The organism is Bowmanella denitrificans (genome assembly GCF_039522935.1).
Classification (GTDB): Bacteria; Pseudomonadota; Gammaproteobacteria; order Enterobacterales; family Alteromonadaceae; genus Bowmanella; species Bowmanella denitrificans.
Genome location: NZ_BAAAEI010000012.1, coordinates 115,343 through 229,315, shown reverse-complemented (window position 1 = coordinate 229,315; position 113,973 = coordinate 115,343). Strand labels below are relative to the sequence as shown.

Below are 113,973 nucleotides of genomic sequence, written 5' to 3'. Positions count from 1 at the left end.
TTGCAGTATTTGCTGCAGCCAATGCACCAGTTCAACATAGGGATTACCGCGCATTTTGCAAAATACCGTGGCGCCTTCTATGGCTTTATAGGACAGCTTGTTCAGCTTACCAAACAGGGTGGTGCGACTGATTTCGGACATTGGTTTATCTCCCGTATAATTTTACGCCTGGCCTTCTAAGGTCAGGTCCTGCAAATCCCCTGCGGGCAAGCCTTTAAACATCCAACTTGTCCAGCCCAGTGTTGTGCTCTGCCCCAGGCAGGCCGCTTTGGCCTGCTGGCGCGCCAGAATTAATCTCACATCCCAGTCCAGCTCATGGTTCAGATAATGCCGGACGAGATCCTTCAGCCTTTGCAAACTCTGCCCACCCGGCAGGAATGCTTGATATTGGGTCAGGCTCATCGGGCCGATGATTAAGCGGAACTTGCCCTGACATTGCCAGACTCTGCTGCCAAGATTGCTGGTCAGGCCCAACTGGTTGGCCTGAGGGTTTCCACCAAGACATAGCTGATCTTCACGATCAATGGGTAGCCATTGACCAACGAATTGTTGCAACTGCACCGGCAACTGAAAGTAGAGGGTCAGAATGGCGCATAACCCTTCTGCATTTCTGTTACGCTGCGCGAATCTGGCGGCCAGATGCAGCTTGGCAAAATCAGGAATGCTGTCGCGTCCGCGGCTTTCAGCAAGGCCCAGCCCCATCAGACTGCCGATACGCATCACAAACCGGTCAGTTTTGGGGCGGTCCAGGTTCACCGTGGGCTGTGCATCGGCCCAACTGCGATAGAAGAAGGTCAGAAAGCGGTGATGGAATACATCGGTAAAACGGGCCAGACTGTGATCGGCGTGGTTGCGTTGACGATCCCGTACATACTCGGTTAAATGCAGTGGCAGAGGGCCGTTTGGCCCGTACAAACCAAAGAAGTACACATCCAGTTTGGGTTTTTGCCCGGGTGACAGACTAAATTCGGCTAAAGTGGAAGGAGCGAAGGTCATGGATGGAGTTTGGCCAAATCGTATCACGTCATCCTTTGGCCTGGCGGTACGGCCAAGTTGTTCAGTACCTGGCAGTACCCGCTCAATTCTGCGCACGGCAGAGTAGAAACCAAAACGGAATGGTTCCTCTTGCATCTGCCGGTACAGACTCAGAGGATCTGGCGCTGCCCTGCTCTTATCGGCCATCTGGCGATCTCCCCGCGTTCCTGGGTTTTTACCAGGGTTTGAGTAAATGAATTGATAGAGGTATACAAGGCAAAGAAGCGTTCCAGCACCGCCCCGAGCAAAAAGCAATTTGAACCGGCAAAAGCGCTCTCATCAAAGGTCAAAGTAATTTCCAGTCCTTTGATAAAGGCAATGGGACCTGCCCCCGGATTTCGCCTGGTAACCGCTTTGCAACTGATAGTACTTAGCCCATCAATTTGCTTGCTGATGACCGGGTCCTGCTGATCACCATAAAGCTTGAGGATGCTGCGTAAGGTCGCTGCCCCCTGTGCTTCGTCTGCAAGAGACAAGTAGTTAAGCGACAATTGGTTTATCAGGCGCCATGCCGATTCACCCTGTTCATGAGCCAGTGAAGGCTTCGGCTTGCTTGGGCCTTTTATACAACGTATACAAGCCACCGGTGCACTGACCTCCAGGGTAAAATCTGTTGTGCCTTTCCCAACCGGCATATGAATGGGTAAGTCGCGGTTAGTACACAGAGTATGTACTTCCAGTTGTTTGAAATCCGACTGGAAAGCTTTCTCCCGATTATCCACCAGTGAAACATAGGTTTCGCTGCCTATATAGTTGGAGCGCGGGCCATGCCGACGCTGATGGGTGGATAACAAACGACGCTCCAGGCGCGAGGTATAAAAAGCACTGTGTTGCGGATAATCGGTGAGGTCATAACAAGCGTAAAAGGGTAAAAATTCTTTTTGATCGTCAGTCTGGTCGCCGTAACCCTGTACCTTATTGATTTGAAACACTTCAAAGTCCAGTGGCCTGGTTCTGTCAATCACCAGGTGGTATTCCTCGTCTCTGGTGTTGAGGTGAATGCGATCGGAGCGTTTCGGGAACAGGTTTATAACCGGAGTGCAAAACAGTGCGAAATCCTCGGCGGATAAACGCTGCTCTAACTCGCTGTCTACCCGGTCAAACAGAATTAACAACTGCAACTCGGTGGCGCGGTAAGGGGCCAGTTTCGTGGCCAGATCGCGGAGTTCAGCAAACAGCAGGCGATCGGGGAATGCGAAATACTCCCTCAACATCCGGTAACCGGAAAATCCCCTGGCATCTTCCGGAAACAGACTTTGCTCTGCATCCAGACCTGTTTGATGCAGGTGGCTGACAGGAAACACTTGTTGCCAATTCTGATCGGTTGTGGCCGGGCGCGCTACGATGGCGCAGGCATTGGCAAACAGTTGTTCGTAAAGCCGTACGGCAAGATGATTGTGACCGGCCAGAAACAGGTTGATGCAGTTAAGAAAGCCAACAGGGATGGGTTGTTCGTCGGTACTTTGCAGGGTTAAGCGCAGACCTGCCTTGGCTTTATTTTTTCCTAATGGCACATCTTTCACCAGCGCCATGTTGGTAAAATAGCTGGCTTCGCTGATGGCCACCGGCCACAGGGTGACGTCATGGCAACTTCTGTATTCGCAGGCGCTCTGATCCCCTTCGCGCCGGTTAGCCTTAAATGCAGTATTGCGCGGAATTAAGCAGCCTTGTTCCAGGCTGGCTTGTGCTTCGGGGGTAATCTGCGCAATCGCAATGGAGGGGATGGGAGCCAGGTACTGGGGGTAAACAATATTCAGCAGATTCTGGGTAAACTTAGGGTACTCTGCATCAAGGCGCATATGCAGCCGGGCGGCCAGGAAGGCAAATCCCTCATACAGCCTTTCAACATAGGGATCGGCGGTTTCCACCCCATCGATACCCAATCGCCCGGCGATGCGCGGAAACTCGCGGGCATACTCTGCGCCCATTTCACGGACAAACTGCAATTCTCTTTCATAATGCCTGAGAAACAATGGATCCATATCAGCCTACTTTTCGTTGTTGCAAAGAGACAGAACCCGTATCCAGATCCAATTCAGACTGTACGCTTAAATGTTCTGGTACCGGTTGCCCCCAGATATCACATTCGATTTCAAACCGCAGAGCATTGCGGGACATTTGATCAGTTTTTTTTACCTTTATTTTTAATGTGTTAGGTAAAATTCTTGGCTCATAGCACAAGATAATGCGCTGCAGTTTCTTCTCCAGGCTGGCGGCATCTAACTGTGAGATGATGCTGCCTGTCAGCTCGGGTACACCAAAGTTAACCACAGATTTGGACACATTCGGGAAATCTGTCAGGTCCATCACTGCATCCAGATTAACCGTATTAAGTAACCAGGCCAGATCGCGTATCACCACTTCTCTGAGTTTGCGCGCATTAATGTAGAATTTTTCTATCTGATCTGTGGACTTGGCAGATTGTCCATCAGGGGTTTGTTGCAACAACACGTCATCGGTCAGCCGATCCAGCAGCGAAGGCTGCAATTTGTGTTGTTGGTAGAGTTCCGCCATCTTCCTTGCTCCTGTCTACCAGTACTGTTTAATCGTTATTGAACTGAATGTGACGGATACTAAGGAGGGGATAGTCATCTACATCAGTAGTCAACATTCGCTGACCTGCACCGTGGTATTCACCGGCGCAAGGCAACCAATCAGTTTTGCGCGCCAACTGAATTTGCGCGTCTTCACTGTTGTGCGAACCAGAATAGCGGCTGGGTAACAGTGCGACTTCCTGGCCGCCATTTGTCCAGGTCAGATGGGCGGGTTGCCAGACCATATCGCGAAGATCTTCAGGGGCTTGAAGGTCTATGGCCTGAATTCTGCAAAATGGGATCCAGTAATAAGTCCCTTTCACCACGGCTTCCAGAAATGGCCCGATGCGGCTGTCGGCATCGGCAATCCATTGAAAATCCTGATTGTCAATTTGCCCCGGTGAGACAGGCGCTTGCTCAAATGCCTGTTGTCTGAGGCTTTGTGCCTGTTCATATTGCTGTTGTGCTGACGCTGCTAATGCCTGAATACAGAGTGCCATCCAGTTTTCCGGTTGACCAAATAACATCGGAGAGCGCCGTCCCGCGAATACCTCTTCGCGCATGGCTTCGGCAAACAATGCGGGTTTGTAGGTGTGATACATGGCAAGCGCACTGTCATCCAGGTTTTTAATCACTTCCAATTGTGATAGCGCCCGGTTCCACTGGCCACTGAGCGCCAGAAGTTGGAACAAGAAAACACGTAACTCCAGTTTAGCTGGTTGGCTTTTTATGGCCGCTTGCAGTTCTTTCAGGGCCGCAGGCAGGTCTCCTTGCTTGAGGCATTGTTCGGCATTAGACATAAAGACAAATCCGCCAGGGGTAAACAAGCCAAAACCCGGCCAGAGACCGGGCTTTGGTGCGACTACAATCAGGCCGTGGTGTTTTCTTCAATATTCCAGCCAAACTCTGGACCAGCCTGACCGGTACCATCTTTAGCCTGCTCTTGATATTCCACCTTAACCTTGGCGAAGTTCAGGCTGACATTTTCAGTCAGTCTGTCCTCTCCACCGCTGCCACCGGTGCTGACAGAGGTAACCAACACATCCGTCATTGTAATCTTGATATACTCCAACGGATTTTCCCCGGCTTTTCTCACCACTAGTGTGGCCTTGGGAATATGCTTACCATTGGCACAGTAAAGCATCAGGTTGGCTGAGGCTTTATCAAACCAATGGGTAAATGACATGTCCTGCACATTGACCTTGCCGGCACCACCGCCGCCACCAACGTGCATACTTCCTGACTGTGACATTCCCCAGCTCCATGCAAGTACGTCTATTTCCTTACTATGGGCCTTATCCTTAGACTCTCCATCGATACCTTCAATCTTGATGAACATATCAACTGCCATGACGACTCTCCTCTTGTTTCATTTCCATTCTGAGCAGTATTGCTCGTTACTTACGTCACATTTACGCGATATCAAGCACTCTTCGCAGACGGCAGGCGTGATACCAACCTTAGTGAGACCGTTAACCCTTCCAACTGGTAGTGAGGTCTCAAGAAAAACTTAGAAGTGTAATAACCCGGATTACCTTCCACTTCCTCTACTACCACTTCTGCGGCAGCAAGGGGTTTTCTGGCTTTGGTTTCTTCGGTGGAATTGGCTGGATCTCCATCCACATAATTCATAATCCATTTCTGCAGCCATTTCTGCATGGCCTCTCTTTCCTTGAATGAGCCGATCTTGTCTCTGACGATACATTTAAGATAGTGGGCAAATCTGCAACTGGCAAAAAGATAGGGCAAACGCGCCGCTAAGTTTGCGTTGGCAGTGGCATCGGGATCGTCATATTCAAAGGGCTTCTGCAAAGATTGCGCGCCGATAAATGCGGCAAAGTCGGAGTTTTTCTTATGCACTAGTGGCATAAAGCCATTTTTGGCCAGCTCAGCTTCACGGCGGTCACTGATGGCGATTTCGGTGGGACATTTCATGTCCACACCACCGTCATCCGTGGGGAAGGTATGGGTAGGCAGGCCCTCTACTGCGCCGCCGGATTCTATTCCGCGAATCCGTGAGCACCAGCCGAACATCTTAAATGAGCGATTAATATTAACGCCCATGGCATAAGCGGAGTTAGCCCAAGTGTACTTATAGTGATCGGCCCCTTCGGTGTCTTCCTCAAAATCAAATTCCTCGACCGGATCGGTCTTTGAACCATAAGGTAATCTGGCCAGAACTCTAGGCATGGTCAAACCCAAGAAGCGTGAGTCATCTGATTCCCGCAATGACCGCCAGGCAGCATATTCCGGCGTCTGGAAAATTTTGGTTAAATCCCTTGGATTGCTGAGTTCCTGCCAGGAATCCATTTGCAGTAAATACGGGTCCGCTGCGGAAATAAATGGCGCATGGCAGGCCGCCGAGACTTGTGCCATTTCCCCCAGTAGTTCTACATCTTGTGGGCTATGACTGAAGTAGTAGTCGCCGATAATGCAGCCATAGGGTTCACCACCAAACTGACCATACTCCTCTTCATAGATTTTCTTGAAGATGGGGCTTTGGTCCCAAGCCGTGCCTTTGAATTTTTTCAGGGTTTTACCCAAGTCATTCTTGCTGATATTCATTACCCGAATTTTCAGCATTTCATCGGTTTCGGTGTTGTTCACTAAATGGTGCAATCCGCGCCAGGTACCTTCCAACTTCTGAAAGTCTTCATGGTGGAGAATCAGGTTAACCTGATCTGACAATTTTTGATCGATTTCAGCAATCAGAGCCTGAATCGTGCCTATAACATCCGAAGAGATAACCGCGGTGTCTTTTAACAGCTGTTCAGCCAGCGTTTGCACTGCTGTTTCTACGGCTTCTTTTGAACGTTCTGACTTAGGTTTAAATTCTTTTTGCAACAGCGACTGGAAATCATTGGCTTCAATTTTTTCCGCAACTTCTTGCTGAGCTTCGTTCTTTAATTCAGTCATGATGACAAATACTCCATGTTCCGTTTTGCCCGTTATTCACTGGCCGGTTTTTTCTCTGCCAGCAAAGACTGCAGCAGTGCCGAATCATTCATAATTTTGCCGATCAGTTCCTCGGCGCCGGTTTTGCCGTCCATGTAGGTAATCAGATTTGACAGTTGGGTTCTTGCTTCCAACAGTTCTTTCAAGCCGTCCACCTTGCGAGCCACTGCTGCAGGTGAAAAATCGTCCATGCTGTCAAAGCTGATATCGATGCTCAGATTGCCTTCTCCGGTAAGAGTATTGGGCACCTGGAAGGCCACTCTGGGCTTAATGGCCTTGAGTCGGTCATCAAAATTATCTACGTCTATTTCCAGTGCTTTACGGTCTGCTACAGGCGGCAAAGGCTCGTTGGGCTTGCCCGACAGATCAGCCATTACCCCCATCACAAAGGGCAACTGAATTTTCTTTTCTGCGCCGTATAGTTCGACGTCGTATTCAATTTGAACTCTTGGCGCACGGTTTCTTGCAATAAACTTCTGGCTGCTTGCCTTGGCCATTTCTTGTACTCCTTACGGTAAAGGTTTAAACATAGTCAGGAATCATCATCTAGGCCAGATTTGTCCAGACCGCCAGCATTCCTCGCCTGCTGCAGTCCGTCTGGCGCCATATCGCGAAGGATCTCTAGGAAATCTAGGGTGGCTAGTCGTTTAGCCCGTTGCAGCAGTAAAGGCACAGGGCTGGAAGGTTCATGGCGGCGAAAATATTCAATAATTCTGTCCATCTGCCTGGTGGCATCTTCCCTGCTGTTAATCTCGCCGCTGTTGTTTGGTTGCTGCACTTGCTGGATCTCCCCGGCCGTTTCCCCATTTTCTCCTGCAACTGGGGTATCAGTGTCCTGCCCCCTTCTGGCCAGATATTCATTGACAACGACTTGAGCATCATTGAGAGGAGCTAGCAATGCACTGAGATCAGGCGCCTGACTGGCGCCTAAGGTGGTGGTGAGAAAATTGTCTATGGCTTTCACAGAATCGATGCTGCTGCTTAAATCCTCTGCTGTCTGCTTTAAGTCATCAATGGGGCAATCCATAAAAGCGGCTGACACACCGGCAAGGTCCGGTGTTTCCCCTTGTTGACCGTCATCGCTTATGATGCCTTTGGCAATTTGCACCTGACGCAGTCCGATGGGACCAAACAAACGAGACACAGTAAGAGGGGCACGATACAGCGTCGATAAGGTCGCCTCTCTGTCGCATAAGGTCAGCAAGGTATTGATACGCAGTACCGGATCATTGTCGTCATCGGGGTCGAGTTGAGGATGCAGTGTAGGCCAGAATTGTTGTAGCAGGCCATCTGTAAGCGCCAGCCCTTGTCTGAAGCCAGCCAGTCCTTCGAGGTTTAATAAAGCGCGACAAAGAAATATAGCCAGGCGCAAATCCCGGCTGGTATCCAGCAGAGTCAAAGCACTCTTACGGACTGCCCGCCAGTCAGGCGGCTCCGCATCTACTTTGGCATCGCCAAGAATCTGTTCAGGTTTACCACGGGCGAGGCGTTCTAATTCGGTGAATGATTGCTCATACTCCAAATTGTCTCCGGACGGCGCTTCATCCGATATGGCAGTCAGATACTGATTTATGTTCAAGTCTGTCATATAGGTACTGGTTAAAATTCCATCTTAACTGTTGGACAGACATCAAGGCATGGGCCACAATCCCAACAATTTAACAGTGGTAAATCTGTTAAATAACAATAACCAAGTGAATCCATCCAGATTGGTCAACTGTTGAAATATTGGTCTAATAATTGGCTTTCGGCAAGGAAATGCGAGAATTTTGTTCAAATTTCCATTTTTTAGACCTTTATAACCTCGATCTATGTCGCTGGATAACGGTCAACAACCGGATGGAAAAGGCACTCAAATGCGGATTGCGAGCGTCAGGCTTTCTATATTTTCTGCTATTGGGTTAGAGTAGTTAAAACGGATAACGATTTTATGGGAGGTAATATGGGACAACCTTCAATAGTTGAGGTTGATTACCATGTGTTGGTCGGCAAGCTTAAACGGGCTGCTGATACCGGGTGCCTGATAGAAAGAACGGACAAGGAAAGATGGAAGGCCTATATTGAAGAAAATCAGATCCGGGAGACGTCCCTGGTGGCGTTCGGAAAGGTTAAATTCAGTCGTGGGGCCCCCACTCCGGTCGCTATTGTGATGTCTTCAGACTGGGATGGCTGTTATGTCTATTCAGATAAAGACGAAGCGGCACTGAAGTATGTGCCGGCAACCTGAGCGTTGCTCACCAACGTCCGCTGATAAACGCACTGAATGACGCAGGTGGAGGCAGGGCTGGGTAAATTAGCAAGGCCGGCTCGATGTCCTGCGACCCCAGGGTCCACCATAAACTAATACTTGCATAATCTCTGTTTAGCCTGGTTTGTAGCTCCGCAGCCAGGCACTGGGCTACCATCTCGCTGCCATCTGGACTGTCTTGATGCCATCCCATTCGACCTTCCACTGAACTGACTGCCTTGGGTTGCTTTATGGGGGGCGGTGCCGCGAGACGGGTCATGCGCTGCTCAAAATCAGACATTGAAAACGTATCAGACAGTGCATACAGCGCCAAATCTTCCAGTTGTTCAAACCATTGGTCGGCTTGCAGCGCCAGGTTTGTTAAATCGCAATTGGGGGCGATAGGTTGCGCCAGGGTCAGCGGGAAGTGTCTGCCAACACTATCTACACTTGGCATGAGTATGCCCGCCAATCCCTGGGAGCCGAGCAGGCCCGGAGACAGTGCAAATCGCCAGATAGGGCTGACCAGGTAATGGTTTAACCATTCGCTGCCAAGCTCTGCCCGGCTATGGGCCATGGCTGACTGCAACCAATTATCCCAATTCAGCATCATGTCATTTGGCAATGCTCTTCTGACAAAATCCCCTTTGCCAGGTAGCTTTCCATAGAATCCCAGTTGATCGAGCAACATCGATTTTCCTTATAAGCTATCCAGACATCCCAGGCTGCGCAATGCCTGTTTATTGAACGGATTGATAACACTTCCAGCCTTAATTTCGTAACTGGCCTCCAGACCTTCTGCGTTGAATGTCACTCTGAATCTGTCGCGCGTGGATGTCGCCTGGCTGTTGCCTTTATCGATCAGCCTGAACCAAGCCCAGGGGCCATCAGTAGCAATTCCTGTGCTATTACCTGACAGAGTACGTATGGAGAATCTGGCGCGTTCCAGTCCACCTGTGGGTGGCCAGATCATTTGCGTCAGACGAGTGGGACCATGCTGATACACCAAGCGTTGATCGCCGAGTTCAATCAGACTTTGACTGGCAGACGCATCGAGTTGTAACGGGATAATCTGGAAGTTGAAATAAGGTTGATTGGCACCGCCCATGAAGAAGGTCTGACGAATATCTGCAGCTTGCTCAAAATAGTCTACGACATTCTCGCCCACTTCCAGCTTGGCACCGGCGTTCTCAATCAAACGCCATGGCTTGACGCTGGTGTCGATGAAACCTGCCAGGTAAGTTTTAAAGAAGTCATCCAACAAACCGGCAGGGCCAAAATAACGGCTGAAGTCACTTATATTGATGTCATCCGGACTATTTGGGGCGATGGGGTAACGACTGTCAATGGCTTGTCGGCAGAAACTTGCTACAGATGACTGCCAAACTTTGTTAAAACGTTGTCTGGCATCCCGGACAAACACCATGTTGCTTTCCCTGACCAGGCTGTAAAGCCATTGTCGCAGAGGTTCTGGCTGACGATTGGCCTCCAGTTGGATACGTCTTAGCACCCCTTGCAAAGCAGAGCTGGCGTCATTCGTACTTAGCCCCATTGCCGCTGAATTAATAGTGGCTTCCACCGTGCTCAGGGCGATGAACAATTCGTTCAAGTTAGACAGTGTGGCTTTAATCGGTGCTTGTACTTCGTCCCTTTCCTTAAGAATTTCATGTAAACGGGCAAACTGCCTGTCTACTAATGCCGCCGGATCGGTATTTTGATTCAGACTGTCTGCTTCTGTGGCTTTGGACAACAACGCAGAAACCCTGCTGCTAATGCCGCTAAGGCGATCTGTCTTCCCTGCTGCATCGATAAGATCGGCACTCGAAGACACCAGGGTAGTTTGTTTACCCACATGGGCAAGTAAACTGCGGATAGGCGACATTTCTGCCGACAGATCTTTAACCTTTTGTGCGCCATCGGCAAAGGAGTTAAACCTGGCAATGTCCAGGTCAGCAAGATAGTCTTGCCACACTCTGACATACTCAGAGAAATATAATTTGCTGACATCCTGAAACAGCGCATCCACTTCCTTATCTGACAAGTTGTCGCGGCTGTCTTCCCTTAACACCCAGGTTTCTTTGGCTGCCTGGCTGGTGAGTTGTGGCCCCTGCTTCAGCAGTACATCCTTGTAGCCCTTCAGGGTAAAGAAGCCGGGCAGCCCTTTATTCATTGGTGCATCGCTACGAAAACGGAAATAGTGAGCAGCGTCAGCGCCTATACTGTCAATCATACGCCAGTCGCTCAGCTTGCTGGCCTGAGGACCTCGTTTGATTTGTCCATACACTCTCTCTGCCAGGCTTTGTTTGGCCAGGGTTTGACGCACCTGTTCCACCAACAGCCCCTGTAGCCGGACTTGAGGCAGGTCACTATCTACCAGCGCCTGCAGGTGAGCAACCAATTGTTCGCGCGGTTCACTGTTATTGACACCTGGATATTGATTGGCCCAGTCTGTGGTAATCCAGACGCCAACTTCCTCCCTGTCATAGCGCCCAGGGTTACCTATCATCAGATAGACTTTTAACGCGGCATATAACAGATCACTCTGCTCTGCCCGATTGTTCTCGCTGAGTTGTTGTTCCAGCCGGGTCACCACCCTGGGCAGCAACACGTTGTTCAACGCCCGTCGATAGGCGTCTATGGCGATAGGACCCAGTTTATCTCCCTGATACAAGCCTAATCCCATGGACAATGGTGGGCTGATGTCCTTGTCGGCATAGCCCCCAGGTATGGTTCTAAGTAGATTCAAATACGGCAGAATAACGTTAATATCACCCTGGCTGTCCACCAGATTACCTGCCACCTGTTGGTATTGGCCCAGTTGTTCTTCCACTTCATGGATATAATCCAGATTATGTTGGTAACTCCAGAACCAACCAACAATAACCAGCAGTGTTGCTGCCAGTGCGCCGAAGTAACCAGCGCGCTCCAGTTGCCCTCTGTGTTTAGACCAGAACCCGGTATGTACTACCAGTCCGGCCTCTTTAAAAATCACGTCCTGCATCAGGCGGGTCAGAAAATAACTTCGCCCGGGGCCACTGTAGGCAGGTGTTGCCTGACGACTTAAGCCAAAAGCACGGGAAACGGCACCGATCAATCGATCAATAGGCGTTCCTTCCTGGGTTCCACTGGAAAAATAGACGCCCCGCAACATGGGTTTATCGTCATACACATTCGGCGCAAAAATCTCGGCAATAAAGTCGCGAAGAGAAAGTTTGAGTGACGCCATTTGTTCAGGAAAGCCATGTAAGGCAGCCCGCCGGTGCAGGTCCTGCTCTGCATCCAATCGCTCGATTAAGCCAGCTTCTAATCTGGATATAAGCTTTTCGTACTCTTTACTGAAAGTGGTTACAAACTCACCTGGGTTTTCCGAGACACTAAGAGGAAAGGTCATGCCCCAGACCTGTTCCCTGTGGGTTTTGTCTAAATTATCAAAGTAAGCAGTAAAGCCTTCCAACAGGTCGGTTTTGGTAAAAATCACATAAACCGGTACTTGTACCTTAAGACTGTCACTAAGCTCTTTAAGTCTGCGTCTCACTGCCATGGCATGCAATTGCCGGGTTTCGGCACTCTGAGCGATTAAATCCATCAGACTAAACGCCACAATCACACCGTCTAATGGCCGCCGCCGCCGATACTTTTTCAGCAGGCCGAGAAATCCTGTCCAGGCTTCCTTGTCCACTGACTGATCACTGTCCTGTGTTGTATAGCGCCCCGCTGTATCCAACAGCACGGCTTCATTGGTGAACCACCAGTCACAGTTTCGGGTCCCCCCTATTCCCTTCAGCGGTTCTGAACCAAAACCTTCTTGCAAGGGGAAGCGCAAACCGGAGTTCTTAAGTGCAGTGGTTTTACCGGCGCCAGGGGGGCCGATAATGACATACCACGGGAGTTGGTAAAGATATCGTCTGCCGCTGTTTCCTCCCAATCGCGATTTTTTCAGGGTCTGCATCGCTTCTTGAAACCTGTCTTTCAGCAATGCCACTTCACTGTTGTCAACGCTGTCCTGGCGAGTCGACGATGACATTCCCTGAATTATCTGTTGGTTGGCCTTCTTCTGTCTGACGACCTTGAGTAACTGAATGACTGCCCATACCAGCACGACCAGCGCAATAAACAGCCCTCTGGTACCGTCGTCAGCCAAAGGCATCCAGTCACCAAAGGCCAGAATCTGGCCTACATACCAGATTACCAGACATAAAATGACTAACCCCAACACAGACAATACCCATCTGTTGGTTAGCCAGGAAAACATCTTTTTCAGCCATCCCATTTTAGTCCCTGCCCTGTCAGTAGGTGCGAATCAGAATTTCGACACGACGATTTTGTTCACGCCCTTGTGCTGTATTGTTGTCTGCCACAGGCTCGGTGTCGGCCTTACCCTGAGCAACCAAGCGCTCCTTGTGCATGCCGCTTCTTACCAGCACTGCCACCACGGCTCTGGCTCTGTCGTCGGACAGGTGCCAGTTTGAAGGGTAACGTAAGGTGCGGATTTGCTGACTGTCTGAATGCCCGGACACCAGAATGGGGCCAGGTAATTCTTTCAACGTATCAGCCAATTGGCTAAATATGCGTTGATAGGCGGGGGAAACCTCTGCATTACCTGACGCAAATAATCCCTTATTGTGTACCGTAATCTTGATGCCACCCGGTTCCCGGCTCAGGCTGATCTGGCGGGCGGCGATTTCGTTGCTTAACCGGTTTTGCAGGGTCTGCATTAAGGTCGTGGGGTCAATACCTGGTGTTTCAGGTTCGACCAAAGTATTGCTGTCAGGAATATCCCGGGTCATTTGTGGGATTTCTCTGCCCAGTTGGCCTATTTGGGTAAATGTCTGGTCTGATGCTTCGTTTAATGAGAAGTAAAATCCGATGTAACAGGCGACCAAAACACCGGATAACACCGCGCCCACAACCCACCATGGGATCCATCTGGCAATAGCCGGTCGACCGTCCTGCACGCCTTGCCAGTTGTCTGACAGGTCTGGTTCCGGTGCGGGTTTGATTTGCCGGAGTGTATGGTAAAGACCTGCACGAATTTGCCGAATTGCAGCCTGACCGTTTTCCTGTATGGCAAATTTGCCCTGGAATCCCAGGCTCAGGCAGTGATACATCAACTCTAGTAATGCAATATTGGGAGCGGGATTTTCAGAACGGTTGGCCAGAATCTGGAAGAAACGTTCGCCACCGCGGGTGTCGTTATGCAGGGAGCTAAGCAGACTGCTCTGACTCCATTGGCTGGCATGCCCCCAGGGAGTATTAAGCACAATTTCATCCAGAAAAGCGCAGAGAATATAACGGGCTTCATAGGCAGTATCAGGTGCGACGCCCTGGCCTATGCAAGTCCTTTCATAACTGCGCATTAAGCCGGTTACATGTGTGAGTAGGCCGGGAATGTCACTATGCTGCATCGTATTACGCAGTTGTCTGGCCAGCGAAAAAATCATGGTGGCCGCGTTTATCAGCGTATGTGTTCCTGCGGAGCCCATCATTTGTACTGAGGGTTCGTCTCGGTCAGTTAATGGCGGTGGGGCCGGTGCCTGCTGCCGTGTCGCGGGGGGCGGGGAGGAATCCGGCTGCTCGTTGTTTGCTCTGCGCCTTCCGGGCGATGGCATGATTAACGTGCGGTCAAGGTCGTCATTTACCATGATTATTGCCTGATTGCCCAGAAGCCTATTTCCAGGCCTGGATATTGCCCTGCCACATGCAAAGCCAGGTTACCTGAGGCTTCAATATCCTGCCAGGCGCTGGTGGACTTATCCAGTTGGAAGTAGGTTGTTCCGGCGTTAAATGGGATCTGCCTGGGCGCCGCAGGCAGCGGACTGATAGCCACGCCTGGCAGAGATTTGTTGATTAATTGAGCGATTTTATCTACTGCGCCAATTTTCATCTGGCCAGGCAGGCCTTGTCTGAGCTTGTCATCTGCTACGTCGGCGCGAACCGCAAAGATAAACATCGCCTTGCGCAACATCTCGCGGTTCCCAATAGATGCGGTTCTAATGCCATATTGGTTGGCGGTACTGAGTTCGATTTGTGTCGCAGCCTGCTCCAATACGGTGCTCATAGCCTGGCGCAGGCTGTTCATCAGCGGCACAAAAGTTTCGCGCAACGCTTCATGACGGTAGGGAGCCAGACCTTCCGGTCTTCTGCTGCGGTTTGTGAACGTTGCCAGCTCCCCTGCCGTTTGCAGTAATTGTTGATAAAGTTGCAGGGGGTGTAAGCAGGGTTGATTCAACAAATGATGAATCAGGGGTTCTATACGATTGATGGCCTGCAACAACAAAAAATCTGCTATTTCCGTGCTGCTTCGGCCTGCTCCAGACACTCTTGATGCCAAGCTCTCGGCGCGCTGATGCAACATCGATTCGAGCTCCACCACAAACCCGTGCAAGTTTGGTTGGCAACTGACGTCCAAGCAAGGTGGGATAAAATCTGTATCCAGAATGACATTGCGATCTGCACCGACTTCCAGGACCCGGGCGACGGCCAGGGTTTGAAATGCGTCCATTTGCTTGTTAGTGACCGCCAGATCAAAACGTGGCTGAGCCAATTCTATTTCAGCGTCATTGGCCTGCGATTCTGCGGTATTGCGCACTAAATGCACATATGACAGAAACCTTACATGGCGTTCCTCTTCACTGGTACTGAATTCCTGCCCGGACGCCGTGGTAACCGGGAGGCTGAGATAGACTGTGAGATCACGGCTACCTTCAGGTAAGTCCATGACGGGGGCCTGCCCATCTAAATCAAAGCACAACCCATCGGGTAGGATGCCCCGGCATTGCTTAAATGACAACTTGCCAACTTTTAGTAACTCCTGATCCAGCTTGAGCGCCTGAAATCCCCAAAGATATCCCTGAAGAACCTGGGTACTGGCACGAAGCTGTTCGAGGAAATACCTGTCTTGTTGCTGAAAATGCTGAGGCCTGAGAAACATGCCCTCAGACCAGACTATTCTGTTATTGGATGCCATTCCTTCACCACATGGTTAGCGCACTGGACTACTCAATGTTTAACTGCAACATGTTGCTACCTAACGCTATCTGTATGCTCGAATTAGAGTCAGGCGGCAGCTCTACCACGCGTTTCCATGTGGCGGTGCCAATATCTCTATAAGCAGCAATCAATCCGAGATAACGCGTCTCTTCAGAAAAAATCACCGTTTTTTGCACTTGCTGGCCGGGTTTTAGTTCTAAATCATCATGACGTATATAGTCATTGCCTAACTCACCGGCTGCCTTGTCGTACAAAGAAAAAAAATCAGCACTATTAAAAGCGCTGGGGGAACGAAGTTCGTAATACCGAACCAAAACTGGTGATGGGCGGCCGTTAATATCAGGATTAACGTCTGGCGCTGCGACGAAGGTGATATCTGCCTTGGTGACTACTGAGAAAACATCTTTAACCATAGTACTCGAACCACAGCCTGCCAGTAAAAACAGCAACGCTGGCACTACAGTGCGAATGAGTACAGCGAAACACTTATCTCCAACACCTGACATTCTCTCCCTCCTGGTATCTTGTTAAAGCTGCTATTTGATTGTTTTATAAACGTAATGTCATTACTTATAGTTTAAATTCCACGAATGTGCGGGATATTTTCAAGCTCATTGCCGTTGTTTCTTTATCTGTTGTTCATAGGCTTTGGCAAAGTCCCGGCCGAACAGATTTTGTACGTCATCTTCGCCATCCCGGCACAAGGTTTTGTATAACAATACATAGTTGTCCCAATAAGCAGATTTGCGGCTTCCTAATAGTTTCGACACGCCAGAGGATTGCTTGTCAGATTGTTCAATACGCTGTGGGTTGAATGTGTTAAGCAGTGATTGCAGCGCATTCTGCATGCCCGCCAGCATGGCCATCTGGTGAGTCTTCAGGTCTTCGAATGCTTCATCAAACGCGGGTTCTGCCGCCATGTAGCCACTGCCCCTTTTACTGATAAGCGACTGCATTGCTTCTTCAACATTCAGTGAAAACTTCAACGGATTATTTTCTGTAGGTTTTATCATGGTCTGGGCCAGACGAAATTCACCTTTTATGTCTCCCCTGGCGGCTAGCACACCAATCATGCCTTTTGTCATACAGCGAAACAGACTGCCCAATTCGGTCATAAATTGTTGTGGATCCGTGCTCAGCCCGTCAGTTGCAGGCAGGCCTGCGCCGGACAAGAAGGCTTTAATCAAGTCGTCTGTGGGCGCGGCGGCGTTACTGGTAGCCTGCTCGGGTGGGGGCGGCGGTGTGGTGACTTTCTGCGGAGGCTCTGGCGTATCCTGCATGCTCCAGTCTTCGGGAATGCTTATACCAACAGAAGGCGCATCATAGTGGCTTTGTGCCAACTCTGGCATCTCAACGGCTGTCTCTTCATTGTCCGGCATTGATTGTATCTGCGGTTGTAGCAACTGGTGCCAATCCGCTTCTTCATTAACGTCCTGGATGTTTTGCTGGTAAGTTGCGCTATGGTTGTCGGGCATCGAAAAGGCACTTTGGTCTGGTTGTGCGCCTGCTTCAATACCGACACGAATTTCGTAATCACTGATTTTGAAGTGATCGCCATCCTTCAGCTTTACACTGTTTCCCTTGCCTATGGCCTGCAATGACTGATTGAGAAAGACACCGTTAGTGCTTAAATCAAACAGCAGATAGCCATCTGGGCTCTTTTCCACACGGCAGTGCTGCTTCGACAAAATGCGATCTGGGTCGGTCAGGCACCAATCATTACTTCTGTCTCTGCCTATATTAATGCCCCCCGAATCCAGGGATATAGCAGCGGGCTGGGCCGTGCTTTCCTTTTGATAACTGATAATTTCCAGCTTCAACGACAAAATAGGTTCCCCTTACAGAATTCCGTCTTCCATGTGGTATAAACACAGCTTACATTTTGTACCATACCTGTTGCAGCGTTTTTTTTATACAGCGCGTAAATTCCGCACGGAATAAAACTTGGCAGCACCGGATGCGCAGGGCATGATTAACAACACATCTTCCATTGGGTTGATTTTTCACCACTAAACAATAGGTGAATACGTTGTTTTAAACAAATAAAACAGATAGATAGCTTCAAGTGGTAAAAGATGGTCAGTGGCAGCAAAGTTAATAGTAAAAACCATACCAACGCTCTTTATCAACGCATCTGGCAGACAGTACGCCTGATTCCACCAGGCAAAGTCGCTAGCTACGGGCAAATTGCTGATCTTGCCGGACTGCCAGGTCGAGCAAGATTGGTGGGGAAAGCATTAGGTATGGCGGGGGATGAATGGAATTTGCCCTGGTACCGGGTGCTAAGGTCATCTGGCATGATTGCCTTTCCGCCTGGCTCTGCAACTGCAAACGAGCAGCGCGCACAGTTGCTTAGTGAAGGCATTGTGGTCAAAAACAACAGGGTAAGATTAAAAGACGTGCAGTGGCGACCAGACCTGGCTGAGTTGCTGTTTGCGCTGGAGTTTTAAAGGAGACGGATTTATGTTCCGACGTTTAACAGGGGTTTTGTTGGCCTGTCTGGTGTGTATGCTGTCTGTTGAAGTTGAGGCGGCTGATGAGCAAAGCGAGATTAAGGCGCTACTTGATGATTTTCTGATTGGTGCCAGCGAAAATAATCCGGCGGCGCATAATAAATTCTGGGCAGAAGATCTGGTATATACCAGTTCAGCCGGAGAGCGCTTCGGTAAGGCTGAATTGATGGCCGAGCTTGATCAAGAAAAGCAAAATTCGGAACGGGTCGATTATTCAGCACAAGGGGTTAACATCAGGCTTTACGGCAATGTCGCTGTTGTGACCTTTAAACTGGTCGGGCACCAAAACAACCAGTACCGCTATTATTTAAACAGCGGCACACTGGTGAAACGATTTGGGCAATGGCAAGCGGTTAACTGGCAGGCAACCCATGCGTCATCTTCTTCCTGAGCTAGCCGCGTTTTAATCTGTAACAGCAAAGTAATGCCAGCGGAATTAGACTTAGCAGACCAGTGGAGCCTCCGCTGGTTTCTCTGACAACTACCACCTGGTTGTATTCATAGTCTCGGCTTTCCAGAGGTAGATACAGCAAGTCTTCATCATCGAAACTGTCATACACTGCAACCAATTCATTCCGGTCAGCGTCATATAGCTCGATCAAAATTTCATAGTCATTGTCGGCAAAGCCCTCCAACAGCTCGGTACTGACCTCGAAAAAGTCATCACTGCTCTGACCGTTTACAAAAAAGTCGGATGTGCTGTGATATTCACGAAAGCTATCATTCTTTCCCAAATATAACCTGGCATATACAGGGGCCTGGGCAAAGTGGCTGTCAACGTCAATAAACAGGGTGAATCCACTGTAGAATCCGTCGCGGTCAGTATCTCTGTTAAGCTCTATCCAAGCGTCGTATATCCAGAAATCCCCGGAATCGGTTGTCTGAGGTCGTTTGCTTAACTGCTTCGCTGGCAAGCTGTCTTTTTCGCTGCTATGCAAACTGCTGGTGCTGCGCATGGCGCGCTTTTCATTTAATTGCCGTTCTTCTGAAGATGCTTTCCAGGCTTCAGCGGCCTGAAGATTTACCCCAAACAGCAGACAAAATATGCATAATACTGTTCTCATCTGTATTCTCCATTAGCAGGATACAGACAGTCTGGTGGCGCATGGGTGAACTTTGCCTGAACTTTCCTTAATTGAAACTGAAGTACGTTTTGTGTGCTATTTTATGAAAGTGATTGTTCACTATTTGTTCGTTGGTTTGAACAAGAGAGGTCGTATCAACTTAGACAACGGCATGACCTGAATCATTATTTAGTCTTTTACTATTGGAATAAGACCAGCCTGCAAGCCAAATGGTTGGAATGCCGCATTAAATACCAGGAAAGTCGGGCTACTGAGATCTTGCTCTAGGTCCGACAATGTTCTTCTGCTGATACCTGTCAATGCTGCATACTCAACCTGACTCATTTCCAGTATATCTTTGCGAAGAATTTTTAATATTTGTCCGGCACTGAGTTCCTGCCGCTGATATGCAGAGAGTAATTCTTTGATCAACTCACCATGTTTTTCATGTGCAAAAATATTCTCATTCATCTTAAAATCGCATTCTCACACTGAGTTTCAGACCTGTCTTCTTTGCGCTCTTCTATACAATTAAATATGAGCTCTGTTACAGTTGAACCTTAAACATTTGCGCAAAAATTTACTCAACGAAATCTGAGATATACTCGGTCTCATATACAGCATCTGCGGTGATATAGTCGTTATCAATGGTCATGAGATGAGAAAATAATTGCGCAAAACTGTTTATTCAATATTTTGGATTTGCTCGCGCATCTGCTCAATAAGCACCTTTAATTCCACTGCCGACTGAGTGATTTCTGCATTGATGGATTTAGATGCCAGGGTATTAGACTCACGGTTAAACTCCTGCATCATAAAATCCAGACGCCGACCACAGGCACCACCTTTGTGCAAAATTTTGCGCGTTTCACTGACGTGTGAATCCAGTCTGTCCAGTTCTTCGGCGACGTCTAAACGCTGGGCAAGTAGGATCATTTCCTGCTCTAGTCGACCTGCATCCAACTCTATCTTGGCTTCCGCAAACTTGTTATTGATCCGGTCTCTCTGCCATTCCAAAACGGCTGGCATGGCTTCTCTGATGGTACTTACTTCTGACTCGATAGCGGACAATCTCTGCTCGATAAGTGAGCGCAGATTTTCGCCTTCCGCCGCTCTGGCCCGCAGCATCTCCGCCAGGCAAGTATCAAATGCCTGCAGCATCTCACTTTGAATAGCATCCATATCTGCTTCTTCTGCGCTAATCACACCGGGCCACCTGAGTACGTCAAAGGGGTTTACTCCGGTAGACTGGCCATGAGACTGAACCCAGTCAGCTGCTTCCATCAGTTGTCTTGCCAGGTTTTCGTTCAGAGTCACTTTACCGACGGCCGCGTCATTGGCTACAAAGCGCAAGGCACATTCTACTTTGCCTCTTTGCAGTGCTTTGCGGAATCTTTCCCGTAATACCGGCTCAAGGCCGCGAAATTGTTCAGGCAGACGAAAATAGCTTTCAAGATAGCGTTGATTGACGGAGCGAATCTCCCACACCGCACTACCCCATTGAGCCTTATGTTCTACTCGGGCGAAGGCCGTCATACTGTGTATCATGCTAATAATCCTGAACGTTGTGTTGCCGTCAGTATAACCTAACTGGATCTGATGCTGAACCAATCACTTAGCGGAGGAGCATGCTGAGCCTGTGAGCTCTGGCTTAGCCGAGGGCTGTTTCTTTGATTTATGCAGATGTACATGACACATTGGGCTATAATGCCGGCCAGTTAAGCGCCAGAGGAAAACAATATGCGTCCAAGCGGAAGAACCGCCAATCAGATTCGCCCGGTTACTATTACCCGACAATTCACCTGCCATGCTGAAGGCTCAGTACTGATTGAGTTCGGCAATACCAAGGTGATTTGTAACGCTTCTGTCGAAGAAGGTGTACCCCGCTTTATGAAAGGCCAGGGTAAAGGTTGGATCACCGCTGAATACAGCATGTTACCGCGTTCCACTCATACCCGCAGTGACCGTGAGGCTGCCAGGGGAAAGCAAGGCGGACGCACTCTGGAAATCCAGCGTTTGATTGCCCGCTCACTCCGCGCAGCCGTGGATTTAAGCTTGCTTGGTGAAAACACGATTTTACTGGATTGCGATGTGATTCAGGCTGATGGTGGCACGCGTACGGCATCCATAACAGGTGCTTGTGTGGCACTTGCCGATGCACTGACCTGGATGCGCGCCAAAGGAATGATTAAAGCCAATCCGATGAAATATATGGTCGCTGCTGTTTCTGTGGGGGTATACAAGGGCAATCCGGTGGCCGATCTGGAGTATATTGAGGATTCTGCCGCCGAGACTGATATGAATGTGGTGATGACAGATTCCGGTAAGCTCATCGAGGTACAAGGGACAGCCGAAGAAGAGCCTTTCAGCTTCGATGAAATGCAGGAAATGATGGAACTGGCTAAGCATGCGCTACGTGAAATATTCGATATCCAAAGAGCGGCGTTGAACTGAGGATTGAGGCATGCAGGATTATCAAAAAGACTTTATCGAGTTTGCCCTGGACCGGCAGGTACTCAAATTCGGACAGTTTAAGCTGAAGTCAGGGCGAACCAGCCCCTACTTCTTTAATGCGGGTTTATTTAATACCGGCCGTGATCTGGCAAAGCTGGGACAGTTCTATGCCGCCGCGCTGGTAAACGCCAATGTGGACTACGATGTTATTTTCGGTCCGGCCTACAAAGGTATCCCAATCGCCACTACCACAGCGGTTGCCCTGGCAGATAAGCACAACATAGATAAGCCATATTGTTTTAACCGTAAGGAAGCCAAGGATCACGGTGAAGGCGGCAATCTGGTTGGCAGTCCTCTGCAAGGTAATATCATGCTGGTGGACGATGTTATCACCGCTGGTACTGCTATCCGCGAATCCATGCAGCTTATCCAGGCTAACCATGCCAGTCTGGCTGGTGTACTGATTGCTCTGGACCGTCAGGAGAAGGGACAGGGCGAGCTCTCTGCTATCCAGGAAGTTGAGCGGGACTTTGCTACTAAGGTGATTGCCATTATCAGCTTGCGTGACCTTATCAGCTACCTGCAGGACAAACCCGAAATGGCAGAGCATCTGCAGCAAATTCAGGCATACCGGCAGGCTTATGGCATCTGATTTTGAGCAGGCCGATCAGCAACTGGACACCTTGGGGTTGCGCTGCCCTGAGCCTGTCATGATGGTGCGCCTGGCAATTCGGAAAATGCAGGATGGGCAGACTATTCTGGTGGTGGCGGATGACCCGGCCACCACAAGGGATATTCCAAGCTTTTGTCGATTTATGGACCATCAATTGTTGAAGGCTGACACAAACAGCTCACCCTATCGCTATCTGATTCAAAAAGGGCTTGGTTAATAATGTGGCTTAGAGGTCCTGATACAGTAAGTTAGTTTGCACTTACATTCATGTTTGTGCAGTCAATTAAAAGTCTTTTCAGGGCCGCCGCAGATTGGCTATCTCCACAGCGTAAGTCTTCTACGTGCAATTGGTGATGGCTGATCAGTTTTTCCAGCACATCCTTGCGGATCTTCAGACTCAGAAAGTCAGTATTTTCATTTATCACAGCTATTCTCCTTTGCCGGGAACCTAAATGGATCTTCATAGGCATTGCCATCTAGTGAAGAAAAGCACGGGATTGCCGGGGTGCTGGCTTACTGATAATTTGCAACGGTGTCTGATTGAGTTGCTCGGTCAGTCTGTCTTTAAGCAAGGTTATGCAGCGTCGTAGCCTGGGATAATCGCTATCCGGTTTCTGATACTTTTCGGTCAGCCTCAGCAGGCATTGTCTATACACCCGCAAACCCAGTTGAGGCTGACTGAGCTGACAATAGGTATCCGCTAACAACATGGCGGCAGAGGTTAACTCCGTAGCTGCCACCCGGGCGTCTACCTCAGGACAATCCAGCAATAGTTCTGCCGTTTCGTAGGCACATCCCAGATAGGGTAAAGCTTGCCGCCATGCTCCTTGCTGACGGAGATAACCACCACTGTGCATACATTGTTGCAAATGAGCCAATGCAGCCTGAGGGCTGGATGCTAACCAGGAGCGATGATAAGAACAGAGGAATTGGTCGTACATGCAGAACTCCATGAGTAATCATTTATGGTCACTCACAAAATAATGCAACTGAGAATGAATATCAATAACAAATGTTAATGAGATGGAAATGGCAGGTGCGGCGCACCTGCCTGCTCTGAGTTATTGCATGGCTCTGAGCATCCATGCGGTTTTTTCATGGATTCTCATACGGTCTGAAACCAGTGCGGCGGTGGACTCGTCATCCCCTTCCTGTGCCAGTTTCAGTACTTCCCGGCAGGTCTTAACAACCTGCTCATGGCTTTTATTCAGGATCTTCACCATGTCAGACGCGGCAGGAACATCTTCAACTTCCTCGATTGAACTCAATGAGGCAAAGGCTTTGTAAGTACCAGGTGCAACCACACCCAGAGTACGAATACGTTCGGCTATGTCGTCCACTGCTACAGCCAATTCGGTATAATGTTCTTCAAACATTAAATGCAGTTCACGGAATTGCGGACCAGTCACATTCCAATGGAAATTATGGGTCTGTAAATACAGGGTGTAGGAATCGGCTAACAGTCGTTTGAGGCCAGTAGCGATATCCAATCTGTCCTGAGTAGCGATCCCAATATCTATATTACTCATACTTTTTCTCCGGTTTGCTGTAAGCCTGACTATAGGATTAGGGCAAACCTCTCTCAGTTCAAGGGTGGTTTGCCAATCGAGTTAATCGATTTTTGGAATCTATGGCTTTCTCAGCTTAGCCATAAAGGCCGACTCACCCGGAATTGCCATTTGCGGTAAGGCTTCCTTAACAAAATTCATGGCTAAGTCTGAAGGAAATGTCGTGGTAAATCTGACGATTTTATCCTGCTGTATAAAGAAAAAATAAGATGCATAAAAGGGTTCTGTATCCCTACTGACAATGCTGGCATCAAGATAATATCCCTGAAACTGCTTACTTTGCTGGGTCCAGTCCAGCATTTTGTCCTGACTCATCGTCAGGGGAGGCAGGTTATGCTGTTTGGCAAAGTCACTCAGGTTACCCCTTAATTTAGCCGTTTCCTCTTCTATGATGGCAGGGGTATTACTGAGATCGCTGGATGGAATGGGATAAACACTGACTTCAATTCGGTCACTGCTATAGGCGGGATCCTTATAAGTCAGGATAGAGCCCTGGAATGGATCATTGTAGGTTAGCCTGTGGCTGAGCTGAAAATTTGCTACCTTGGCCGGTGCCTGCAGGTCCTTTTCATAGTTGTCTGATTCCAGCGCACCGGCCAGATAACCGGAACTGAACACCTTGTCCTGCAGCATATCTGCTATTAACAGCCTGACAATCTTTGCGCTGGCCTCAGTTGTGTCAACCTGGTATTCATAACGGTGCAGTAGAATGCCACGCCACGCCAGGATTAATTCGGCTCGCACTTTGTGATCTTCAATCTGGGCACTGGATAGCAACAACTCATAGTCTGCTCCAGCTTCCAGGGTGATCAGTGGAAATAATCCGCTGTCAGCCAATCTGCTCTGCAGCTGCGTAAGCTCCAGGGTACCGGCCTGACAATCTGCATGCTGGCGCTTTTGTTGCTGATCACACCATGACTCAAGACGATTTCCCGGTAATTGATTAAATAGCCCGATGGCGGGAAAATTAACCTGTGCCGAGAGAGGGGGAATAACCTCATCACGGTTTGCAGCACAGCCGCCAAGCAAGACAAGAAGCCAGGCTGCAAGGAATAATCTGGTTAGCATGTTAAAGCTCAGTAAATGTCAGGTTATAAATGGTCGACGAACGGCCCCTAGTGTAAGGTGTGGCTAAGATTTCACCTAGCGAAACTTTTGTTAACCTTCTCGAACATCCCTGTCCTGCAAACACTAACTTATAGATGCTTGATGACTTCACCGTCTTTCATAACAAATTGAATATTGGACATCATCCCAATATCCGTCAGGGGATCGCCTGCAACGGCAACCAGGTCGGCAAGCTTGCCTTTTTCCACCGTGCCCAGTTGCTCTGATACACCCAGGAGTTCTGCACCGTGGAACGTAGCTGATCTTATCGCTTCGATGGCTGGCATACCCGCTTCCACCATTAGGGCAAACTCGCGACCATTATCGCCGTGAGCAGATACGCCGGAGTCTGTGCCAAAGGCAATTTTTACTCCGGCCTTATAGGCACGCGAGAAGGTTTCCTGGATCAAAGGGCCAATGGCCGCCGCTTTAGGTCGGACCAATGCGGGGAAAAAGCCGTCGATCTTGGCTTTTTGTGCCACCCATTCACCGGCCATCACGGTAGGAACATAATAGGTACCGTGTTTCTTCATCAGGCTGATAACTTCCTTATCCATATAAGTGCCATGTTCAATGGAATCGACGCCAGCCAGAATCGCGCGTTTCATACCTTCTTTTCCGTGCGCGTGTACTGCGACTTTCATGCCGTAGTCTTTTGCTGTTGCGACAATCGCATTCAGCTCGTCCTGCATAAACTGGGGGTTCTGGCCACTTTTCGCGACGCTTAAAACCCCGCCTGTGGCGGTAATCTTTATCAGGTCAGCACCGTCTTTATAACGCTGGCGGACTGCCTGACGAGCCTCTGTCTCACCGTTGATTACACCGTCATTTGGGCCTGGGTCGCCCATTAGTGCTTTGGAGCGGCCGTTGGTTGGATCTGCATGTCCGCCTGTGGTGGCGATAGACTTAGCGGCGGTGTAAATTCTTGGGCCTGGTACCAAGCCATTGTTAATGGCGTTACGCAAAGCTACGGTCTCGTTATACCCATCGCCCAGATTTCTCACAGTGGTAAAGCCCGCATCCAAAGTCTTCTTGGCGAAATATACGCCTTTTAACGCATAGTCGGCTTCATTTAGCGTGAAACGCTCCATGTAGGAACCGGGGCCCTGTTGTGAACTCAGATGGGTGTGCATATCCATCAGGCCGGGCATCAGTGTGCTGTTGCGTAAGTCAATTAATTGGTCGTCCTCGGCAGGTGGCTGGTAACCCGCCTTAACATCGATAATCTGGTTACCCTCAACTATGATCGTCATGTTTTTCTGTGCTTTGTTGTCTGCCGCGGATATGAGCTGTCCGGCATGGATGTAGGTGGCCGCTGCAGCTTGCCCGCACAGACATGCTGCACAGATCAGCCAAAGGTGTTTTATTTTCATTGTTTTTCCTTGGTCTTGTGTTGTTCGCATGACCACCATAGTGCAGAAAGCCAACGACAGCAAAGGCTTTGCCTTAAGGCATGACATCAAGGTTGTGCTCTGCTGTAAGCCTATTGGGCTGATCTTGAGGCAACCATGAAGTATGTTTGCCCATACTAAAATGCGACCAAATGGCTAAACCAAACGGCCAGTTGCCGGAAAGTTATATGATTTTCATGAGGTGATACTAAATGGCTAATTTCAATCATATTTTTGCTATTATCAAGGGTTGAAGATGGCCGTTCACTCAGTGACCAATAGGAAATTATCATGCGCCGCAACCAAACCGTCATAAACGAAGAGATTCAATACCAGGCAAACGAAGAGCTGGTTTCGACCACAGACTTGCGCGGTGTGATCACCTATGCCAATAGTGCCTTCTGTCGGGTTGCGGGGTATGAGCTGGATGAATTGCTGGGCAAAAATCATAATCTGGTGCGCCACCCTGATATGCCCAAACAAGCCTTTGCCGATCTCTGGAATAGTTTGAAGAAGGGGCAAGCCTGGCGCGGTATGGTCAAAAACCTGTGCAAAGATGGGCGTTATTATTGGGTGGATGCTTATGTCACCCCAATCTACGAAGGCAATCAGGTCGTGGGCTATCAGTCTGTCCGGGTTAAACCAGATAGAAGCCTGGTGGCAAGAGCAAGCCAGGCCTACGCACAAATACAAGCGGGTAAGTTCAACAGCAGAGAATTAGCCGGGGTACAGAAATACAGTCTGGCAGCCTTGTTGAGCATCGTTGCAATGGCTGTGGGCTTTTGGTCCGGTGGCTGGATCGCAGGACTAACCATCCCGGCATTATTGGCGCTGCTGGCCTGGTTATTTAAGGCCGAGCTTATTAGCCTGCCACAAGCCGCTCAGCAATTACGTGCCGAGTACGACAGTGTGAGTCGCTATATATACAGTGGTAAGGGTACACAAAGCCATCTTGAGTTCCATCTTGGCTTGATGAAAGCCAGGTTGCGTACAGTATTAGGGCGTATGCAGGATGCATCCAGAGGGTTATCCGGTGTCGCCAATGAAACAGCCAGTGCCGCGCATACAACGGCATCAGGCCTTGAGCAGCAGAAATTTGAAGTGCAGCAGATTGCTACCGCTATTACCGAAATGGCTGCCACCAGTCAGGAAATTGCCCGTAATACCGTAGATACTTCTGCCAAGGTAAAACAAGCCAATCAGCAATGTGGGCGAGCCAGAGACAGCGTTGAACACAGTAAGGACAAAATCGGTAGCATGGCCAAAGTCGTTGAACAAGCGGCTTCCTCTGCTGGTCAATTGGTAACCGAGGCCGACAAAGTGGCCAATGTGATGGGCGAAATTGAAGCTATTGCTGAGCAAACCAATTTGCTTGCCTTGAATGCCGCTATTGAAGCTGCCAGGGCCGGTGAAAGTGGACGTGGCTTTTCTGTGGTGGCTGATGAAGTCAGGGCTTTGTCTACTCGCACTCAGACTTCGACTGCCAATATACACAACAGTCTGAAAGCCATGCGTCAGACACTGCAGCAATGGGTATCAAGTATGGAAAAGAGTCGAGAGCATGCCATGGATTGTGTTGAGGATGCCAATGAGTCAGCCAAAGCTATCAGCGACATTTACCAGATGATGGCCGAAGTGGCTGATTACTCAGCACAAATTGCCACTGCGTCGGAACAGCAGGAAAAAGTGTGTGAAGAAATCAGTCGCAATATAGGTAACATCACACAGGTGGCTGATGACAATACCCAGGTCGCTCAGTCGATGGAACAAAGCTCCGCTACGCTGCGTAGCAATATTGATGGTATTGCTGCCATGATAAAAACCTTTGGTCACTGAGTCCGAAACGGCGGCTACAAAGTCCCCAGACTGAATCGGTAGTCGCCACTTTGCACTATTAAATGGTTTTGCCCTTCCTGTTGGATGGGCTTTCCCAATTCCACCAACTGATAAAACACATTTTGATGTAGTCTGGCGTACAGGTTTCTGCGCACCAGCATATAGGGCAATCGCTCCCCACTGACACGATCTACCATCAGTTCAACCGGGTGCGAAAAGTCGACCGGGTATGATTCATCCACGTTGGTTGTAAATACCAACTGGTTGTTGATTTGATGCCAGGCAGTGACCAGAAAAGGCACGTCAGCCACTTGTATGCCCAGTTTTTCCACTGGCGTTACCAGGAAGTAATTGTCCTGCTCGCGTTTTAAAACCCTTGAGAACAGCTTTACCAAAGCAATACGTCCTATGGGTGATCCCTGGTAGTGCCAACTGCCATTGTGACGTATTTCCAGTGGCATTTCCCCGCAATAAGCCGGGTGCCAATCCTCAACCGGCGGCAAGGCCACATTGTCTTGCGCCAGTTGAGATTGAAGCCGTTGCAGGTCCAACGTTATTGCTGCGCCAGGGCGTCTCGGATTTCCCGTAATTTGGCTTTAATCAACCGCATATTTTCCGGACCGGTACGCAATAACTGTTTTTGTGGTGCAGACAGCGATTCCAGGCGTTCATCTGTGTACTTGTACATCACGCTGTCAGTACTTACTTCTACTGGAACAGGTACCTCGGGGGTGTCCAGAAGGTGATTGATGGCTTCCTCCAGTACGCCGTCAAAGTCTGAGCTGCTATCGCCTACCTCAGCAAATATTTCGTTGATAGCGGGCTTATAGACTTCATACAACGCAAGTAATTGCTCGGTTTCCATACTTTCCAGCGCTTCCACATAAGGGGTATAGCGTTTGTAACTGGCGGTGTCGATCCACTCTTTACCGGCCTGGCGGTAAACACGGAATTCTTGTTGTGGCGGCTGCAACACTCTGTGACTGGGGGCAACTTCTTTGTTGGCCAGATTGTTACTGAACACCACAAAGCGCCTTAGCAGGTCGTCATCCACAATCAGACGCGCCAGTGCTTCATAACTGCCGGTTTCAAGCACGGCGGTTTTGACCGCACCATCACTGACATCTAATGGCTCTGCCGGTTCGGGTTCTGGTGCTGGTGTGGGCTCCGGCCTTTCCACCGGCTCCGCTGGCATCTCAGGCTCTGGAACTATGTCTGGCTCGGGTTGCGGTTCGGGTTGTTGAACCTCCGGTTTGGGCAGCGGCTTAGGTTGTTCTACCGGGGCTTTCGCGCCGGATTGCCAGAAAAACAGTGCGGCCAGGGCGATCAACAAGACGCCGCCAATAAGGGCATAGGGAAGCAGGGAATTCTTCTTCGTTGATTCTGAATCAGCCATACAGGGTCCACCTTCTTTGCTGCTAAGTCTGTATAAGGTACTCAATTGATTGCAGGATTTCATCCTTATAGCTAAATCATCCCGCATTTATATCGACAGGCCAATCTGGCAATTGGTTTCATTCTGACACGCTGGACAGTATAAATAAGCTTGGATAAACTGGTCGGACAAGATTCTGTTAACCTTAATTTTACATTTCTGGCCGCTGACCGGGGTGCCCAATGAGTTATGTGCTGCTGGCGATACCTTTCTTTTTTTTGTTAATCGGCCTTGAGCTTATCGCTGAAAAAGTGCGCGGCACTCAGTATTACCGTGTTAATGACGCCATTAACAGCCTGAGTGCCGGGGTGTTGAGCCGGGTAACCGGCCTGGTTCATAAGCTGATACCTTTTACCATTTATGCCCTTGTGTACGAACATATCGCCTTGTTTTCCCTGCCGGAGGCCGCTTGGGTTTGGGTATTTGCCTTTGTTTTTTATGATTTCTGCTACTACTGGAATCATCGGCTGGGCCATGAAATGAATATTCTGTGGGCAGCCCATGTGGTTCATCACTCCAGTGAGGAATACAACCTGACTACGGCGCTGAGGCAGAGCAGCAGCAGTTTGTTCAGTTGGGTGTTTTATCTGCCGATGGCGGTACTGGGAATCGACCCTGTAGTGATGATTAGTGTTGGCTCACTCAATCTTATCTATCAGTTTTGGGTGCATACCCGACATATACCCAAGTTAGGCTGGTTGGAATGGATATTGGTTACGCCTTCTAATCACCGGGTGCATCATGCCCAGAATCAAATCTATATTGATCGCAACTATGGTGGCGTGTTTATTGTTTGGGACAGGCTGTTTGGATCCTTTCAGGAAGAGTTGGACGAAGAGCCGCCATTGTTTGGTATTCGCAAGGCGCTGCACAGCTGGAATCCGCTTTGGGCGAACGTGCACGTATACCATCAACTGGCCAGGGATTGCTGGCATGCCAGGCGTTGGCAGGACAAGTTGCTTGTTTGGTTTAAACGCACTGGTTGGCGTCCAGCCGATGTGGAAGCCCGTTTTCCTTTACCCAAAGCAGACTTGAGCCGATTCAAAAAGTACGATCCGCCACTCAGCACATCTGCAAAGTGGTATTGCCTGATACAGCATGGTCTGACCATAGTGATTGCGCTGATGCTGCTGTTATCGGGCAATCAGTTGTCTGGCTGGCAACCCTGGGCAATTATGCTGTTTGTGATGTTTTCCTCGGTCAGCCTGGGCGCGCTGATGGACAATCGTGAGTCGGCGTTTTGGCTGGAATTGGGCAAGAACCTGTTGGTGTTGATGGGGGCTATTTTATCTGCCTTACCCGCCTGGCTTGCGGCTCTGCTGATTAGCGGAACGCTGATCAGTATGGTGATGTTGTGGTTTGTACGCATGGTAAATCCCCTGCCGGCTGTGGAGTAACGCCACATCAACGTTAGTAAAGGGCTTGTGTAAAGGAGCGGCTTTACGCCGCTCTATTAGCTTATAACCAGACGGACTTGTTTATCCTTTTTGTATCGGTATCCTAATATAAGGATTTCACTAGTGGAGGATAAATGTCTGAATTTCACTGGCAAAGAGCCGTAATTAAAGTTGGCAGCGCACTGATATCGCCTGACGGTCATCAGTGCAGTGCCAAATACTTGTTGGCCATCGCCAGATTTATTACTGAGAGTCGTGAACAGGGTAAACAGGTGGTGATTGTGTCCTCTGGCAGCGTCGCTGCCGGGCGTAGCACTATTGCCCACAATGCCCACCCTTCAATTGCCGAAAAGCAGGCTATGGCTGCCGTAGGGCAAACCCAAATGATGGCCAACTGGTCACGTTTCTTCGACTTCCCTTGTGCCCAGGTATTACTGACCTACGATGATTTTCACGACAGATCCCGTTATGTGAATATCAAAAATACTCTGCGCGAGCTGTTAAACAACAATGTACTACCCATTGTGAATGAAAACGATACCGTAGCCGTAGATGTGCTCAAGGTGGGGGATAACGACAACCTGGCCGCTTATGCAGCCATGGTGGCAGAGGCCGATACCCTGATAATTTGTTCCGATATAGACGGGTTATATGACGCCGATCCCAGGTTAAATCCCGATGCCAGGCTGATTTCACTTGTGGAGAATATTGACGGCGGTATTTACGGTCTGGCTGGTGGCCCGGGTACTAAAGTAGGTACCGGTGGGATGCGGACCAAAATTGAGGCCGCCGATAAATGTGCCGAAAGTGGTATTCAGACCCTGATCGTCAATGGTGGTAAAGGTGAAGTGTTTGATGCTTTGTTGGATGGCCGAATCCCCGGCACTCGTTTTGTGCCAACCAAGACCCCCGACTCAGCCAAAGAACAATGGCTTAAACACACCTTGATTGCCACCGGCAGAATCGATGTGGATGCCGGTGCCAAGCAAGCGCTTATCGAAACCGGCGCGTCGTTGCTGCCAATTGGTATCACCAAAGTTCAGGGCGACTTTATGTCTGGCGATGCGGTGGAAATCTGCCATCAGGGCTTCCCTTTTGCCAAAGGTGTGACGCTGTACAGTGCCGCTGATCTTAATGCCATTAAGGGAATGCGCAGCGATGACTTTGAAAACATCATCGGTTATTCGTCCGGTGAGGCCGCTGTGCATCGCGACGACTTAGCCCTGCTTTAAGCCATAGTCAGTCACAGAATTTATTCCCCTGGCGGAATACTCCAGGGGTAACAGGAGATCATATGAGTTTTTCGATTAGAGAAATGGCGCAAAAAGCCAAAGTGGCTTCCCGTCAGTTAGCTAAATTATCGGCACAGAGGAAAAATGCTGTGCTGGCAAGCATTGCCGACAACCTGGTGTCTATGTCAGACAGAATCCTGGCGGCCAATCAACAGGATCTCGCCAATGGCCGCGAAGCGGGGTTGTCTGAGGCGATGCTGGACAGGCTGGCCTTAAGTGAACAATCTCTGGCTGGGATTGCCGGTGCCGTGCGCCAAATCGCCTCCCAGGATGATCCGGTTGGCAGTATTCGCGATATCCGCCGTCAACCCAGTGGCATTGACGTTGGTAAAATGCGCATCCCACTTGGGGTGATTGCCATGATTTATGAATCGCGCCCCAATGTCACTATTGATGCAGCCGCATTGTGTTTTAAGGCCGGTAATGCGGTAGTTTTGCGTGGCGGTAAGGAAGCTCTGCACTCCAATCTGGCCCTGGCGGAATGCATTCATCTGGCACTACAAGCGCATGGTCTGGATCCTCATGCGGTGGTGGTTATCCCCGACCCGGACCGGGCCATCATGAATGAGTTGATGACCCTTAATCAGTATATCGACCTGATTATTCCCCGCGGCGGTGAAGGGTTAATCCGGTTTGTGTCAGAAAATAGCCGAATCCCAGTGATCCAACATTTCAAAGGGGTGTGCCACCTGTATGTGGACAAAGCGGCCGACGAGGTTAAGGCATTAGGGCTGCTGACCAACGGCAAAACCCAGCGCACCGGCGTCTGCAACGCCTTGGAGACCTTGCTGGTTCATAAAGAAATTGCGCCGACGTTCTTACCCATGGCGGCCGCGATGTTTGATGAGCGCAAGGTTCGGGTGCATGCCTGTGCACAAAGTCTGGGGTATTTCCACAATGCCGAACCCGCCACCGAGGCGGACTGGGATGCCGAATACCTGGCGCTGGAAATTGCCGTACGTGTTGTTGATGATTATCAGCAAGCCGTTGAGCATTTGGAGCAATACAGTTCCGGCCATACTGAGGTGATTGCTACCCAGGACTATTCTACGGCGCAGCAGTTTATCCGCGATATCAACTCTGCGGTGGTGATGGCTAATGCGTCATCGCGCTTTTCCGATGGCGGCGAACTGGGGTTGGGTGCCGAGATTGGTATTTCCACCAGTAAGTTGCACGCCTATGGCCCGATGGGAGTCGAGTCCCTGACCACAGAGAAGTTTGTGGTACTGGGCGATGGCCATATCCGTCAGTAATAATTGACTAAGGGGCTTTAAGCCCCTTTTGTTTAACTGACCTACTCTGTTCTCAGTTTGTCTATTTCCCTGCTGAGTTCATAAGCCGGTTCGGTCACTATGGATTCCAGCACTTGTATACGCTGCTCCAATTGCTGGATGCGTTGGTCCTTTTCTTTGACGGCAGAATTTTGCTCAGGGAAAGGGGATGCCACCCCTCCCTGCAGCCACTTCACCAGTTGCCAGCCCTGGCGATAGTCCAGCCAACATAAGCCCAGTGATAGTAACAGGAGTCCGATAAACAGCAGGATAAATAAGCTTGGGGTCATCGTCATTGCCTCTGTGGTTGCTTTAAGCTAGCAGTCGAGCGGAACAGATTTTTATAACAAAAAATTTTTACACATTGAAAAATTCCTTCACTGCGGGATACTTGCGGCCTTAATAATGTTCATCTTCAGGATTGATTCTGGACTTTGACAGGCTGATAAAGGACCACGGCCCTATGCTTAGCAGGGTGGCCGCCAGTTATGAGGTCAATAGCGAATTGCGCAAGGAGTTACTGCAGGAGATCTTTCTTGCGGTATGGCAGGCTATGGCCAGCTTCCGGGGCCAAAGCAGCGAAAAAACCTACATACTGAGAATTGCTCATAACCGCAGTGTCAGCCATGTGGCCAGTCAGATGCGCCATAAGGGCCGCGATGATCTGTGTGTGCAGAGCATTGCTGACGAAGGCCCTGGACCAGAGACGGGGTTATTGAAAATGACTCAACAACAGGCATTACTGGCGGCCGTACAAAAGTTGCCGCTGCAAAGCCGGCAAGTGGTCACTTTGTTTATGGAAGGGTTAAGTTACCAGGATATTGCTGAAGTCTGCGGTATCAGCTCCGCAAACGCGGGCATGATACTGAACCGGGCCCGTCAGACCCTGAGCAGGGAGTTATCGCATGAATGAAAAGCCAGATCCCTTGCTGCAAGACTGGCAAAGCCAGCAAGTTGAATTGCCGGATCTTGCCGATCTGAAAGCCAAATGGCGCAAAAACCGTATCAGACAATGGACCTGGGTTGTGCTCGACTGGTTGTCCGTTGTCTTGATGGGGGTCGTCTATTTTTACTTGGACCTGGATCACTGGTTCAAACAGGCATGGTTTATAGCCATGTTTGTTTTTACCTTGGGTGCTGCCGCCTGGAATACCTGGCTCAGGCGATTGTCACTGTTCAGCAGCCGCGGTAACTTAACCGATCATCTCCACCGGCTGCGGGCCCAAAGCATAAACAATATCCGTCTGGCCAGGCTGACTCAGGGGGCGTTGGTGTTTCTGTTGGTCTGTTTCGCCCTGTACCTGGTCGGTATCTGGCTGGTGGATGCACCACCCTGGGAAAGCTTCAGAATAAAACTGTTACGCAGCATTCTGTTTCTCAGTTTTATGAGTTTACTGGCCTGGTGGTGGGCTATCCGGCTGTTGCGTAAAGCCCGCCAACAACTGGATTGGCTGGAAAGTATCCAGCGCGGGCAGTTTTAGTCTTATTCAAGGAGCGCCAAATGGCAGTATTAAGTCACATTCACCTGTACCCGATTAAATCCACGCAGGGGGTAGAGGTGAATCAGGCCTGGGTTGAGTTGCATGGCTTGAGCTTCGACAGGCGCTTTATGTTGGCGGACAGCAAAGGACGCATGTTAACCGGGCGGGCCATGCCAAAACTGATACAGGTTTCGGCGTTGTTGCATGGCGAGGGGCTGATGTTGTGTCACCCCGATATGCCATCCTTGCTGGTGAAATATGCGGATTGCACAATGGTGCCGGTGGCCACACAGGTATGGAAAGACCAGTTTGAAGGTTTTGCCACCACGGAACCTGCCAATCAGTGGTTCAGCCAGTTATTAGGGCGGCAATGCCAGTTGCTTTACTGCGGCAATCATACCCCCAGGTTTAGTGAAAAAGCCGGTGTGGATGTAAGCTTTGCCGATGGCTTTCCATTGCTGCTGATATCCCGCGCCTCACTGGAAGAGCTCAACCGCCGTTCACCTATTGCTCACAAGATGGCACAGTTCCGTCCCAATTTGGTGGTGGAGGATACCCTGCCCTTCGCTGAAGACGGTTGGGACAGGATCCGTATTGGCGAGGTGGAATTTAAACTGGATTGCCCTTGTAGCCGTTGTATCTTTACCACCCGCGATGCCAAAACCGGCGAGTTTCTTGGCGATCAGGAACCACTGAAGACCCTGGGGCAATTTCGCAAAGACCCTTCAGGAAAAATCAATTTTGGCATGAATCTGATCCCCCTGAATGAAGGCAGACTAGAAGTGGGTATGCCGCTGGAAATTCTGGCTGGGCGTGAGGCTGAGGTGTATTTATAGATTCTAGAGAATCTGTTACCTTTATTTGTCCTTTATTGCTTCGTCCTAAAAAAGGCAAAGCCTCAGTGAAGCTTTGCCTTTTATGTTTTTTTGCCACTATGGAATTAGAAGGATGGCGTATTGTATGCTGTTCTTATTCTGGCTGCAGGAAGAGTGCCACAGTAATTGTCGGAACCAGGTTTATCCCAGACTTTTAATTGTTTGACACCATTATATAGCGTTCCATATGTATTATTGGCAAAAAGTACTGAATGAGACGGGCATTCTCCCCCAGGTTTAGTACATTCAGAACCAGTGCAATACCAATCCTGCACTTGAGCAACATATCCGCTGCGTTCAAAAGTATTGTATTCGTATCGATTAGAATTTGATTCGTCTCTATTTTGCACTGGGTTACCACTGATATTTCTGAAAACATTGCGATCTACATAATTGTTACTTGAATAATGTGCAAGATATACACCGTGCATGCATCCTGGGCAATTACTACTGTTTTCAATGTTTATAAAATGACTGTTGCGAATTATGTTCTCTCTTGAGTTAAAAGCATTGATTGCTGCATAACCTTTTCTGCCATTATAGCTATGATATTTCCCGCCAATATTTTCAAAGACCATTCCAAGGATTTCGTTCCGGCCATTCCAGCCATTCAATTTATCATCTCTATTGCCAAATAAGCGAATTCCCCCCCAATATCCCTTGACTCTGATATATCGGAATTGAATATTTGACCACTTGCCCTCTTTAGCTTGCAAGTCAAACCAAAGTGCTGCATTACTGCTTCCGTCACTTACAAATTCGGGGCGGTCATATTGTCCACCAAAATCTGCGGCCGTGAAGGTAATCTGATGGTCATTTGTATATTTCCAAACTACCGATTGTCCACGATACAAGCCTTTCTTAATATGGATTTCTACATCGCAATTAGGTCTATCCAGTTCAACCTGGTTTTTTACACCATTAAGAGATGCAAGAGGTAAATTACTAGTGCCCTCATTTGCGTCATTACCATTGGTTGACATATACAGTTTATAAATCCCAGAGTTACAATCTGCAGCATTAACTTGTGCGGATGTTAAGCTAAACGTAATAGCGAAAAGCCAAAATAAAATCTTCATATATCAAATCCTTGAATAAAAATAACGTAATTTAATTGAAGAGACGCTTGGGGAGTGGAAACTATACAGGCAGAAGTAATGTGTAGAGCAAATCCCTGCCCAAAAAGTGGTTCCATTCCGTATAGAACCCTAACAAGAGTGCAGAATGTCAGTCAACTCACTTTAGATAGATTACAGAAATATCTCTTCAATCAATGATCTGATTTACCAAATTTCGAACCACTGGCGTCAGGATTAACACCGTCGGAAAGGCCACCATAAAGCTGAAACTCCAGGCGCTAAGCCAGATGGATATGATATGTTCGCTCCATCCCAGATTATGCAGGCTGACCACCAGTGACATAATTCCTGACATACTCAGGGACATAAAAAAGCAATACAAATAGGGCCTGAATTTAGTTGCCAGCATGGTCACTGGGCCTGACTTTACCGAGTAAAGTGATCTGCGCATCTTCAAGTTCTGGAGTTATCATCACCTGGCAGGCCAGTCTTGTTTTCTGACCGGCTCCTAACTTTTTCAGGATCTGCTGCTCACCCGGATAACAGGGTGACAAATTCTGCTCGCTCACATTGTCAATGCGAACCAGGCAGGTGCCGCAGCTACAGCAGCCATTGCAAATGCCCGGCAGGGCATCAATCCCGGCATCCTGCACTGCCACTAGTAAACTATAACCGGGCTCGGCCTGTACCTTAACCAGCTTATCTTCTGGCAGGATCAACTTCAGCATCACTGCATTACTCCCATAACAGGCTGTTAAACAAGGTAAACAGGGCCATCAGGGTTAGCAGCCATTTCAGTTGCAACATAAAAGCCTGTGGCGCAATCCGGCGGCGCAGCAAGCTACCCAATACCGAACCCAGGCATGCCCCCGTTACAGCCAGAAGCAGAGGCCACCAATAATCACTAAAGTGAAATCCCAACCATAGGAAGGTGCTGATTTTAAACAGGTTGCCGCATAGCATCAGCAAAGAGGCTGTGGCAACGATGCTTTCTTTGTTTTCCAGACGACGGCTTAGCATGGTCAGTGCAATCGGCCCTGGAGCGCCAACCACCAGCCCCAGTCCCGTTTGCAAAAATCCGGCTAAAAAGAAGCTCTCCAGACGACGTATGGCCCGGGCAAAGGGTCCAATCCAAAGGCTTAGCAATAAATAGACGGCGATTAACTGGGGAATGTATTCAAGGGGCAGGTTAAGCAAAAACAGCGCAAATAATGCGGTACCGACCAGCGAACCAAACAGATAAGGACCAATGGCTGGCCAATAAATATGGTTAAGGGCAAACACCAGTCTGGAACTGTTGCTGGCCAGTTGTGTAACGGCATGCACTGGCACGACTGCCATAGCTGGTACAAACCAAGGCAATACCAGCACCATCAGCATACCGCCACCCATCACAAACACCCCGGCCAGGGTGGAAGACAGAGTGGCAAACAGGAACAGGCTGATATCATTTAGCATGAATTAGCCCGGTCCGATTAATCCAGGGTTTTGTAGGTACTGGTGCCCACCCAGCCACGCTCGGAGATATCAATCATAATATTCTCCGGGCCAGACATCTTATATTCCGCGTTATCCTTGGCGGGATTCATACCCAGCCCCTGGGCAAGATTCACATCATGACGTGGCTCGTAGCCATTGGCCTTGAAACTGTTGACCATGCCCTGAATATCTTCACACTGAAAGCCTACGTGGTGCAGACCCACGTAGCCCTGCGGGAACTCTTTACCAGCAGCCGGACCGTTGCGAAACTTCAAAATAGCCAGATTGATATTGCCGTCGGTCATATAGAAACCGTTGGCATTGCGACTGGCGACCACGCCCGCCACGCTCCAGCCTAAAACGTTTTCAAAAAATTCGCGGCTTTTATCCGGATCATTAGACGCCATGGCCAGGTGCTTAAGTTGAATAGGCTTTTCAGGTTTAGACATACAGACTTCCTCTCAGATTAACTGCCAACCCGCAGGGCCGCGGTCAGGGATTCCAGTGCCGCCAGCACGCTAAGTGCAGTGATGCGACCGGTGCCGGGGTTTTCCACTGTGGGTACATTTTCAATGGTCATTTCAAAGCTGGCGCTGTCAGCATCCACTTTAATGGTATGGGTATTACGGGTTTTACCAGGGTCGGCCCAGATCTCCAGTTGCGTCTGTTCTGCCCCCAAACCGGCCAGCCCAAGAGACGCCGCGACGTTAACGTTGGATGGAAATTTTTGTGCGCCTTCCAGGGCACTGCCCTTAAACACCTGTAAAGGTTCGGTCAGCCCCAGCAACTGGATATTGTTCTCCACTATAAACTTGGCTTTGGTCAGCGAGGTGGGGGGCTTACGGGTCACCATAGTCACAGAATTAATCTTGCCTTTGGCCGCCGCACGCACGGCATCAAGACCAAGCAACGCTCCGGTAGCCAGCAGGATCTGACCGCCATGACGATCGGCCAGCTCCACCACTTCAGGATGCTGTAATATGGCCGCGCCGCTGACAGTGACCAGGGTACGGCCCTGGCACAAGGCGGGTTCGGCAATATCCATAAAGGCGGTGGTAGGGGCGCATTCCACAATGACATCTGCCAGATCGGCCAGTTCTTTGCTGCTGACCACCGGCACCTGCTGTGACAGCGTTGCCATGGCGGCTTTGGCCTTATCCGGGTTGCCGGATGCAACAGCCACCAGCTCGAGGCCTGGCATGCCTTTATCCAGAGCTAAGCCCACAACCTTGCCGATAGTGCCAAAGCCGGCAATACCTACTTTTAATGTTTTTCTCATACTTGTTTCAACCACCCAATCAATACAAGCAAAGAATACATATTAATATTCATGTATACAATTATATTTTTTGACATACATCTATCATTAATATGATATGGGCGGCTGCCAGGCCGCCATTTTCGGACTTATTCAGCCGGACGGGAGGGTAATTGCGGGTAGCGACCCATCATCAGAATCAGCACACAACTCAGTAACATCACCACTGACATGGCCCAGAGTACTTCGGTGTAGCGTCCCAATGCGTCATAGGCCAGCCCCATAATCAGTGGCCCTACACTGGCACCAATTTTGAAGCCTGAGTAGCCATAGCCATAAATGGCCCCGAACGAGCGATGACCGAAGTAACGGCTGGTAAAATAGGCCATCACATCAAACTCCGCACCGATGGCGATACCGATCAGTGCCGTACATAGCGCTGCTGACTGACCGCTGGCACCCATGGCAAAGGCGGCCAGGCCGATAACCGGGCCGAGCATAAAAAACACCACTACATAGGGTGCAAAGAACTTGTCCATCAGATATCCGGCCAGCAAACGACCACCTACAATGGAAATGCCCAGATAGGCAAAGGTACCCACGGCTTCCTGTAAGTTCATACCGCGGTCCATCATCATTGGCACCAGATGCACTAAAACTGTGGAGGTCGTCAGACCGGTTATCACAAAGGACGCAACCATCAGCCAGAAGGTACGCTGCCGCAGTGCTTCTTTGGCAGTAAAGCCGATTAGGGGTTTATTGGTGGCCGTAGCTGGGGCCTGGCTTTGCTGCTCGGCCAGTCCGTCCGTGCTAAGGCCCATTTCTGCTGGTGTTTCACGCACCAGGAATTTGGCGATTGGCAACACCAGCAGCACCACAACCACACCAATGGCGATGTAGGCTTCCCGCCAACTGTAATGGCTCATAAAGTAAGATGCGATCAAGGGCACCAATGTCGTCCCCAGCCCCACACCGGACAAGCCAATCCCCAATGCCAGACCGCGTTTTTTATTGAACCAGCTCACCAACAGGCGGGAATATGTTAAAGGCGCGGTGCCGGCGCCGAGGATAGGGATCAGTATGCACATGGCATACAGATGCCAGATGGATGGCGTCAGCAAGGACATGGCAGCGATGGTAAAGCCAAACAGCAGGGTCGAAGGCACCAAAATGCGCTTCACCCCATATTTGTCTACCAGAGTGCCGACATAAGGAAAAAACAAGATGGCAGTAATGCCAATCACGGTGGACCCAAAGGAAATCTGGCCGCGACTCCAGCCAAAATCGGCCTCGAAGGCCTTAATAAAGGTGCCAAAGGACATGGCGATGACACTGTAGCCAAACGCCAGACCGATAATGGCGGCGAGCACAATCCACCAGCCATAAAACAGCTTTTGCTTAATCTCTACGCCAGTTTCGGCGCGAATGGTTTTTTCATTCATCTTGTTGCCTCCAGGTAAACAAATTGTGAATGCAATTCAAAATAATTGTATACATGTAATTATGTCAAGAATACTTTCGGTGGGGTGGGTGATCCTTTATACAAAAAAGCCGGGCCAGGCCCGGCGTTAATCACAAGGATGCACAAGGCTTAGAATTGATAGGTGGCAGAAATACCAAAGGTTCGCGGTGCTTTATAAGAACTGAACACGGTATTATCCCAGGCGGCATACACTGTAGTGGATGCAATGTTTTGTTCATCAGTGAGGTTTTTGGCCCACAACTGTACCCGCCAACTGTCGTCCAGAGAGGCCAGTTGCAGGCTGGCATTGACGGTATATTCTGAATCCACTTGGGTTAACGGATCATTTGAATTATCAAAGAAGTACTCATCCTGATACTGATAATCCAGACGCGCAGCCCAAAGTCCCAGATCCGTTTCCCATTCATAGGCTGCAGCCAGATTCAAGGTATGTTCTGGGGTGCGGCGCATGCGATTGCCGTTCAGGTCGCCGCCATCTACTTCAAAGGTGTCGGTAAACTCAGAGTCGATATAGCCATAAGCGCCGGTGAGGGTCAGGTTGTCGGTCAGCAGCGCGGTAAATTCCAGCTCCAAGCCCTGCGCTTCGCCAGTACCGTTGCGTACTTCCAGATCCGCTGGTGTGTTAGGGCCGGTTTCAACCCATACCTGGCTCTGCAGGTCGGTGTACTTGGTAAAGAACAAGGCACCGTTGAGTCGCAGTCGGTCATTAAAGGCCTGAGATTTAAAGCCCAGTTCATGGTTCAAGGCGAACTCAGTGGCAAAGGACGCCAGGGCCTCCTCAGCACTTTCGGGGCCTTCACCATTAAAACCACCGGCCTTATAACCACGTGCCAGTGAATAATAGAAGAACAGGTCCTGACTGGCTTTATAGTCCACCACCAGGCTGGGGGTCCAGGCATCCCAGGAGCCCTGGGTATTGACGTCGTAGCCTGCAACTCTGTTGCCATTTAAATCGCCGTGCATATTGTCCCAGTTGTCAAAACGACGACCACTGGCCACCGAGCGGAAATCTTTTTCGTCTTCACTCCAGCGTAAACCGGCGGTCATTCGCCATGCGTCGGTGAAGTTATAACTGGCCTGACCGAATACCGCATAGCTGTCGGTAACGTTATAGGTGCTGTTATACAAGGTGCCAGTGGTGGTTCCCCAGGGCGTATGGAACCAATAGTTAACCATCTCATGGCGGTCGATATCCTCACGCATATAATACGCGCCCATTTGCCAATCCAGCTTGCCGTGCACACCGGCCAGACGGAACTCTTGCGAAAACTGCGAAGATTGCTCGTCTTTCTGCTGATACCACATGTCGTCTACTTGCATAGCCGCCAGTGCGTCATCGTCGGCGACGTTATTATTGGCAGGGTCACCCCAGGGGTCAAAGAACAGACCGTCATCCACCATGCCGGCTGCGGCATTTTCATAGAAGCTGAAATCGTTGTCCCGATAAGCAGTGATGGACGTGAACGTCATACCTTCCAGGTCGTAACGGATATTGGCACTCAGCCCTTTGACTTCGGTATCTTCGAAGCCGTCAAACTCGTTGTCCGCTTCCCGGGGATCAGCACTGATAAAGGCGGCATTGCGTCCTTCGCTGTAGCTGATATGCCGCACGGTCGGCACCGAATCGGACTTGGAATAATCGGCACTTAGCAGGATTTCCAGGTCATCGCTGGGATTAATCAACAACTGGCCGCGCATACTGTAGCGCTCCAAGGTATCAGCATCATTCCCGGTGTGAGTATTCTTACCAAAGCCGTCACGGTTGACCGCACTAAAGGCCAGCTTGGCACCGACATTGTCCGACAGCCCACCGGTAACATAACCGCGGGCCTGGAAAAGACCATAGTTACCGGCGGACAGCTCTACCTTGCCTTCGGGATAGGCCATAGACGGCTTCTTGGTGATAAAGTTAATTGCGCCACCCACCACATTTTTACCGTATAAGGTGCCCTGCGGGCCGCGCAGCACCTCAACACTGGCCAGATCATACAGATCCATGGCAGCAGCCACACCGCGGGAAATATAGACACCATCCACGTAGATACCAATGGCAGCACCAGCCCCGGCACTTTCAATATCACTGCCGATACCACGCATAAACAACTCGGGTTCAGCGGCGTTATACACATTCATCTGAAAGCCCGGCACCCGCTCGGCGATACCGTTTAGGGCTTCAATGCGGGAATTGGCCAGTTGATCGCCACTAAAGGCGGAAATGGCAATAGGGGTTTCCTGCAGGCTCTCCACCTTATGCCGGGCGGTTACCTGGATCACTTCAACACTTTTGCTGCTCTGTCCTTGGGGAAGTGCGTCCTGATTTTGTTCCTGAGCCAGTGCCGATCCGGACATGGCCAATGCGACTCCGACGGTCAGAGCGCGGCGGCGGGTTTGGGGTACTAAGGTTGACTTCATCGTTGCTAGCTCCTTCCCAATCAAGGATGTGATTATTCTTCGGGGACAATTCCCCTGAGCACTTGAATTCACCCTAAGTGAGGGCCAGCTATAATAGAAATAGTTTGTTTTGACGCCGCTATAACATATTTAACATATCCGCAACAATCCCATGTGCTTTTACCTGACTTACACCTGTCACTTTTCCTGCCCTCTATGTTTGCTGACCCTGGCAAAGATACCGGGTAATCAAAGAAAATGGCGAGATCCACTTTGGTATCGGCTGCGGCGCGACTCCCAAGTCAACATTGATATACCGATCTTCCCAGTCAAAGCCCGATTAGGTATAACAATTACATTATACCCAATCAAATTATTATTATTTTTAACAAAACATACATCTGCCTAACATGGCCCTATACATTGAAGGCAGCACTGCTGGCTGTCTCGCAGAACAAGCAGGTAATTCAATGACCTATACAAAAGCATTTTTTGAACAGTTAGATAACCAGGATCCACTGGCATCGTTTAGAGCGCAGTTTGCCCTGAACGAAGCAGAGATTTACCTGGATGGAAACTCCCTTGGCGCTCGTCCTAAGGCAGCATTAGCCCGTGCTCAGCAGGTGGTGGAACAGGAGTGGGGACAGGATTTAATCCGCAGTTGGAACAAACATCAATGGTTTGAATTACCCTATCGTATCGGTAATAAAATCGCCAGTTTGATCGGTGCCGAGGACGGCGAAGTGGTCTGCACAGACGCTACCGGACTTAACCTATATAAGGCTGTATCCACTGCCCTGCAGTTAAACCCGTCTCGCAAAGTGGTATTGATGGAAGGCAGCAATTTCCCCACCAACAACTATATGGTGCAAGGGCTGCTCAGTCAGCTGGGCGGCAACTACCAGGTGCGCTTTGTGGAAGAGGCGCAACTGCTCGAGCAAATCGACGAGCAAGTGGCGGTGGTGTGTCTGACTCAGGTGCATTACAAAACCGGTCGGGTGCTGGATATGCAGGCAATCACTGCCTATGCCCAGCAAAAGGGCTGTTTGGTGGTCTGGGATCTGTGTCACAGCGCCGGCGCGTTACCGGTAGATCTGAACGGGGCCAACGCCGATCTGGCGGTAGGTTGCACCTATAAGTATCTGAATGGTGGCCCAGGCAGTCCGGCCTTTATCTTTGTCGCCAAACGCCATCACAACCTGGCACAGCAGCCGTTAAGTGGTTGGTGGGGACACAGTGCCCCTTTTGATTTCAAACGGGATTACCAACCCGGTCAGGGCATTAGTCAGATGCTATCCGGCACTCAGGCGATTCTGAGCCTGGCGGTGGCGGAAGTAGGAATCGATCTGATGTGCGCTGCGGATATGCAGCAGCTACGTAAAAAATCCCAGGCCCTGACCCGTTATTTTATTGAGCTGCTGGATCAGGAATGTGGTGAGCATGGTTTTGAACTCGTCAGCCCTCGGGAAGATGAAAAGCGCGGCAGCCAGGTGGCACTGAGCCATGCGCAGGGTTACCCCATAATGCAGGCGCTGATCGATGCCGGTGTGATTGGCGACTTCCGTGCGCCGGATATTCTGCGCTTCGGTTTTGCCCCGTTGTACAACAGCTATGTGGATATCTGGCAGGCAGTACAACGATTTAAAGTCATTATGGATGAAGAACGCTGGCGCGATGCACAGTTTAATCAGCGCCATGCCGTAACCTGATCGGCAGTAGCCGGGCTCGCCGCAAGCGGGCCAATCCACCTCATCGTTAGTTTCAGGAGTTGCTATGAGTCAGCGCCAGGGCCCCATGTGGTCTTCCCATTTTGCTTTTTTGATGGCCTCTATCGGTACGGCGGTGGGTCTGGCCAATATCTGGCGCTTTCCCTATACCACAGGCACTAACGGCGGTGGCGCCTTCGTGTTGATTTATATTCTGGCGGCCCTGGTGATTGCCATGCCGGTATTAATGGCTGAACTGATGGTCGGGCGTCGGGGGAGAAACAGCCCACCCGAAGCCATTGCCACAGTGGCCAAAGAGTCCGGTGCCAGCCCCTGGTGGCGACATATGGGAAACCTGGGGGTCCTGGGGGCCATTCTGGTGTTGTCCTTCTATGCCATAGTTGGTGGCTGGACCCTGGCTTATGTACTGAAGCTGGCCAGTGGCAGTATGCAGGGCATGGATCCGGGTGCCATATCTATGGTGTTTGACCAACTGCAGTCCGCGCCCGGCCTAATGTTGTTCTGGCACCTGTTGTTTTTGCTGGTGGTGATCGGCATTTCTTCGTTGGGCCTGGCAGGTGGCGTGGAGCGGGTGGTTAAGCTGGTAATGCCCTTGCTGTTTATTATGCTGCTGCTACTGGTGGGCTATGCGGCCTGGATTGGTGACTTTGCTCAGGCTGTGCGCTTCTTATTTACCCCGGATTTCTCCAAGGTCACTACTAATATGGTGCTGGAGGCTGTCGGGCAGGCGTTTTTCTCCATCAGTGTCGGCCTGACCAACCTGATGGTGTACGGTGCCTATATGCAGCGTCAAACATCCATTCCTCGCTCTTCTGTGGTGATAGTGGGTGCAGACACACTGGTGGCGTTACTGGCTGGTCTGGCGATCTTCCCGATTATTTTTGCCTTTGGTTTAAATCCCAGTGAAGGACCGGGACTGGTGTTTGTTTCATTGCCGGTCGCCTTTGCACAAATGCCTGCTGGCGCGTTGTTGGGCAGTTTGTTCTTTGTGCTGCTGTTTTTTGCAGCCCTGACATCTGCCATCTGTATGCTGGAGGTGCCGACCTCCTGGCTGATGCAAAAGACAAAATGGTCCAGACGCCAAGCCTGTCTGGTGGCAGGCGGTGTCGCCTGGGGATTGGGCGTATTGTCGGCGCTTTCGTTTAACGTGCTGGGCGATGTGCATCCGCTGGGCTTTATTCCTCTGTTTGCAGATAAAACCTTCTTCAGCTTGTTTGACTACTTCACGTCCAATATTGCCATGCCCCTGGGCGGCATCTTTGTGGTGCTGTTTGTCAGCTGGGCGCTGAAATCCCGCTTTACTGCGGAAGAGCTTGGCTTTACCGAGCACAGTCTGTGGTTTCGGTTATGGCTCTGGACATCCAGGTTGATCGCTCCAGGCGCCTTACTGCTGGTATTTATCAGCAAGCTCAGCCCTACTTTCCATCTATAACCAAGAGGCCATTATGAGTCAGAAAATTAAAGCCGCTATTATCGGGCCGGGCAATATAGGCACTGACCTGCTGTATAAAGCATTACGCAGTGAACACATAGAGCCGGTCTTAATGATTGGCGTGGATCCAGACTCTGAGGGACTAAAGCGCGCTGCCGCGCTGGGCTTGCAGGTATGTGCAGAGGGCGTAAATGGGGCATTGGCGCAGGTCAGGCAGTTGGGCATTCAAATCGCCTTCGATGCGACCTCGGCTTACGCCCACAAGGCGAATTGTGAACTGCTTAACCCTTTGGGTGTGACCATGGTGGACCTCACTCCGGCGGCAATCGGCCCGTTTTGTATTCCGCCGGTTAATCTGGATAGGTTAAATCCAGCCGAACTGGATAATGTCAATATGGTCACTTGTGGCGGCCAGGCCACCATTCCAATGGTGGCGGCGGTCAGCCAGGTGCAGAAAGTCAGTTACGGTGAAATCATCGCCACAGTATCCAGCCGCTCGGTAGGCCCAGGAACCCGCCAAAACATCGATGAATTCACCCGCACCACCGCCAGTGCCGTGGAGTCCGTTGGCGGCGCAGATCAGGGCAAGGCCATTATTATCATCAACCCGGCCGAGCCACCGCTGATTATGCGTGACACAGTGCATTGCCTGTGCGCCGACACGCCCGACCAACAAGCCATTACCCAATCCGTGCTGACTATGCTGGAAAAAGTACAGGCCTATGTGCCAGGTTACCGGCTGAAGAACGGCCCGGTGTTTGACGGCAACAAGGTGTCTATTTATCTGGAAGTGGAAGGGCGTGGTGATTTTCTGCCGCATTATGCCGGTAATCTCGACATTATGACGGCGGCGGGACTGCACACCGCCGAACTGATCGCTCAATACAAGCAGGGCTGAGGAGAACAATATGAACCTGAAAGATAAATCCGTGATCCTGCACGATATGAGCCTGCGTGATGGTATGCATGCCAAGCGCCATCAAATCTCCCTTGCGCAAATGGTGGATATTGCCACTGGTTTGGATGCCGCCGGAATGCCATTGATTGAAGTGACCCATGGCGATGGTTTGGGCGGTGCGTCACTTAACTACGGCTTTCCCGCGCACAGCGATGAAGAATACCTGTCGGCGGTGATCCCAAAGATGCAACAGGCTAAAGTTTCTGCATTGCTATTACCCGGTATTGGTACGATTGATCATCTGCGCATGGCTAAGGAGCTGGGAGTGTCCACCATTCGTGTCGCCACCCACTGCACCGAGGCAGATGTGTCTGAGCAGCATATCGGTCTGTCGGCCAAGCTCGGGCTGGATACTGTTGGCTTTTTAATGATGGCGCATATGGTTAGCGCCGAAAAACTGCTGGAACAAGCCAAACTGATGGAAGCCTACGGCGCCAACTGCATTTACTGCACCGATTCGGCCGGCTATATGTTGCCGGATGAAGTCAGCCACAAAATTGGTTTACTGCGCTCAGAACTTGGCAGCCAAACCGACATCGGATTTCATGGCCACCACAACCTTGCTATGGGGGTAGCCAATTCACTGGCCGCCATTGAAGCCGGGGCCAAACGCATCGATGGTTCGGTGGCAGGGTTAGGCGCCGGAGCCGGCAACACACCCCTGGAAGTGCTGGTGGCGGTGCTGGAGCGTATGGGCGCCAGGCATGGTATCGATTTGTACAAAATCATGGATGTTGCCGAAGATCTGGTGGTGCCGATGATGGACCAGCCCATCCGCGTAGATCGTGACGCCCTGACTTTGGGTTATGCCGGTGTTTATTCATCCTTTTTGTTGTTCGCTAAGCGGGCCGAAGCCCGTCATGGCGTCAGTGCCAGAGATATTCTGGTGGAGCTGGGCAAACGCGGTACCGTCGGTGGCCAGGAAGATATGATCGAAGACCTGGCGCTGGATATGGCCAACCAAGGAAAGCTGAGCAGACCTTAAGTTTTCTATATTTTTTCTGATTTCTGCGGCCGGGGCTTTACCCCGTGCCGCTTTATTTATCTAATGGCAGATAAATGACTTCCAAATAAATGTTATGCAGGACTTCAGACTGGGTGAATGGCAGGTAAGCCCCACGCAAAACAGCCTCACCCGGGGAAAGGAAACCAGGCAGCTCGAGCATACACCTATGCAACTGTTGCTGCACTTCACCCAAAACCCAGGCCAGATACTGTATAAAGATGCGCTGTTGCAGCACATCTGGGCCCAAAAAGTGGTAACAGAAGAAGTCCTGACGGTAGCCGTCAGTCATATCCGCAAGGCTTTAGGGGATAACGCCCGAGCCCCCAGCTATATCAAAACCGTACCGGGCAAAGGTTATTGTCTTATCTGTGCACCCTCCGCGCTCTCGCCCCACCATCGCCCAGAGTCGAAGAAAATATCCTGGTGGTACAAGTTGCCATTATTGCTGGTCATTCCCTTACTATGGTGGTTTTGGTCCCCCTTGGTGTCCGTCACTATGCCTGAAACCGAGCACCATTCGGCTGGCCAGGATCTTTACAATCAGGGGCGCTTTTTGCTTTTTTCACAGGAAGAGCAACATTTAGAACGCGCTGATAATCTGTTTGAACAGGCTCTGCAAAAAGATCCCGATCTGGGGAGTGCATTATGGGGTAAAGCCATGGTGTTAATTATCCAGGCTGACGATCTCTCAGGGGAACGGGCCGCTTCTTTGCGCTCTGAGGCCATCCAACTGCTTGAGCAAGCCGAACTTATGTCTGCTGACAACGCTGCCATCCAGGCGCAACTGGGCTGGTTGTATTTTACCCATGAATGGAACTTTAAGCTTGCCGGGCAAAAGTTAGAACGGGCAATTGAGCTGGATAACCGGGACGCCACCAATCATTTTCTGTATGCCCAGTATCTGATGGCCATGGGACAGAATGACAGTGCGCTGGCTGCTACCCGCCGTTATATCGACTTGGCACCTCAGTATTACTCGGTTCCTGTTGTCGCCTGGCTCTATAACACCGCACGACAGCCACAAAAGGCCATGCTGGAACTGGAGAAGATCGCGGCCCTGACCGAACCAGATCTTGGCTTCCACTATTCAGCCATCAAAACTCTGGAAAGCCTGGGTTTGGAGCAACGCGCTTTTAATCACTTATTGCAAAGTATGCACTACAAAGGATTTACCAGCGGACAAATAGCAGACGCCAAGCAACAGTTTGCAACTGGTGGTCTGGCACAAGTATACAACTGGCTGATTCAGAACCAGATTCGCGACAATTTGGGGCACTATGCAGCACCATTAGCCTATGCCCGCTATGCCATCAAGGCTAACCAACCCGCCCAGGCGATCAAGTGGCTACAGGATGCTATACAACAACGGCAGGTAGAAGTTTTGTGGCTGGCAGTCGACCCTTACTATGACCCACTGCGCTTGGAGCCGGAGTTTCATCAGATTCTTAAACAACTGAAACTGGATGGCATCGGACAAAAAAAGAATGTTGAACTAAATTAGCCCACTCTAACCTTTCTTAAGGTTTATTTATGTCAACTTCAGGATCCAGGTTAGTCGCCCTGATAATTTGCCGGTTTTAACCAAAACTACAATACCTGATGAAACTCGTTAACTCCGTTTTAGTGTTGATCTGGCTAATCGTTTTTCCTGTCCATGCAGGGGTGCTTTGGCAGCTACAAACAAGCCATGGGGTGTTCGCACCTCCTCTGCTCCACAATAATGTACTGTATCTGGCAAATGGCAACACTTTGCGAGCCCTGAGCCTGCAGGGAGAAAGCCTTTGGCAGCACCAGCTATCCTCGCAGACCTGGAGCACGCCGACCATTGCCGGCGGATTACTGTTATTGCAAACCGAGCAGGGTTTGCAGGCATTTAATCTGACAGGCCGGTTAATCTGGCAGCACCACAGTGATGACGGCCCACATCTGGTCAATTGGGGCTGGGGTCAAGGTAATTATGCCGACCCCTGGAACTGGTATCGCTCGTCGGTCAGTGTTGCCGATGGCGCAGCATATTATGGCAGTCGAGCCGGTACTTATGCTGTACGCGTATCAGACGGACAGCAACTTTGGCATCAGAATACCGGCACCACCCACACTCAACCTGCTGTGGCGCAGGGCGTGGTAGTGGTTGGTAGTTGGAACAACCGCTTGTACGGCCTTAGTGCACAACATGGCCATATTCTATGGCAGTTTGAAAGTCCTGTACCTGAAGGTGAACTTGGCGGATGGGACGGCTGGCTGGGGTTTAATCTGGCACCATTGATCGATGGAGAGCATCTTTATGTGGGTAGCCGCAGTACCTGGTTTTTTAAATTGAGCCTGAAGGACGGCCATGAAGTCTGGAGTACTAAACATGCCAGCAGTTGGATTGGCTCGAAGGCCCTGGTACATCATGAAATTGTCTACTATGGATTGTCAGACGGCCTGGCCTTGGTCGGCCAGCAAACTGACTCGGGAAATATCGAACACTTGGTGCTTTCACCACATCTTATCTTTGCAGCGCCTGTTGCTGTGGGTGAACAATTGTACTTTGCTACTTTGTCCGGTGAGCTGTTTAGCTATCATCCAGTAAGTAAGGAAATGAAGCGGCAGTTTCAAACTCAAAGCAGCCGGGCTCATTATCAGACGTATGTGCGGCAAGGGGGCGGACCTCTCTATCAACCTCTGGATCCACAACTGACCCCACACCAGGCCAGCGTAAAACAAGTCACAGACATGCTTGAGGACATGGATAGCATTGTCAGCCTGAGTGCGGCGAATGGCATACTTTATCTGGGGTTGGCAAACGGCAGATTGCTGGCCTGGCGGCCGGATGAGTAACGCAGTTCATCTTGTTACACTAGCCTGGCGCCGCAAGTGGGTGGTTAAGGCTTAAACAAAAAAACGCCCGGCAATCTCAATTGATGGGCGTTTAAATGATAAGTACAGCTTAACTAAACCATTACTTGAAGTTAACCATCTGCGCATAGCTCATGGTTTTTGCCATTTGTCCCAGCCAGCGCCACAAACGAGCCTGTCTGGCTTTCTGCTCTTGCTCACAAGCTTGCTTACTGTCATGATTTACCGGAATTTTTACTGAAGCTGCCAACATAATCCGTACCCCTTTGCGTTTTGACCTGGGGATATTATTGAACATTTATCGAACGATGACGAACGACAAAATCTTAAGTTTGGGATAACTTTAACTAATGGATAAAAGACTGAGGCATTTACCCGCTTTACGCTGCTTCGATGCGGCCGCCCGCCACCAGAGCTATCGTCAGGCTGCCGATGAGCTAGCCATTACGCAGGCGGCGGTAAGTCAGCAAATCCGGGCTCTGGAAGAGGGGCTTGGGGTTAAGCTGTTTTATCGTGAAGGACGGCAAATGCGTCTGACGGCGCGTGGTCGCACTTTGGCCAAAGCGGTGGAGCTAGCCTTTTCACAATTGCTCAAAGGCTTCAATCAGGTGCAATGTGAAGAGGAAGCCGGCGTGTTGACGGTAACCACAACCGGATCTTTTGCGTCCATGTGGCTGATGCCCAGGCTTTGGAAGTTTTCCGTGCTGTATCCGGATATCTCCATCCGGGTCATGGCCTCACCTCAGGTAGAAGATTTACGCCATGGCGATATTGATGTGGCTATCCGCCAGGGAGATGGTGTGTGGAGCGAACTCTGTCAGGAGGTGCTAATCAGCGATCCGGTGTTTGCCGTATGTTCCAGACGCATGGCAGATGAGATGCAATTGACCCATCCCAGTCAGGTGAATGGGTGTTTGCTGGTGGAGGGACATGATCCTGGCCTATTTAGTTGGCAGAACTGGTTTAGCCTGGCTGGGATTCATTTCGACCGTAAACAATTGCGTTGGGTGGAGGTGGCGACCTGGGAAATGTGCATTAATGCGGTAGCGGCTGGTCATGGTATTTGTTTATCCACTGCAACACTGGCCGGAGAGATGATTCAGCGCGGTGTTCTGGTCAAGCCGTTTGAGATTGAAATTACTCCCGGGCCGACATTCTCCATATTGCATAACCCGGACTCACCCAGATTAGCGCGAATTCAGATATTTCGGGACTGGCTCAGGCAGGAATTAGCGGCTGGCAGCGCCAAGTCAATCTAGAAAGAAGAAGTCTGGTTAGTAAGGTTTGTTTTTTCATACCTATAAGGGCACAGCAACACAATATTACCATTTGTTTCTTTTCGGAATTCGCTATGCTGGCTAAGTTCGAAATGCCCTTTGATAAAAGGGCAAAATGGCAGGATTGCCAGTAAGCTTAATAATAAGAACAGCCTAGGGGACTCAAGTTATGTTTGGCGATAGCATCGCATTCGATACGCACCTTTCCCTGATAGCGGCGTAATAGCAGAATGCGCCTGTTGCTAATCTTGTGCCTGATAGCAGGTCCGGGCCTGGCTCAGACGTTCTGCCCACACCCCATAAATTTGGTTTTCAGTGGTGACTGGTACCCGTATTTTTATCTGGACAAGCAAGGGCAATACAGTGGTAGGGACCTGGAGTTATTGCGCAAAGGCCTGATGCGAATGGACTGTGAACTGGCAATTTTGCATCTGCCTGAACGTCGTATCAGTGCCGATTTGCTTAGTGGTCGTGTCGATGTGGCAATTGCCGCCACCCTGACGGAACAGCGGCAAAAGCAATTTATGTTTTCTATTCCTTATCGTTTGCAAACCATTGTATTGGTATATCGCAAGTCCGACCGTCAAACAGCGGCGCTGGATACCATATTAGATCTGGTGCAGCAGAATAAGCTTGTTGCGTTAAACCGTGGTGGTTGGTACGGACATGAGGTTGCAGCGGTGCTTGATTCCAAATGGGCGAGACAACTGATGCATGTTGAAACCTTTGCATCCCGTCTCGAACTTCTCAGGCGAGGCAGAGTGGATGCATTTATTGATGACAAGGATACCGTGCTGGCGGAAATGCAGCGAAATGGTTTGACGGACCTTGCTCTGATAACAAGGCCCCTGGATATAGCAGAGCAGCACTACATGTTCAGTAAAATCAACCTGGACGAGGCTTTCGTTACTGAATTTAATCGCCAGTTATCAATTATCATGGGTGAACGCCCACCCAAATCGGCACGATTCAGCCCACTCCATCCTTTGCAAAGTGTGCCTGCACACTGAAGGCTTTTGTTAGCGGATAAAATCGTCTTTAGCCGCGTGCCAGCAATGTGCCTAACAGCTGAATAATGTCGTTGTCGCGCCGCCAGGCCAGGCCAATTTCGCGGCTTTGTTGCAATTCCTGTAAGGGCCTGAACAGTACATCCTGCTGCGCCAGTTCAGCATGGACCGGGATCAAGGCGCACCCTACTCCGGCACTAACCAGGCCCATGGCATATTCTATGGTTTGAATACGGGCACGGATATCCAAGCCAATGCCGGCCTGACGCAACAGTGTTTTCAGGTTGTTCCAGGCTTCGCACGGGGTACGCTGGATAAATGCAATGTCGGCCAGATCACTGATACAAATCTGCTCCTGCAGGGAGAGCGGATGACCCATAGGGAGTGCAAGTTGGTAGTCCTCCTGCCAAATCGGGTGAAACTTCTCTCCCGGTATTAGTAATTCGCGGGTAATAATGCGTGCATCGCAGGCTTCTTCCGGTGGGACCAGGGTTAATTCCAGGCTGTCCCTGGCGGCACAAAATTGTTTCAGCAGGGCACTCATGCGAGCCACGCCCAGCCCCTTAATCAGGCCCAGACGAAACGGTTCTTTTACCTGACTGCCGCTGAACATGGCTTGTATCGCATCGGCCTGGCCAAGCAATTGTTTAGCCAGTGGATACAACTGTTCGGCCGCATCCGTGGCGCGGACTCCGCGCGCATGGCGCACAAAGAGCGGCCGCCCTAATTCATCCTCCAACTGCTTTAATGCCGCTGACAATGATGGCTGTGCAATAAAGCGACTGCGCGATGCCGCACTGAAGCTGCCCTGTTCATACACTGCTACAAAATGTCCAAGAACTCGCAAGTCCATGTTTTACCTTAATAAAGCCAAAATCAAGCTATAGCTAAATACTATAGCTATTAAAGAAATTTGATACTATTGCTTTATCTGAAATCGGCCTATTATCGAACAGTTAACAACTATTTAGCAGGTGTATATATGTCTCGTCCCGCTTTCAACTGGCAAGATCCGCTGGCCCTGGATTCCCTTTTATCCGAAGAAGAGCGCATGGTACGCGACAGCGCGCACCAGTATTGCCAGGAGCAGTTACAGCCCAGGGTACTGGAAGCCAATCGTCAGGAAATCTTCCATCGTGAAATTATGAATGAACTGGGTGAACTGGGCCTGCTTGGCGCGACATTACCCGAAGAGTACGGCTGCGCCGGGGTGAACTACGTTACCTATGGTTTGATTGCCCGTGAAGTGGAGCGTGTCGACAGCGGCTATCGCAGTGCCATGAGCGTACAGTCCTCTCTGGTGATGCACCCTATCTATGCTTATGGCAGCGAAGCACAAAGGCAAAAATACCTACCCAAGCTGGCTACCGGCGAGTGGGTGGGGTGTTTTGGCCTGACCGAGCCTAACGCGGGATCCGATCCGGGCTCTATGGCCAGCCGCGCGACGAAAGTAGATGGCGGCTATCGTCTGACCGGCACCAAAATGTGGATCACTAACTCCCCCATCGCCGATGTGTTTGTGGTGTGGGCCAAACTGGACGGTGAAATTAAAGGCTTTGTGCTGGAAAAAGGCATGGAAGGGCTGAGTGCACCAAAGATTGAAGGCAAGTTCTCTCTGCGTGCGTCTATTACCGGCGAAATAGTGATGGACAATGTGTTTGTGCCAGAAGACAACCTGCTGCCTAATGTCAGTGGCTTAAAAGGCCCGTTTGGTTGTTTAAACAAGGCGCGCTATGGCATTGCCTGGGGAGCGCTGGGCGCTGCCGAATTTTGCTGGCACGCTGCGCGCCAGTACACGTTGGACCGTCAGCAATTTGGGCGCCCCCTGGCGGCTACCCAGTTAATACAGAAAAAACTGGCTGACATGCAGACTGAAATCAGTATTGGCCTGATGGCCTGTTTGCAAGCAGGCCGGTTAATGGATCAAAACCTGCTGGCACCGGAAGCTATCTCGCTGATTAAACGCAATTCCTGCGGTAAGGCATTGGACATCGCCCGCATTGCCAGGGATATGCACGGCGGCAACGGCATTGCCGATGAGTTCCATGTTATCCGCCATGTGATGAACCTCGAAGCGGTGAATACCTATGAGGGCACCCACGACGTGCACGCTTTGATTCTGGGGCGTGCGCAAACCGGGCTTCAGGCGTTTTCTTAAGCCCAGTAGGAGGTTGCTATGCTGGATCGCAACGCCATAGTCAGGCATAACCTGCTGCGTTGGCTGGAAGACGATAATCTGCCACAGTCGGTATTGGATGTCTCTCTGGCCGAAGCAGGCCTGACCGATTGTCAACTGGTGGATTTATTTGAAACGCAGGTGATGAGCCGCCATCTGGATTTGCAATCCAGACAGATGCAAAAACAGGGCAAGAGTTTCTATACCATAGGCAGTGCAGGACATGAAGGCAACGCGGCTATCGCCGCCGCTCTGCGCATTGATGATATGGCATTTCTGCATTACCGCAGCGGCGCCTTTGCTATTCAGCGCAGTAAACAAAAGCCCGGCACGACGCCGCTTTACGATATGCTGCTGTCCTTTGCAGCCAGCAGCGAAGATCCAATATCCGGTGGTCGGCATAAAGTGATTGGCAGCCATGAGCTGTTTATTCCGCCACAAACCAGCACTATCGCCTCACACTTACCCAAAGCCATGGGGGCCGCCTATAGTATTGGCCTGAGCAAGAAACTAAATACGGCCACCAAGCTGCCGGATGACGCTGTGGTGGTATGCAGCTTTGGCGATGCCTCGGCTAATCATTCCACCGCGCAGGGTGCCATTAACGCTGCCTGCTGGGCGTCTTTTCAGTCTATTCCCATGCCGCTTATTTTTATCTGTGAGGACAACGGCATCGGCATTTCTACCGCCACGCCGCAAGGTTGGATCCACGCCAACTTTGCCAATCGTGCCGGGCTGGAATACCGCTATTGCGACGGGTTGAATCTGCTGGATACCTATCGCACCGCCAAACAGGCGGCCGATTGGGTGCGGAAACGCAGAAAGCCGTTGTTTTTGCATGTTCGTACCGTGCGCTTATTGGGCCATGCCGGTTCTGATTCGGAGTTTGCCTATCGCAGCCAGGCCGCCATTGAAGCCGCAGAGCGCCAGGATCCCATTGCCTACAGTGCCAGCTTACTGCTGAATAATAAGGTGATGACGGCCGGGCAAATTGCCGAGCTGTACCTGCAACTGGAAAGCCGTATTGCCCGCATTAGTGACGTGGCGGCAGCGCGTCCGAAACTGACCAATCCTGCCCAGATTAAAGCATCTATTGTACCGCCCAGGCTTGAACTGCCTCAGATAGCGGAAATTGACAAGTCGCAGCGGGACAGCTTGTTTGCCCATGAAAAACACAATCTGGCCAAACCCCAACATTTAGCCAAGCTGATCAATTGGGCATTATTGGATTTAATGGCCCAGTACAAAGAAATTGTGATGTGTGGTGAAGATATTGGCCGTAAAGGTGGGGTGTACAATGTCACCGCCAAACTCTGTGAAAAGTTTGGCTCGTCACGGGTGATTAACACGCTGTTGGACGAACAGTCTATTCTGGGCATGGGTATCGGCATGGCGCACAACGGCTTGTTGCCGATCCCTGAAATCCAGTTTCTGGCTTATGTGCATAACGCCGAGGACCAGATTCGCGGCGAGGCGGCCACCCTGCCGTTTTTCTCTAACGGACAGTATGCCAACCCTATGGTGATTCGCATTGCCGGGCTGGCTTACCAAAAAGGCTTTGGTGGTCATTTCCATAATGATAACTCCTTTGCCGTGTTCCGCGATATTCCCGGCTTGATTCTGGCCTGCCCCTCCAATGGTGCCGATGCCGTGGAAATGCTGCGTGAATGTGTGCGCCTCGCTCGCGAGGAACAGCGCCTGGTGGTGTTTCTGGAACCCATTGCTCTGTATATGAAAAAGGACCTGCACGAAGAGGGTGACAACCTGTGGTCATTCCCTTACGTGCCGCCCGCCGATGCCAAACCTATTGCCCTTGGCGAGCCCGGTGTGTATGGCAGCGGCAAAGATCTCTGTATTATCAGTTACGGTAATGGCTACTACCTTAGTCGCCAGGCCGAGAAACAGTTAGCCGAGCAAGGTATCCAATGCACAGTGATTGATTTGCGTTGGTTAGCCCCGCTAAATCAAAGCGCTATCTTGCAGCAGGTTGCTGGGCACCAGCAGGTATTGATAGTGGACGAATGTCGGCAAACCGCCTCTATCAGTGAAGCCTTAGTCACTATGCTCAGCGAACATCCAGCGGGGATACACAATATTCAGCGGGTCTGTGCGCAGGACTGCTTTATCCCACTAGGCAGTGCCAGCTATGAAGTATTGCCCAAAACTCAGGACATTGTTAATGCTGCCCTTAACATGCTTAATAAAACCATAAGAGAGGCCAGCTGATGACCAAACAAACTGCTGTGGTCATTTGCCCCGGACGGGGCACCTATAACAAGGAAGAGCTTGGCTACCTGGGTCGTTATCACAGTGACAAACAGGCCATGCTGGATGTGATTGACCAATACTGCCGCAGCCAGGCACAGCCGAGCGTGACAGAATTGGACGCCATGCCTGCCTATAAGCTGCCCGTACATACGGCTGGCGAAAATGCCTCTGCCCTGATTTACGCCTGTGCACGTGGCGACTTTGCCGCCATAGACAGGAACAAATACGACATTGTTGCTGTGACTGGTAACTCCATGGGCTGGTATATCGCTCTGGCGATGGCCGATGTGTTAAACCAGCACAGCGCTATTGAACTTATCAATACCATGGGGTCAATGATGAGTGGTGGCTTGATTGGCGGCCAAATGATTTACCCCATCACAGATGACAACTGGCATGAAGATAGTGCGCAGAAAGCGCAAATCCTGCAATGGATGACAGAGGTGAGTCAGCAGCCTGGCTGCCAGGTGTATCCCTCCATCTGGTTTGGCGGCTATCTGGTTTTAGGCGGCAATGAAGCCGGACTAAAAGCCATGGAACAACGCCTGCCCAGGTTACAAGACCGCTACCCTATGCGCCTGTATAATCATGCCGCTTTTCACACGCCATTATTGCAAAGCGTGTCAGACAAGGCCTTTGCAAGGCTGTCACAGAATCTGTTTCAAAGGCCTGCATTGCCCTTGATTGACGGTCAGGGGCGGATTTGGCAACCCCACAGCACCGACATGACGGCATTGTATCGTTATACCTTGGATACTCAGGTGGTTGCGCCTTATGACTACAGCAAGGCCATTGAAGTGGCGATTAAGGAGTTTGCCCCAGATAAGCTGATTATTCTTGGCCCCGGCGCTACATTAGGCGGCGCGACGGCTCAGGTGCTGATCAAGCAGAACTGGCACAACCTGAGCGATAAACAGGGCTTTATCCAACGCCAACAACAGGATCCACTGATTCTTGCCATGGGCATGGAAGCACAAAGGAGCCTGGTCAGCCGCTAAGGCTGCGCCAGGCTGTACATTCCTCTGGCATTTAACCTTCGTGCGTCTGGTTACCCTTAAGCGCAGTGCTCTTCTGTCAATATTTTTTACGCTGCAGTCAGCTTTCTTTCGCCAGTTTTTCTATCTGTATGAAAAACATAGATAAAACTGAAGGGCACAAATATTGCTATATCTCTGCCAGTACGGAATATTTTATTATTTCGTTATCTTGTCAAGGATGCACGCCATGTAAAGTGGCTGGCCAATCTCCCAGTTGGTTGTTTCGAATATGTCGAAACAGGTTTGGACGGCGCCCCTAACCTCAAAAAAACCAGTAAGGGAAAAAGCATGAAAAAAACAGCAATAAAGACACTGGCCGCAGCAACGCTGCTGACTGCTGCAGGTGCAAATGCGGCAATTATCTATGATGGTAATGTTACGCCCGATGTTATTTTTGGTGGCGGCAATGCCAATGGTAGCTATACCATAGATCGAGATAACGGTGTCGAACTGGGTTTGCGTGGCAAGCTGCGTCATAACGGCAGTGGTGCACCGGAGAACACCTTTAACAGCAACGGGGATGGCACCTACAGTTTCGATGCCGGCGTTGCTCCTACACAGAGTTTTCCCACTGCAGTGTGGAGCTTTGAGTGGTCGATCAATACTGACTACACAGGCAACAACCAACTAAAACTGGCCGATCTTAGCTTTGTGCTTGGTTTAGACACGAATCCCAGTCTGTCGACTGCCTTTACCACTTTTGATCCTATTCATGCCAACAACCCAGGCTCTGGCAATGTGTGCTGGGACCATTCTTTGGGTGATAATGCCACGGCAAATGGCGCAGGGGTTGAAACCAACTGTGGCTTGGCTACAGCAGTAGCAGACTATGCTACCAATCTGACCGACTACCATGTTGCGCAAAATTCCTGGAAACCCCACTGGTTTTTCCCGGTATTTGACCCCACTGTGGATGGTACTTACAACATATTCCTGGCAGCCATGAATACTGCCGGGCAGGAACTAGCCAGAACCGAGATCCAGATTATCGTGGGTCAGGGCGGCAGCGCTGAAGTGCCAGAGCCAGCTACCTTGCTATTGATGCTTGGCGGGCTCCTGGGGTTAAGCCGCAGGTTTGCTAAAAACGGCTGATCCTTGTCTTTGTGGCGCACAGGCTCAGGCTTGTGCGTCAATAATTGCATACACAATCCCTGCTTTCCCTACCACACGCTTTTACTTCCCGCTATTGCCTGAGCCCGCTCTCTAGGTTTTGATAATAGACATTATCATAATAAATCAAACAGTTAAGGAACCTTGATGAGTCTTAGAATATGGCTTGCCGCAATGCTACTGCTGCTAAGCGCCTGTGCATCAGTTCGCGACTATACCCCCTTAGTGTTGGAAGCCAGTGCACCACAATTGCAGCAACTGATGTCCGGCGGGGAGCTGACCAGCGAGCAACTGGTGAATTTCTACCTGCACAGGATTGACCAGTATGACGACCAGGGGCTTGCCTTAAATGCGGTAATCAGCCTGGACCCCAGTGCAATCAGGCAAGCCAGAGAACTGGACATTGAGCGGCAGCAAGGCCGTGTGCGAGGCCCCCTGCACGGTATTCCGGTGCTGCTGAAAGACAATATTGATAGTCTTGGTGTTGCTAATACCGGCGGGTCAGTGCTGCTTAAAAATAATCTGCCGGCCGATGATGCATTCCTGGTGAAAAAGCTGCGTGAGGCTGGGGTGATCATTCTGGGTAAAGCCAATCTCAGCGAGTGGGCAAACTTTCGCTCCACTCGCTCAAGCTCCGGTTGGAGTGCCATGGGCGGACAAACTCGTAATCCCTACGACATCAGCACCTCGACCTGTGGTTCAAGTTCAGGTTCAGGTGCTGCCGTGGCAGCCAACCTCACTGCCATAGCCGTGGGCACGGAAACCGACGGCTCGTTGGTTTGCCCCGGGGCCATGAATGGCATTGTCAGTATCAAGCCGACATTGGGCTTGATTAGTCGCGACGGCATCATTCCTATCGCGCACAGTCAGGACACTGCCGGGCCGATGGCCCGCACTCTGACCGACGCAGTACTGTTGCTCGAAGCGATGCAAGGGCCGGACAGCGCCGATGCTGCTAGCTATGCCGACCACCGTGATTTTAGCCAACACCTGATAAGTACTGGATTGGCAGGTAAGCGCATCGGTGTTGTACGTAGTCTGATGGGCTACCATGCCTTGCTGGATAACGTGTTTGAACAACAACTGGACGTATTGCGTGAACAGGGCGCGATACTGGTGGATACCCATTTGGAAAACCAGTGGGGAGATGATGAATTTACGATACTGTTGCATGAGTTCAAACGCGGGATTACCGAGTATCTGGCGGGCACGTCATTACCCTATCGCAGCCTGGCCGACTTAATTGAAGCCAATAAGGTTAACCAGCTTGAGGAAATGACAATTTTTGCTCAGGAATTGTTTGATATGGCTGAGGCTCGCGATACGACGCAGGAGCCCGAATACCTCGAAGCCCTGGCGCGTGCCAAGCGCCTGGCTGGTGAAGAAGGTATTGATGCGCTGCTGGTCAAAGATAAGCTGGATTTACTTATTGCGCCAACCGTTGGACCAGCCTGGAAGACTGACCATATCAATGGCGATCATTATCTGGGGGCCGCCAGTTCTGCCGCCGCTGTGGCCGGGTATCCACATATCACCATACCTATGGGGTTTATAGAAGTGCCGGGTAGCCCGGCACTGCCTGTAGGGATGAGCTTTTTCGGTGCGGCGAAATCAGAGCCGGTGCTTATCGAGGCGGCGTTCGGTTACGAGCAAGCCAGCAACAAACGCCGCCCTCCGACATTGAACTAATATCCATCAGGGCGCCACAGTATCTATCAGGGTACTACTTAGGCGCCTTTGATTATTACTTGATCTGACTGATCTTTAGTATGCCAATACGGCCATCATGGCCTGCACCGACAAAGGTTTGCTGATCCGCCGCCAAAGTATAAAAGCCCTGGTCAGAAAATGCCTGCCAGTTGGATCCGTGATCATAGGAGATGTCTGTGCCGGTCTTGCCGGTAGCTAAACAAATGGCATTGATACAGGCCATGGCCGTGCGCAGCCCCCGCTCACCAGTTTGGATCAGCTCGGCACCTTCTGAAGTAAGCTTGGCCAGATTGGGATATTTGCCCGGTCTGTCCTGATAATCCCCGCCCAGGGCAAAGGCTTCATTTTTGCTGTTCAGGCCAATAGCATAAGCCCCACCGGTTTGTCCCTGGTTGTGGATAGGCAGTTCAACACGTTGCCAATGTTCCCCCGCATCCTTGGAGTGATAGGCCGAGGCCGAAAAGCCACCAGTGGCAATCCAGACATTTTGCTTATCCTGGATTTTCAGGGTATTGCCGCTGGCCGCAAAGGCTGCTTCCTTGTCGAGTATCTCTGGTAGTTGTGCCTGGCTGATGCGTCGCCAGGTTTTACCACCGTCGGAGGTTTTCATCACCATATAGAAGCCGTCAACAGGGTCGCCCAACAGCAGACCATGGTCCTGATCCCAAAAGTCGATAGCATTGAAAAAGCCCTTGGCGTGCTGATTTTGCAACCACAATTGCCAGCTTTCACCACTATCAGTGCTGCGGTAAATACGTGAACTTTGGCCAGGCCCCACCGTCATGGCCAACAGGCTGCCATCGGCAAATTGCTGTAAGTCGCGAATATCCCCGTTGGCTTCGGCCGTAATCGCCGCCGATTGCCAGCTTTGACCACCATCCAGACTCTTGTACATCTGCCCTTGCGTACCTGCAACCCACAACTGCCCATAAGCTGCACTGCTGGCCCGCAAGGATGGGGAGTCAGGTAGGGTATGTATTTGCCAATCCAGGGCTGATACCTTAGCTGTTATCAACAAGGCTAACACCGTTAAGGTTAATGCGCTTCTTTTCAGCATCGTGACTCCCTCAGGCTCAATGTAATTCGGCAATACGTTTTAACACAGTAAGAAATGCCTGGCAGGAAGCGATGGAGGCGGTTTCTTCCATAGTGTGATAACCCGTGGTCGGAATTTGCAGGGTTGAACCTGTTACCACCCCATTCGAGGCGGCGATAATTCTGCCCATTTCTGTGCTGCCATAGGATTGCGCTGATAAACCTTGTGCCACCAACTGCGCATTTTTCTGGTCTATGTATTCATCCTTATAGCTACAGGTATGGCCATACACTTCGCAAATAGCCTGAAGTTGTTCGGTCAACAGCGGATCAAAATCGGCGTTGGCGTCTTTATGGCGTAACACCAATTGCTGCTTATCTGCCTCTACACGATCTGGATAAGGGCTGGTATCCACCACAATCAGTCGGTTGGTACTACTGCCAAAGCGTCGGAACCATTCCAGCAGGTAACGCCAGCTTTTTCCTGCTTCTTCCTGGGCGGTAAAAAATGCCGTACCTTCAAAACCCTGACTAAACAAATGGACCAGAAATGCTGCAGTCAGCACATTGTCCAGCTGGCCGCTGATGGTATCGTCACGCACCGTCAGACGGTCGGCAAAGGCCACGGGGGTGCCTGCTACCAGGTGTTCCATACCTTCAAGGGTGAAGATCAGGTTATTGCGTCTTTCACATACATAACTTTTGGCGATGTGCCCTTTGCCCCGGTAAGCGCCGGACCAGGGCTCATAAGCCATCACCGGCGTGGCATCAAAGCGATCAACAATTTTGTTGATCAGCTGTTCCGATACCGAATTGCCCAATAAATCCGAGCGGTTACCCGCTACAAAAGCGGCATACTGAAATTCATTGGGGCCGGTGCAAATCAGGCCATGGCGGTCGATATGAGCGGAGAACATGGCGGAGAAAGGCTTGCTGCCTTGTGCCACCAGTACGCCTTCATACCAGGTGACCTGGGCGCCTCGCTCTTCCAGCTCTCGTTGCAGCACCCGAAAAAAACTATGCTCGGCACCGACCACACTGGGTTCGCGAATCAGGGTTTTTAGCAGATCAAAAACGTCATTTAATTCAGACATAAGGGGGCAATCCGAGCGATTTTCTATACCCACTAGCATACTGATAATCGGATAAAATGGCAGCAGATTAATCGAATGGAAGCGTCGCTAATGCCCTGTGTTGGGTTCCAGATGAGATAGTGCTAAGGTGGTTCAAACAACAAAAAGGAACATAATGTGGCGGGAAAATATCCAGATAAAATTCGGCAATTGGAGCTCTACGATGGGCGATTCGATGCATATCGCTTAAGGGCTCAGGGCGCAGAGGTTCTGTTTGCATCATACCAGGCTGGAACCCAGATCCCCCCGCATCAGCATGAAACTGACAACTACGGGGTGATTATTCGGGGGGAATTGATCCTGACCATGCAAGGTGAAACCCGTCGTTTCGCTGTTGGTGACTGGTATCATGTACCAGCCAATACTGAACATGCTGCCAGTTTTGCAGTGGAAACCGACGAAATCGAATTCTGGTTTAATGACCGAAGCTAATTCAGTACAGAGTGGCTAGCGATCATTGTTGGGTTGAAGCCCAACCCACAGTGGGTCAGACTTAAGTCCGACAGAATTTAAGTCGTCATTTGGCAGTCATCAGTTGTCGGAGCGTGGGAGCAAGTCCAACGGCCAACTAACGAAGCAACTGCGCCGCCTGTTTGGCAAAGTAGGTCAGAATACCGTCAGCACCTGCCCGCTTGAAAGCCAGTAATGATTCCATTATCACCGCCTCCTCGTTGAGCCAGCCATTGGCGAACGCTGCCTTATGCATAGCGTACTCACCACTGACCTGATAAGCGAAGGTCGGCACGCCGAATTCCTGCTTGCAGCGCTGAACGATATCCAGATATGGCATACCGGGTTTAACCATGACCATGTCCGCACCTTCGGCGATATCCTGGGCGATTTCGCGCAGTGCTTCGTTGCTGTTAGCCGGATCCATTTGGTAGCTCTTCTTATTACCACCCTTAATGTTAGCCGCTGTGCCCAATGCATCTCTGAATGGTCCGTAATAGCTAGAAGCATATTTAGCCGAGTACGCCATAATGCAGGTGTTGACGTGGCCCTGCTGTTCCAGCGCCTTGCGGATCTGCCCGATTCTGCCATCCATCATATCCGAAGGGGCGACAATATCGGCACCGGCCTCGGCATGCGACAGCGCCTGCTTAACCAGCACTTCGACGGTTTGGTCATTGACGATATAGCCATTTTCATCCATCAACCCGTCCTGACCATGAGAGGTGAAAGGATCCAGTGCTACATCGGAAATCACACCCAGATCAGGAACAAACTCTTTCAGGGCGCGAATGGCCTTTTGCGCCAGACCATCTGGGTTAAAGGCTTCGCTGGCACATTCTGATTTCAATTCTGCAGGTGTGACGGGAAACAAGGCAATAGCGGGAATGCCCAATTCAACCAGCGCTTCTGCTTCTTTGAGTAACAGGTCTATGGACATCCGGCTAATGCCTGGCATGGAGGGAATATCTTCGCTGCGATTTTTTCCTTCCAGTACAAACATAGGGTAGATCAGATCCTGTACCGACAGGCGCGACTCAGCTATCAACTGACGGGTAAATTCGTTTTTACGGATACGACGGGGGCGAACCCGAAGAAAATCAGACATGGGAAGACTCCTGAGAATAACTACGTATTTGATTACGGCCGGCCTGTTTGGCTTGATAAAGTGCTTGATCGGCCTGGCTCAGTAAGGCCATTTCATCGCCATCCATGCTCACGATGTTGCTGGCAAAGCCACCGCTGATAGTCAGGTGAATTGCACCTGCTGGTGTGTGTACGGGGGTGTCTTGCATCGTCTGACGAATCTGCTCCAGTAGCTGCCAGGCACCATCTGCATCGGTATTGGGTAGCAGTAGTGCAAATTCTTCACCACCATAGCGACACACATCATCGGCCGGGCGGCGCAAATGGTCGGCAATCAGTTTTGCCACCATACGGATGCATTCATCGCCAACTAAATGGCCGTATTGATCATTGATGCTTTTAAAGTGATCGATATCCAGCATGGCCACACTGAATTGGGTTTGTTCGCGGCGACTGCATCGTATCTCGGCAATATATTTTTTATCAAAGTAACGGCGATTGCGAATACTGGTCAGGGCATCCTGGGTATTGCGTTCTTCCAGCTCACGGTTCTTTTCTGACAGTTCACGCAGGGCAATCTCCAGCTCAAGGGTACGCTCCTGAACACTGTATTCCAATTCCTCCTGAGCCTTCTCCTGCATCTCCCTGGACTGTTTTGCCTGCTCCAGCGCCAGGCTTTGAGCCGCAAAGGTTGCCTCGCGTTGCTGGTTATAGTTGATCGCTAATACCAAAGCCAGCAGTATGGATTCGATCAAGGCGCCCACCATCAGCAGGTAATGAGAGCCGATGTTGAGATCTATCAAATCGAGATTTTCCAGGCCAGCTACCAGTGCACTGATCAGCAGGGTAAACCAGGCTAGCGCATAGATCCTGGCGATTTCAATGCCCTTTCCCGACAGCCACAAGGCCAGACCACAGATGTAAACCACACTGACCATCAGCACCAGTAAAAACACTTTGATCATCAGCCAATAAGGCAAGAACAGCCCCAATAGCAAGCCAGCCAGGTACAGGGCCGCACAGACGAGCAATCCTCTGTCCAACCATTGGCCGTATTTTCGCACCTGCAACAGCTCGCGGGTAAATATGATGGCAAAGCCCATGGTGGCATTGGCAAATAACACTACACTACGTCCCTGCAGCCATATGTCCTCTGGCCACAAGTATTTATAACCAATGCCATGCAGGGTCAAAAGGGTCAGACTCAGGAACACCACATAACCGCAGTACACCAGAAAATTGGAGTAGCGGGTGGTAACAAAAAAGAAAAAGTTGCTTAATGCCATCGCTGCCAAAACGCCAAAGAAGCAACCCATCAGCAGGTTGTGCTCACCGGCGTACACCAAGTACTGTCCGGCATTCCACAGATTTAGCGGCAGTTTCAGTGAACCACTGGTTTTGGCGCGAATAATCAGGGTAATAGGTTCGCTGCTATCTGGTACCGGAAACAAAAACTTTTCGGTGCTGATGTCCCGACTGCGAAATGGCAGCGTGTCACCGGTAACATAATCACTCAGCAGCCGCTGTCCTTGAAAGAACCATACCTCCAGCTCGTCCAGCAAAGCATAGTCAACTTCCAGTAGCCATTGATCTCTGGCGTCGAGTTGTGGGAGCTGCAGCTTCAGCCACAAGGGAGCACTGCGCATACCAAAAGATAGCTGCTGGCTTTGTTCTGTTTGCCATTGCAGGTTGCTGCTTTGCAGCACTTCGTCAATACCAAGTGCTTGACTGTCGTCTAGCAGAAATTCTACACCACGTCCTATGCTTTGCAGAGGCTGGGTGCCGGCCACCGCCTGCATCACTTTGATAGCGGCAACAAACACGATTAATACCGCCAGTACACCGTACAGCCACAGCCAACGGCGTCTTAACTGAATACCGTTAAGACTGTCCATCATGCGGCTCCTGGCCGAAAAGTGTCTGACTATTGGTAAAGCTGCTGGTAGCAAGTTGTGCTAGTGGGATACCCGTTAAACTTGCCAGCTCTTCTGCAATAAGCGGCAGATGACAAGGTTCGCAGCGCTCAATGCGGGGCCTGACATGACGGGGTGCCAAATAAGGGGCGTCGGTTTCCAGCATCATGCGGGCTGGGGGTAAATGTGCGACCGCTTGTCGTAGCTCTGTGGCCCGGCGCTCATCGCAAAGCCAGCCAGTTATGCCAATATACAGGCCTAGATCCAGATAGGCTTCCATCTGCTCACGATTGCCGGTAAAGCAATGGGCCACACCGCCGGCTAAATGTGGACGAAAGCGTTTCAGAATCGCTATTTGCTCGTTAAAGGCATCCCGTTCATGCAGAAATACCGGCTTCTGTAACTCTACAGCCAATTCAAGTTGTTGCTCAAAAACCCTGAGCTGGTCTTCACGAGTCGAAAAATTGCGATTAAAGTCCAGGCCGCATTCCCCTATCGCTCTGACCTGCGGCTTCTTGGCAAGTTGCCGCAGTTTGTCGACAAAGTCTGGCTGTACACTGCCGGCATAATGTGGATGTACACCGGCAGTGCTGAAGAGTTGATGCTGCTTGGCTAGTTGCCAGGCTGAATGACTTTCCTGCACATCCGTGCCGGTAATCAACATCTGACAAACCTTATTTTGTCTGGCGCGCGTCAGAACCTGATCCAGATCGGCACTGAACCTTTTGTTGGTCAGATTAACGCCAATATCAAACCAGGTCATGCTTACTTGATACGTTTGACCCGTATCTTACGGTTGGCTTCATCGGAACTCAGGAAAAATGCCCCCAGCATGCCACGCTCGATATATAGCTGGCCATTTGGAATGGGGAAGTTGCCGGAGTCGGACTGTTTCCAGATTTGCCCGTTGGTCAGGGTCAGAATCAGTTTGCCATAGGCATCCTGGTCTTTGGACTGTAGGGTGACATAGATTTTATCTTCTTCATTTTCCGGTCTGGTGACATGCTCAAGACCAAAGTTCTGCTCCTGGCTAGTTGTTTCAACTGTCTGTTGTGTTGGCAAAGGGCCATCTTGCCTCGCCGACTGGCCGCGAACCTGGCTGATGGCCTGATGGGTGGATAATACCCTGTCGCCGCCTTCAAATTGGCTGGCATCTTTGGCGACTTTGTCGTAACAGACTAAACGCTTCAGGCTGTTTTGCTCTTTTGTGCAAGCCTGTAATGCTGACGCCAGCGTTTCAGCCTGGGCAAAAACGCCCAAAAAACAAAAAGGTAAGGCCAGAAATAATTGTTTTATTTTCATGGTGAATCCTGATGTTCCACGTCCTGGTCGGGTCGGTAATAGATTGCGCCAGCCAGTACGCCAAGTTCAAACAACAGCCACATGGGCACGGCAAGTAAGGTTTGGGAAATGACGTCCGGTGGTGTTAGAAGCATGCCAATAACGAACACGCCAACCACCACATAAGGGCGTTTTTCCTTCAATTGCGCCGGGCTGGTCATACCGGTCCAGCACATCAGTATGATGGCAACCGGGATTTGAAATGACAGGCCGAAGGCAAAAAACAGTTTGAGTACAAAATCCAGATAACTGTTGATATCTGTACTGATGGTAACCCCTTCAGGCGCAACACTGGTAAAAAAAGCGAAAGCCAGAGGAAACACCACATAATAGGCAAATGCGATACCGCCATAGAACAGTAAGGTACTGCAAACCAACAGCGGTGCTATCAGTTTCTTCTCATTGCGATATAAGCCCGGAGCGACAAATCCCCACACCTGATACAGCACTACGGGAATGGCGATAAAAAACGACAGTACCATGGTGAGTTTAAAGGGCGCAAAAAACGGTGACGCGACATCGGTGGCAATCATTTGTGCACCCTTTGGCATCACCGACAACAAAGGGGTCGCCAATAGGTGGTAAAGATCCTGGGCAAAGTAGGCCAGACTGATAAATACCAGCAACACTGCCAGCAGGGCTTTTAATATGCGGCTGCGCAGTTCTACCAGATGACTGAAAAGGGTTTGTGAGTCTGACATCTATTCTTTTTGATAGGGTTTTTGCACCGAGTCGGCCGCTTCACGCAATGTATCTACCGAATCCTTCAGTTCTGGTGACAAATTTTCCAGATTCTGCTGCTCGGCCTTCTTCAGGTTGTCATGCAATTCCTGAATTTTCAGTTGTTGCTCCATTTCCTGTTTGAAGTTGCTGGCCATAGATCGAATACCGGAAATTGTTCTGCTGGTGGACCTGATAGCGCCAGGCAGGCGTTCGGGGCCCAGCACCAGCAAGGCCACTATACCTATCACCAAGAGTTCCCAGAAGCCGATGTCGAACATAATTATTTTTGTTGTTGTTTATCTGCTTGGTTACTGGGCTGATTGTCAGCCTTATTTTCCATTTTCTGCTGAGGAAAATCAGCATCCTGCTCTTCAGTTTTTTCGTCAGTTACGGCCTTCTTAAAGCCCTTGACCGCTGAACCCAGGTCACTGCCCAGGGTACGCAACTTCTTGGTGCCGAACAGCAATACGATGATTGCGAATACAATCAACAATTGCCAGATACTAATGCCACCCATGCTTTACTCCCGTTTAACACTTTTGCGGCTATTATACGTAGGTTGGACAAAAGGTCACTGCATTTGATCCTGCGGTGGTTAGTGGTCATGCTTGTGAATAGGCATTGTTGAAAAGGAGCAGCTTTGAACTGTCCAAGGATTTTCATTTTAATGGTCGTCCTTGCTCTGCCTGCCCAGGCGCAGGACTCGCAGCAACCGCTGCAAGACCAGCCCTGGTTGGATGACTTGCAAGACAATGTAACGGATTCCATTAATGCCACGGCATTGTGGTTTGATCATTTTTTTGCCGATGAATCTCTGCAAATGGATGAAAAAGCCCGAGGCGAGGCCAGAATTCGGTTAGGTTGGGAACCTCGCAGTCGTGCGGTAAACGAATTTGAAACACGCTTTCGGGTGCGGGTTAAATTGCCGAACATGAAGCATCAAACCGACCTTATTTTTTCAGACTATGACGAAGACGAAGATGCATCCAGTATCAAAGCCGCCCGCAATGATGCGATAGATAACCGCAATCGCTTCTCCATGGCGCTACGTTGGACAGCCAAGAAAAGTGCAGATCTGAATGTTTCCCATCGAATCGGTGTGGGGCGAAAGTTGCAGCCTTACGTGAAGTCACAGGTACGCAAGACTTTTGGCTTATCGGATATCAACAATGTCAATCTGGAGGCCTCTGTTTACTACTACACTCAGGACAGATTCGGCAGTCATCTGATGGCCCAGTATGAACACCAACTGGCAGGCAATGATCTGTTCCGTTTCGACAACCACTTTTATTTTCGCGACGAGGAAAACGACTGGATCTGGCAACATGGCTGGTACAAATACAGCCAATGGGATGATAAAACCGCGATGATTTACGGTCTTTATGTAGAAGGTAACAGCCGACCGAATTACCGCGTAGAAGAATATTTAGTCAGTACCCGCTGGCGGAAAAATGCATTACGGAAATGGCTATTCTTCGAGGTGGAGCCTTTTATGCTGTGGCGTCGTGATGAGGATTTTAAAGTGTCTTACGGACTGGCGTTGCGGGTTGAAGGTTATTTTGGTCACTCTGGCTGATGCAAGACAGAGACTGGATATTAGCTAAAATCTGTATGCAGAAACCCAGTTGCTGAAAGCGAAAACACTTGGTTAAAAAAAGCCCGGATCACCGGGCCCTATTCAAATTTTTTCTCGCGTCCCAACAAAGCCAGGGCTGCCTCTTTTGGCGGTTTGCCCTCATACAGCACTTGGTAGATTTGCTCGGTAATGGGCATTTCCACACCCTGGCGCTGTGCCAGCAAATAAACCTCACGGGTATTGCGATAGCCTTCCACAACCTGGCCAATACTGTCCATGGCTTCCTGTACAGACATTCCCTGCCCCAATGCTAGACCAAAACGGCGGTTGCGGGACTGATTGTCCGTGCAGGTCAGCACCAGATCTCCCAGACCGGCCATACCCATAAAAGTACTGACCTCGGCCCCTAATGTTGCCCCCAAACGGGTTAGTTCTGCCAGCCCCCGGGTAATAAGTGCAGTCCGGGCATTGGCACCAAAGCCGATACCGTCTGCCAAACCAGCGCCAATGGCAATAACATTTTTAACTGCGCCGCCTAATTGCACGCCAACAAAATCCGTGTTTTTGTAAACCCGCAGAGACTTACCGCAATGCAGCATATCTGCAATATCGTCAATAAAGGCATCATCGGCGGAAGATAGGGATATGGCGGTGGGCAGGCCAGCAGCCATTTCTTTGGCAAAGGTAGGACCGGACAGCACGGCCAGGGAAACTTTGTCACCTAAAATACGCCGGGCCACATCCTGAAGCAGGCAGCCTGTGTCCGGTTCCAGTCCTTTAGTGGCCCAGACAATCCGGTGCTCGCTAGTCAGCATCGGCTTAATTTGTTTAAGCAACTCTGCAAAACCATGGCTCGGCACCACCACCAGAATATTGGGGCTGGCGGCCACGGCTTTGGCCAGCTCGGTTTCGACCTGCAATTGCTCGGGGAAAGCAGCGCCGGGCAGGTAGCGGGCATTGACTCTGTCACTGGCCATCTGCGTCATCTGGGCTCTATCCCGCCCCCAGATCCAGGTGGGAAACCCATTTCTGGCGAAGCAAAAAGCAAGGGCGGTGCCATACGACCCCGCCCCCAGGACTGTCATGCTTTTGGTTGAAGCGATCATCAGGCCTCTTGGTTTTGAGCAGCCTGCTGAGCTTGGGCATCCTGCATGCGCTTTTGCAGATAAGCGGCAAAAATCGCATCGAAATTCACCGGGGCCAGGTTCAGTTGCGGGAATGTACCGCGGTTAACCAGGTTTGAAATACACTCCCGGGCGTAAGGGAACAAAGTGTTAGGGCAGAATGAACCCAGAATATGGGCTTTTTGCTGATCAGACATATCAGCAATAGTAAAAATGCCGGCCTGCTGAACTTCAACCAGAAATGCGGTTTGATCACCAGCTTTGGCTGTCACGGTCACAGCTAAAACCACTTCGTAGCTGTTGTCGTCCAATTTAGCACTGCGGGTGTCTAAATCCATTTTTACTTCGGGTTTCCATTCCTGCTGGAAAATGGCCGGGGAGTTTGGAGATTCGAAGGAAATATCCTTGGTATAAATACGTTGGATGGCAAACTGTGGTTGTGCTGCTTCGCCCTGGTCCATACCGTTGGCTTGTACTTCTTCTGTCATGTTTTTTCCTAAAAGTGTTCAGGCCTGCGCGGCCAGTAATTCGTCCAGTTGTCCCCGGGCATCCAGAGCCAACATATCATCACATCCACCAATATGGCGCTCGTTGATGAAAATCTGCGGCACAGTATAGCCGCCGTTTGCCCGTTGAATCATCAGATCACGCAACTCGGGCTGAAGATCTATGGGGTATTCCTGAAAAACCACCCCTTTACTGGTCAATACCTGTTTGGCACGCACACAATAAGGGCAATAATTCTTGGTATAGATTTCCACTTTTGCCATGATTAACCTCGCATTGGCATCAACAACAATCCGCCGTTACTTGGCTACAGGTAAATTGGCACTCTGCCAGGCGTTCATGCCGCCTTTCAGCACCGAAACCTGACTAAAGCCGGCTTTCAACATTTGTAAAGCCGTACGCTTGGCCGTCATTCCCATGGCACAGACCACAATAATGGGTTTGTCCTTGTTGTTTTCAAGGGCTGAAAACTCGCCTTTATTGAGTTTTTCTGCCGGAATTTGTTTAGCACCCAGTATGTGGCCCTTCTTGAACTCATTTTGACTGCGAATATCCAGCACCAATGCGTCCTGCTTGTTCATTAATAATGTGACGTCGTGCGTACCCAGTTCTTTGACCGGGGAGAATTTACTGCTGACCAGGCTGTAGACCAGCAATACTGCCAATGCCACCCAGGCACTGGAAAGAAGATAATGGTTACCGATAAATTCGATAAACTGCTGCATATTGGGCTCGCCTATTAAACAAGATAGGTAAAAAAATGACTGCAAAGTATATAGAAAACCGCCACAGAAGCCAGTCCCCTGTCTACTGTGAAATTGTCGTGATGGGTTGCCAAGTCTTTGCCTGGCAAGCTGCAAATTGGTATAAATTGCCGCGGTAATGACCAACCTTATGGACAGGAGAAACCGGTGCCCTATACCTGCAGTGCTCTGACAAATCAGCTTAATTCCCGGCTCAGGTTGGTCAGGCTGCTTATGCACTGGGTTTCTTTAACCAGCAAGTGTCTTGGTCTGGTGTGCTTTTGCCTGTCTGGGCTGGCTTTTGCGCAGGAAGATCCCGACCAACAACTCAAAGCTTTGCAGGAACAGATTAAAGAACGGCAACAGCAACTAGATTTGCGTCTGGCTGATGCCAGGGAACTGGAAAACGTCTTGCAAAAAGCAGAGAAAGACATCGCCAGTTTGGTTAAGGATATCAATACGACCCGCCAGCGTTTGCAAACCAATGAGAGCCAACAGCGTAAATTGCAAAGCGAGGAAGCCGAATTGTTGGGCAAAATCCGCCAGCAACAAGACGCGCTGGGCGATCAGCTTCGTAGCGCCTATATGAGTGGTCAGCATGACTTCACCAAGATGCTGCTCAATCAGGAAGATGCCGGCAAGCTGGAACGTATGCTCAGCTACTACGGTTATCTGAATAAAGCCCGTCTTGAACAAATTCGCCAGTTTACTGCCATGGTGGACAGACTGAAAATGGTACGTTCAGAGCTGCTTGCAAAACGCGATGAGCTGGCTAAATTGGAGCAGGTACAGGATGCCCAGCGCCAGCTAATGGCGTCTCAGCAACAAAAACGTGAAGGCACATTGAAAGAACTGGCAAGTCGCATTGACAGTGAAGCCGCGCAGATAGAGCAACTGCAAATTAATGAACAAAACCTGATCCAGGCTATTCAGCGTGCCGCTGAGCTGGCGGCCAGGCAAAATCAGACCTTATCCGGACTGGATGGTATGCAGGGGACGCTGCTGAAGCCAACCGACGGGCGTATGCGAGACTTGTTTGGTAAGCACCGACAGGGCCAGGTACGCTGGAAGGGGGTACTTTTTCAAGGCAGCACGGGGGATTCAGTGCGCGCAGTGCATCATGGCAAAGTGCTATTTGCTGACTGGCTGCGGGGCTTTGGTTTAGTCACAGTGATAGATCATGGTGACGGCTATATGAGTTTGTACGGCTATAACCAGGCGCTGTTAAAAGGCGTTGGCGATTCCGTGGAAGCGGGCGAAGAAGTCGCCTTACTGGGGCAAACCGGTGGCCAATCCAGCCCGGCATTGTACTTTGAACTGCGCCACAAAGGTCAGGCGGTCAGCCCGGCGCGCTGGCTGAGTGATTAAATGGCAGGTTATCAATTTCCATACCTCTGCTGGCTTGGTATCTGCCAAGAATACTGGCATGCTAAGCTAAGAAAGATAGGAAAAATAATAAGTCTGAGTGTTGATAAAATACGCCTGTGCGCTGCTGATATTGTTAACGGCCCTTCCTGTTTGGGCTGGCAGGGTTGTTGTTATTATTGATGATATGGGCTATCGCAAAGATGACAGCCAAGCCTTTGCACTTCCAGCCGAAGTCACCTTTGCCATCTTACCCCACACGCCTTTTTCCCAGACTTATGCGGATTTAGCCAAAAGCCAGCGCCGTGATGTGATTTTGCACATGCCCATGGAAGCCCTGGCAGGCAATAAGCTGGGGCCCGGTGCCCTGACCTCTGATATGGCCTCAGACTCCATACAGCATGAACTGAGTGCGGCATTGCAATCGGTGCCTAATGCCATTGGTCTGAACAATCATATGGGCAGCAAACTGACGCAATTAAGTCAGCCGATGGATATTACGATGCGCTTTTTGCGTGAACGGCAGATGTTCTTTGTGGACAGCCGCACCACTCGCTTCAGCAAGGCTGAGCAAATTGCTCATCGTCATGGGGTACTCAGCGCCCACCGCCATGTATTTCTTGATCATATCCAGAGTGAAGAACATATTCAGGCACAGTTTGAACGCCTGATCCGTATTGCACACAAATACCCTTATGCCATTGGTATTGGCCATCCCTATAAGGAAACGCTGGCTTTTTTGCAAACTCGTCTGCCTCAGCTGGAAGAGATGGGTATTGAATTACTGCCTATTAGTGAACTGATGCGGGAAAAACATCTGGCCTTGGCAGAGCAGGCTGTATCACAACCCTTAACGGAATAATCAGTATGAAGGTTCAAGACAAGCATATCTGGCTGACAGGGGCATCCATGGGGATTGGTGAGGCATTGGCACGGGCTCTGGATGCCCAAGGCGCCAGACTGATCCTCAGCGCCCGCTCGGCCGATAAACTGGCAGTGCTGCGAGCGTCATTGAAACATCCGCAGCGGCATAAAATTGTGCCGTTAGATTTATCCAGGGCAGAGACTTTGCCGGACGTGGTGGCACAAGCTGACCTGTCAGATGGCTTGGATATGCTGATTAACAATGGCGGAATTTCCCAGCGTGGACCCGCAGCACAAACGCCCCTATCAGTGCAGCGTCAGGTGATGGAAGTCAATTATTTTGGCACTATCAGCCTCACTCAGGCGCTGTTACCTGCCCTGCGTCAGAATCAGGGCATGCTGGTGAATATTGCCAGCGTGGCAGGCAAAGTGGGTGGTCAAGGGATGTCTGGCTATGCGGCGTCCAAACATGCACTGATTGGTTACATGGATTGCTTGCGCGCCGAAGAAACTCATCACGGCGTGAAAGTGCTGAATGTTTGCCCGGGCTTTGTGCAAACCAACATTTCTGTTAACGCCCTTACCGAAAGTGGCCAACCCTACGGCGAAGTTGCTAAGTCCATTGCTGAAGGGATCAGCGCCGCAGATTGCGCTCAGCAAATTATCCTTGCTATACACAAAGACAAGTTTGAAGTGGTTATTGGTAAGGGACTGAGCGCTTTGGCACCTTATATCAAACGCTGGTTTCCGAATTTCTTTTTCCGACTTAGTGCCAGAAAAAACATTCGGTAAATCAGTTGGTTAAATCTGTTCGGCAAGATCGTCTATTGCCAATTTTGGTAAATGTTATACTATAACGGGATCTGAAACCTCGTTATGCTGTGGATTATGTCGAACAAAAGCAACAATTTGCTGGATAAAATGGGCATCTGGGCTTCCAGCCTGTGCGCATTGCATTGCCTGCTGTTGCCGGTTTTAATCCCTCTGCTGCCTTTTGTCGGAGCCAGTTTCTTTGCCGATGCCTGGTTTGAGCGCAGTATACTGACGGTATCGATGATCATCGGCTTCTGGGCGCTGCTGTCTGGTTTTTATCATTACCACAGACAGATTTATCCCTTATACAGCCTGGTTCTGGGTGGTTTGATTTATTGGAATAAGGACATGTTCGGCCACGAATATGAGCCGTTCACTATTGCTGTGGGCGCAGTGTTGATTATTGCCGCCCACCTGATCAACCTGAAGCTCTGTCAAAGCTGCCGTCAGTGTGACGATCATTAAGCTGGCTGTTGTTCTGACTCAGCCAGCCAGTGCAGTGCCTTATCTGGCACATTAGTAAAAATACCGTCCACTCCCCAGTTCTTAAGCATCTGCATATCCTGCGGTTCATCCACCGTGTAGACATAGGTTTTTAAACCCCGTGCTTTGGCATCCTGCACAAATTCAGCGCTGGTGAAGGCCACATCCGTATGCACCGACACGGCACCCAACTCCTGGGCAAAGGCCGCATAATCTAATGGACAACTGGCCGTCAGGGCGCCAATGGCAAATTCTGGCCGTAAGCGACTCAGCTGCGCCAGCAGGTGATGATCAAAGGATGAAAACAACAAATGCTGATGTGCTATGCCCAGGCTCTCGCAGGCACCGTCAAGCTGTTGCAGAAAGAGCGCTAAGTCCTTGATGCCTTTTAGTTCAATATTCAGCAAGCAACGGTTTGCTGTCAGCGCCATCACTTCCTCTAAGGTTGGCACCTGCTGCCCCTCCCCGGCATCCAACTGGCGAATCTGGGCTTCGGTCATCTGGTCCAGCCGGCCAAATCCGTTGGTGGTGCGCTGCACCCAAACGTCATGAATAACCCAGCACTGCCCGGCTGCCTGAATAACATCAATCTCAATACCCTGTGCGCCCATTTGCAACGCGCAATGCATGGCTTTCAGGGTGTTCTCCGGGGCCGCTTTACTGGCACCGCGATGGGCGAATATCAGCATATCAGCTTTGTCCTTTAGCGGGATGCAACTTGTTCGCGTTAATGGTTTCATAAATGGCCGCACTAATGACCATAATCCCCCCGACCAGAGTTTGCCAGCTCGGTTGTTCATTCAGGACCAATATCGCCAGTATTACGCCATACAAAGGTTGCATACAGGCTACCAGCGAGAAAGTTTTGGCGCGCAGGTGTATCAGGGTGTAAGCCACCAGGGCGTGGGGGGCGGCGGTGCAGATGGTGCCAAGCAGCAGCAACATCAGATAAGTATGTTGGGATGCCTGATAAAGCTCGGCAGAGCCGAACCAGCACAAGCACAATACGATCACCAGGGTCTGATAGGTCATGGCCTGGGCCCCACCATAGTGGGAAAAGTATTTGCGGTGTAGCAGATTGCGCAAAGCATACAACAGGGCGGAAAATACCCCGACCGCAATTCCCAGGGTCACCTCATTGCCCAGAGACGCTTCAGGTACAATCAGGCCAATGCCTGCCAGCACCACTACCGCACTGACCAGATCCTGCCAGACCAGCCGAATTCCCTCAAAAAAAGGTTCCAGCAATACAGTAATTACCGGAAAGGTGAAAAGCGCGATCATGCCCACGGATACCGAGGAGTATTGCATGGCGGCAAAATAGGTGACCCAGTGCACCGCCATCAGACTACCCAGCAAAATGGCGATGCCCATGTCTCTGGGGCGCTGAAAGCGCAGACTACTGCCGCTTATTCTGACCAGTAGCGCCAGCACCACAAAAGCAATGGCCGCCCGCCCTAAGGTAATATCCAGGGCCGAAAGCGGAATAATACGGGAAAACAGTGCGGTGGCACCCAGCAGTATTACCGCCAGGTGCAATGACCACAGGCTTTTTTTGACCGGGTCCACGTCAGGATTTCAGGGTGGCGAATGGCTGACCTAAACGTGTTACGTCACCAGGCTGCAGGTTCTCCAGCTCCACCATGCCAGGTTCAAATACCGCGACTATGGTTGAGCCTAGCTTGAATAACCCCATTTCCTCGCCTTTTTTCAGCATCACGGCATTGTTGCCCTGGGCTGGATATTGCCAGCGTTGCACCTGCTTACCTGTTGGTGGTGTGACAGTACCAGCCCATTTAGTTTCAATGCTGGCCACAATGGTGGCACCCACTAATACCAGCCCCATCTTGCCATGCGGTGTGTCAAAGATACTTACCACCCGCTCATTACGGGCAAATAAGCCTGGTACATGTTCCGTTGTCAGAGGATTTACCGAGAACAACTCGCCGGGCACATACAGCATATCGGTTAGCTGCCCGTCCATTGGCATATGAATACGGTGGTAATCGCGGGGGGATAAATAAATGGTGGCAAAGGTGCCGCCTTCAAAAGGTTTGGCCAGCTCAGCATCGCCGCCAAGCAGGGCGGTAAGGCTATAGTTATGGCCTTTGGCCTGGAATATCCGATCTGCATCGATATCTCCGGCCTGGCTGACGGTGCCGTCTACCGCATGGGCCAGTTTATTTTCATCCTGAACAATTTCCCGTACCCCCTTTTTCAGCGGACGGGTAAAGAATTCATTAAAGCTTTTGTATTTGGCCGGATCGGATTGCTTCGCTTCCTGCATATCCACCTTAAACTGTTTGATAAACAGTTTAATAAGCCAGGTAGTAAGAAACCCCGCTTCTGCAGCAGCTAACTTGCCCACCAGACGGGACACGGCATGCTTGGGAAGCAGATACTGAAGGCTGACCTTAATTGGCTGCACGTTTTTCTTTCCTGATGAAAATAACCGCGGGGATTGTACCCTAACCATCCCGGCCAGTCGAAATACCAAAAAGCTCTCAACCAGAATTTACGGGTCAGATAGCAGTTTGAAATATTAAATACCCAAAAGCTTAATGAGACATAAATAAACTATTCACACATCCGCCATAGACTGCCAATTAACCTATCCCGCCTAACCCATTCCATGTTGGAGAAACTATGAAACCTGCGCTTTGGTCCTTACCTGTTCTGGCTGGCATGCTGGTCGCTTGCAACAATGATAATAAGCCAGACCCTGTCTTGCCGCTGTCAAGCCATCAGCCCATCAGTCTGAAGATCTTGCATACCAATGATCACCATTCTTACTTTGAAAGTCAGACCATGGATCTGGCTCTGAACTACGATACAGAGTCACAGGGTAATGAGAGGGTCCGGGTGCAACTGGGCGGCTTTTCCCGCATTGCCAGTGCCATTGAAGAATATCGGGATGCAAATACGTTGGTGCTAAATAGCGGGGAGTTGAATGGAACGCTGTACTTCAGCCTGTTTAAAGGCAAGGTCGATATTCAGGTATTCAATTACCTTGGTCTGGACGCCTACCAGCTCGGTAATCACGAATTCGACGAAGGGGATGCGCATCTGGCCGAACTCATTGATATGGCGAGTTTCCCGATTCTGGCCGGTAATGTGCATCCTACCGAGAAAAGCCCACTGTATGGCAAGCCAATCCTACCCAGAGTGATAAAAGATATCGAAGGTGAAAAAGTCGCCATTATAGGCGTACTGAAAGTGGAGAAAACCCGTGAGTCATCCATGGTCAGCGATCAGGTTAATTTCACCGACGAAGTCGAGTCGGTCAAGGCTCAGGTCAAGGAACTGGAGGCCGAGGACATCAATAAAATTATAGTGCTCAGCCATCTTGGTTATGAGTTCGACCAACAATTGGCCAGCCAGGTGAATGGCATTGATGTCATTATAGGCGGCGACACTCACGATGTTCTGGACTCGACCGGAGAGCTAACCGGGATGGGGATCGCCGTGGATGGTGAGTATCCCACCCAGGTAAGCAATCCCGAAGGTAAGCCGGTTTATATTGCCCAGGCTTGGGAATATGCCAAAGGGCTGGGGCGCCTTAACGTGAACTTCGACGCTCAAGGCAACGTAGAAACGATTCAGGGCAACTTAGAGCTATTGGTTGCAGACCAATTTCAAGTGCAGGACGCAGAAAATAAATGGGTTGCCGCTGACCAATCACAGCAGCAAGCGATCCTTCAGGAAATCGGGACATTAACCAGTATTCGCACTATTGCTGCGGATCCAGCAGTAGATGCCATTCTGGCGCCTTACAAACTGGAACTGGAGAGCTTCAAACAGTCACAACTGGGCCAAGTGGACCAAACCATGCCTTTTACTCGTATCCCGGCAGCCTTCAGCAACGGTGAGCAGCCTTCTGGCAGCTACGCTGCGCAAGTGGTTGCCGACGCGTTTCTGCATTATTTGCCTAAGGCTGATGTGGCGATTCAGAATGCCGGTGGGGTCAGAGCCGAATTGCATCAGGGCCAGTTTACTGTGGCAGACGCTTATCAGATTCTGCCGTTCTCCAATACTGTGGTGACATTAGACCTGACCGGTGAGGAAATTCTGCAGGTGCTGAATGAAGCGCTCGATTATGCTCAGGGTATCAGTGCTTCAACCGGCGCCTTCCCTTACTCGTCACATTTGCGTTATGACGTGGTGTTAAATGCCTCAACCGGGCAAGGCATAAAGAATCTGGAAGTCAAAGACAGACGCAGCAATCAGTGGAAACCTATTGATCTTCAATCCATCTACTCTGTTGCAACCAATTCCTTTACGGCTCTGGGCAAGGATGGATACCTGACCTTCGCAAAGGTCAGAGAAACCCGGCCCGATGCCTTTGAACAATCCGATGTGGTGTATGCGGTGCCGTTGCTTGAATATTTCCGTGATGTTTTGCCAAATCACAGCCTACCGGCTTTGGATTGGCAGGAATACTGCCTCAAGTCTGTCAGTATTGCGCCGTAACGCTTAGGGTCACCTGAAAGGGTGACCCTGTTTCTTTACCTGGGGGGCTTACTATAAGATGGGCGCTGTTCGTCCATGCCTGACAATATTTTGTGGTAGCTGTCAAAACGCGCCTGGCTGATTTTGCCCTGCTGCGCCGCATCACGCAGTAAGCAGCCGGGATCGTCACCATGCTTGCAGTCACGAAATTTACAACCACCGAGAAAATCACGAAATTCGCGGAATCCCCAGATTAGCCTTTCATCTGGCAGATGCCATAAAGAAAATTCCCTTACTCCTGGCGAGTCAATCAGATTACCGCCGCCAGGGAAGCGCAATAGTTTGGCCGCGGTGGTGGTATGTTGGCCCAGACCGGAATTATCCGATACATCGCCAATGGCCTCTTCTGCTTCAGGTAGCAGCTTATTAACCAGACTGGATTTCCCTACGCCGGACTGGCCGACAAAGACACTGGTTTTGTCCTTGAGTAAGGCGGCCAGTTCCTCTATGCCTTCGCCGCTTTTGCAACTGACAAAGCACAGCCGGTAACCAATATCCGCATATAGTTTAAGTTGCTGTTCAATTTCACTGCGTTGTTCAGCACTCAGCATGTCCACTTTGTTGAGCAAAATTACCGGCTCAATCTGAACATCTTCTGCTGCCACCAGATAACGATCGATAATATTCAGCGATAAGCTGGGTAGCACCGCGCTGACGACAATAATCTGGTCGATATTGGCGGCGACAGGTTTGATACCGTCATAGTAGTCGGGCCGGGTGAGCACGGATTTACGCTCTTGCAGTGCTTCAAGCACACCGCTGACATTGAGGGTCTGGTCTTTGCCCGGTCTGAACAGCACCTGGTCACCACATACCACCCCTTCCACATTGCGGCGTATATGACAGCGATATACTGTGCCTTGTTCGTCTTCAACATCGGCATGCTGTCCAAAACGCCCAACCACCAAACCGGCTCGGGACGGCAACAGGCTATCGTCGGCTGGGCCGACTTCCTTGCCACTTAAGCGCTTCTTCAGGTTACTGGAAACCTGACGCTTCTGGCGCTGTGTTAATTTGTTTCTTTTTGCCACTTGGGATGCGAATGCTTTACTATGACGGCCTGATACGGGACGCCCAGTGTACCTTGCAACATAAGCAAATACCAAAAGATAAAGGCAGGCGAGACATGACACAGAATGCTGACAACCTGGTGTGGATTGATATGGAAATGACAGGATTGGATCCAGAGCGGGAAAAAGTCCTGGAAATTGCCACTATTGTTACTGACAGCCAGCTAAATGTGTTGGCCGAAGGACCGGTGATTGCCATACATCAAAGTGACGAGGTACTGAACGGCATGGACGAGTGGTGCACTCGTACTCATGGTAACAGCGGCCTGACCCAGCGCTGCCGGGACAGCCAAATCAATGAACAGCAGGCCGTTGCGCAGACCCTGGCATTTCTAGCCGACTGGGTACCGCAAGGCAAGTCACCGCTATGCGGTAACAGCATCGGTCAGGACCGGCGATTTATGGTGCGCCATATGCCTGAGTTGGAAGCCTATTTCCATTACCGCAATGTCGATGTCAGCACCATTAAAGAGCTGGTCAGGCGCTGGAAGCCGGAGTTGCTTAACCAATTTACCAAGCAGGGTACCCATCTGGCCCTGGATGATATTCGTGAGTCTATCGCCGAATTGCAATTTTATCGCCAGCATGTGTTCGCCATTTAACGGCAAAAAGCTGCCTATAAAATCGTCGGTCAGCAAGATTTTTCAAAATAGCCCTTGCGTCTGACCGGTATTTTTGTAAAATGCGCCTCCGCTTGAGGTAGTTAAATTTACCTTAAAGCGTTTCAGAGTTGCGGGAATAGCTCAGTTGGTAGAGCACAACCTTGCCAAGGTTGGGGTCGCGAGTTCGAGTCTCGTTTCCCGCTCCAAATTCTGAATCAACCGGTCTGCCGGTATATCTTCCAAGCGGGAATAGCTCAGTTGGTAGAGCACAACCTTGCCAAGGTTGGGGTCGCGAGTTCGAGTCTCGTTTCCCGCTCCAAATTTTCCTCATTCTTTGTATTATTTAAGTCATCCACTTAATTGCGGCTCTGTTTCAACTGCTCCAGTTCTTCTTTTAACAACACATTATCCTGCATGGTATCCAGCATATTGCGCATTTCCCTGAGCTGCGCAGTCAGGGTCATATGAGTTCGCACTCTGGCATGTAATACCGGTGGATTAATAGGTTTGGTGATATAGTCCACGGCGCCCAGTTCAAAGCCTTTCAGCATATCGTCGGTTTGATCCAGTGCAGTTAAAAAAATAATAGCGATATGCTGGGTAAAGGGATTGAGTTTTAAGCGGCGGCAGACTTCAAAGCCATCCATATCCGGCATCATGACATCCAGTAATATCAGATCGGGCAGCGGATCTGACGAGCAGATTTTCAGGGCTGTTTCACCACTGGTTGCAGCTCGAACTTTGTATTCCTTACGCAGGATGTCGCTGATGAGTTGTATGTTGTCTACCACATCGTCCACCACCAGAATGCGTAAAGGCTCTGCTTCGACTAATGCGTCATTGAGCTTATCGACTTTTTCGGCCACCGCAGAGGTGCGCTTAACCGGGTTAACCAGTGCACGTTCAATGCGAGCATGCAGAATCTTGGCAGAAAAGGGTTTGACCACATATTCGGACACACCCTGTTTAATAGCCTGGACAACCTGACTTTGTTCTATGTTGGCGGAGATCATCACAAAGGGCACGCTGAAATTTCGCTTGCCATTGCGTACGTGCTGGAGCAATTGAATACCATTCATTTTAGGCATCAACAATTCGGACAACACCAAATCCACATCTTCGCTTCTGAGCAACGATAGAGCGTGTTCGCCGTTACTGGCGCCAATCACGTTAGCAAAGCCCATCTCAGATACCATTTTAGCTACTGTGGCTCGCATGCTCTCAACCGGCTCCACAACCAAGGCGGTCATGGCAGCGTAGGACTTAGCCTGGGGTGTGGCTTTGCTTGTCGACATGCTAAAACTCCTTATACGCTGAGGTTCTCCAGGTGCTCTGCAATTAAAGTTAAGCGAATTCCCGTCGTTCGTCATTAAAAATGACTAGACTCAGACTTTACGCTTGGTTGAACTGAACCAGACGCTTACAAGGACGGTGAGACGTCAATGACTAAAAACAAGGTTACGTTGTTACTGCAAAAGCCCCTAGTTATAACAAAAAGCCTGAGGGAATCCGGATAATGCCTCAAACGGACAAAGCAACCATATTGGTCGTTGATGATACCCCGCAAAATATAGACGTTTTAACCGGCATTTTGCGCTCGGATTATCGGGTGAAAGCGGCCTTAAACGGTGCTCTAGCCCTGAAAGTCGCAAGCGCAGAGCCTCGCCCGGATCTGATATTACTGGATGTCATGATGCCGGATATGGATGGCTATGAAGTGTGCCGACAATTGAAAAGCCGTATCGAAACCCAGGCCATCCCGGTGATTTTTGTGACGGCTAAATCTGAAGAACAGGATGAAGCACTGGGTTTCAGTCTCGGTGCTGTGGACTATATCAGTAAACCAGTTAACCCGCTGTTGGTGCTGGCCCGGGTAAAAAGCCAACTGGCTTTATACAACCAAGCCAGGCATCTTGAAAACATAGTTCAGCAACGCACCAGAGAGCTCAATGAAACGCGTCTGGAAATTATTCGTCGTCTGGGCCGGGCGGCAGAATTTAAAGACAATGAAACCGGTATGCATGTGATCCGCATGAGCTGGTTTTCACGCTTTCTGGCTGAGCAAATTGGCCAACCCGACGCCTGGTGTGAATTGTTGTTTAATGCTGCACCTATGCATGATATTGGCAAGATTGGTATTCCTGACAACGTGCTGCTGAAACCCGGTGCTCTGGATGCAGAGCAATGGCAGATGATGCAGCAACATGTGCAGTTTGGTGTGGATATTCTTGGCGACCACCCTTCCCCTTTATTGCAAATGGCTCGTGAAGTTGCCCTGTTTCATCATGAAAAATGGGATGGTAGCGGTTATCCCCATGGCGTAAGTGGTACAGATATCCCTCTGTCGGCACGTATTGTGGCCATTGCAGATGTGTTTGATGCGTTGACCAGCAAACGCCCATACAAAAATGCCTGGACAGAGGAGCAGGCTGTAACCTTACTGAAAGAGCAAAGTGGCAAGCATTTCGATTCACAACTGGTGCAAGAGTTTGTTGGTTGTTTGCCGCAGATTCGCGATGTTCAGGCCAGATATACCGATGATATCTGAGTTAACACGCCTGATATAAGGGGGAATTAGTGGTAAGGACAAAGATCTTGCGGCATCTCACCTGTTTTCGCCTGGTATGGCTTGCCTGGTTGTTGTTCAGTTCAGTTAATGTACTGAGCCAGCCCCAGAAAACCGAAGAGCTGTCAATCTACAATGGTCTGGCCAATCCGCAGATTTATGCGGTAGCTAAGGACCAACAGGGCTTTTTGTGGTTTGGCACTGCAGACGGTGTAAAGCGCTACGATGGCTATGGATTCAGCTCATTTCGGCACAATGATAAAGATCCTACGTCCCTGTCGAAAGACAATGTCGGGGCAATGTTGAACGACTCAAAAAACCGTCTTTGGGTAGGAACCTGGGGAGGCGGGCTTAATCTCTATCTTGCCGATAGTCAGTCCTTCAAGCATTTTCGCCATCACCCCGATCAGCCTGATTCACTTGGCGCGGACAAGGTACAGTCGCTGTTCGAGAGCCGTTCAGGAGAGATTTGGGTTGGTACCAATGGGGGGGGGCTTAACCTGTTTGATGAAAAAAGCGGGCGTTTCCGCCGTTATCAACCGGACCCTGCCGACCCAGGCAGTCTGGGCAGTGATCGGATTTGGGGAATCAGTGAGGACAGCCAGGGTTTTATCTGGGTGGCGACCTCCAATGGTCTGTACAAGCTGGACAGACAAAAACAGAAATTTGAAAAATTTGGCGTTGCCGACGGTATGCTGGACCACCCAGAGGTGCGCTCTCTGTATATCGACCCCCTGGACAGGCTTTGGATATCCACCCGGCTTAGCTTTGGTCGCTTCGACCCCGAAACGGCAGTTTACCATCGCCTGACCTTGCCGGATGGCGAGTTACCCAGTGTTAATAGCATGACCCGCCAGGGTGACAGATTGATTCTCGCCACACTGGCGGGCATTTATTATTTCCAGTTATCTTCACAGCGTTTTGTGGCGGCGGATTTGCATGAACAGTGGGCACTGCTGGGTAACAGGGATGTTCGTCAGGTGTTGGTGGATGACACCGGACTACTTTGGGCCGCTACCCGGTATTCCGGGGTTATTAAAGTTTTCCCTGGCGAACCTTCTTTTCGCAGTTGGAGCCGTTATTTGCAGGATCAGCGCTTATCTGGCTTGTATTCCCAGGTATTGTCAATTACCGCTAACCGCCAGGGCGGATTATGGTTGGGAACCGGCAAAGGCCTGGTAGCCTTTGATGGAGAGAGCAGATTTACGCCTATTGAAGATGAACACCTGCCTGGTGAACTAACCCGTTTCCGGGTGAAAAGTATGGCGTACCTGAGCAATAACGATCTCTATCTTGGCACCGATGCCGGGGTTTATCGTCTGTATGCTGATCAGCAGGAAATTGAACCAGTTTCGCTGTCCTGGTTAGGGGGCCAGAGCCATTCTATTGAGTGGGTTGCAGCCGATGAGCATGATCAACTGTGGCTGGTGCTGTCATTTTCCTCACAGGTATTCAGATGGGACCCGGCCACGAATCAGGTCGAATCATATCTGGATAATATTGACCCCACTTTTACCTTTGTTGACCGCCAGGGTTTGGTCTGGGTAGGCACGGCAGGGGAAGGGTTGTTCAGAATTAATGTTAAAAGCGGCGACATTCAGCACCATAAACCCGGCTCTGCGCCTGGTGAGTTAAGTGACGGGCATATCAACGCGGTCATGCAGGAAGATAATGAAACTTTCTGGTTTGCTACAGACAGCGGCGTGGAGCGTTATTCCACCCGAAGTGGGACATTCAGTAGCTTTCGTCATATGGCCGAAGAAGAAGGATTCTCGGTGCAGTCTATGGCAATGGACCGGGAAAGAAGGATCTGGCTGGCGACATCCCATGGCGTGTTCCGTCTTGCCCCTGACTCTGGTGCTTTTCATCATTTCACCACCAATGATGGGTTAAACAGCAATAGTTTCCTGGCCCGCTCTGTTCATCAAAGTGGCGAGGGCAAAATCTACCTCGGCAGCATTGATGGCATCACTGGCTTTGATCCGTTAAAAGTGAAGGTCAATGACGTGCCTCCCCCCTTGGTGATTACCTCAGTCAAAATCGACGGTCGGACACAATCTTTCCCTCTTCCCGATATTTTAAATGTGCCGCCGGATTTTAAGAGTCTGAGTATCAGTTTTGCGGCACTGGATTATCAGGCCAGTGAAGACAACAGGTATAAAACCAGGCTATTGGGTTACGAGGAAGACTGGCAACATCGTACCGCAGCCAATCAGATTAACTATGGTCGCTTGCAACCAGGAGATTATCGGTTTGAGGTTGAAGGCAGTAACAACCATGGCGTGTGGAGTAACCAGCCGCAATTCTTATCAATTCGGGTGCTGCCGGCCTGGTACCAAACCACCGAGTTTTTGCTATCAGCACCATTAACCCTGATTGTGCTGGTAACGGCACTGATAGCCTATCGGGCCAGGCAGCACCGACTGACACAACAATATCTGGCCGGACAGGTAGAGCAGCGTACCCACGATATCCTGGTACTGGGCGATGTGGGCAAAGACATTACCGCCACTTTCGATTTAAACAAAATTGGCAGCATGATTTATGCACGATTAAAGGCCAGCTTGCCGGCCGACACCTTTGCTATTGGCTTGTACCACCCTCAGCAGCAACGTCTGGAGTTTGTGTTTATGCATTGCAAAGGGCAAAGTCTTGATACAGTTGAAACGCTGATCCAGGCAGAAAGCGATCCATTGTCGTGGTGTATCACGCGCAAGCAGGAATTTATTGCGGCTACTGAGCAGCAGTGGCAGGACAAAGCCATGTCCAGCGCCCAGAATCTCAATGGCGAGCAAACCCAAACGGTGGTTTGCCTGCCACTAATGGCCGGCCATGACGTGCTGGGGGTCATGACGGTACAAAGTGACCAGGCCGACGCCTTTGACAGCGCACAGATTAACATTCTGCGTGTGGTGGCCAGCCACACCGCCGTAGCGCTTTCCAACAGCCAGTCCTATCGCGAACTGATCGAAACCAAACAACGTTTTGAACTGGCCATGGTGGGTGCCAATGCCGGCTCCTGGGAGCTGGATACTAAAAGTGGGATTCTACTGACTAACGATATCTGGGCCACCATGTTGGGATATGACAAAGCCGAGTTAGAAGCTCGCTTTGACAATCGTATTGAGCAAATCATGCAATTGGTGCATGACGATGATAAAGCCCAGGCAAAAAATGCGTTGCGTAAACATCTGGCTGGACATACCAGTATTTACCGGGCGGAATTTCGCATGCTGACCGCTGGCGGTCAGTGGAAGTGGATCCTCAGTGTCGGCAAAGCGCTGGACGCCCGCGAAGGAGAGTTGGCCCGGCATGTATTTGGTATCAACCTGGATATCAGCGATGCCAAGGCTATGGAAGCGGATTTACTTGAGGCCAAGGACAAAGCAGAAACGGCTACTCAGGCTAAGTCGGACTTTCTTTCCAATATGTCCCATGAGATCCGCACACCGATGAATGCCATCATAGGTATGAGTCATCTGGCTTTGCAAACCCATCTGGATCGTCGTCAGCACAATTACATATCCAAAGTGCATCGCAGTGCCGAGGCCTTGCTTGGCATCATCAATGACATTCTGGATTTCAGCAAAATTGAAGCCGGCAAGCTGGACATAGAAGCCGTGGAGTTCCGTCTTGAGGATGTGCTGGACAACCTGATCAGCCTGGTGGGCATGAAGGCGGAAGAAAAAGGCATTGAGCTGCATTTTGACGTGGCGGCTGATGTGCCTACCGCTTTAATCGGTGACCCGCTGCGTTTGGGGCAGATACTCACCAACCTTGGCAACAATGCCGTGAAATTTACCGAAACGGCCGGTGAAATTGTGGTGGCGGTACAAAGCCTGGAACAGGATAACGAACAGGTACAACTGCAGTTTTCGGTGCGCGATACCGGGATCGGTATGTCGGGCGAACAGCAGGCCAAGCTATTTCAATCCTTCAGCCAGGCTGACAGTTCCATTACCCGCAAATATGGCGGCACGGGTTTGGGGTTGGCCATCTGCAAAACCCTCTGCGAACTGATGGAGGGGCGAATCTGGGTAGAAAGCCAGGCGGGTGCTGGCAGCACTTTCCATTTCACCCTGCGCCTGGGTAAGCAGTGCGGCATCCAGTCGCAGCGCGTTAGTCTGCAAAATGAATTGGGCCCGTTGCGGGTATTGATTGTGGATGACAATCTTACTGCAAGAGAAATACTTGCCGAGCTGCTGGCAGGTTTTGGTTTTCGTACCGAACAGGCAAATAGCGGTGCTGCGGCCGTGGCGATGGTGGCGCAGGCGGCAGCAAGCGACCCGTTCCAACTGGTTTGCATGGACTGGCGTATGCCTGGTATGGATGGTGTGGAGGCCAGCCAGCAAATCTTAACCGAGCTGCAAATGCCGAGCCGGCCAAGAATTATCATGGTAACTGCCTTTGGCTGTGACGAGGCGCGCCTGGCATCGCGGCATCTGTCTATTAGCAGTTATCTGATTAAACCCGTTACTCGCAGTGGCATGCTCAACGCCGTATTGCATGCTATGGGCAAAGGTGAATTGGCTGACCCCGCAAATGTCACTGCCAACAATGCTGCTCAGGACGCCAGGCAGAAACTGCAGGGGGCGAAAATATTGTTGGTGGAAGACAATGAGCTGAACCAGGAGCTGGCCATGGAGCTGCTTAGCAGCAGTGGTGTTCTGGTCAGTCTGGCCTGCAATGGCCAAGAAGCACTGGATGCCCTGCAAGATAACCACTTCGACGGCGTATTGATGGATTGTCAGATGCCGGTGATGGACGGTTATCAGGCTGCCCGCTTGCTGCGTGAGCAGCCCAAATGGCAATCTTTGCCGGTCATTGCCATGACCGCCAATGTGATGGCCAAAGATATTGAACGGGCTTTGGATGCCGGTATGAACGACCATATCGCCAAACCCATAAACGTCAATCAGATGTTTATGACTCTGGCAAAGTGGATTGTGCCGGCCCAACCATTGGCTGGGCCGCAGCAGGTGCAAACCACTGTACAGGCAACAGAGATTGCTCCGATTGATGGGATTGATGTGCAGGCCGGCCTGGCCACCACACAAAACGATGTGCGGCTGTATCAAAAGTTGTTGCAGCGTTTTAGTCAAGGTAATGCAGATTTTGGCGTACAAATCGCAGCGGCCCTGGCCGCTGGCGATATACCAGCGGTAGCGCATATGGCGCACACCCTTAAGGGTACGGCAGGTAATATCGGCGCCAGGGAACTACATGCCAGGGCCGGAGCTCTTGAACATGCCTGTCAGGGCGCTACACAACAGGCCCCTGAACTGCTGGCGGCACTGCAAACCGAACTCAATCTGGTACTAACGGCCCTGCAAGCCAGTCACTCAGAACAGCAAGAAAACCATGAACAGGCTTTCGATGCCGCCAGGGTCGCCTCGTTAATGAACGAGCTTGACGCGTTGATAGCCGATTACGACACCGATGCGGTGGATATCCTTGAACAGCTTGAGCCCATGTTGAAAAACGGCCCGCATCAGACGCAATTGCGCCAGTTAGCCGGTTATATTGACAGTTATGACTTTGACGCTGCGGCAGAGTCATTAACCCGTCTAAAAGGTGAATTGCAGTTATCTTGATCTTAAAAACCTAAGTGACCTGGTGCAGACAGGGTTGCAATGCTGTTTAGAAAGGTATTTTCAAAAATACCCGCTTGGTGTTTGAGTTGTTCATAAATTGAGCTGATTGCGGAGTGAGCTTTCAGTTGCAAACCCCTTTGATTACAAAATGATACAAGATTTTTGGGAGATGAAAAGTCAGCGCTTTTGCGTCCTCGAAAAGGTATTGATTTGCCATGAATAAGACCGAAATAATCACGTAATGTATTGATATATAAAGATAAATAAAATATTAACCTTGCCATGTGTTAAATGCTTTTTATAGAATGTTAACAAGCTGCCAGGTAGAGCAGTGGGGTCGGTAAGGAGCTTATTACCGACCAGGAGGTAGTCCAGGAAATGAATTCCTCAAGGGAGTATTTATCATATGCAAGGTTCGTTATTCCGCACCCAGGCTGTCGCACATCAGCAGGACAGGCTACATGGTCAGGTGCTGGTTATCCCGTGTTTTTCCCATTCTATTATTGCCATCAGCCTGCTGATTTGGGTTGCGGTGGTTGTTGTCTGGTTGGCAAGTAGCCAGTACGCCCGTAAAGAAACGGTCAATGGCTGGCTTGAGCCAGCTCAGGGGCTGGTCAGACTTTACCCTGATTCAGGTCAGGGGCGGATTAAGCAAATTCTGGTTGCGGAGGGCGAAGAGGTGCTGCAGGGCCAGCCGTTAATGGTGATTAACGGTGATAAGGTGCTGGCCGACGGCGAGCACCTTGAAGCGCTGCTGCTGGCCGAGTATCAAAGCCAGCAACAGATTCTGACCCGGAAACTGGCCAGGTTCAATCAGGTTCATCAGTTAAAACTGCAGGATATCGAGCAGCAGTTGCTGGCCTCGAAAGCCGATTTAGTTCAGTTGCAAGGCCAGGCCACCACTTTAGCGCAGCATTATAAGCTGCTAAGCGCACGGGCAAGCGATTATCAGCATATGCACAGCCTTGGTCATATTTCTGCCAGAGAAGTGCAGGATACCGAGGAACAGCGTCTAACCTTGCAAAGTCAGTTGCAGGGGCTGGAGCGCGAGAAGGTGAACCAACTTAACCGTATTGAGCAGTTGCAAACGCAGCAGGCGCTGTTGCCCGCTGAACAGCAAAACCAATTGGACGACACGCAGCGCAGCCTCAGCGACCTGGCCCAGCGCATTGCCCAGCTGAACGGTCAGCGCGCCTATGTGATTAAAGCCAGTATCGACGGTACGGTCACCAATCTTCAGGCCCGCATCGGTCAGCAGGTTCAGGTCGATAAACCGCTGGTAACTCTAGTTCCTGCTGATAGCCTGATTGAGGCCAATTTGTTGGTGCCGGTAAGAGCGGCAGGCTTTCTGCAGGCGGGACAGGCATTGGATATTCGCTACGATGCGTTTCCTTACCAGAAGTTTGGCCTGTACCAGGGCCAGGTCACAGAAGTGTCTGATTCCGTGCTGTTACCCAATGAAATTAGTCAGTCGCTGGTGGCGGTGGCGGAACCTGTCTATTTGGTCAAAGCCATGTTGCACAGCCAGTCAGTGCAGGCCTATGGCCAGCAACTGTCATTAAAGGCCGGGATGAGTTTATCGGCCGATATTCGCCTGAAAGAGCGTAGCCTGCTGGAGTGGTTATTTGAGCCACTGCTTAGCTTAAAAGGCCGGGTATAATGACTACTTCTGCTCTTCCTCAAACCGGCGTCGCCACCGATACCTTGCTGCATTTTGGCTCCGGTAAGCGTCTGCCGGTGATATTGCAAACCGAGGCTGCCGAATGCGGCCTGGCCTGTCTGGCCATGATAGCCGGTTACCATGGCTTTGACACCGACCTGACCAGCCTACGGCATAAGCACCCTATCTCGGCCCATGGCGCTACTTTAAAGCAGGTTATGGATATCGCCGCCAGGCTGAATTTGTCTGGTCGCGCACTGAAACTGGATATGCAACACCTTAGCCAGCTACAAACCCCTTGTATTCTGCACTGGGAAATGAAGCACTTTGTGGTGCTCAAGGCGGTCGGCAAGGATAAAGTGGTAATCCACGACCCGGCCGTAGGTGAACGGCGTTTTAGCTTTGACGAAGTGAGTCAGCTGTTTACCGGTGTTGCGCTGGAACTCACCCCGACTGCAGAATTTAAACCGGGAGCGGAAAAACAGCGTCTGGGCTTCAGCCAGTTCTGGTCCAGTATCCAGGGCCTGAAACGCAGCCTGCTGATGGTTTTAGTATTATCATTGCTGTTGCAGTTGTTTGCCCTGGTCAGCCCCTACTATATGCAAACCGTGGTGGATGATGTACTGCTGCGCAGTGACGACAGCCTGCTATTAGTGCTGGCCATGGGCTTTGGACTGTTGCTGCTGATCGACACCGGTACCAGCCTGCTGAGGCAAACCCTGATCCTGCATTTTTCCAGTCGCCTGAATATGCAGATGTCGGCCAATGTATTCCACCACCTTATCCGTCTGCCTATGGACTATTTTGCCAAGCGGCATATGGGCGACCTGGTGTCCCGCTTCGGTTCGCTGGCCAATATTCGTGACATGCTGACTACCGGCCTGGTCACTGCCCTTATTGACGGCTTAATGGCAATGATCACCCTGGTGGTGATGTTTGTTTACGATGCCACTTTAAGCTTTATCGTGCTGGGCGTAGTCCTGCTTTATGCCCTGCTGCGCTATCTGCTCTACCGTCCGGTGCGGCTGTTAACCGAAGAGCAGATCGTCGCCCAGGCCAGGGAGCAATCGCATTTTATGGAATCCATGCGCGCTATGCAGACAGTGAAGTTGTTTGGTAAGGAAGCGGACCGGCAAAGCCAGTGGCAAAACCGGCTGGCCGAAGCCATGAACAAGGATATCAGTATCTGCCGCTGGCAGATTGGCTTCGACAGTGCCAACAAGCTGCTGTTCGGTTTCGAGAATATTCTGATTATCTTTTTTGCTGCCACAGCGGTAATGGATAACCTGATGACGGTAGGTATGCTATATGCCTTTATCAGTTATAAAAGTCGCTTTATCAGCGCAATGGACTCGTTGATTGCTAAATGGATTGAGTTCCGCATGTTGGATCTGCACTTTAACCGCCTGGCTGATATGGTGTTTACCGGTAAAGACCAGGGGCTTGAAAACCATCCGGCGATTACGCATCTTTCAGTGCAGGGCCAACTCAGCCTGAATAATCTAAGCTTCACCTACAGTGGCGCTGATACCCCGCTATTTAGTCAGCTCAATCTGCATATTGAGGCCGGTGAAACCGTCGCCATTGTCGGCCCCAGCGGTGGCGGCAAAACCACTTTGCTTAAATGCATGATGGGCCTGTTAAATCCAAGCGCCGGCCAAGTGCTGATTGACGGTAAGCCCTTAGCGCAAGTGGCCGGTTTTCGCCAGCAGATTGCTGCGGTAATGCAGGACGACCAACTGCTAAGCGGCAGTATTGCCGACAATATCGCCTGTTTTGACGCCAAACCCGATCTGCAGCGGGTAGTACAATGCGCATACCAGGCCTGTATCCATGACGACATTATTAAAATGGCCATGCAATACAACACGCTAGTGGGGGATATGGGGGCCAGTCTCAGTGGCGGGCAGAAACAGCGGATTTTGCTGGCCAGGGCCTTATACCGCCAACCCAGAATTTTGTTTATGGACGAAGCCACCAGCCATCTGGATACCCTGCGGGAATCCATCGTCAACCAACATATTCAGCAACTAAAGATTACCCGCATTATTGTCGCCCACCGACCAGAGACTATTCAGTCAGCACAGCGGGTGTTGGAATTAAAGGACGGCAAACTAAAGGAACTTACTAAGGGATAAGAGCCCTGCACTAAGGGAAAAGAAAGTTGAGGATAGAAAAATGTACTTAAATATGCCAACACAGCCCCTTTCTACCCGTGAGAAGCAGATATCCATGCTCTGCGCTCAGGGATATTCAAACAGAGAAATTGCTGATAAAGTTTTTATTAGTGAAAATACAGTGAAGTTTCATCTTAAGCAGATATTTCGGAAACTCGATATCAGGAAGCGCAATGAGCTTATTGTTGTTTTTAATAAAAAACTACCCGAGCGGGTAGGTGATTAAAGAAAGCGAAGTAATATACTTAAGTTGTTTGGCGATGGCGCCAGATGTAATTTCAAAGTGGAGAGTTTAAATGGAAAATATGAATATGAAAAATGTGACTTTTGTAGATAATGAAATGCTTGAACTATCTTTGGATGAAGTTGCATTGATTAACGGAGGAATGCCTCCTCCTCCTCAATTTTGGCCTTTTGTAACGGGAGCTATTGTAGGGGGGATGTTATATGATGGCGTTAAAGCAATGATAGGCGGTTATATTAATCATATGGAAAGAGAAGTCCAGAATGGTTGGGGAAGCAATCCCGGAACACCGCCACCTAATTCTGGATTCGGTACTATTTAATTTATTAACTATATATTTGGATGGGGGTATAACTCTCCCATCTAGACTATTTTTATATTGGCTGATGATTTTTAGATGATTTATAAATATAGATTTTTTTTCTTTGTTGGGTTTTTATTTTTCCTTGTTACTATCTTGATGGGAGAAATCTACAGAGGCTGGATCATCAATAGTCAGGTTAATGATTTTGGATTTTCAGGTGTCGCTCCTAGCTTTTTTAGTACGGTGAGCTTCATTTTTTTTGCTGCATATATTAAAAAGAGAGTTTTAGCGACTACGGAATTTTTGGCCTGTGTTTTAGGATGTGTGGTTTATGAAGCTATTCAACCTTATATTGGTTTGGGGGTTTTTGATTTAGGAGATGTTTCTGCAATCCTATTTGGTGGAGTGCTTTCCTTTTTACTGTTGAATATTCTTCACAAAGTTTGCAGTTTGGATGACAATATTATTAACAAAACTCAGAATAACTAATTGGCTGTTGTACGCTGTGTTTTGGGACCGAGTATGAAACAAATATTTCTGTCTCTTTTACTGTTTTGCTCTTTCCCCGCTTTCAGCAAGGATTGGCATTGCTTTTCTTATGAAAATGCCCTGCGGGGCGTGAATAATTACGGCGAAGTGCATATTAAGCATAAAGAATATGTCGAAGATGAAAAACGCAATAAAGTGCTGGATAGATTGTTTCATGAAGACCAGCAACAACGTCGCAATAAAGAATTCACCTTTTAAGCAAAATCCATTTGCCTGAGCTGGCGGCATCTGGCACTCTTTTTAACTGGTCCAACCAGGAGTGTGTTTATGTCTGCCCCCAATCCGCTGCGCCGTCTTGTTGATAAAGCCAATACCTACCCGGCCTGGCTGAGCAGGCGAATTATCACCTGGGCATTCTGCAGCAAAGTAAAGTTGGCGGGTACCGCGGGCCTGGAGATCCTGTCTACCGATGGACGCACAGTGACCATGCGCCAGCGTAACCTGAAAAAAGCCCAGAATCATATTGGCAGTGTACATGCCGCTGCTATGGCACTACTGGCTGAGTCGGCCACGGGCTTTATCTTCGGTTTGAATCTGCCGGGCGATAAACTGCCACTGATTAAGTCCATGCAGATCCGCTATCTAACCCGCGCCCAAGGCGATATGCAGGCCGTGGCGAGCATTAGTGATGAGCAGGTTCAGGCCATGCAATCCCAGGAGCGGGGGGAGGCGCTGATTGCTGTCACTGTTACCGACAGCACCGGCGCACAAACCATTGAGTGCGATATGCTGTGGGCTTGGGTGGCGAAAAAGTCTCGTTAAGCAAGCCACCAGGCCAATGCCAACAAATCTCTAGCAACCCATTAACCAAATGGATAATAGGCATAGGCTGGCTGATGGTTTAAAATCCGCCGCCATTGTAAATCACAAGGCAACAGCGCATGAGTGGCGTGGAGATTTTTCTAATCGGCCTGGCCGTGCTGGCCTTGCTGGGGGTGATTTTTGAAGAAGTTACCCATATCAGTAAAGCCAAAATCACTTTATTTACCGGCACCCTTTCCTGGGTCATCCTTTATCTGAGTGCCGCCACCGACAGTGCCACTGAGCTGGTGAACCACCATCTGGAAGAGAATATCGCGGAAATTGCCAGCCTCTGGTTATTTCTGGTGGCGGCCATGACCTTTGTTGCCTATCTGAATAAAAAGCGCATGATTGAAAGTCTGATCAACAAACTGTTGCCCAGTCGCATCAGCGAACGCAATTTGTTGTTTATGACCGGTCTGTTTGCCTTCTTTTTCTCATCCTTGGCCGACAATATCACCGCAACTTTAGTGTCAGTAGCGATGATTTTGCCGTTGGGACTGTCAAAGGATAAAGTGCTTAAGTTTGCGGTACTGGCGGTGTTTGCCGTTAACTCAGGTGGTGTGGCGTTGATTACCGGCGATGTTACCACCCTGATGATCTTCCTGGATGGCAAAACCGAAATTCAGAATCTACTATGGCTGAGCTTGCCGTCATTGTGTTCGGTGTTGCTGCTGGCGGCCATGCTGTCCTTTGGCATGCAGGGGCAGATTACCCTGAGCAGAAAGCGTATTCCGGTCAATAAAGTGGATATGCTGATTGCGCTGGTATTTCTTGCAACTATCCTGATGACGATTCTGGGCAATATTGCCTTTAAGATTCCGCCGGTACTGAGTTTCCTGTGCGGGTTGTCGGTGATGTTTCTTATGGCGCACTTTCTGCGTAAGGACAATGACGAAGATCCTATTCTGGATTATATCCGTCGTATCGAGTTTGATACGCTGCTGTTCTTCCTGGGCATTCTGCTGCTGGTGGGTATGCTTAAGCAGATTCAGGTGCTGGATGTACTGCTGAAGATCTATGAGGTCATGCCGCTGCCTGTGGCCAACTATACCTTGGGCGTATTGTCGTCTTTTATTGATAACGTGCCTTTGACCGCAGCGCTTTTGAAAGCGGATATCCATATGGATCCTGGCGCCTGGTTAAGCCTGACCTATGCGGTCGGCGTGGGTGGTTCGCTGCTGGTGATAGGCTCGGCGGCTGGCATAGTGGCTATGAGTAAAGTGCCAGGACTGACTTTTGGCCGTTTCGCTAAATACAGTTTGCAGTTGATTATTGCCTACAGCTTTGGTTATTTGCTGGTGCACTGGCTGGGCCAATATTTGTTCATTCAATAAAAAAATGGGGGGACATTACAGTTTTTTGTTGACAGTCCCCCATTTTAAAACTATCTAGTCCTTGGCAATTGCCCATATCCCTTGGGCCACGCTGCCTGTACCAAATCTATTGGTATCATTCCTGATGTTGATGACTTTTTAGTTGGGGATGCCCGTCATGGCCAAACAAACGAAAGAACAGCTGTTGAAACGCCAATTTCTTGATCCAAAGAATTACCCTTATGGGTTTTCCCGATCCGGGGATTTCTCTATTGCCGAAAGCCAGGCGCTTAGCCGCTACGGTTGCCTGATTGCTGCTTTAGTGGATGGGCATCTTGCCCCTGAAACTGAGGAGGACGAAGGATACATTGCCGCCGCCAGAGGTGACAGAGAGCCTCAAAGCGCTGCAGAAAAAGCCTGGTGCAAATACCAGAAGCGCATAAACCGCCCTAAAATGGGCAGCATTTATGGCACCAAGTCCCGTGGCATGGGTGACAACGAAGATATGGGTGAAGACTCAGACGTCGAAATCGAATTGGACGACTAGTTAAACTCAAAGGATATGTTAACAAAAAGTTAACATATCCTAATTTTCGTATTCTCAACCCTGGTTTCGGGATGTTCATCCTATTTATTCTCTATATTGGGATAGATATCTCACTTTTGCCGCCTTTACTGTTTAAAATTTTCTCCTCCTTCAGTATAGTTTTCTTCCTCTTAGCAGCAGTGATCTGGCGATGGCGCTGGTCCTCAGCCATGCTGGTGCTTTGGCAAAAAAGGGGGATGCCCCGATACAAAACATGACAGCCGGGTACAGACGCCCGCATCTGTCAGAAGCAACGGGAGAATAGCCAGTGGAGATGATGTCAGGCGCCGCGATGGTGGTCAGAGCGCTGAAAGATGTAGGGGTTAAACATGTATTTGGTTATCCGGGCGGTGCCGTGCTGGATATCTATGATGCCCTATATGCTCAGGAAGATGTTCAACATATTCTGGTGCGCCATGAGCAAGCTGCCGCGCATATGGCGGACGGCTATGCCAGAGCCACCGGGCAGACTGGTACTGTGCTGGTGACCTCTGGCCCGGGTGCAACCAATACCCTGACCGGGATTGCCACAGCTTATATGGACAGTATTCCGATGGTGATCCTGTCCGGTCAGGTGCCTTCCATGCATATCGGTGAAGATGCCTTTCAGGAAACCGATATGGTGGGTTGTTCCCGGCCTATCGTGAAGCACAGCTTTCTGGTTAAACGTGCGGTGGACATTCCCGATGCCATTGCCAAGGCCTATTACATTGCCAATACCGGCCGTCCTGGTCCTGTGGTGGTGGATCTGCCCAAAGATGTCGTGAACGTGCTGGAGTCGCACCCTTATCAGTTTCCAGACAAGGTACAGATGCGTTCCTATAACCCGACAATCAAGGGGCATATGGGGCAGATTAAAAAAGCCCTTAAAACCTTGTTGGATGCCAAGCGCCCGATACTCTATGTGGGTGGCGGTGCCATCGCCTGTGACGCCAGCGGTCTGGTTACCGAGCTTGCCGAAAAGCTTCACTTGCCGGTTACTAATACCCTGATGGGCCTGGGAGCCTTCCCTGGCGATCATGAGCAATGCCTTGGCATGCTGGGTATGCATGGCACCCTGCAAGCTAACAAAAGCATGCACAATGCTGACTGTATTCTGGCGCTCGGTGCCCGCTTTGACGATCGCGTAACGAACAATGTGCAGAAATTTTGCCCGCACGCCACCATTATTCATGTGGATATTGACCCGGCTTCCATATCCAAAACGGTGAATGCGCATATTCCGGTAGTGGGTTCGGTTAAAAGTGTGTTGACGCAGTTTTTCGAGCAGATGCACGAAATTAATGAAACCGAACGCAAGGAACAGCTTGCCGACTGGTGGGAACAAATCGCCGCCTGGCGCGCGCGTAACTGCCTGGCCTATAAAACCAGTGACGAGCTGATAAAACCGCAGCAAGTTATCGAGTCTCTGTATCGGCATACCCAGGGCGATGCTTATGTCAGCTCCGACGTAGGTCAGCATCAGATGTTTGCCGCGTTATATTACCCCTTTGCCAAGCCGCGACGCTGGATCAACTCCGGCGGTCTGGGCACTATGGGATTTGGCTTACCTGCAGCCATGGGCGTGCAGTTTGCCCATCCTGAAGCCGTGGTGGCCTGCGTAACAGGCGATGGCAGCATCCAGATGAATATTCAGGAACTGTCCACCTGTATGCAGTATGGTTTGCCAATCAAGATTATCTCTATTAACAACCGTGCTCTGGGTATGGTGCGCCAATGGCAGGACATGATTTACAAGGGCCGACATTCCCATTCTTATATGGATTCATTGCCAGACTTTGTAAAACTGGCCGAAGCCTATGGCCATGTTGGGATCCGCGTCGACAAGCCGGAAGAACTGGACGCCGCCATGGCGCGTTGTTTTGAACTGAAAGACAAACTGGTCTTTATGGATATTGCCGTGGACCAGAATGAACATGTTTATCCCATGCAAATCAAATACGGCGCTATGGATGATATGAGACTAAGCAAGACGGAGCGCACCTGATGAGAAGAATTATTTCTGTATTGATGGAAAACGAACCCGGTGCACTGTCACGTATAATTGGTCTGTTTTCCCAGCGGGGCTATAACCTTGACTCATTGTGTGTCGCGCCCATCGACGATTCCAGTCTGTCCAGGCTGACGATCACCACTGTGGGTGATGACAAAGTCATCGAGCAGATCACCAAACAGGTGAATAAGCTGATTGACGTATTGAAAATTTCAGATCTTACCGATGGTAGCCATGTTGAGCGGGAGCTTATGTTGGTTAAAGTGGCCACCCGCAGTGATGCGATACGGGATGAAGTGAAACGCACGGTGGATATCTTCCGTGGTCAGGTGGTGGATATTACCCCGCGTAATTACACTATTGAGATAACCGGCACCAGCGACAAATTGGACGCATTCGTGCAAACCATGGCACAGACTGCAGAAATCGTTGAACTGTCGCGCACCGGCGTGTGTGGATTGTCTCGTGGCGAGAAAGCCATGCGCCCCTGAGCATTGAGCCAGAAACGAACACCCGCCCACAGTGCGGGTGTTTTTGTTTGCACGGCTTACTCGGTTTTTAACTTATCCAGTTGTTGTTGCAGTTGCTTAACACTGTCACTGATAGCGCCAGCGCTTTGTGTTGAAGAACTGGCCAGCTCCGCTACCTGACGGGTGGCGTCGCCAATGGACACCATATTCTGATTAATCTCTTCGCTCACTACGCTTTGCTGTTCCGCTGCGGTGGCCATTTGCATGATGCGATCAGAAATATGGGTAATTTCGCTGACGATATTGCTCAAATCGGCAAAGGCTTCCCTGGACTTATCCGCCGCCGAGCCAGCGCGGCTGCTGTTGGCGTCAATCACCCCCACTGTGGTTTTCACCTCTTGCTGCAAACCGGCAATCACATCGCCAATTTCTTTGACCGAGTCTGCGGTTTTAGATGCCAGTGCCCTAACCTCATCTGCTACTACGCTAAAACCGCGGCCATGATCGCCTGCTCTGGCAGCCTCTATCGCTGCATTAAGCGCCAGCAAGTTGGTTTGATCGGCTATCGCACCAATTACGTCGAGAATCTTGCGGATATCATTACTGCGCGATGCCACGGCGGATACCGCAGAGGCAGCCTGGCCCATATCTTCGGCCAGCTTGGTCACTTCGTCGACGGCAAATGACAGGGTTTGTTCTGTGGTATTAGCCGAATCTCTGGCCGATTGTGCACTGTCGGCGGCGTCGTTGGCATGTTTGGCCACGTCGCTGGCAGTGGCCGACATTTGTGTAATCGCTGTCACCACGCTGTCTATTTCTTCGTGCTGGCGGTTTATCTGGCTGCTGGTTTGCTCGGCATACCCAGAGGTCTGATGGGCACTTTGTGAAACATCACGACTGGATGATTTTACTGACTGCAGCAACAGGCGAATTTTTTCCTGGAACTGGTTAAAACCTTCAGCCAGCTCAATCAATTCCTGGTGAGTACTGACATGCAGGCTGTTGGTCAGATCGCCACCCTGTCCTGCCAGTTCCTTCATACGCTGCGCTACCAGTTGAAGTGGACTGACAATACTGCGGGTAAACAGCCAGACGATGGCCAGTGAGGCACCCACCAGAATTAAAGCGATTAACAGAAGCTGGCCCAGCAGCGCTGAGACTTCCTCCTGAATAGCAGTGGAAACATTGCCAACCGCTGCCATGGCAGAAGGGTAGTCCACGCCGATAATCAGTTGCCACTGAGTTTGTGCGGTTTTTATCTCAACTTGATTGGCAACATACAGGAAGTTATCCAGCTTCAACGTGTCACCTGACGTTGCTAAACCCCGCAGTTGTCTGGCCTGTTCGGCATTAAGGACTTCGGCAAAAGGCCTGGCTAACTTATCCGGATTGCTGCTGGCGGCCACCAACATACCGTCCTGGCTGACCAGAAACACTTTGCTTTTACCGGCAAACAGTGACGCTGCCAGTTGCTCTGCTCTTTGCTGCAGAATGGGGAGGTTCATATCGGCACCTACCACACCGCGAAACCTGCCCTGGGCAATCACCGGCACGGTCAGGCTGGTCATCAATTCTTCATAACCCGGACGAATTTCATACTTATAGGGATTGGTCAGACAAGGGCGCATTTTTTCCTGATTACACAAGTACCATTCTGCTGCGCGAAATCCAAATTCATCCCGCGTGGTGTCGTGTTTCTCATCGGCATCTTCTACCGGTTCCTGGTTGATATTGCCGTTGGACTCACGGACGAAATAAATCTCCAGTGTCCCGGCTCCAGGTACCGAATGGCTGGCATTGCTAATATAGTCCTGGTCTTTGTCATAAAAGCCTCCGGCTTCAAACTGGGCATACAAGGACGAAGACGGGCTGGCGCTTAAGGTATAGCGCACAAGATCTTCCACCTGTTTGCGGGTTAGTGGTTGTGCCCCGGGGGTTTCAATGGTTTTGCCTAGCTGGGTGGCAACGGCTTTAGGGTACTGATAAACACTCTCTATGCTAGCGGCTACCTCGGCAGCGTGCATACCGGCTTGCGCTTTGAGGCTCTCTGTTACGCTGCTTTCCAACTGCTGCGACACCTGGCCGACTATGACCTGTTCAGAGCGATTCAGAGACCAGTTGCTGTAAAGTAAAAACGCCAGAGTGACCAGTATCAGCAATAAACCCACGGTGAGTAGCAGTTTAATGGCCAGTGAGGCTTGTTTAATGGAGATGGCGGGAGAAGAAGGCTGTTTGGCGATTTTTTGCATGGCAGACCACAACTTATTGTTATCTCAAGACCCGTACTGGCAGTGAAACGGCTGAATGAATCGCTGCTGTAAATGCCAATTCCGTCTGTTGTTTTTGCATCCCTGAATCTCTTGTATCGTCAATTTTGGGCAAACTAGCAACAAAAAGTTAAAACTAATCTGACATAAAGGGCAAAAAAATTCTGAATTTCCAGATTTTTTAAGATGATTTTGTGCCTATAAATCCGTAAATGACTTCATTTTTTTATAAAGAAGGGGGCGAAACTACCGCTATCTCTGCTGTCTGTTTTGTAATTCGGTCAGGTTACAATTATTTAACTGATTGAAAACAATAGAGACACAGACCAAAAAGCAGAACCAGGTAGGCTTAATCAGGCAAGCATGTGCTTGTTCTTTAACGAGGTGAACCTATGAAAGCCCTAAGCCTGTTTTGTGCCACTACGTTGCTTAGCGCCGCTGTAATGGCCAACACTGATGACAAACCAATATCACGTTATGCATTTACCGGTGATGTGGCCTTTGCCAACTTTTGCCGTTCTGCACTGAAAGACGACGTAGCCTTATTGCGCCGCTCGGTATTTCAGGAAATTGGTCGGGTAGCCAGCAGTGAAAACGGCGTCTACCGGACAGTATTAGCTTTGGACGGCCTGAAATGTGATGGTCTTAATCTGGTGGATTTTGCCAGACAGCGTCAGGCTGAGGCTGTTTATCAGTACCTGAGCAAAAAGGCCCAAAGCCTATGACAACGCAGAATAAGGCCGCCTGCAAATTGCAGGCGGCCTGATCTTGCTGTTTTGTTCCTCTTTGCCCGGCTCTATCAGTACGTTAAGGTAAGTAAGGTCAGTTTATTGCTTTTCTCAGTGTAAGGAGAAGCCTTGCAACGTATCAGGCAAATAGAAGCCGAACTTGTCCGTGTTGACGGTAAGCTTGGCGTGGGCAAGCACCGAAAAATGCTCGCAAATCCCTATGTGTTTATGCGTGGCGCAGCTCAGCTGTTTTACGCTGACCTGGCCAGTGGCCTGTTGAATTTACCGCAAGCGCTACTTTCTGTTCCTTTGACGACCGTAATGGGGGATTGTCATTTGGGCAACTTTGGGTTTTTAACTGAAGAAGGCTCTCATGGCGATCAGGTTATTTTTTCTCCCAATGATTTTGACGATGCCTGTATTGGTCATGCGGTGTGGGATCTGGCGCGCTTTTGTTCCAGTTTGTTGCTCTGTGTTGATTATTGCCAGGGGGTGTCTGCAGGGCGCTATAACAATGGTACCCAATGCCAGGGGGACCCTGCGGTCAGTCAGGAGTTGGGGCTACAGGCCATGCACGGATTTCTGGACCAATACCTGAACATCTGTAAAGCCAGTATCGATGTGCCTGAGTCGCGCATGCAGGTACTGAAGTTGTTTAAAAAGCCTCATCTGCTGGCTAAAAAGCAGAAAAAAGCCGTGGCGCGAGCAGCCGGAGGTGAGCAATTTCACAGTAAAAGTGCGTTAGCCAAGGCCGTGGATCTGTCGCAGTTTCCGCCCAGATTTCGTCATCTACCGGATAAATTCCGCCCCCTGACCGCTGAGCTGGATGCCAGTGTGCGCCAGGCGTTTGCACCCTATATGGATGATGCGATTCTGGACATCGTACGGCGACTGGATGCAGGCACGGGCTCGGCCAATATGCAGCGTTTTTATATGCTGGTGGGGCCTGCCAATTGCGCTTCACCTGACGACCTCCCTCTTTGCCATGTGGTGGAAGTGAAGAAACAGCGCCAGGCCGCGCCATTGCATTGGTTTGCCGATTTAAGCCAGGTGAATCAGCTAAATCCGGCGCATCTTACCGCAGTCTGTCAGCGCCGCATGCAACGTCGGCCAGACTTACTGTTGGATGAAGTATACTGGCAGGGCGAGCACTACCTGGTGCGTTCCCGTCACCATGCCCGAGTGGGGATTGATCCTGAAGATATCGGCTTGGGTAATAAGGCCGTCCGCGGTGGCTTTGTTGCTTATGCGCAGGCTTGTGGTCAGGCATTGGCGCTGGCCCATTGTCGCGGTGACAGACGTTCGGTACGTTTTGAAACGGCTATGGCAGATTTGTTGCCCGGTCATAAAGAGGCGTTGATAAAAGCCGTATCTGACTATGTCAAATATCAATTGGATGATTGCAACCTGCTGAAATCCCTGTTAAAAATCAATTCGTGAGCGATACTCTACCGTTAATTCTAGCCGGCCCTGTGCTTAGGCACTGCACAGATACCCAGTTAACCTTGTGGCTGGCAACTTCCCGTGCATGTGATTTCGCCCTGCAACTTAACACCGCAGATGGCAGCGTTTTCTCTGCAAAAGCAACCAGAACTGAACAAATTCAGGTTGGCACACATTGTCATATCCAGCTACTGCACTTTCAACTGGATAGTCCGCTGCAGGAACACCAGTATGTGTATTATGACCTGCTGGACGAACAGCAGCAGGGCCTGACAAAACATATTGATGGCTTGTGTTATCAAGGCGAAACACAGCCTGGCTATATGCTGAAGTCGCGCGTGGATAATCTGCTACATGGTTCTTGCCGCAAGCCGCACCACCCCAGCAGTGATGGCTTACTCGAGGTCGATAAATTGCTCGCCAGGCATCGCCATAGTGACAGCGAACGCCCTGCTATGCTGTTATTTTCCGGTGACCAGGTCTATGTGGATGATGTGGCCGGCCCTACTCTTTGGGCTATTCATCAGGTGATCCAAAAACTCGGTTTATACAGCGAGACCTTTGCAGGAGCGACGGTCACATGCAGTGATCAATTGCGTGAAAGCAGCCATTGCTACTACATGCGTGAGCAACTGCTACCGAAAAATAAAGCCAACGAGAAGCTGGTGGAGCGCTTTTTTGGTGGAGCCAGGAAACCTATTTTTACTTCGTCCGGGGCACATAATCATCTGATCTGCCTGGCTGAGATCGTTGCCATGTACCTGCTGGTGTGGTCTGACACTTGCTGGCAATGGGTTGATTTGGCTAGTGGCAGAGCGCGGATTGACGACAAATTCAAGGCCCGTTATGACAAGGAATGCCTGGCAATAAAGGATTTTGTCGCGGGCTTGGGTCAGGTTCGCCGGGCTTTGGCGCATATGCCAACCTATATGATATTCGACGATCATGATATTACCGACGACTGGAACCTGACCCGCGGTTGGGAAGAATCCGCCTATGGTCACCCCTTTTCCCGTCGTATTATCGGCAATGCCCTGATTGGCTACTTGCTCTGCCAGGGGTGGGGCAATCAACCTGAACGCTTTGACGAGCTGCTGGCAGATGTGCGCCAGAGTTTCTGTGACGGCCAGATACAAGCGCAGGATAGCTTGATCGACCAACTGCTGGACTGGCAGGACTGGCACTATCATCTGGCCACAACACCGAAAATCATTGTACTGGATACCCGTACCCATAGATGGCGCTCAGAAAGCAGTGCGGCCAAGCCATCAGGTTTGATGGACTGGGAATCATTGTCTGACTTGCAGCAGCAGTTAATTGGTGAACCGGCGGTGATTCTGGTGTCGCCAGCGCCGATCTTCGGTGTGAAGCTGATTGAGGCGGTACAGCGCATTTTTACCTTTTTTGGCAAGGCTCTGATGGTGGATGCAGAAAACTGGATGGCGCACCCCGGTGCCGCCAATGTGATTCTGAATATTTTCCGTCATCACAAAACACCGCCACATTTTGTGATCCTATCTGGTGATGTGCACTACAGCTTTGTCTATGATATTACCCTGCGTTTTCGCAAACACAGTCCACAAATATTGCAGGTGACGGCCAGTGGTATTAAAAACTGCTTTCCGGCGGGACTGCTGCGCTGGTTTGATCGTATCAATCTGTGGCTGTACGGCAGTCGTTCGCCGCTTAACTTTCTGACCAAACGTCGCCGCATGCTAATCAAACGCCGCCAACCGCAGGGGCAGCCTGGTGTGCTGTATAACAACAGTGGCATTGGTCAGTTATGTCTGTCCGACCAATATGAACATATTCAGGCTCGGGTGATCAGTAAAGATAAAACCGTGGAGTTCAAGTAAGCTTTCCCTGAACTCCAGGGTTTATGGCCTGAGTTTAGGCTTGCAGTTCTTTGCGGACAATCTCAGCCCCGGCACTTAAGGCTCTTAGTTTGCCTCTCGCTACCTGGCGGGACAGTGGTGCCATACCACAATTGGTGCAAGGGTAGAGTTTGTCGGCGTCAACAAACTGCAGGGCTTTTCGCAGGGTGGCGGCAACGTCCTCTGCTGTTTCAATGGTATTGGTTGCCACATCAATGGCACCGACCATGACTTTTTTACCGCGAATCAGTTCTAGCAAATCGATTGGTACACGGGAGTTATGACATTCCAGAGACACAATATCGATTTTTGATTTTTGCAGTTTGGGAAACGCCTCTTCGTATTGTCGCCACTCAGAGCCCAGGGTCTTTTTCCAGTCGGTATTGGCCTTAATGCCATAGCCGTAGCAAATATGTACCGCCGTCTCGCATTTTAGGCCCTCTATGGCTCTTTCCAGCGTGGCAATACCCCAGTCATTGACCTCATCAAAAAACACATTAAAGGCCGGTTCATCAAACTGGATAATATCCACTCCCGCCGCTTCTAATTCCCTGGCTTCCTGGTTGAGGATTTTGGCAAATTCCCAGGCGAGCTTTTCACGACTTTTATAATGATCATCATACAGGGTGTCGATCATGGTCATCGGGCCTGGCAGCGCCCATTTTATCGGTTGTCTGGTCTGCTGGCGCAAAAACCTGGCATCTTCGACAAAAACCGGCTGTTGCCGGGAAACCGCTCCAACTACAGTCGGAACGCTGGCATCATAGCGATCGCGAATCTTAACGGTTTTGCGATTCTCGAAGTCCACGCCGCTAAGGTGTTCAATAAAGGTCGTAACGAAATGCTGGCGCGTCTGCTCGCCGTCACTGACGATATCAATGCCAGCTTGTTGCTGTTCCTGCAATGACACACGCAAGGCATCCTGTTTACCGTCAATTAATTCCTCCCCCTGTAATTTCCAGGGGGACCAAAGCGTCTCAGGCTGTGCCAGCCAGGAAGGTTTAGGCAAGCTGCCTGCGGTTGAAGTCGGTAGTAAAGTTTTCATAATCGCTGCTGCTGTATCTTTTGATTAATTAAAGAGAGAAATTAGCTGACCACTGCTCAAGTATATTTTGGTAAGGTTTGATAAAGTGTTCTTCAGCAAATTTACCCTGCTTAATCGCCAGCTTGCTGCGCTCTTCCCGGTCATACACAATTTGAGTTAACGAATGGTCTGAGTTTTTCAGATTAGGTTTGTAGCACTTACCGGCAACCGCATTGGCGTTATATATTTCTGGCCGGTAAATCTTCTGAAACGTTTCCATCGTACTGATAGTACTGATAAGTTCCAGGTTGGTGTAATCATTAAGTAGATCACCAAAGAAATAGAAGGCTAACGGCGCAACACTATTGGGTGGCATAAAATAGCGAACCTGCAGCCCCATTTTTCTGAAATATTGCTCAGTCAGAGACGAGTCGTTGGGCTGATACTCAAAGCCTAATACCGGATGCTGATTTTCGGCGCGATGATAAGTCTTGTTATCCGACACGCTCAGACAGATAACCGGTGGCTTGCTAAAATTCTCTTTGTAAGCACTTGAGTTGACAAAGTACTTGAATAGCTTTCCATGCAGCTCACCAAAATTATCCGGAATACTGAATGCGCTTTGGTCCTTATTGTGATTAAGCAGTAACACGCTAAAGTCGTAATCACGCACATAGGAAGAAAAGTTATTCCCGACAATCCCTTCAATGCGCTCGTTGGTTTTATGATCAACAATATTGGTCTTTAATACTTCAATGGATGGGAAAGTCTGACCGCTACCTTCAATATCTATATCTACGGAAATAATTTCCAGTTCAACAGAATAACGATCGCCGTTAGGGTTGTCCCAATGCGCTCTGGAATTAAAGCTGTTGTCTATCATTTTTAAGGCATTGCGCAAATTCTGCTGACGGCTTTCACCTCTGGCCAAATTCGCAAAGTTGGTGGTAATGCGTGTATTGTCTGAAGGGTGATAATTCTCATCGAGACAGATACGTTTAATTGTGAAAGTAAAGTCATTATTCATTGTCATCTGACATCCAATTTTTGAGATAAAACCTGAATTGAGTCCCTGCTCTTTGCTGACTTTCCAACTTCTTCTTCACATTATTGCAGTCAGTCGTTGTCACCACTTGATTGACTTGATTCCAATCGCATCGTCAAGAAACCGCGGTGATCTTGTATAGAGTTGAGAGCATAGGGTGATTTATACTTGGACCGTTTTATGAATAAAAATGATTTATTCTCATTGATTCATGAGTGATACTCATGGTTTGAGGTTTGGAACGATTTCATGCTGGAACGTATTCATCTGGCGATCCTGTCCGCCATTGAGGAACAGGGTACGCTGACCCAGGCGGCCGAGGCGCTGAATTTAACCCAGTCGGCGCTAAGCCACAGCATTAAGAAGCTGGAAGGACAGATTGGTACCGCCATCTGGGAAAAGCAAGGTCGTAACCTGCGATTGACCGCAGCAGGCAAGCGCATTCATGCCTTATCGCGCAGGTTGCTGCCACAATTTGAGCATACCGAGTTATTACTTAAACAGATTGCCAAAGGCGAGATGGGCTCGCTACGTATTGGCATGGAATGTCACCCCTGCTATCAGTGGCTGCTCAAGGTTGTGGCCCCTTTTCTGGAGCAATGGCCTGACGTCGATATTGATGTTCGCCAGGAATTCCAGTTTGGCGGCTTACGGGCGCTGTTTGATTACGAAATCGATATGCTGGTGACCCCCGACCCGCTATTTAAACCGGAGCTGGAGTATTTCCCGGTGTTCGGTTACGAGCATCGCCTGGTGGTGGCCAAATCGCACGCATTGGCTGAGCTGGAATGGGTCAAACCCGAACAACTTAGTAATGAGGTACTGTTTACCTATCCGGTGGAACCGCAGCGCCTGGATATCTTTAGTCAGTTTCTCAACCCGGCCCAATGCACCGTGCGCCAGCACAAGGTGATTGAAACAACCGAAATCATGCTGCAAATGGTGGCCAGTGGCCGTGGCATTTGCGCCTTACCAGGATGGTTGGTACAGGAATTTGAATCGACCCTGCCCATCGCCAGTTTGCGGATTGGCGAAACGGGGATTCAAAAAAGCATCTACTTGGGGATCCGCAAGGGCGATGAACAGATCCCCTATGTCAGTGAATTTATTCACCTGGCAGAGCAAACTTCGTAACAACGGCGCTGAATTTGTATTTATACAAGATACAGCCACTTAGCTGGAGCACCATTAAACCAGCGACGGTCAGTTGGTTAGGATGGCTGTCATTATTCAGCACAGAGGTTCCTCTCAGAGATAAACAACCGCTATAGCCCGGTACGCGACGTGCACCGGGCAGGGTCTGAATATCGCAGGAGCAAAAACAACGCCCATCTATTTTTTATTTTTCAATAAGATAGATTTTCTTCCAAGTCGTTTCGCTTATAGAGTTCTTATAGGATGTGAGCCGTCAGGCAGGAATATAAAACGCCCAGCGCCGCTGCCCTTGCTTTTGTAGTTTACCGTCTTTGTAGAGTTTTTTAAGCAGATAGGAAGCACGGCCATGGTCAACGCGCAGCAGTGCCTGAGCGGTGGTATTGTCTATACGGCCTGTATTGTTGGCATAGTTCATCAGTAAGGTTTCAGCAGATTCAGTGTTGCTATGCGGCTTGGCAGGTTCATGGTAAGGAAGGTCTACCGCACTTTGCTCGGCAGACAAGTCAACGAAGCGCAAGTGGTGTGCGCCAATAGGCCTGCCGCGACTGGCAATCAGAGCATATTCAATCAGATTCTTTAACTCTCTGACATTGCCCGGGTAGTGGTATTGTTGCAGTGCCTGTAACGCCTGTGGCGTTAAGGTGGGGTAGTCTTTGCCCATTTGACGTCCCAGTGACGTCAGGAAGTGGTCAACCAACAGCGGAATGTCTGATAAACGTTCCCGCAGCGGTGGCAACTGAATCTGATAACCTGCCAGACGAAAATACAGGTCCTGACGAAACGCCTGTTTGCGGATCTTGTCACTGATATCGGCGTTTGTTGCCGCCACAATACGCACGTTCACCCGTCGGCTCTGGCGTCCGCCTACCGGCGTTACAATACCGTCTTCCAGTACCCTTAATAATTTGGCCTGCAAATGTATTGGCATATCACCTATTTCATCCAGAAACAGCGTGCCACCATCTGCCTGAACAAAGTAACCACTTCTGTCACTGGTTGCCCCGGTATAAGCGCCTTTTACATGACCGAAAAATTCTGCATCGGCCAGCTCGGCGGGAATGGCGGAACAGTTAACCGCGACAAAGGCGCTGAGTTTGCGTTTGCTGCCAAAATGGATGGCTCTGGAAACCAGCTCCTTACCCGTACCACTCTCACCTAATACCAGAACGTTTGTGTCGGGTGCCTGTTGCAGGTTGCGTACTTCCTCAAGCAATTCGACGACAACACGACTGTCGCCGACGAAGGCATCAATGCCCCAATGCTCTGCTTCCTGACGGCTGAGCGCTGACAGACGTTCATCCGCCAGTTGCAATGCGTGTTCTACTTGTTGTCGCTTGTTTACCTGCTCCTGCAGCTCCTTATTTAATTGAACCAGTTGTTGATTTTTCAAACGTAACTGCTGCTTTTGCTGGCTAATGGTCAGATGGGCCTGAATGCGCGCTAATACTTCGGGGCGTTGGAAAGGCTTACTGATAAAATCCACCGCGCCGGCATCAAATCCCCTGACTTTGCTGTCAGTATCGTTTAGGGCACTCATAAAAATAACCGGACAATGACGGGTTGTTGGCATGTTTCTGAGACGGTCACAGACTTCATATCCGTTAAGACCTGGCATCATAACATCCAGTAGGATCAGGTCCGGCACATACTCAGCAGCTAATTCCAGGCCTTGTTCGCCATCGGTAGCCACCTTAAGTTCTAATCCACACTCGGCCAGGTAGTTGACCAATAGATCCAGATTGTCTGGTTTATCGTCTACCAACAACACCAGAGGGATAGATGACATAAAGCGCTCGCGACAATAACGGTGCGTGTTAGTCTATAAGAATCTATAAGCAAAGGAAGTGTTCTATAAGCATATTCACTATAGGATGAATGTGGGGTTAGAGTAATGCATTGATATTTAAGATTATTTCAAGTTGGCGGTGGTTTTGCATTGAAATGCCTTGTTTAACCGAATTTATTTGCACCGCGTCTGAGAGAATTGATGAGTATTAAAATGGAATTCAAGCAACCTACCGTACTGGCCGTCGACGATATTCCGTCCAACCTGGATATTCTGGTTGCGCACCTGATAGAGGAAGACGTTGAGCTGATGGTAGCATTGTCCGGCGAGGAGGCCCTGGCATTGGTGCATCAGCGCCGCCCTGATCTTATCTTACTGGACATTATGATGCCTGGGATGGACGGTTATGAAGTGTGCCGTCGGCTAAAACAGGACCCGTCCACCGCAGACATTCCCGTTGTGTTTCTTAGCGCCCGGGACAATGAGGTAGATATGGAGAAAGGCCTGAGTTTGGGAGCCATAGACTATATCAACAAACCTTTTTCCATTCCGGTCCTCAAGGCCCGGTTGCGTAATCATCTGGCACTGAAACAAAAAGGCGATAAGTTGGCGGAACTGGCCTGCACCGACGAGTTGACGTCTCTGATGAATCGTCGTCACTTTAATCAGGTGTTCCGACAAGAATGGCTACGAGCAATACGCAACAAATCGCAACTG

The 113,973-nt window shown here is 50.2% G+C and carries 111 protein-coding genes and 2 tRNA genes (2 of these 113 only partly in view); 54 read left to right on the top strand and 59 right to left on the bottom strand.

Annotated elements, in window-relative coordinates; genetic code table 11:
• From tssH to tssA, 9 genes are all read right to left on the bottom strand, one after another.
• A protein-coding gene (gene tssH / locus ABD028_RS12070) for a type VI secretion system ATPase TssH (protein WP_343845139.1) crosses the window boundary here: on the bottom strand, positions 1–141 show its start. Its footprint begins 2,562 nt before the window's first position; 141 of the gene's 2,703 nt are visible here — the first part of the coding sequence; the start codon lies at positions 139–141; its stop codon lies off the left edge, out of view.
• A 21-nt stretch (positions 142–162) separates the two neighbouring features.
• Complete coding sequence (gene tssG, locus ABD028_RS12065; protein ID WP_343845138.1) at positions 163–1,182, bottom strand: type VI secretion system baseplate subunit TssG; 1,020 nt, start codon at positions 1,180–1,182, stop codon at positions 163–165.
• Positions 1,146–3,017, bottom strand: a complete 1,872-nt coding sequence (gene tssF, locus ABD028_RS12060; protein WP_343845136.1) for a type VI secretion system baseplate subunit TssF — start codon at positions 3,015–3,017, stop codon at positions 1,146–1,148. Before tssF ends, tssG begins: the two co-directional genes overlap by 37 nt.
• A 1-nt stretch (position 3,018) precedes the next feature.
• Positions 3,019–3,549, bottom strand: coding sequence for a type VI secretion system baseplate subunit TssE (gene tssE, locus ABD028_RS12055; RefSeq protein ID WP_343845134.1), 531 nt, complete (start codon positions 3,547–3,549; stop codon positions 3,019–3,021).
• 28 nt (positions 3,550–3,577) lie between these two features.
• Positions 3,578–4,369 (bottom strand): type VI secretion system accessory protein TagJ, encoded by a 792-nt coding sequence (locus ABD028_RS12050; RefSeq protein WP_343845132.1) that lies wholly within the window; start codon positions 4,367–4,369, stop codon positions 3,578–3,580.
• Positions 4,370–4,437: 68 nt separating this feature from the next.
• Positions 4,438–4,920 (bottom strand): Hcp family type VI secretion system effector, encoded by a 483-nt coding sequence (locus tag ABD028_RS12045; RefSeq protein ID WP_102794745.1) that lies wholly within the window; start codon positions 4,918–4,920, stop codon positions 4,438–4,440.
• Positions 4,921–4,991: 71 nt separating this feature from the next.
• Positions 4,992–6,485: a type VI secretion system contractile sheath large subunit gene (gene tssC, locus ABD028_RS12040; RefSeq protein ID WP_102794744.1), complete on the bottom strand. Its 1,494-nt coding sequence runs from the start codon at positions 6,483–6,485 to the stop codon at positions 4,992–4,994.
• 32 nt (positions 6,486–6,517) lie between these two features.
• The gene (tssB, locus tag ABD028_RS12035) at positions 6,518–7,021 is read right to left on the bottom strand and encodes a type VI secretion system contractile sheath small subunit (protein ID WP_102794743.1); all 504 of its coding nucleotides are present in this window, start codon (positions 7,019–7,021) and stop codon (positions 6,518–6,520) included.
• 35 nt (positions 7,022–7,056) lie between these two features.
• Complete coding sequence (tssA, locus tag ABD028_RS12030; RefSeq protein WP_102794742.1) at positions 7,057–8,112, bottom strand: type VI secretion system protein TssA; 1,056 nt, start codon at positions 8,110–8,112, stop codon at positions 7,057–7,059.
• 354 nt (positions 8,113–8,466) lie between these two features.
• Here tssA and ABD028_RS12025 point away from each other — a divergent pair, with 354 nt between their 5' ends.
• Complete coding sequence (locus ABD028_RS12025) at positions 8,467–8,751, top strand: hypothetical protein (RefSeq protein ID WP_102794741.1); 285 nt, start codon at positions 8,467–8,469, stop codon at positions 8,749–8,751.
• Positions 8,752–8,758: 7 nt separating this feature from the next.
• Here the strand turns inward: ABD028_RS12025 and tagF are convergent, their stop codons facing one another.
• The 6 genes from tagF to tagH form a co-directional block, all read right to left on the bottom strand.
• Positions 8,759–9,442 (bottom strand): type VI secretion system-associated protein TagF, encoded by a 684-nt coding sequence (gene tagF, locus ABD028_RS12020; RefSeq protein WP_102794740.1) that lies wholly within the window; start codon positions 9,440–9,442, stop codon positions 8,759–8,761.
• 9 nt (positions 9,443–9,451) lie between these two features.
• Positions 9,452–13,021, bottom strand: coding sequence for a type VI secretion system membrane subunit TssM (gene tssM, locus ABD028_RS12015; RefSeq protein WP_343845129.1), 3,570 nt, complete (start codon positions 13,019–13,021; stop codon positions 9,452–9,454).
• A 16-nt stretch (positions 13,022–13,037) separates the two neighbouring features.
• Positions 13,038–14,234 carry a type VI secretion system protein TssL, long form gene (gene tssL, locus ABD028_RS12010; RefSeq protein ID WP_343845204.1) on the bottom strand — a complete coding sequence of 399 codons (1,197 nt, stop codon included), beginning with the start codon at positions 14,232–14,234 and terminating at the stop codon, positions 13,038–13,040.
• 161 nt (positions 14,235–14,395) lie between these two features.
• A complete protein-coding gene (gene tssK, locus ABD028_RS12005; RefSeq protein WP_343845127.1) occupies positions 14,396–15,718 on the bottom strand; it encodes a type VI secretion system baseplate subunit TssK in 1,323 nt (440 codons plus the stop codon).
• A 28-nt stretch (positions 15,719–15,746) separates the two neighbouring features.
• Positions 15,747–16,247, bottom strand: a complete 501-nt coding sequence (gene tssJ / locus ABD028_RS12000) for a type VI secretion system lipoprotein TssJ (RefSeq protein WP_343845125.1) — start codon at positions 16,245–16,247, stop codon at positions 15,747–15,749.
• A 105-nt stretch (positions 16,248–16,352) separates the two neighbouring features.
• Positions 16,353–17,567: a type VI secretion system-associated FHA domain protein TagH gene (tagH, locus tag ABD028_RS11995; protein ID WP_343845123.1), complete on the bottom strand. Its 1,215-nt coding sequence runs from the start codon at positions 17,565–17,567 to the stop codon at positions 16,353–16,355.
• A 249-nt stretch (positions 17,568–17,816) separates the two neighbouring features.
• On the opposite strand from tagH, the gene ABD028_RS11990 reads away from it, so the two are divergent.
• The gene (locus ABD028_RS11990) at positions 17,817–18,191 is read left to right on the top strand and encodes an MGMT family protein (protein WP_343845122.1); all 375 of its coding nucleotides are present in this window, start codon (positions 17,817–17,819) and stop codon (positions 18,189–18,191) included.
• Positions 18,192–18,204: 13 nt separating this feature from the next.
• On the top strand, positions 18,205–18,645 hold the full coding sequence (locus ABD028_RS11985; RefSeq protein ID WP_343845121.1) for a nuclear transport factor 2 family protein: 441 nt from the start codon (positions 18,205–18,207) through the stop codon (positions 18,643–18,645).
• A 1-nt stretch (position 18,646) separates the two neighbouring features.
• Here ABD028_RS11985 and ABD028_RS11980 read toward each other — a convergent pair whose 3' ends face one another.
• The 3 genes from ABD028_RS11980 to ABD028_RS11970 form a co-directional block, all read right to left on the bottom strand.
• On the bottom strand, positions 18,647–19,318 hold the full coding sequence (locus ABD028_RS11980) for a choice-of-anchor H family protein (RefSeq protein ID WP_343845119.1): 672 nt from the start codon (positions 19,316–19,318) through the stop codon (positions 18,647–18,649).
• A 189-nt stretch (positions 19,319–19,507) separates the two neighbouring features.
• Complete coding sequence (locus tag ABD028_RS11975; protein ID WP_343845117.1) at positions 19,508–19,789, bottom strand: helix-turn-helix domain-containing protein; 282 nt, start codon at positions 19,787–19,789, stop codon at positions 19,508–19,510.
• 213 nt (positions 19,790–20,002) lie between these two features.
• On the bottom strand, positions 20,003–20,866 hold the full coding sequence (locus ABD028_RS11970; RefSeq protein WP_343845115.1) for a YicC/YloC family endoribonuclease: 864 nt from the start codon (positions 20,864–20,866) through the stop codon (positions 20,003–20,005).
• A 192-nt stretch (positions 20,867–21,058) separates the two neighbouring features.
• Here ABD028_RS11970 and rph point away from each other — a divergent pair, with 192 nt between their 5' ends.
• Genes rph through tusA form a run of 3 tightly spaced genes read left to right on the top strand, consistent with a single transcriptional unit; the run spans position 21,059 to position 22,662 of the window.
• Entirely contained in the window at positions 21,059–21,772 is a 714-nt protein-coding gene (rph, locus tag ABD028_RS11965; protein ID WP_102794730.1) for a ribonuclease PH, read from the top strand.
• Between the two features lie 10 nt (positions 21,773–21,782).
• Positions 21,783–22,424, top strand: coding sequence for an orotate phosphoribosyltransferase (gene pyrE, locus ABD028_RS11960; RefSeq protein WP_102794729.1), 642 nt, complete (start codon positions 21,783–21,785; stop codon positions 22,422–22,424).
• Positions 22,414–22,662 carry a sulfurtransferase TusA gene (gene tusA / locus ABD028_RS11955; protein WP_343845111.1) on the top strand — a complete coding sequence of 83 codons (249 nt, stop codon included), beginning with the start codon at positions 22,414–22,416 and terminating at the stop codon, positions 22,660–22,662. The genes pyrE and tusA overlap by 11 nt, the downstream gene beginning before the upstream one ends.
• 31 nt (positions 22,663–22,693) lie before the next feature.
• Here the strand turns inward: tusA and ABD028_RS11950 are convergent, their stop codons facing one another.
• From ABD028_RS11950 to ABD028_RS11930, 5 genes are all read right to left on the bottom strand, one after another.
• Entirely contained in the window at positions 22,694–22,870 is a 177-nt protein-coding gene (locus ABD028_RS11950) for a hypothetical protein (RefSeq protein ID WP_172449212.1), read from the bottom strand.
• A gap of 51 nt (positions 22,871–22,921) precedes the next feature.
• Positions 22,922–23,386 (bottom strand): hypothetical protein, encoded by a 465-nt coding sequence (locus ABD028_RS11945; protein WP_343845109.1) that lies wholly within the window; start codon positions 23,384–23,386, stop codon positions 22,922–22,924.
• 120 nt (positions 23,387–23,506) lie between these two features.
• Positions 23,507–23,974: a Dps family protein gene (locus tag ABD028_RS11940; RefSeq protein ID WP_102794725.1), complete on the bottom strand. Its 468-nt coding sequence runs from the start codon at positions 23,972–23,974 to the stop codon at positions 23,507–23,509.
• A 99-nt stretch (positions 23,975–24,073) separates the two neighbouring features.
• The gene (locus ABD028_RS11935; RefSeq protein ID WP_343845107.1) at positions 24,074–25,081 is read right to left on the bottom strand and encodes a hypothetical protein; all 1,008 of its coding nucleotides are present in this window, start codon (positions 25,079–25,081) and stop codon (positions 24,074–24,076) included.
• 128 nt (positions 25,082–25,209) lie between these two features.
• The gene (locus ABD028_RS11930) at positions 25,210–26,493 is read right to left on the bottom strand and encodes a metal-dependent hydrolase family protein (RefSeq protein WP_343845105.1); all 1,284 of its coding nucleotides are present in this window, start codon (positions 26,491–26,493) and stop codon (positions 25,210–25,212) included.
• A gap of 309 nt (positions 26,494–26,802) precedes the next feature.
• Here ABD028_RS11930 and ABD028_RS11925 point away from each other — a divergent pair, with 309 nt between their 5' ends.
• Positions 26,803–28,347, top strand: coding sequence for a methyl-accepting chemotaxis protein (locus ABD028_RS11925; RefSeq protein WP_343845103.1), 1,545 nt, complete (start codon positions 26,803–26,805; stop codon positions 28,345–28,347).
• Between the two features lie 14 nt (positions 28,348–28,361).
• Here the strand turns inward: ABD028_RS11925 and ABD028_RS11920 are convergent, their stop codons facing one another.
• Positions 28,362–28,898 (bottom strand): DUF1285 domain-containing protein, encoded by a 537-nt coding sequence (locus tag ABD028_RS11920; protein WP_343845101.1) that lies wholly within the window; start codon positions 28,896–28,898, stop codon positions 28,362–28,364.
• A 2-nt stretch (positions 28,899–28,900) separates the two neighbouring features.
• Positions 28,901–29,743: a DUF3014 domain-containing protein gene (locus ABD028_RS11915; protein WP_343845099.1), complete on the bottom strand. Its 843-nt coding sequence runs from the start codon at positions 29,741–29,743 to the stop codon at positions 28,901–28,903.
• A gap of 221 nt (positions 29,744–29,964) precedes the next feature.
• Between ABD028_RS11915 and ABD028_RS11910 the strand changes: the two genes are divergently transcribed.
• From ABD028_RS11910 to ABD028_RS11900, 3 genes are all read left to right on the top strand, one after another.
• The gene (locus ABD028_RS11910) at positions 29,965–31,179 is read left to right on the top strand and encodes a sterol desaturase family protein (RefSeq protein WP_343845097.1); all 1,215 of its coding nucleotides are present in this window, start codon (positions 29,965–29,967) and stop codon (positions 31,177–31,179) included.
• A gap of 134 nt (positions 31,180–31,313) precedes the next feature.
• A complete protein-coding gene (gene proB, locus ABD028_RS11905; protein ID WP_343845095.1) occupies positions 31,314–32,411 on the top strand; it encodes a glutamate 5-kinase in 1,098 nt (365 codons plus the stop codon).
• 62 nt (positions 32,412–32,473) lie between these two features.
• Positions 32,474–33,724 carry a glutamate-5-semialdehyde dehydrogenase gene (locus tag ABD028_RS11900; protein WP_343845093.1) on the top strand — a complete coding sequence of 417 codons (1,251 nt, stop codon included), beginning with the start codon at positions 32,474–32,476 and terminating at the stop codon, positions 33,722–33,724.
• A 41-nt stretch (positions 33,725–33,765) separates the two neighbouring features.
• On the opposite strand, the gene ABD028_RS11895 is transcribed toward ABD028_RS11900, so the two are convergent.
• On the bottom strand, positions 33,766–34,032 hold the full coding sequence (locus ABD028_RS11895) for a hypothetical protein (RefSeq protein ID WP_343845091.1): 267 nt from the start codon (positions 34,030–34,032) through the stop codon (positions 33,766–33,768).
• Positions 34,033–34,205: 173 nt separating this feature from the next.
• On the opposite strand from ABD028_RS11895, the gene ABD028_RS11890 reads away from it, so the two are divergent.
• From ABD028_RS11890 to ABD028_RS11880, 3 genes are read left to right on the top strand one after another with little or no spacing between them, the layout of a single operon-like run.
• Positions 34,206–34,655, top strand: coding sequence for an RNA polymerase sigma factor (locus ABD028_RS11890; RefSeq protein ID WP_425542098.1), 450 nt, complete (start codon positions 34,206–34,208; stop codon positions 34,653–34,655).
• Positions 34,648–35,223: a hypothetical protein gene (locus tag ABD028_RS11885; RefSeq protein ID WP_343845088.1), complete on the top strand. Its 576-nt coding sequence runs from the start codon at positions 34,648–34,650 to the stop codon at positions 35,221–35,223. The genes ABD028_RS11890 and ABD028_RS11885 overlap by 8 nt, the downstream gene beginning before the upstream one ends.
• Positions 35,224–35,243: 20 nt before the next feature.
• Positions 35,244–36,059, top strand: a complete 816-nt coding sequence (locus ABD028_RS11880; RefSeq protein ID WP_343845087.1) for an MOSC domain-containing protein — start codon at positions 35,244–35,246, stop codon at positions 36,057–36,059.
• A gap of 104 nt (positions 36,060–36,163) precedes the next feature.
• On the opposite strand, the gene ABD028_RS11875 is transcribed toward ABD028_RS11880, so the two are convergent.
• The 8 genes from ABD028_RS11875 to ABD028_RS11840 all read right to left on the bottom strand — a co-directional run bounded on the left by ABD028_RS11875 (position 36,164) and on the right by ABD028_RS11840 (position 43,809).
• On the bottom strand, positions 36,164–37,177 hold the full coding sequence (locus ABD028_RS11875; protein ID WP_343845085.1) for a hypothetical protein: 1,014 nt from the start codon (positions 37,175–37,177) through the stop codon (positions 36,164–36,166).
• Between the two features lie 187 nt (positions 37,178–37,364).
• Entirely contained in the window at positions 37,365–37,532 is a 168-nt protein-coding gene (locus ABD028_RS11870) for a DUF2798 domain-containing protein (RefSeq protein WP_486303258.1), read from the bottom strand.
• 40 nt (positions 37,533–37,572) lie between these two features.
• A complete protein-coding gene (locus ABD028_RS11865; RefSeq protein WP_343845083.1) occupies positions 37,573–37,905 on the bottom strand; it encodes a 2Fe-2S iron-sulfur cluster-binding protein in 333 nt (110 codons plus the stop codon).
• A gap of 7 nt (positions 37,906–37,912) precedes the next feature.
• Entirely contained in the window at positions 37,913–38,635 is a 723-nt protein-coding gene (locus tag ABD028_RS11860) for a TSUP family transporter (protein WP_343845081.1), read from the bottom strand.
• A 17-nt stretch (positions 38,636–38,652) separates the two neighbouring features.
• Positions 38,653–39,105: a VOC family protein gene (locus ABD028_RS11855; protein WP_102794708.1), complete on the bottom strand. Its 453-nt coding sequence runs from the start codon at positions 39,103–39,105 to the stop codon at positions 38,653–38,655.
• A gap of 17 nt (positions 39,106–39,122) precedes the next feature.
• Complete coding sequence (locus tag ABD028_RS11850) at positions 39,123–39,935, bottom strand: aspartate dehydrogenase (RefSeq protein ID WP_343845079.1); 813 nt, start codon at positions 39,933–39,935, stop codon at positions 39,123–39,125.
• A 128-nt stretch (positions 39,936–40,063) separates the two neighbouring features.
• Entirely contained in the window at positions 40,064–41,356 is a 1,293-nt protein-coding gene (locus ABD028_RS11845) for an MFS transporter (RefSeq protein WP_343845077.1), read from the bottom strand.
• A gap of 149 nt (positions 41,357–41,505) precedes the next feature.
• Positions 41,506–43,809 (bottom strand): TonB-dependent receptor, encoded by a 2,304-nt coding sequence (locus ABD028_RS11840; RefSeq protein WP_343845075.1) that lies wholly within the window; start codon positions 43,807–43,809, stop codon positions 41,506–41,508.
• Positions 43,810–44,258: 449 nt separating this feature from the next.
• Between ABD028_RS11840 and kynU the strand changes: the two genes are divergently transcribed.
• The 6 genes from kynU to ABD028_RS11810 all read left to right on the top strand — a co-directional run bounded on the left by kynU (position 44,259) and on the right by ABD028_RS11810 (position 51,734).
• On the top strand, positions 44,259–45,497 hold the full coding sequence (gene kynU, locus ABD028_RS11835) for a kynureninase (RefSeq protein ID WP_343845074.1): 1,239 nt from the start codon (positions 44,259–44,261) through the stop codon (positions 45,495–45,497).
• Between the two features lie 64 nt (positions 45,498–45,561).
• A complete protein-coding gene (locus ABD028_RS11830) occupies positions 45,562–46,947 on the top strand; it encodes a sodium-dependent transporter (RefSeq protein ID WP_343845073.1) in 1,386 nt (461 codons plus the stop codon).
• A gap of 13 nt (positions 46,948–46,960) precedes the next feature.
• A complete protein-coding gene (locus ABD028_RS11825; RefSeq protein ID WP_102794703.1) occupies positions 46,961–47,845 on the top strand; it encodes an acetaldehyde dehydrogenase (acetylating) in 885 nt (294 codons plus the stop codon).
• 10 nt (positions 47,846–47,855) lie between these two features.
• Positions 47,856–48,890 (top strand): 4-hydroxy-2-oxovalerate aldolase, encoded by a 1,035-nt coding sequence (gene dmpG, locus ABD028_RS11820; protein ID WP_343845072.1) that lies wholly within the window; start codon positions 47,856–47,858, stop codon positions 48,888–48,890.
• 94 nt (positions 48,891–48,984) lie between these two features.
• Positions 48,985–50,412, top strand: coding sequence for a winged helix-turn-helix domain-containing protein (locus ABD028_RS11815; protein WP_102794701.1), 1,428 nt, complete (start codon positions 48,985–48,987; stop codon positions 50,410–50,412).
• Between the two features lie 98 nt (positions 50,413–50,510).
• On the top strand, positions 50,511–51,734 hold the full coding sequence (locus tag ABD028_RS11810; protein ID WP_343845070.1) for an outer membrane protein assembly factor BamB family protein: 1,224 nt from the start codon (positions 50,511–50,513) through the stop codon (positions 51,732–51,734).
• Between the two features lie 121 nt (positions 51,735–51,855).
• Here the strand turns inward: ABD028_RS11810 and ABD028_RS11805 are convergent, their stop codons facing one another.
• Positions 51,856–52,005, bottom strand: a complete 150-nt coding sequence (locus ABD028_RS11805; protein ID WP_172449210.1) for a hypothetical protein — start codon at positions 52,003–52,005, stop codon at positions 51,856–51,858.
• Positions 52,006–52,102: 97 nt separating this feature from the next.
• Here ABD028_RS11805 and ABD028_RS11800 point away from each other — a divergent pair, with 97 nt between their 5' ends.
• Positions 52,103–53,011, top strand: coding sequence for a LysR substrate-binding domain-containing protein (locus ABD028_RS11800; RefSeq protein WP_102794699.1), 909 nt, complete (start codon positions 52,103–52,105; stop codon positions 53,009–53,011).
• 248 nt (positions 53,012–53,259) lie between these two features.
• Positions 53,260–54,039 carry a substrate-binding periplasmic protein gene (locus ABD028_RS11795; protein ID WP_343845069.1) on the top strand — a complete coding sequence of 260 codons (780 nt, stop codon included), beginning with the start codon at positions 53,260–53,262 and terminating at the stop codon, positions 54,037–54,039.
• 28 nt (positions 54,040–54,067) lie between these two features.
• On the opposite strand, the gene ABD028_RS11790 is transcribed toward ABD028_RS11795, so the two are convergent.
• Positions 54,068–54,889, bottom strand: a complete 822-nt coding sequence (locus ABD028_RS11790; protein WP_343845068.1) for a LysR family transcriptional regulator — start codon at positions 54,887–54,889, stop codon at positions 54,068–54,070.
• A 129-nt stretch (positions 54,890–55,018) separates the two neighbouring features.
• Between ABD028_RS11790 and ABD028_RS11785 the strand changes: the two genes are divergently transcribed.
• The 5 genes from ABD028_RS11785 (at position 55,019) to ABD028_RS11765 (ending at position 62,316) form a co-directional block, all read left to right on the top strand.
• Positions 55,019–56,194, top strand: coding sequence for an acyl-CoA dehydrogenase (locus tag ABD028_RS11785; RefSeq protein ID WP_343845066.1), 1,176 nt, complete (start codon positions 55,019–55,021; stop codon positions 56,192–56,194).
• 18 nt (positions 56,195–56,212) lie between these two features.
• Positions 56,213–58,438: a dehydrogenase E1 component subunit alpha/beta gene (locus tag ABD028_RS11780; protein ID WP_343845064.1), complete on the top strand. Its 2,226-nt coding sequence runs from the start codon at positions 56,213–56,215 to the stop codon at positions 58,436–58,438.
• Positions 58,438–59,478, top strand: coding sequence for an ACP S-malonyltransferase (locus ABD028_RS11775; protein ID WP_343845062.1), 1,041 nt, complete (start codon positions 58,438–58,440; stop codon positions 59,476–59,478). The genes ABD028_RS11780 and ABD028_RS11775 overlap by 1 nt, the downstream gene beginning before the upstream one ends.
• A 327-nt stretch (positions 59,479–59,805) precedes the next feature.
• Entirely contained in the window at positions 59,806–60,609 is an 804-nt protein-coding gene (locus tag ABD028_RS11770; protein WP_343845061.1) for a PEP-CTERM sorting domain-containing protein, read from the top strand.
• Between the two features lie 165 nt (positions 60,610–60,774).
• Positions 60,775–62,316 carry an amidase gene (locus tag ABD028_RS11765; protein ID WP_343845060.1) on the top strand — a complete coding sequence of 514 codons (1,542 nt, stop codon included), beginning with the start codon at positions 60,775–60,777 and terminating at the stop codon, positions 62,314–62,316.
• Between the two features lie 55 nt (positions 62,317–62,371).
• Here ABD028_RS11765 and ABD028_RS11760 read toward each other — a convergent pair whose 3' ends face one another.
• Together ABD028_RS11760 and ABD028_RS11755 are read right to left on the bottom strand one after the other, a co-directional pair.
• Entirely contained in the window at positions 62,372–63,394 is a 1,023-nt protein-coding gene (locus ABD028_RS11760; RefSeq protein ID WP_343845059.1) for a WD40/YVTN/BNR-like repeat-containing protein, read from the bottom strand.
• A 16-nt stretch (positions 63,395–63,410) separates the two neighbouring features.
• Entirely contained in the window at positions 63,411–64,466 is a 1,056-nt protein-coding gene (locus ABD028_RS11755) for a peptidase M42 (protein ID WP_343845058.1), read from the bottom strand.
• 156 nt (positions 64,467–64,622) lie between these two features.
• Between ABD028_RS11755 and ABD028_RS11750 the strand changes: the two genes are divergently transcribed.
• Complete coding sequence (locus ABD028_RS11750; RefSeq protein ID WP_102794689.1) at positions 64,623–64,937, top strand: cupin domain-containing protein; 315 nt, start codon at positions 64,623–64,625, stop codon at positions 64,935–64,937.
• Between the two features lie 136 nt (positions 64,938–65,073).
• On the opposite strand, the gene hemB is transcribed toward ABD028_RS11750, so the two are convergent.
• From hemB to tatA, 7 genes are read right to left on the bottom strand one after another with little or no spacing between them, the layout of a single operon-like run.
• The gene (gene hemB / locus ABD028_RS11745; RefSeq protein WP_343845056.1) at positions 65,074–66,063 is read right to left on the bottom strand and encodes a porphobilinogen synthase; all 990 of its coding nucleotides are present in this window, start codon (positions 66,061–66,063) and stop codon (positions 65,074–65,076) included.
• Positions 66,056–67,939, bottom strand: a complete 1,884-nt coding sequence (locus tag ABD028_RS11740) for a sensor domain-containing diguanylate cyclase (RefSeq protein WP_343845054.1) — start codon at positions 67,937–67,939, stop codon at positions 66,056–66,058. Before ABD028_RS11740 ends, hemB begins: the two co-directional genes overlap by 8 nt.
• The gene (locus ABD028_RS11735; protein ID WP_102794686.1) at positions 67,923–68,717 is read right to left on the bottom strand and encodes a TatD family hydrolase; all 795 of its coding nucleotides are present in this window, start codon (positions 68,715–68,717) and stop codon (positions 67,923–67,925) included. The genes ABD028_RS11740 and ABD028_RS11735 overlap by 17 nt, the downstream gene beginning before the upstream one ends.
• Before the next feature lie 2 nt (positions 68,718–68,719).
• The gene (locus ABD028_RS11730; RefSeq protein ID WP_102794685.1) at positions 68,720–69,256 is read right to left on the bottom strand and encodes a hypothetical protein; all 537 of its coding nucleotides are present in this window, start codon (positions 69,254–69,256) and stop codon (positions 68,720–68,722) included.
• Entirely contained in the window at positions 69,253–69,996 is a 744-nt protein-coding gene (gene tatC, locus ABD028_RS11725; protein ID WP_102794684.1) for a twin-arginine translocase subunit TatC, read from the bottom strand. Before tatC ends, ABD028_RS11730 begins: the two co-directional genes overlap by 4 nt.
• Positions 69,997–70,296 carry a Sec-independent protein translocase protein TatB gene (gene tatB, locus ABD028_RS11720; RefSeq protein WP_102794683.1) on the bottom strand — a complete coding sequence of 100 codons (300 nt, stop codon included), beginning with the start codon at positions 70,294–70,296 and terminating at the stop codon, positions 69,997–69,999.
• 2 nt (positions 70,297–70,298) lie between these two features.
• Positions 70,299–70,535 (bottom strand): Sec-independent protein translocase subunit TatA, encoded by a 237-nt coding sequence (gene tatA, locus ABD028_RS11715; protein ID WP_102794682.1) that lies wholly within the window; start codon positions 70,533–70,535, stop codon positions 70,299–70,301.
• Positions 70,536–70,685: 150 nt separating this feature from the next.
• Here tatA and ABD028_RS11710 point away from each other — a divergent pair, with 150 nt between their 5' ends.
• A complete protein-coding gene (locus ABD028_RS11710; RefSeq protein ID WP_172449209.1) occupies positions 70,686–71,594 on the top strand; it encodes a hypothetical protein in 909 nt (302 codons plus the stop codon).
• Positions 71,595–71,692: 98 nt separating this feature from the next.
• Here the strand turns inward: ABD028_RS11710 and gpsA are convergent, their stop codons facing one another.
• From gpsA to ABD028_RS11690, 4 genes are read right to left on the bottom strand one after another with little or no spacing between them, the layout of a single operon-like run.
• Positions 71,693–72,700, bottom strand: a complete 1,008-nt coding sequence (gene gpsA / locus ABD028_RS11705; protein WP_343845050.1) for an NAD(P)H-dependent glycerol-3-phosphate dehydrogenase — start codon at positions 72,698–72,700, stop codon at positions 71,693–71,695.
• Complete coding sequence (gene secB / locus ABD028_RS11700; RefSeq protein WP_102794680.1) at positions 72,700–73,206, bottom strand: protein-export chaperone SecB; 507 nt, start codon at positions 73,204–73,206, stop codon at positions 72,700–72,702. Before secB ends, gpsA begins: the two co-directional genes overlap by 1 nt.
• An 18-nt stretch (positions 73,207–73,224) precedes the next feature.
• On the bottom strand, positions 73,225–73,488 hold the full coding sequence (gene grxC, locus ABD028_RS11695) for a glutaredoxin 3 (protein ID WP_102794679.1): 264 nt from the start codon (positions 73,486–73,488) through the stop codon (positions 73,225–73,227).
• Between the two features lie 36 nt (positions 73,489–73,524).
• Entirely contained in the window at positions 73,525–73,950 is a 426-nt protein-coding gene (locus ABD028_RS11690; RefSeq protein WP_102794678.1) for a rhodanese-like domain-containing protein, read from the bottom strand.
• Between the two features lie 186 nt (positions 73,951–74,136).
• On the opposite strand from ABD028_RS11690, the gene ABD028_RS11685 reads away from it, so the two are divergent.
• The 4 genes from ABD028_RS11685 to ABD028_RS11670 all read left to right on the top strand — a co-directional run bounded on the left by ABD028_RS11685 (position 74,137) and on the right by ABD028_RS11670 (position 77,475).
• Complete coding sequence (locus ABD028_RS11685; RefSeq protein ID WP_343845047.1) at positions 74,137–75,336, top strand: murein hydrolase activator EnvC family protein; 1,200 nt, start codon at positions 74,137–74,139, stop codon at positions 75,334–75,336.
• A 97-nt stretch (positions 75,337–75,433) separates the two neighbouring features.
• The gene (locus tag ABD028_RS11680) at positions 75,434–76,195 is read left to right on the top strand and encodes a divergent polysaccharide deacetylase family protein (protein ID WP_343845046.1); all 762 of its coding nucleotides are present in this window, start codon (positions 75,434–75,436) and stop codon (positions 76,193–76,195) included.
• Positions 76,196–76,200: 5 nt separating this feature from the next.
• Positions 76,201–76,989 carry an SDR family oxidoreductase gene (locus ABD028_RS11675; protein ID WP_343845044.1) on the top strand — a complete coding sequence of 263 codons (789 nt, stop codon included), beginning with the start codon at positions 76,201–76,203 and terminating at the stop codon, positions 76,987–76,989.
• Between the two features lie 96 nt (positions 76,990–77,085).
• Complete coding sequence (locus ABD028_RS11670) at positions 77,086–77,475, top strand: MerC domain-containing protein (protein ID WP_102794870.1); 390 nt, start codon at positions 77,086–77,088, stop codon at positions 77,473–77,475.
• On the opposite strand, the gene ABD028_RS11665 is transcribed toward ABD028_RS11670, so the two are convergent.
• Genes ABD028_RS11665 through asd form a run of 3 tightly spaced genes read right to left on the bottom strand, consistent with a single transcriptional unit; the run spans position 77,472 to position 79,921 of the window.
• Positions 77,472–78,182: a glycerophosphodiester phosphodiesterase gene (locus ABD028_RS11665; protein WP_102794676.1), complete on the bottom strand. Its 711-nt coding sequence runs from the start codon at positions 78,180–78,182 to the stop codon at positions 77,472–77,474. The genes ABD028_RS11670 and ABD028_RS11665 overlap by 4 nt on opposite strands.
• A gap of 1 nt (position 78,183) precedes the next feature.
• Positions 78,184–79,062 carry a DMT family transporter gene (locus ABD028_RS11660; protein WP_102794675.1) on the bottom strand — a complete coding sequence of 293 codons (879 nt, stop codon included), beginning with the start codon at positions 79,060–79,062 and terminating at the stop codon, positions 78,184–78,186.
• A 1-nt stretch (position 79,063) separates the two neighbouring features.
• Complete coding sequence (gene asd / locus ABD028_RS11655) at positions 79,064–79,921, bottom strand: archaetidylserine decarboxylase (RefSeq protein ID WP_245921311.1); 858 nt, start codon at positions 79,919–79,921, stop codon at positions 79,064–79,066.
• Positions 79,922–80,139: 218 nt separating this feature from the next.
• Here asd and ABD028_RS11650 point away from each other — a divergent pair, with 218 nt between their 5' ends.
• Positions 80,140–81,963: a 5'-nucleotidase C-terminal domain-containing protein gene (locus tag ABD028_RS11650; protein WP_343845039.1), complete on the top strand. Its 1,824-nt coding sequence runs from the start codon at positions 80,140–80,142 to the stop codon at positions 81,961–81,963.
• Between the two features lie 35 nt (positions 81,964–81,998).
• Here ABD028_RS11650 and rsgA read toward each other — a convergent pair whose 3' ends face one another.
• Entirely contained in the window at positions 81,999–83,033 is a 1,035-nt protein-coding gene (rsgA, locus tag ABD028_RS11645; RefSeq protein WP_343845037.1) for a small ribosomal subunit biogenesis GTPase RsgA, read from the bottom strand.
• Between the two features lie 95 nt (positions 83,034–83,128).
• Here rsgA and orn point away from each other — a divergent pair, with 95 nt between their 5' ends.
• From orn to ABD028_RS11630, 3 genes are all read left to right on the top strand, one after another.
• On the top strand, positions 83,129–83,674 hold the full coding sequence (gene orn / locus ABD028_RS11640) for an oligoribonuclease (protein WP_102794869.1): 546 nt from the start codon (positions 83,129–83,131) through the stop codon (positions 83,672–83,674).
• A 130-nt stretch (positions 83,675–83,804) separates the two neighbouring features.
• Positions 83,805–83,880: transfer RNA gene (locus tag ABD028_RS11635), tRNA-Gly, on the top strand.
• A gap of 37 nt (positions 83,881–83,917) precedes the next feature.
• Positions 83,918–83,993, top strand: a tRNA-Gly gene (locus ABD028_RS11630).
• A 37-nt stretch (positions 83,994–84,030) separates the two neighbouring features.
• On the opposite strand, the gene ABD028_RS11625 is transcribed toward ABD028_RS11630, so the two are convergent.
• Positions 84,031–84,969, bottom strand: a complete 939-nt coding sequence (locus ABD028_RS11625) for a response regulator (protein ID WP_343845035.1) — start codon at positions 84,967–84,969, stop codon at positions 84,031–84,033.
• A gap of 221 nt (positions 84,970–85,190) precedes the next feature.
• On the opposite strand from ABD028_RS11625, the gene ABD028_RS11620 reads away from it, so the two are divergent.
• Positions 85,191–86,222, top strand: a complete 1,032-nt coding sequence (locus ABD028_RS11620; protein WP_343845033.1) for an HD-GYP domain-containing protein — start codon at positions 85,191–85,193, stop codon at positions 86,220–86,222.
• Positions 86,223–86,269: 47 nt separating this feature from the next.
• The gene (locus ABD028_RS11615) at positions 86,270–91,834 is read left to right on the top strand and encodes a response regulator (protein ID WP_343845031.1); all 5,565 of its coding nucleotides are present in this window, start codon (positions 86,270–86,272) and stop codon (positions 91,832–91,834) included.
• A 2-nt stretch (positions 91,835–91,836) separates the two neighbouring features.
• Here the strand turns inward: ABD028_RS11615 and ABD028_RS11610 are convergent, their stop codons facing one another.
• Positions 91,837–92,118: a hypothetical protein gene (locus ABD028_RS11610; RefSeq protein ID WP_343845029.1), complete on the bottom strand. Its 282-nt coding sequence runs from the start codon at positions 92,116–92,118 to the stop codon at positions 91,837–91,839.
• A 122-nt stretch (positions 92,119–92,240) separates the two neighbouring features.
• Here ABD028_RS11610 and ABD028_RS11605 point away from each other — a divergent pair, with 122 nt between their 5' ends.
• The 11 genes from ABD028_RS11605 (at position 92,241) to ilvN (ending at position 101,955) form a co-directional block, all read left to right on the top strand.
• Positions 92,241–93,494, top strand: coding sequence for an HlyD family secretion protein (locus ABD028_RS11605; protein WP_343845028.1), 1,254 nt, complete (start codon positions 92,241–92,243; stop codon positions 93,492–93,494).
• On the top strand, positions 93,494–95,632 hold the full coding sequence (locus tag ABD028_RS11600; RefSeq protein ID WP_343845026.1) for a peptidase domain-containing ABC transporter: 2,139 nt from the start codon (positions 93,494–93,496) through the stop codon (positions 95,630–95,632). Before ABD028_RS11605 ends, ABD028_RS11600 begins: the two co-directional genes overlap by 1 nt.
• Positions 95,633–95,672: 40 nt before the next feature.
• The gene (locus ABD028_RS11595) at positions 95,673–95,897 is read left to right on the top strand and encodes a response regulator transcription factor (RefSeq protein WP_343845024.1); all 225 of its coding nucleotides are present in this window, start codon (positions 95,673–95,675) and stop codon (positions 95,895–95,897) included.
• 70 nt (positions 95,898–95,967) lie between these two features.
• Positions 95,968–96,237 (top strand): hypothetical protein, encoded by a 270-nt coding sequence (locus ABD028_RS11590; protein WP_343845022.1) that lies wholly within the window; start codon positions 95,968–95,970, stop codon positions 96,235–96,237.
• Between the two features lie 75 nt (positions 96,238–96,312).
• The gene (locus tag ABD028_RS11585; protein ID WP_343845021.1) at positions 96,313–96,708 is read left to right on the top strand and encodes a hypothetical protein; all 396 of its coding nucleotides are present in this window, start codon (positions 96,313–96,315) and stop codon (positions 96,706–96,708) included.
• 33 nt (positions 96,709–96,741) lie between these two features.
• A complete protein-coding gene (locus ABD028_RS11580; RefSeq protein ID WP_343845019.1) occupies positions 96,742–96,966 on the top strand; it encodes a hypothetical protein in 225 nt (74 codons plus the stop codon).
• A 69-nt stretch (positions 96,967–97,035) separates the two neighbouring features.
• Positions 97,036–97,530, top strand: coding sequence for a DUF4442 domain-containing protein (locus ABD028_RS11575; protein WP_343845018.1), 495 nt, complete (start codon positions 97,036–97,038; stop codon positions 97,528–97,530).
• Positions 97,531–97,649: 119 nt separating this feature from the next.
• Positions 97,650–98,906: a sodium:proton antiporter NhaD gene (gene nhaD / locus ABD028_RS11570; RefSeq protein WP_343845016.1), complete on the top strand. Its 1,257-nt coding sequence runs from the start codon at positions 97,650–97,652 to the stop codon at positions 98,904–98,906.
• A gap of 157 nt (positions 98,907–99,063) precedes the next feature.
• A complete protein-coding gene (locus ABD028_RS11565; protein WP_102794665.1) occupies positions 99,064–99,432 on the top strand; it encodes a MaoP family protein in 369 nt (122 codons plus the stop codon).
• Positions 99,433–99,739: 307 nt separating this feature from the next.
• Entirely contained in the window at positions 99,740–101,458 is a 1,719-nt protein-coding gene (locus ABD028_RS11560; RefSeq protein WP_343845014.1) for an acetolactate synthase 3 large subunit, read from the top strand.
• Positions 101,458–101,955: an acetolactate synthase small subunit gene (gene ilvN / locus ABD028_RS11555; protein WP_102794663.1), complete on the top strand. Its 498-nt coding sequence runs from the start codon at positions 101,458–101,460 to the stop codon at positions 101,953–101,955. Before ABD028_RS11560 ends, ilvN begins: the two co-directional genes overlap by 1 nt.
• Before the next feature lie 56 nt (positions 101,956–102,011).
• Here ilvN and ABD028_RS11550 read toward each other — a convergent pair whose 3' ends face one another.
• Positions 102,012–104,183 carry a methyl-accepting chemotaxis protein gene (locus tag ABD028_RS11550; protein ID WP_343845012.1) on the bottom strand — a complete coding sequence of 724 codons (2,172 nt, stop codon included), beginning with the start codon at positions 104,181–104,183 and terminating at the stop codon, positions 102,012–102,014.
• Between the two features lie 410 nt (positions 104,184–104,593).
• On the opposite strand from ABD028_RS11550, the gene ABD028_RS11545 reads away from it, so the two are divergent.
• From ABD028_RS11545 to ABD028_RS11535, 3 genes are all read left to right on the top strand, one after another.
• Complete coding sequence (locus tag ABD028_RS11545; RefSeq protein ID WP_343845010.1) at positions 104,594–104,926, top strand: hypothetical protein; 333 nt, start codon at positions 104,594–104,596, stop codon at positions 104,924–104,926.
• Between the two features lie 132 nt (positions 104,927–105,058).
• Positions 105,059–106,369, top strand: a complete 1,311-nt coding sequence (locus ABD028_RS11540; RefSeq protein WP_343845008.1) for a DUF2252 family protein — start codon at positions 105,059–105,061, stop codon at positions 106,367–106,369.
• A gap of 32 nt (positions 106,370–106,401) precedes the next feature.
• On the top strand, positions 106,402–108,228 hold the full coding sequence (locus ABD028_RS11535; RefSeq protein ID WP_343845007.1) for an alkaline phosphatase D family protein: 1,827 nt from the start codon (positions 106,402–106,404) through the stop codon (positions 108,226–108,228).
• A gap of 34 nt (positions 108,229–108,262) precedes the next feature.
• Here ABD028_RS11535 and ABD028_RS11530 read toward each other — a convergent pair whose 3' ends face one another.
• Both ABD028_RS11530 and ABD028_RS11525 read right to left on the bottom strand, forming a co-directional pair.
• Complete coding sequence (locus tag ABD028_RS11530; RefSeq protein WP_343845006.1) at positions 108,263–109,291, bottom strand: methionine synthase; 1,029 nt, start codon at positions 109,289–109,291, stop codon at positions 108,263–108,265.
• Between the two features lie 28 nt (positions 109,292–109,319).
• On the bottom strand, positions 109,320–110,297 hold the full coding sequence (locus ABD028_RS11525) for a DUF1852 domain-containing protein (protein WP_343845200.1): 978 nt from the start codon (positions 110,295–110,297) through the stop codon (positions 109,320–109,322).
• Positions 110,298–110,564: 267 nt separating this feature from the next.
• Between ABD028_RS11525 and ABD028_RS11520 the strand changes: the two genes are divergently transcribed.
• Positions 110,565–111,449 carry a LysR family transcriptional regulator gene (locus tag ABD028_RS11520; protein ID WP_102794657.1) on the top strand — a complete coding sequence of 295 codons (885 nt, stop codon included), beginning with the start codon at positions 110,565–110,567 and terminating at the stop codon, positions 111,447–111,449.
• A 274-nt stretch (positions 111,450–111,723) separates the two neighbouring features.
• Here the strand turns inward: ABD028_RS11520 and ABD028_RS11515 are convergent, their stop codons facing one another.
• Positions 111,724–113,256 (bottom strand): sigma-54-dependent transcriptional regulator, encoded by a 1,533-nt coding sequence (locus ABD028_RS11515; RefSeq protein WP_343845004.1) that lies wholly within the window; start codon positions 113,254–113,256, stop codon positions 111,724–111,726.
• 201 nt (positions 113,257–113,457) lie between these two features.
• On the opposite strand from ABD028_RS11515, the gene ABD028_RS11510 reads away from it, so the two are divergent.
• On the top strand, positions 113,458–113,973 hold the 5' portion of the coding sequence (locus tag ABD028_RS11510) for a diguanylate cyclase (protein WP_343845003.1). 417 nt of this gene lie beyond the right edge of the window; 516 of the gene's 933 nt are visible here — the first part of the coding sequence; the start codon lies at positions 113,458–113,460; its stop codon lies beyond the right edge, outside the window.

What these genes read in the sequence shown, in the direction of transcription:
- ABD028_RS11765 (WP_343845060.1), top strand. Translation starts at nt 60,775, where the DNA reads ATGAGTCTTAGAATATGGCTTGCCGCAATGCTACTGCTGCTAAGCGCC.
- secB (WP_102794680.1), bottom strand. Translation starts at nt 73,206, where the DNA reads ATGACAGAAGAAGTACAAGCCAACGGTATGGACCAGGGCGAAGCAGCA.
- tatB (WP_102794683.1), bottom strand. Translation starts at nt 70,296, where the DNA reads ATGTTCGACATCGGCTTCTGGGAACTCTTGGTGATAGGTATAGTGGCC.
- ABD028_RS11910 (WP_343845097.1), top strand. Translation starts at nt 29,965, where the DNA reads ATGAGTTATGTGCTGCTGGCGATACCTTTCTTTTTTTTGTTAATCGGC.
- tagF (WP_102794740.1), bottom strand. Translation starts at nt 9,442, where the DNA reads ATGTTGCTCGATCAACTGGGATTCTATGGAAAGCTACCTGGCAAAGGG.
- ilvN (WP_102794663.1), top strand. Translation starts at nt 101,458, where the DNA reads ATGAGAAGAATTATTTCTGTATTGATGGAAAACGAACCCGGTGCACTG.
- ABD028_RS12025 (WP_102794741.1), top strand. Translation starts at nt 8,467, where the DNA reads ATGGGACAACCTTCAATAGTTGAGGTTGATTACCATGTGTTGGTCGGC.
- ABD028_RS11590 (WP_343845022.1), top strand. Translation starts at nt 95,968, where the DNA reads ATGGAAAATATGAATATGAAAAATGTGACTTTTGTAGATAATGAAATG.
- ABD028_RS11815 (WP_102794701.1), top strand. Translation starts at nt 48,985, where the DNA reads ATGCAGGACTTCAGACTGGGTGAATGGCAGGTAAGCCCCACGCAAAAC.
- ABD028_RS11595 (WP_343845024.1), top strand. Translation starts at nt 95,673, where the DNA reads ATGTACTTAAATATGCCAACACAGCCCCTTTCTACCCGTGAGAAGCAG.
- grxC (WP_102794679.1), bottom strand. Translation starts at nt 73,488, where the DNA reads ATGGCAAAAGTGGAAATCTATACCAAGAATTATTGCCCTTATTGTGTG.
- ABD028_RS11785 (WP_343845066.1), top strand. Translation starts at nt 55,019, where the DNA reads ATGTCTCGTCCCGCTTTCAACTGGCAAGATCCGCTGGCCCTGGATTCC.
- ABD028_RS11945 (WP_343845109.1), bottom strand. Translation starts at nt 23,386, where the DNA reads ATGTACGACCAATTCCTCTGTTCTTATCATCGCTCCTGGTTAGCATCC.
- gpsA (WP_343845050.1), bottom strand. Translation starts at nt 72,700, where the DNA reads ATGATCGCTTCAACCAAAAGCATGACAGTCCTGGGGGCGGGGTCGTAT.
- ABD028_RS11565 (WP_102794665.1), top strand. Translation starts at nt 99,064, where the DNA reads ATGGCCAAACAAACGAAAGAACAGCTGTTGAAACGCCAATTTCTTGAT.
- tssM (WP_343845129.1), bottom strand. Translation starts at nt 13,021, where the DNA reads ATGGGATGGCTGAAAAAGATGTTTTCCTGGCTAACCAACAGATGGGTA.
- ABD028_RS11600 (WP_343845026.1), top strand. Translation starts at nt 93,494, where the DNA reads ATGACTACTTCTGCTCTTCCTCAAACCGGCGTCGCCACCGATACCTTG.
- rph (WP_102794730.1), top strand. Translation starts at nt 21,059, where the DNA reads ATGCGTCCAAGCGGAAGAACCGCCAATCAGATTCGCCCGGTTACTATT.
- ABD028_RS11545 (WP_343845010.1), top strand. Translation starts at nt 104,594, where the DNA reads ATGAAAGCCCTAAGCCTGTTTTGTGCCACTACGTTGCTTAGCGCCGCT.
- ABD028_RS11585 (WP_343845021.1), top strand. Translation starts at nt 96,313, where the DNA reads ATGATTTATAAATATAGATTTTTTTTCTTTGTTGGGTTTTTATTTTTC.
- ABD028_RS11620 (WP_343845033.1), top strand. Translation starts at nt 85,191, where the DNA reads ATGCCTCAAACGGACAAAGCAACCATATTGGTCGTTGATGATACCCCG.
- ABD028_RS12050 (WP_343845132.1), bottom strand. Translation starts at nt 4,369, where the DNA reads ATGTCTAATGCCGAACAATGCCTCAAGCAAGGAGACCTGCCTGCGGCC.
- nhaD (WP_343845016.1), top strand. Translation starts at nt 97,650, where the DNA reads ATGAGTGGCGTGGAGATTTTTCTAATCGGCCTGGCCGTGCTGGCCTTG.
- ABD028_RS11780 (WP_343845064.1), top strand. Translation starts at nt 56,213, where the DNA reads ATGCTGGATCGCAACGCCATAGTCAGGCATAACCTGCTGCGTTGGCTG.
- ABD028_RS11825 (WP_102794703.1), top strand. Translation starts at nt 46,961, where the DNA reads ATGAGTCAGAAAATTAAAGCCGCTATTATCGGGCCGGGCAATATAGGC.
- tssA (WP_102794742.1), bottom strand. Translation starts at nt 8,112, where the DNA reads ATGACAGACTTGAACATAAATCAGTATCTGACTGCCATATCGGATGAA.
- ABD028_RS11810 (WP_343845070.1), top strand. Translation starts at nt 50,511, where the DNA reads ATGAAACTCGTTAACTCCGTTTTAGTGTTGATCTGGCTAATCGTTTTT.
- orn (WP_102794869.1), top strand. Translation starts at nt 83,129, where the DNA reads ATGACACAGAATGCTGACAACCTGGTGTGGATTGATATGGAAATGACA.
- ABD028_RS11890 (WP_425542098.1), top strand. Translation starts at nt 34,206, where the DNA reads ATGCTTAGCAGGGTGGCCGCCAGTTATGAGGTCAATAGCGAATTGCGC.
- kynU (WP_343845074.1), top strand. Translation starts at nt 44,259, where the DNA reads ATGACCTATACAAAAGCATTTTTTGAACAGTTAGATAACCAGGATCCA.
- ABD028_RS11990 (WP_343845122.1), top strand. Translation starts at nt 17,817, where the DNA reads ATGGTCAGTGGCAGCAAAGTTAATAGTAAAAACCATACCAACGCTCTT.
- tatC (WP_102794684.1), bottom strand. Translation starts at nt 69,996, where the DNA reads ATGTCAGACTCACAAACCCTTTTCAGTCATCTGGTAGAACTGCGCAGC.
- ABD028_RS11515 (WP_343845004.1), bottom strand. Translation starts at nt 113,256, where the DNA reads ATGTCATCTATCCCTCTGGTGTTGTTGGTAGACGATAAACCAGACAAT.
- ABD028_RS11900 (WP_343845093.1), top strand. Translation starts at nt 32,474, where the DNA reads ATGAGTTTTTCGATTAGAGAAATGGCGCAAAAAGCCAAAGTGGCTTCC.
- ABD028_RS11665 (WP_102794676.1), bottom strand. Translation starts at nt 78,182, where the DNA reads ATGCTGATATTCGCCCATCGCGGTGCCAGTAAAGCGGCCCCGGAGAAC.
- ABD028_RS11970 (WP_343845115.1), bottom strand. Translation starts at nt 20,866, where the DNA reads ATGATACACAGTATGACGGCCTTCGCCCGAGTAGAACATAAGGCTCAA.
- ABD028_RS11735 (WP_102794686.1), bottom strand. Translation starts at nt 68,717, where the DNA reads ATGACCTGGTTTGATATTGGCGTTAATCTGACCAACAAAAGGTTCAGT.
- ABD028_RS11650 (WP_343845039.1), top strand. Translation starts at nt 80,140, where the DNA reads ATGAAACCTGCGCTTTGGTCCTTACCTGTTCTGGCTGGCATGCTGGTC.
- ABD028_RS11525 (WP_343845200.1), bottom strand. Translation starts at nt 110,297, where the DNA reads ATGAATAATGACTTTACTTTCACAATTAAACGTATCTGTCTCGATGAG.
- ABD028_RS11800 (WP_102794699.1), top strand. Translation starts at nt 52,103, where the DNA reads ATGGATAAAAGACTGAGGCATTTACCCGCTTTACGCTGCTTCGATGCG.
- ABD028_RS11830 (WP_343845073.1), top strand. Translation starts at nt 45,562, where the DNA reads ATGAGTCAGCGCCAGGGCCCCATGTGGTCTTCCCATTTTGCTTTTTTG.
- ABD028_RS11770 (WP_343845061.1), top strand. Translation starts at nt 59,806, where the DNA reads ATGAAAAAAACAGCAATAAAGACACTGGCCGCAGCAACGCTGCTGACT.
- ABD028_RS11860 (WP_343845081.1), bottom strand. Translation starts at nt 38,635, where the DNA reads ATGCTAAATGATATCAGCCTGTTCCTGTTTGCCACTCTGTCTTCCACC.
- pyrE (WP_102794729.1), top strand. Translation starts at nt 21,783, where the DNA reads ATGCAGGATTATCAAAAAGACTTTATCGAGTTTGCCCTGGACCGGCAG.
- ABD028_RS11880 (WP_343845087.1), top strand. Translation starts at nt 35,244, where the DNA reads ATGGCAGTATTAAGTCACATTCACCTGTACCCGATTAAATCCACGCAG.
- ABD028_RS11865 (WP_343845083.1), bottom strand. Translation starts at nt 37,905, where the DNA reads ATGCTGAAGTTGATCCTGCCAGAAGATAAGCTGGTTAAGGTACAGGCC.
- ABD028_RS11610 (WP_343845029.1), bottom strand. Translation starts at nt 92,118, where the DNA reads ATGGCAAGGTTAATATTTTATTTATCTTTATATATCAATACATTACGT.
- ABD028_RS11935 (WP_343845107.1), bottom strand. Translation starts at nt 25,081, where the DNA reads ATGCTAACCAGATTATTCCTTGCAGCCTGGCTTCTTGTCTTGCTTGGC.
- proB (WP_343845095.1), top strand. Translation starts at nt 31,314, where the DNA reads ATGTCTGAATTTCACTGGCAAAGAGCCGTAATTAAAGTTGGCAGCGCA.
- ABD028_RS11580 (WP_343845019.1), top strand. Translation starts at nt 96,742, where the DNA reads ATGAAACAAATATTTCTGTCTCTTTTACTGTTTTGCTCTTTCCCCGCT.
- ABD028_RS11930 (WP_343845105.1), bottom strand. Translation starts at nt 26,493, where the DNA reads ATGAAAATAAAACACCTTTGGCTGATCTGTGCAGCATGTCTGTGCGGG.
- ABD028_RS11925 (WP_343845103.1), top strand. Translation starts at nt 26,803, where the DNA reads ATGCGCCGCAACCAAACCGTCATAAACGAAGAGATTCAATACCAGGCA.
- ABD028_RS11795 (WP_343845069.1), top strand. Translation starts at nt 53,260, where the DNA reads ATGCGCCTGTTGCTAATCTTGTGCCTGATAGCAGGTCCGGGCCTGGCT.
- tssJ (WP_343845125.1), bottom strand. Translation starts at nt 16,247, where the DNA reads ATGTCAGGTGTTGGAGATAAGTGTTTCGCTGTACTCATTCGCACTGTA.
- tssF (WP_343845136.1), bottom strand. Translation starts at nt 3,017, where the DNA reads ATGGATCCATTGTTTCTCAGGCATTATGAAAGAGAATTGCAGTTTGTC.
- dmpG (WP_343845072.1), top strand. Translation starts at nt 47,856, where the DNA reads ATGAACCTGAAAGATAAATCCGTGATCCTGCACGATATGAGCCTGCGT.
- ABD028_RS11760 (WP_343845059.1), bottom strand. Translation starts at nt 63,394, where the DNA reads ATGCTGAAAAGAAGCGCATTAACCTTAACGGTGTTAGCCTTGTTGATA.
- ABD028_RS11855 (WP_102794708.1), bottom strand. Translation starts at nt 39,105, where the DNA reads ATGTCTAAACCTGAAAAGCCTATTCAACTTAAGCACCTGGCCATGGCG.
- ABD028_RS11710 (WP_172449209.1), top strand. Translation starts at nt 70,686, where the DNA reads ATGGTCGTCCTTGCTCTGCCTGCCCAGGCGCAGGACTCGCAGCAACCG.
- ABD028_RS11790 (WP_343845068.1), bottom strand. Translation starts at nt 54,889, where the DNA reads ATGGACTTGCGAGTTCTTGGACATTTTGTAGCAGTGTATGAACAGGGC.
- ABD028_RS12045 (WP_102794745.1), bottom strand. Translation starts at nt 4,920, where the DNA reads ATGGCAGTTGATATGTTCATCAAGATTGAAGGTATCGATGGAGAGTCT.
- ABD028_RS11675 (WP_343845044.1), top strand. Translation starts at nt 76,201, where the DNA reads ATGAAGGTTCAAGACAAGCATATCTGGCTGACAGGGGCATCCATGGGG.
- ABD028_RS11875 (WP_343845085.1), bottom strand. Translation starts at nt 37,177, where the DNA reads ATGAAGATTTTATTTTGGCTTTTCGCTATTACGTTTAGCTTAACATCC.
- ABD028_RS11845 (WP_343845077.1), bottom strand. Translation starts at nt 41,356, where the DNA reads ATGAATGAAAAAACCATTCGCGCCGAAACTGGCGTAGAGATTAAGCAA.
- ABD028_RS11870 (WP_486303258.1), bottom strand. Translation starts at nt 37,532, where the DNA reads ATGTCAGGAATTATGTCACTGGTGGTCAGCCTGCATAATCTGGGATGG.
- ABD028_RS11625 (WP_343845035.1), bottom strand. Translation starts at nt 84,969, where the DNA reads ATGTCGACAAGCAAAGCCACACCCCAGGCTAAGTCCTACGCTGCCATG.
- ABD028_RS11885 (WP_343845088.1), top strand. Translation starts at nt 34,648, where the DNA reads ATGAATGAAAAGCCAGATCCCTTGCTGCAAGACTGGCAAAGCCAGCAA.
- tssB (WP_102794743.1), bottom strand. Translation starts at nt 7,021, where the DNA reads ATGGCCAAGGCAAGCAGCCAGAAGTTTATTGCAAGAAACCGTGCGCCA.
- ABD028_RS11520 (WP_102794657.1), top strand. Translation starts at nt 110,565, where the DNA reads ATGCTGGAACGTATTCATCTGGCGATCCTGTCCGCCATTGAGGAACAG.
- tssK (WP_343845127.1), bottom strand. Translation starts at nt 15,718, where the DNA reads ATGGCATCCAATAACAGAATAGTCTGGTCTGAGGGCATGTTTCTCAGG.
- ABD028_RS11730 (WP_102794685.1), bottom strand. Translation starts at nt 69,256, where the DNA reads ATGAAAATAAAACAATTATTTCTGGCCTTACCTTTTTGTTTTTTGGGC.
- ABD028_RS11670 (WP_102794870.1), top strand. Translation starts at nt 77,086, where the DNA reads ATGTCGAACAAAAGCAACAATTTGCTGGATAAAATGGGCATCTGGGCT.
- tssE (WP_343845134.1), bottom strand. Translation starts at nt 3,549, where the DNA reads ATGGCGGAACTCTACCAACAACACAAATTGCAGCCTTCGCTGCTGGAT.
- tssL (WP_343845204.1), bottom strand. Translation starts at nt 14,234, where the DNA reads ATGGGCTCCGCAGGAACACATACGCTGATAAACGCGGCCACCATGATT.
- ABD028_RS11940 (WP_102794725.1), bottom strand. Translation starts at nt 23,974, where the DNA reads ATGAGTAATATAGATATTGGGATCGCTACTCAGGACAGATTGGATATC.
- tatA (WP_102794682.1), bottom strand. Translation starts at nt 70,535, where the DNA reads ATGGGTGGCATTAGTATCTGGCAATTGTTGATTGTATTCGCAATCATC.
- ABD028_RS11980 (WP_343845119.1), bottom strand. Translation starts at nt 19,318, where the DNA reads ATGAGAACAGTATTATGCATATTTTGTCTGCTGTTTGGGGTAAATCTT.
- ABD028_RS11840 (WP_343845075.1), bottom strand. Translation starts at nt 43,809, where the DNA reads ATGAAGTCAACCTTAGTACCCCAAACCCGCCGCCGCGCTCTGACCGTC.
- ABD028_RS11915 (WP_343845099.1), bottom strand. Translation starts at nt 29,743, where the DNA reads ATGGCTGATTCAGAATCAACGAAGAAGAATTCCCTGCTTCCCTATGCC.
- ABD028_RS11985 (WP_343845121.1), top strand. Translation starts at nt 18,205, where the DNA reads ATGTTCCGACGTTTAACAGGGGTTTTGTTGGCCTGTCTGGTGTGTATG.
- ABD028_RS11895 (WP_343845091.1), bottom strand. Translation starts at nt 34,032, where the DNA reads ATGACCCCAAGCTTATTTATCCTGCTGTTTATCGGACTCCTGTTACTA.
- tssC (WP_102794744.1), bottom strand. Translation starts at nt 6,485, where the DNA reads ATGACTGAATTAAAGAACGAAGCTCAGCAAGAAGTTGCGGAAAAAATT.
- ABD028_RS11850 (WP_343845079.1), bottom strand. Translation starts at nt 39,935, where the DNA reads ATGAGAAAAACATTAAAAGTAGGTATTGCCGGCTTTGGCACTATCGGC.
- ABD028_RS11530 (WP_343845006.1), bottom strand. Translation starts at nt 109,291, where the DNA reads ATGAAAACTTTACTACCGACTTCAACCGCAGGCAGCTTGCCTAAACCT.
- ABD028_RS11605 (WP_343845028.1), top strand. Translation starts at nt 92,241, where the DNA reads ATGCAAGGTTCGTTATTCCGCACCCAGGCTGTCGCACATCAGCAGGAC.
- ABD028_RS11690 (WP_102794678.1), bottom strand. Translation starts at nt 73,950, where the DNA reads ATGCAGCAGTTTATCGAATTTATCGGTAACCATTATCTTCTTTCCAGT.
- ABD028_RS11575 (WP_343845018.1), top strand. Translation starts at nt 97,036, where the DNA reads ATGTCTGCCCCCAATCCGCTGCGCCGTCTTGTTGATAAAGCCAATACC.
- tusA (WP_343845111.1), top strand. Translation starts at nt 22,414, where the DNA reads ATGGCATCTGATTTTGAGCAGGCCGATCAGCAACTGGACACCTTGGGG.
- hemB (WP_343845056.1), bottom strand. Translation starts at nt 66,063, where the DNA reads ATGTCTGATTTTCTTCGGGTTCGCCCCCGTCGTATCCGTAAAAACGAA.
- ABD028_RS11805 (WP_172449210.1), bottom strand. Translation starts at nt 52,005, where the DNA reads ATGTTGGCAGCTTCAGTAAAAATTCCGGTAAATCATGACAGTAAGCAA.
- ABD028_RS11775 (WP_343845062.1), top strand. Translation starts at nt 58,438, where the DNA reads ATGACCAAACAAACTGCTGTGGTCATTTGCCCCGGACGGGGCACCTAT.
- ABD028_RS11975 (WP_343845117.1), bottom strand. Translation starts at nt 19,789, where the DNA reads ATGAATGAGAATATTTTTGCACATGAAAAACATGGTGAGTTGATCAAA.
- ABD028_RS11550 (WP_343845012.1), bottom strand. Translation starts at nt 104,183, where the DNA reads ATGCAAAAAATCGCCAAACAGCCTTCTTCTCCCGCCATCTCCATTAAA.
- tssG (WP_343845138.1), bottom strand. Translation starts at nt 1,182, where the DNA reads ATGGCCGATAAGAGCAGGGCAGCGCCAGATCCTCTGAGTCTGTACCGG.
- ABD028_RS11740 (WP_343845054.1), bottom strand. Translation starts at nt 67,939, where the DNA reads ATGATGGACAGTCTTAACGGTATTCAGTTAAGACGCCGTTGGCTGTGG.
- ABD028_RS11755 (WP_343845058.1), bottom strand. Translation starts at nt 64,466, where the DNA reads ATGTCTGAATTAAATGACGTTTTTGATCTGCTAAAAACCCTGATTCGC.